The organism is Staphylococcus sp. IVB6181 (assembly GCF_025561445.1).
Taxonomy (GTDB): domain Bacteria; phylum Bacillota; class Bacilli; order Staphylococcales; family Staphylococcaceae; genus Staphylococcus; species Staphylococcus simulans_B.
Genome location: NZ_CP095096.1, coordinates 576,717 through 692,059 on the forward strand (window position 1 = coordinate 576,717; position 115,343 = coordinate 692,059).

At 38.1% G+C, this 115,343-nt stretch carries 90 protein-coding genes and 6 pseudogenes (2 of these 96 cut by a window edge); 64 read left to right on the forward strand and 32 right to left on the reverse strand.

Features of this window, described 5'->3' with window-relative positions; genetic code table 11:
- On the reverse strand, positions 1 to 242 hold the 5' portion of the coding sequence (bioB, locus tag MUA90_RS02495) for a biotin synthase BioB (RefSeq protein ID WP_262588127.1). The gene continues 772 nt to the left of window position 1, outside the view; 242 of the gene's 1,014 nt are visible here — the first part of the coding sequence; it begins with the start codon at positions 240 to 242; its stop codon lies off the left edge, out of view.
- Between the two features lie 546 nt (positions 243 to 788).
- On the opposite strand from bioB, the pseudogene MUA90_RS14035 reads away from it, so the two are divergent.
- Together MUA90_RS14035 and MUA90_RS02505 are read left to right on the forward strand one after the other, a co-directional pair.
- Positions 789 to 915, forward strand: a pseudogene (locus MUA90_RS14035) (YSIRK-type signal peptide-containing protein); the annotation flags it as partial.
- A 746-nt stretch (positions 916 to 1,661) separates the two neighbouring features.
- Positions 1,662 to 5,075 (forward strand): SdrD B-like domain-containing protein, encoded by a 3,414-nt coding sequence (locus MUA90_RS02505; RefSeq protein ID WP_262588131.1) that lies wholly within the window; start codon positions 1,662 to 1,664, stop codon positions 5,073 to 5,075.
- Between the two features lie 277 nt (positions 5,076 to 5,352).
- On the opposite strand, the pseudogene MUA90_RS14040 reads toward MUA90_RS02505, so the two are convergent.
- Positions 5,353 to 6,905 (reverse strand): annotated as a pseudogene (locus MUA90_RS14040) (IS3 family transposase).
- Between the two features lie 614 nt (positions 6,906 to 7,519).
- On the opposite strand from MUA90_RS14040, the gene MUA90_RS02520 reads away from it, so the two are divergent.
- Together MUA90_RS02520 and MUA90_RS02525 are read left to right on the forward strand one after the other, a co-directional pair.
- Positions 7,520 to 15,646 (forward strand): Ig-like domain-containing protein, encoded by an 8,127-nt coding sequence (locus MUA90_RS02520; protein WP_262588134.1) that lies wholly within the window; start codon positions 7,520 to 7,522, stop codon positions 15,644 to 15,646.
- A gap of 164 nt (positions 15,647 to 15,810) precedes the next feature.
- Positions 15,811 to 16,323, forward strand: coding sequence for a methylated-DNA--[protein]-cysteine S-methyltransferase (locus MUA90_RS02525; protein WP_262588136.1), 513 nt, complete (start codon positions 15,811 to 15,813; stop codon positions 16,321 to 16,323).
- On the opposite strand, the gene MUA90_RS02530 is transcribed toward MUA90_RS02525, so the two are convergent.
- Positions 16,308 to 17,144 carry an alpha/beta hydrolase gene (locus MUA90_RS02530; protein WP_262588138.1) on the reverse strand — a complete coding sequence of 279 codons (837 nt, stop codon included), beginning with the start codon at positions 17,142 to 17,144 and terminating at the stop codon, positions 16,308 to 16,310. The two genes, MUA90_RS02525 and MUA90_RS02530, sit on opposite strands and share 16 nt — an antisense overlap.
- Positions 17,145 to 17,275: 131 nt before the next feature.
- A complete protein-coding gene (locus MUA90_RS02535) occupies positions 17,276 to 17,896 on the reverse strand; it encodes a YIP1 family protein (RefSeq protein WP_262588140.1) in 621 nt (206 codons plus the stop codon).
- Between the two features lie 261 nt (positions 17,897 to 18,157).
- Here MUA90_RS02535 and MUA90_RS02540 point away from each other — a divergent pair, with 261 nt between their 5' ends.
- The 11 genes from MUA90_RS02540 to MUA90_RS02590 all read left to right on the forward strand — a co-directional run bounded on the left by MUA90_RS02540 (position 18,158) and on the right by MUA90_RS02590 (position 27,976).
- On the forward strand, positions 18,158 to 19,285 hold the full coding sequence (locus MUA90_RS02540) for an efflux RND transporter periplasmic adaptor subunit (protein WP_262588142.1): 1,128 nt from the start codon (positions 18,158 to 18,160) through the stop codon (positions 19,283 to 19,285).
- The gene (locus MUA90_RS02545; RefSeq protein WP_262588143.1) at positions 19,282 to 19,962 is read left to right on the forward strand and encodes an ABC transporter ATP-binding protein; all 681 of its coding nucleotides are present in this window, start codon (positions 19,282 to 19,284) and stop codon (positions 19,960 to 19,962) included. Before MUA90_RS02540 ends, MUA90_RS02545 begins: the two co-directional genes overlap by 4 nt.
- Positions 19,959 to 21,149 carry an ABC transporter permease gene (locus tag MUA90_RS02550; protein ID WP_262588144.1) on the forward strand — a complete coding sequence of 397 codons (1,191 nt, stop codon included), beginning with the start codon at positions 19,959 to 19,961 and terminating at the stop codon, positions 21,147 to 21,149. Before MUA90_RS02545 ends, MUA90_RS02550 begins: the two co-directional genes overlap by 4 nt.
- A gap of 150 nt (positions 21,150 to 21,299) precedes the next feature.
- Positions 21,300 to 22,187: a cidABC operon transcriptional activator CidR gene (gene cidR, locus MUA90_RS02555; RefSeq protein WP_262588146.1), complete on the forward strand. Its 888-nt coding sequence runs from the start codon at positions 21,300 to 21,302 to the stop codon at positions 22,185 to 22,187.
- 553 nt (positions 22,188 to 22,740) lie between these two features.
- Positions 22,741 to 23,127: a CidA/LrgA family protein gene (locus tag MUA90_RS02560; RefSeq protein WP_262588148.1), complete on the forward strand. Its 387-nt coding sequence runs from the start codon at positions 22,741 to 22,743 to the stop codon at positions 23,125 to 23,127.
- Entirely contained in the window at positions 23,124 to 23,810 is a 687-nt protein-coding gene (locus MUA90_RS02565; protein ID WP_262588150.1) for an LrgB family protein, read from the forward strand. Before MUA90_RS02560 ends, MUA90_RS02565 begins: the two co-directional genes overlap by 4 nt.
- Positions 23,811 to 23,919: 109 nt before the next feature.
- Positions 23,920 to 25,662, forward strand: coding sequence for a pyruvate oxidase (locus MUA90_RS02570; protein ID WP_262588152.1), 1,743 nt, complete (start codon positions 23,920 to 23,922; stop codon positions 25,660 to 25,662).
- A 158-nt stretch (positions 25,663 to 25,820) separates the two neighbouring features.
- Entirely contained in the window at positions 25,821 to 26,378 is a 558-nt protein-coding gene (locus tag MUA90_RS02575; protein WP_262588153.1) for a GNAT family N-acetyltransferase, read from the forward strand.
- 78 nt (positions 26,379 to 26,456) lie between these two features.
- Positions 26,457 to 26,852 (forward strand): acyl-CoA thioesterase, encoded by a 396-nt coding sequence (locus MUA90_RS02580; RefSeq protein ID WP_262588154.1) that lies wholly within the window; start codon positions 26,457 to 26,459, stop codon positions 26,850 to 26,852.
- Between the two features lie 85 nt (positions 26,853 to 26,937).
- Positions 26,938 to 27,648: an AzlC family ABC transporter permease gene (locus tag MUA90_RS02585; RefSeq protein ID WP_262588156.1), complete on the forward strand. Its 711-nt coding sequence runs from the start codon at positions 26,938 to 26,940 to the stop codon at positions 27,646 to 27,648.
- Between the two features lies 1 nt (position 27,649).
- Entirely contained in the window at positions 27,650 to 27,976 is a 327-nt protein-coding gene (locus tag MUA90_RS02590) for a branched-chain amino acid transporter permease (RefSeq protein WP_262588157.1), read from the forward strand.
- Positions 27,977 to 28,027: 51 nt separating this feature from the next.
- Here the strand turns inward: MUA90_RS02590 and MUA90_RS02595 are convergent, their stop codons facing one another.
- On the reverse strand, positions 28,028 to 29,038 hold the full coding sequence (locus tag MUA90_RS02595; RefSeq protein WP_262588159.1) for a HoxN/HupN/NixA family nickel/cobalt transporter: 1,011 nt from the start codon (positions 29,036 to 29,038) through the stop codon (positions 28,028 to 28,030).
- Positions 29,039 to 29,228: 190 nt separating this feature from the next.
- Between MUA90_RS02595 and MUA90_RS02600 the strand changes: the two genes are divergently transcribed.
- Positions 29,229 to 29,996 (forward strand): alpha/beta hydrolase, encoded by a 768-nt coding sequence (locus tag MUA90_RS02600; protein WP_114602666.1) that lies wholly within the window; start codon positions 29,229 to 29,231, stop codon positions 29,994 to 29,996.
- Positions 29,997 to 30,059: 63 nt separating this feature from the next.
- Positions 30,060 to 31,085 carry a LacI family DNA-binding transcriptional regulator gene (locus MUA90_RS02605; RefSeq protein WP_262588160.1) on the forward strand — a complete coding sequence of 342 codons (1,026 nt, stop codon included), beginning with the start codon at positions 30,060 to 30,062 and terminating at the stop codon, positions 31,083 to 31,085.
- 165 nt (positions 31,086 to 31,250) lie between these two features.
- Here the strand turns inward: MUA90_RS02605 and MUA90_RS02610 are convergent, their stop codons facing one another.
- Entirely contained in the window at positions 31,251 to 31,820 is a 570-nt protein-coding gene (locus tag MUA90_RS02610) for a hypothetical protein (RefSeq protein ID WP_262588162.1), read from the reverse strand.
- Positions 31,821 to 32,576: 756 nt separating this feature from the next.
- Between MUA90_RS02610 and MUA90_RS02615 the strand changes: the two genes are divergently transcribed.
- The 6 genes from MUA90_RS02615 to MUA90_RS02640 all read left to right on the forward strand — a co-directional run bounded on the left by MUA90_RS02615 (position 32,577) and on the right by MUA90_RS02640 (position 36,955).
- Positions 32,577 to 33,620, forward strand: a complete 1,044-nt coding sequence (locus tag MUA90_RS02615) for a PTS sugar transporter subunit IIC (RefSeq protein WP_262588163.1) — start codon at positions 32,577 to 32,579, stop codon at positions 33,618 to 33,620.
- A gap of 43 nt (positions 33,621 to 33,663) precedes the next feature.
- Positions 33,664 to 34,341, forward strand: coding sequence for an L-serine ammonia-lyase, iron-sulfur-dependent subunit beta (sdaAB, locus tag MUA90_RS02620; RefSeq protein WP_105993083.1), 678 nt, complete (start codon positions 33,664 to 33,666; stop codon positions 34,339 to 34,341).
- Positions 34,342 to 34,354: 13 nt separating this feature from the next.
- The gene (gene sdaAA / locus MUA90_RS02625) at positions 34,355 to 35,245 is read left to right on the forward strand and encodes an L-serine ammonia-lyase, iron-sulfur-dependent, subunit alpha (RefSeq protein ID WP_105993084.1); all 891 of its coding nucleotides are present in this window, start codon (positions 34,355 to 34,357) and stop codon (positions 35,243 to 35,245) included.
- Between the two features lie 178 nt (positions 35,246 to 35,423).
- Positions 35,424 to 35,600, forward strand: coding sequence for a hypothetical protein (locus tag MUA90_RS02630; protein ID WP_162912115.1), 177 nt, complete (start codon positions 35,424 to 35,426; stop codon positions 35,598 to 35,600).
- Positions 35,601 to 35,674: 74 nt separating this feature from the next.
- A complete protein-coding gene (locus MUA90_RS02635; protein ID WP_262588164.1) occupies positions 35,675 to 36,205 on the forward strand; it encodes an NAD(P)H-dependent oxidoreductase in 531 nt (176 codons plus the stop codon).
- A gap of 78 nt (positions 36,206 to 36,283) precedes the next feature.
- Positions 36,284 to 36,955 (forward strand): NAD(P)H-dependent oxidoreductase, encoded by a 672-nt coding sequence (locus MUA90_RS02640; protein WP_262588166.1) that lies wholly within the window; start codon positions 36,284 to 36,286, stop codon positions 36,953 to 36,955.
- A 114-nt stretch (positions 36,956 to 37,069) separates the two neighbouring features.
- On the opposite strand, the gene MUA90_RS02645 is transcribed toward MUA90_RS02640, so the two are convergent.
- On the reverse strand, positions 37,070 to 38,389 hold the full coding sequence (locus MUA90_RS02645) for an ISL3 family transposase (protein ID WP_262586934.1): 1,320 nt from the start codon (positions 38,387 to 38,389) through the stop codon (positions 37,070 to 37,072).
- Positions 38,390 to 38,642: 253 nt separating this feature from the next.
- Between MUA90_RS02645 and MUA90_RS02650 the strand changes: the two genes are divergently transcribed.
- The 3 genes from MUA90_RS02650 to MUA90_RS02660 are packed head-to-tail and all read left to right on the forward strand — an operon-like array spanning position 38,643 to position 43,244.
- Entirely contained in the window at positions 38,643 to 39,641 is a 999-nt protein-coding gene (locus tag MUA90_RS02650) for a D-2-hydroxyacid dehydrogenase (protein ID WP_262588167.1), read from the forward strand.
- Between the two features lie 41 nt (positions 39,642 to 39,682).
- Positions 39,683 to 41,479 carry an ABC transporter ATP-binding protein gene (locus MUA90_RS02655; protein WP_262588169.1) on the forward strand — a complete coding sequence of 599 codons (1,797 nt, stop codon included), beginning with the start codon at positions 39,683 to 39,685 and terminating at the stop codon, positions 41,477 to 41,479.
- On the forward strand, positions 41,463 to 43,244 hold the full coding sequence (locus MUA90_RS02660) for an ABC transporter ATP-binding protein (RefSeq protein ID WP_262588171.1): 1,782 nt from the start codon (positions 41,463 to 41,465) through the stop codon (positions 43,242 to 43,244). Before MUA90_RS02655 ends, MUA90_RS02660 begins: the two co-directional genes overlap by 17 nt.
- Positions 43,245 to 43,315: 71 nt before the next feature.
- Here MUA90_RS02660 and MUA90_RS02665 read toward each other — a convergent pair whose 3' ends face one another.
- Positions 43,316 to 43,597 carry a GNAT family N-acetyltransferase gene (locus MUA90_RS02665; RefSeq protein WP_114602674.1) on the reverse strand — a complete coding sequence of 94 codons (282 nt, stop codon included), beginning with the start codon at positions 43,595 to 43,597 and terminating at the stop codon, positions 43,316 to 43,318.
- 344 nt (positions 43,598 to 43,941) lie between these two features.
- Between MUA90_RS02665 and MUA90_RS02670 the strand changes: the two genes are divergently transcribed.
- The 4 genes from MUA90_RS02670 (at position 43,942) to melB (ending at position 49,906) form a co-directional block, all read left to right on the forward strand.
- A complete protein-coding gene (locus MUA90_RS02670) occupies positions 43,942 to 45,063 on the forward strand; it encodes a metal ABC transporter solute-binding protein, Zn/Mn family (protein WP_262588175.1) in 1,122 nt (373 codons plus the stop codon).
- Between the two features lie 148 nt (positions 45,064 to 45,211).
- Entirely contained in the window at positions 45,212 to 46,102 is an 891-nt protein-coding gene (locus MUA90_RS02675) for a VOC family protein (RefSeq protein WP_262588177.1), read from the forward strand.
- A gap of 105 nt (positions 46,103 to 46,207) precedes the next feature.
- Positions 46,208 to 48,271, forward strand: coding sequence for a heavy metal translocating P-type ATPase (locus tag MUA90_RS02680; protein ID WP_262588179.1), 2,064 nt, complete (start codon positions 46,208 to 46,210; stop codon positions 48,269 to 48,271).
- Between the two features lie 237 nt (positions 48,272 to 48,508).
- Positions 48,509 to 49,906, forward strand: coding sequence for a melibiose:sodium transporter MelB (gene melB / locus MUA90_RS02685; protein WP_114602677.1), 1,398 nt, complete (start codon positions 48,509 to 48,511; stop codon positions 49,904 to 49,906).
- Between the two features lie 66 nt (positions 49,907 to 49,972).
- Here the strand turns inward: melB and MUA90_RS02690 are convergent, their stop codons facing one another.
- A complete protein-coding gene (locus MUA90_RS02690) occupies positions 49,973 to 50,815 on the reverse strand; it encodes an AraC family transcriptional regulator (RefSeq protein ID WP_262588182.1) in 843 nt (280 codons plus the stop codon).
- Positions 50,816 to 50,909: 94 nt separating this feature from the next.
- Between MUA90_RS02690 and MUA90_RS02695 the strand changes: the two genes are divergently transcribed.
- Entirely contained in the window at positions 50,910 to 53,879 is a 2,970-nt protein-coding gene (locus tag MUA90_RS02695; protein WP_262588184.1) for a glycoside hydrolase family 2 TIM barrel-domain containing protein, read from the forward strand.
- A gap of 80 nt (positions 53,880 to 53,959) precedes the next feature.
- On the opposite strand, the gene MUA90_RS02700 is transcribed toward MUA90_RS02695, so the two are convergent.
- Positions 53,960 to 55,912 carry a fructose-1,6-bisphosphatase gene (locus tag MUA90_RS02700; protein ID WP_398577367.1) on the reverse strand — a complete coding sequence of 651 codons (1,953 nt, stop codon included), beginning with the start codon at positions 55,910 to 55,912 and terminating at the stop codon, positions 53,960 to 53,962.
- 220 nt (positions 55,913 to 56,132) lie between these two features.
- On the opposite strand from MUA90_RS02700, the gene MUA90_RS02705 reads away from it, so the two are divergent.
- From MUA90_RS02705 to MUA90_RS02720, 4 genes are all read left to right on the forward strand, one after another.
- A complete protein-coding gene (locus tag MUA90_RS02705) occupies positions 56,133 to 56,990 on the forward strand; it encodes an ABC transporter ATP-binding protein (RefSeq protein ID WP_262588186.1) in 858 nt (285 codons plus the stop codon).
- Positions 56,987 to 57,649, forward strand: coding sequence for an ABC-2 transporter permease (locus MUA90_RS02710; RefSeq protein WP_262588188.1), 663 nt, complete (start codon positions 56,987 to 56,989; stop codon positions 57,647 to 57,649). Before MUA90_RS02705 ends, MUA90_RS02710 begins: the two co-directional genes overlap by 4 nt.
- Before the next feature lie 168 nt (positions 57,650 to 57,817).
- Positions 57,818 to 59,008, forward strand: coding sequence for an MFS transporter (locus tag MUA90_RS02715; protein WP_262588190.1), 1,191 nt, complete (start codon positions 57,818 to 57,820; stop codon positions 59,006 to 59,008).
- A 6-nt stretch (positions 59,009 to 59,014) separates the two neighbouring features.
- Positions 59,015 to 59,536: a winged helix-turn-helix domain-containing protein gene (locus tag MUA90_RS02720; RefSeq protein ID WP_262588192.1), complete on the forward strand. Its 522-nt coding sequence runs from the start codon at positions 59,015 to 59,017 to the stop codon at positions 59,534 to 59,536.
- A gap of 43 nt (positions 59,537 to 59,579) precedes the next feature.
- On the opposite strand, the gene MUA90_RS02725 is transcribed toward MUA90_RS02720, so the two are convergent.
- A complete protein-coding gene (locus tag MUA90_RS02725; RefSeq protein ID WP_114602682.1) occupies positions 59,580 to 60,194 on the reverse strand; it encodes an undecaprenyl phosphate transporter UptA in 615 nt (204 codons plus the stop codon).
- A gap of 419 nt (positions 60,195 to 60,613) precedes the next feature.
- Here MUA90_RS02725 and MUA90_RS02730 point away from each other — a divergent pair, with 419 nt between their 5' ends.
- From MUA90_RS02730 to MUA90_RS02750, 5 genes are all read left to right on the forward strand, one after another.
- Positions 60,614 to 61,888 (forward strand): pyruvate MFS transporter, encoded by a 1,275-nt coding sequence (locus tag MUA90_RS02730; protein WP_262588194.1) that lies wholly within the window; start codon positions 60,614 to 60,616, stop codon positions 61,886 to 61,888.
- 214 nt (positions 61,889 to 62,102) lie between these two features.
- Positions 62,103 to 62,405: a putative quinol monooxygenase gene (locus MUA90_RS02735; RefSeq protein WP_105993100.1), complete on the forward strand. Its 303-nt coding sequence runs from the start codon at positions 62,103 to 62,105 to the stop codon at positions 62,403 to 62,405.
- A gap of 91 nt (positions 62,406 to 62,496) precedes the next feature.
- Entirely contained in the window at positions 62,497 to 63,204 is a 708-nt protein-coding gene (gene budA / locus MUA90_RS02740; RefSeq protein WP_262588197.1) for an acetolactate decarboxylase, read from the forward strand.
- A gap of 154 nt (positions 63,205 to 63,358) precedes the next feature.
- Positions 63,359 to 65,284 carry an FUSC family protein gene (locus MUA90_RS02745; RefSeq protein ID WP_262588199.1) on the forward strand — a complete coding sequence of 642 codons (1,926 nt, stop codon included), beginning with the start codon at positions 63,359 to 63,361 and terminating at the stop codon, positions 65,282 to 65,284.
- 42 nt (positions 65,285 to 65,326) lie between these two features.
- Positions 65,327 to 65,731 carry a DUF2188 domain-containing protein gene (locus tag MUA90_RS02750; protein ID WP_262588201.1) on the forward strand — a complete coding sequence of 135 codons (405 nt, stop codon included), beginning with the start codon at positions 65,327 to 65,329 and terminating at the stop codon, positions 65,729 to 65,731.
- A 184-nt stretch (positions 65,732 to 65,915) separates the two neighbouring features.
- Here MUA90_RS02750 and MUA90_RS02755 read toward each other — a convergent pair whose 3' ends face one another.
- The gene (locus tag MUA90_RS02755; protein ID WP_262588202.1) at positions 65,916 to 67,115 is read right to left on the reverse strand and encodes a GTP-binding protein; all 1,200 of its coding nucleotides are present in this window, start codon (positions 67,113 to 67,115) and stop codon (positions 65,916 to 65,918) included.
- Between the two features lie 215 nt (positions 67,116 to 67,330).
- Here MUA90_RS02755 and MUA90_RS02760 point away from each other — a divergent pair, with 215 nt between their 5' ends.
- Both MUA90_RS02760 and MUA90_RS02765 read left to right on the forward strand, forming a co-directional pair.
- A complete protein-coding gene (locus MUA90_RS02760; RefSeq protein ID WP_114602689.1) occupies positions 67,331 to 68,026 on the forward strand; it encodes a GTP pyrophosphokinase in 696 nt (231 codons plus the stop codon).
- A 595-nt stretch (positions 68,027 to 68,621) separates the two neighbouring features.
- Positions 68,622 to 70,718, forward strand: a complete 2,097-nt coding sequence (locus MUA90_RS02765; protein WP_114602690.1) for an AAA family ATPase — start codon at positions 68,622 to 68,624, stop codon at positions 70,716 to 70,718.
- A 92-nt stretch (positions 70,719 to 70,810) separates the two neighbouring features.
- Here MUA90_RS02765 and MUA90_RS02770 read toward each other — a convergent pair whose 3' ends face one another.
- Positions 70,811 to 71,422, reverse strand: coding sequence for an FMN-binding negative transcriptional regulator (locus tag MUA90_RS02770; RefSeq protein ID WP_262588203.1), 612 nt, complete (start codon positions 71,420 to 71,422; stop codon positions 70,811 to 70,813).
- Positions 71,423 to 71,549: 127 nt separating this feature from the next.
- Here MUA90_RS02770 and MUA90_RS02775 point away from each other — a divergent pair, with 127 nt between their 5' ends.
- From MUA90_RS02775 to MUA90_RS02795, 5 genes and pseudogenes are all read left to right on the forward strand, one after another.
- Positions 71,550 to 72,230 carry a GntR family transcriptional regulator gene (locus MUA90_RS02775; protein WP_262588205.1) on the forward strand — a complete coding sequence of 227 codons (681 nt, stop codon included), beginning with the start codon at positions 71,550 to 71,552 and terminating at the stop codon, positions 72,228 to 72,230.
- 22 nt (positions 72,231 to 72,252) lie between these two features.
- Positions 72,253 to 73,788: a gluconokinase gene (gene gntK / locus MUA90_RS02780; RefSeq protein WP_262588207.1), complete on the forward strand. Its 1,536-nt coding sequence runs from the start codon at positions 72,253 to 72,255 to the stop codon at positions 73,786 to 73,788.
- 109 nt (positions 73,789 to 73,897) lie between these two features.
- The gene (locus MUA90_RS02785) at positions 73,898 to 75,259 is read left to right on the forward strand and encodes a gluconate:H+ symporter (RefSeq protein ID WP_262588209.1); all 1,362 of its coding nucleotides are present in this window, start codon (positions 73,898 to 73,900) and stop codon (positions 75,257 to 75,259) included.
- Positions 75,260 to 75,328: 69 nt separating this feature from the next.
- The gene (locus tag MUA90_RS02790; protein ID WP_262588211.1) at positions 75,329 to 76,105 is read left to right on the forward strand and encodes a hypothetical protein; all 777 of its coding nucleotides are present in this window, start codon (positions 75,329 to 75,331) and stop codon (positions 76,103 to 76,105) included.
- A 41-nt stretch (positions 76,106 to 76,146) separates the two neighbouring features.
- Positions 76,147 to 77,382 (forward strand): annotated as a pseudogene (locus MUA90_RS02795) (acetylornithine deacetylase).
- Positions 77,383 to 77,460: 78 nt separating this feature from the next.
- Here the strand turns inward: MUA90_RS02795 and MUA90_RS02800 are convergent.
- Both MUA90_RS02800 and ppx read right to left on the reverse strand, forming a co-directional pair.
- Positions 77,461 to 79,632, reverse strand: a complete 2,172-nt coding sequence (locus MUA90_RS02800) for an RNA degradosome polyphosphate kinase (RefSeq protein WP_114602697.1) — start codon at positions 79,630 to 79,632, stop codon at positions 77,461 to 77,463.
- 193 nt (positions 79,633 to 79,825) lie between these two features.
- A complete protein-coding gene (ppx, locus tag MUA90_RS02805) occupies positions 79,826 to 81,358 on the reverse strand; it encodes an exopolyphosphatase (protein WP_262588795.1) in 1,533 nt (510 codons plus the stop codon).
- A 332-nt stretch (positions 81,359 to 81,690) separates the two neighbouring features.
- Here ppx and MUA90_RS02810 point away from each other — a divergent pair, with 332 nt between their 5' ends.
- Positions 81,691 to 82,155, forward strand: coding sequence for a DUF1307 domain-containing protein (locus MUA90_RS02810; RefSeq protein ID WP_262588214.1), 465 nt, complete (start codon positions 81,691 to 81,693; stop codon positions 82,153 to 82,155).
- 261 nt (positions 82,156 to 82,416) lie between these two features.
- Here MUA90_RS02810 and MUA90_RS14045 read toward each other — a convergent pair.
- Positions 82,417 to 83,969, reverse strand: a pseudogene (locus tag MUA90_RS14045) (IS3 family transposase).
- Between the two features lie 180 nt (positions 83,970 to 84,149).
- On the opposite strand from MUA90_RS14045, the gene MUA90_RS02825 reads away from it, so the two are divergent.
- The 4 genes from MUA90_RS02825 (at position 84,150) to MUA90_RS02840 (ending at position 87,938) form a co-directional block, all read left to right on the forward strand.
- On the forward strand, positions 84,150 to 84,938 hold the full coding sequence (locus tag MUA90_RS02825) for a CPBP family intramembrane glutamic endopeptidase (protein WP_262588217.1): 789 nt from the start codon (positions 84,150 to 84,152) through the stop codon (positions 84,936 to 84,938).
- Between the two features lie 220 nt (positions 84,939 to 85,158).
- Positions 85,159 to 85,827 carry an ABC transporter ATP-binding protein gene (locus MUA90_RS02830; protein ID WP_262588219.1) on the forward strand — a complete coding sequence of 223 codons (669 nt, stop codon included), beginning with the start codon at positions 85,159 to 85,161 and terminating at the stop codon, positions 85,825 to 85,827.
- Positions 85,824 to 86,594: an ABC transporter permease gene (locus tag MUA90_RS02835; RefSeq protein WP_262588220.1), complete on the forward strand. Its 771-nt coding sequence runs from the start codon at positions 85,824 to 85,826 to the stop codon at positions 86,592 to 86,594. Before MUA90_RS02830 ends, MUA90_RS02835 begins: the two co-directional genes overlap by 4 nt.
- Before the next feature lie 168 nt (positions 86,595 to 86,762).
- Positions 86,763 to 87,938: an MFS transporter gene (locus MUA90_RS02840; RefSeq protein ID WP_262588222.1), complete on the forward strand. Its 1,176-nt coding sequence runs from the start codon at positions 86,763 to 86,765 to the stop codon at positions 87,936 to 87,938.
- Between the two features lie 10 nt (positions 87,939 to 87,948).
- Here MUA90_RS02840 and MUA90_RS02845 read toward each other — a convergent pair whose 3' ends face one another.
- Complete coding sequence (locus MUA90_RS02845; protein WP_262588223.1) at positions 87,949 to 89,343, reverse strand: carboxylesterase family protein; 1,395 nt, start codon at positions 89,341 to 89,343, stop codon at positions 87,949 to 87,951.
- A gap of 76 nt (positions 89,344 to 89,419) precedes the next feature.
- Positions 89,420 to 91,054, reverse strand: coding sequence for an APC family permease (locus MUA90_RS02850; RefSeq protein WP_114602705.1), 1,635 nt, complete (start codon positions 91,052 to 91,054; stop codon positions 89,420 to 89,422).
- Positions 91,055 to 91,543: 489 nt separating this feature from the next.
- On the opposite strand from MUA90_RS02850, the gene MUA90_RS02855 reads away from it, so the two are divergent.
- The 6 genes from MUA90_RS02855 (at position 91,544) to MUA90_RS02880 (ending at position 96,971) form a co-directional block, all read left to right on the forward strand.
- Entirely contained in the window at positions 91,544 to 92,140 is a 597-nt protein-coding gene (locus tag MUA90_RS02855) for a YdeI/OmpD-associated family protein (RefSeq protein WP_262588225.1), read from the forward strand.
- 456 nt (positions 92,141 to 92,596) lie between these two features.
- Positions 92,597 to 93,832, forward strand: coding sequence for a betaine/proline/choline family ABC transporter ATP-binding protein (locus tag MUA90_RS02860; protein WP_262588227.1), 1,236 nt, complete (start codon positions 92,597 to 92,599; stop codon positions 93,830 to 93,832).
- Positions 93,832 to 94,461, forward strand: coding sequence for an ABC transporter permease (locus MUA90_RS02865; RefSeq protein ID WP_262588229.1), 630 nt, complete (start codon positions 93,832 to 93,834; stop codon positions 94,459 to 94,461). The genes MUA90_RS02860 and MUA90_RS02865 overlap by 1 nt, the downstream gene beginning before the upstream one ends.
- Positions 94,462 to 94,494: 33 nt before the next feature.
- Positions 94,495 to 95,439, forward strand: a complete 945-nt coding sequence (locus MUA90_RS02870; protein WP_262588231.1) for an osmoprotectant ABC transporter substrate-binding protein — start codon at positions 94,495 to 94,497, stop codon at positions 95,437 to 95,439.
- The gene (locus tag MUA90_RS02875) at positions 95,439 to 96,128 is read left to right on the forward strand and encodes an ABC transporter permease (protein WP_114602709.1); all 690 of its coding nucleotides are present in this window, start codon (positions 95,439 to 95,441) and stop codon (positions 96,126 to 96,128) included. Before MUA90_RS02870 ends, MUA90_RS02875 begins: the two co-directional genes overlap by 1 nt.
- Before the next feature lie 75 nt (positions 96,129 to 96,203).
- Positions 96,204 to 96,971: an alpha/beta hydrolase gene (locus MUA90_RS02880; protein WP_262588232.1), complete on the forward strand. Its 768-nt coding sequence runs from the start codon at positions 96,204 to 96,206 to the stop codon at positions 96,969 to 96,971.
- Positions 96,972 to 97,062: 91 nt separating this feature from the next.
- Here MUA90_RS02880 and MUA90_RS02885 read toward each other — a convergent pair whose 3' ends face one another.
- The 7 genes from MUA90_RS02885 to MUA90_RS02915 all read right to left on the reverse strand — a co-directional run bounded on the left by MUA90_RS02885 (position 97,063) and on the right by MUA90_RS02915 (position 102,615).
- Positions 97,063 to 97,611 carry a TetR/AcrR family transcriptional regulator gene (locus tag MUA90_RS02885; protein WP_114602711.1) on the reverse strand — a complete coding sequence of 183 codons (549 nt, stop codon included), beginning with the start codon at positions 97,609 to 97,611 and terminating at the stop codon, positions 97,063 to 97,065.
- A 1-nt stretch (position 97,612) separates the two neighbouring features.
- Positions 97,613 to 97,975, reverse strand: coding sequence for a DUF3147 family protein (locus tag MUA90_RS02890; RefSeq protein WP_114602712.1), 363 nt, complete (start codon positions 97,973 to 97,975; stop codon positions 97,613 to 97,615).
- Positions 97,976 to 97,993: 18 nt separating this feature from the next.
- Positions 97,994 to 98,353 (reverse strand): DUF3147 family protein, encoded by a 360-nt coding sequence (locus MUA90_RS02895; protein ID WP_114602713.1) that lies wholly within the window; start codon positions 98,351 to 98,353, stop codon positions 97,994 to 97,996.
- A gap of 329 nt (positions 98,354 to 98,682) precedes the next feature.
- Positions 98,683 to 99,384 (reverse strand): antiholin-like protein LrgB, encoded by a 702-nt coding sequence (gene lrgB, locus MUA90_RS02900; RefSeq protein WP_105993132.1) that lies wholly within the window; start codon positions 99,382 to 99,384, stop codon positions 98,683 to 98,685.
- Positions 99,381 to 99,842 (reverse strand): antiholin-like murein hydrolase modulator LrgA, encoded by a 462-nt coding sequence (gene lrgA / locus MUA90_RS02905; protein WP_114602715.1) that lies wholly within the window; start codon positions 99,840 to 99,842, stop codon positions 99,381 to 99,383. The genes lrgB and lrgA overlap by 4 nt, the downstream gene beginning before the upstream one ends.
- Positions 99,843 to 100,087: 245 nt before the next feature.
- Positions 100,088 to 100,849 carry a response regulator transcription factor LytR gene (locus MUA90_RS02910; RefSeq protein WP_262588237.1) on the reverse strand — a complete coding sequence of 254 codons (762 nt, stop codon included), beginning with the start codon at positions 100,847 to 100,849 and terminating at the stop codon, positions 100,088 to 100,090.
- Positions 100,846 to 102,615 (reverse strand): sensor histidine kinase, encoded by a 1,770-nt coding sequence (locus tag MUA90_RS02915; protein ID WP_262588239.1) that lies wholly within the window; start codon positions 102,613 to 102,615, stop codon positions 100,846 to 100,848. The genes MUA90_RS02910 and MUA90_RS02915 overlap by 4 nt, the downstream gene beginning before the upstream one ends.
- Positions 102,616 to 102,858: 243 nt before the next feature.
- On the opposite strand from MUA90_RS02915, the gene MUA90_RS02920 reads away from it, so the two are divergent.
- Positions 102,859 to 104,253, forward strand: coding sequence for an MFS transporter (locus MUA90_RS02920; protein WP_114602718.1), 1,395 nt, complete (start codon positions 102,859 to 102,861; stop codon positions 104,251 to 104,253).
- Positions 104,254 to 104,358: 105 nt separating this feature from the next.
- Here MUA90_RS02920 and MUA90_RS02925 read toward each other — a convergent pair whose 3' ends face one another.
- Both MUA90_RS02925 and MUA90_RS02930 read right to left on the reverse strand, forming a co-directional pair.
- Positions 104,359 to 105,702: a serine hydrolase domain-containing protein gene (locus tag MUA90_RS02925; RefSeq protein WP_262588796.1), complete on the reverse strand. Its 1,344-nt coding sequence runs from the start codon at positions 105,700 to 105,702 to the stop codon at positions 104,359 to 104,361.
- Complete coding sequence (locus MUA90_RS02930; protein WP_262588242.1) at positions 105,692 to 105,868, reverse strand: hypothetical protein; 177 nt, start codon at positions 105,866 to 105,868, stop codon at positions 105,692 to 105,694. Before MUA90_RS02930 ends, MUA90_RS02925 begins: the two co-directional genes overlap by 11 nt.
- 198 nt (positions 105,869 to 106,066) lie before the next feature.
- Here MUA90_RS02930 and MUA90_RS02935 point away from each other — a divergent pair.
- Positions 106,067 to 107,897, forward strand: a pseudogene (locus MUA90_RS02935) (APC family permease).
- Between the two features lie 48 nt (positions 107,898 to 107,945).
- Here MUA90_RS02935 and MUA90_RS02940 read toward each other — a convergent pair.
- From MUA90_RS02940 to MUA90_RS02950, 3 genes and pseudogenes are all read right to left on the reverse strand, one after another.
- Positions 107,946 to 109,346 (reverse strand): annotated as a pseudogene (locus MUA90_RS02940) (amino acid permease).
- Between the two features lie 224 nt (positions 109,347 to 109,570).
- Entirely contained in the window at positions 109,571 to 110,185 is a 615-nt protein-coding gene (locus tag MUA90_RS02945) for a C39 family peptidase (protein WP_262588244.1), read from the reverse strand.
- 123 nt (positions 110,186 to 110,308) lie between these two features.
- Positions 110,309 to 111,502 carry a putative multidrug effflux MFS transporter TcaB gene (locus MUA90_RS02950; RefSeq protein ID WP_262588246.1) on the reverse strand — a complete coding sequence of 398 codons (1,194 nt, stop codon included), beginning with the start codon at positions 111,500 to 111,502 and terminating at the stop codon, positions 110,309 to 110,311.
- A 173-nt stretch (positions 111,503 to 111,675) separates the two neighbouring features.
- Between MUA90_RS02950 and MUA90_RS02955 the strand changes: the two genes are divergently transcribed.
- Together MUA90_RS02955 and MUA90_RS02960 are read left to right on the forward strand one after the other, a co-directional pair.
- Positions 111,676 to 112,056 carry a GtrA family protein gene (locus MUA90_RS02955; protein WP_262588248.1) on the forward strand — a complete coding sequence of 127 codons (381 nt, stop codon included), beginning with the start codon at positions 111,676 to 111,678 and terminating at the stop codon, positions 112,054 to 112,056.
- Positions 112,057 to 112,251: 195 nt separating this feature from the next.
- Entirely contained in the window at positions 112,252 to 113,166 is a 915-nt protein-coding gene (locus MUA90_RS02960; RefSeq protein WP_262588250.1) for a cation diffusion facilitator family transporter, read from the forward strand.
- A 69-nt stretch (positions 113,167 to 113,235) separates the two neighbouring features.
- On the opposite strand, the gene MUA90_RS02965 is transcribed toward MUA90_RS02960, so the two are convergent.
- Positions 113,236 to 113,598 carry an aggregation-promoting factor C-terminal-like domain-containing protein gene (locus MUA90_RS02965; protein ID WP_262588252.1) on the reverse strand — a complete coding sequence of 121 codons (363 nt, stop codon included), beginning with the start codon at positions 113,596 to 113,598 and terminating at the stop codon, positions 113,236 to 113,238.
- A gap of 282 nt (positions 113,599 to 113,880) precedes the next feature.
- On the opposite strand from MUA90_RS02965, the gene MUA90_RS02970 reads away from it, so the two are divergent.
- Positions 113,881 to 114,567 carry a 2,3-diphosphoglycerate-dependent phosphoglycerate mutase gene (locus MUA90_RS02970; protein WP_262588253.1) on the forward strand — a complete coding sequence of 229 codons (687 nt, stop codon included), beginning with the start codon at positions 113,881 to 113,883 and terminating at the stop codon, positions 114,565 to 114,567.
- A gap of 296 nt (positions 114,568 to 114,863) precedes the next feature.
- Here MUA90_RS02970 and MUA90_RS02975 read toward each other — a convergent pair whose 3' ends face one another.
- Positions 114,864 to 114,971 carry a putative metal homeostasis protein gene (locus MUA90_RS02975; RefSeq protein WP_002479749.1) on the reverse strand — a complete coding sequence of 36 codons (108 nt, stop codon included), beginning with the start codon at positions 114,969 to 114,971 and terminating at the stop codon, positions 114,864 to 114,866.
- A 226-nt stretch (positions 114,972 to 115,197) separates the two neighbouring features.
- Here MUA90_RS02975 and MUA90_RS02980 point away from each other — a divergent pair, with 226 nt between their 5' ends.
- Positions 115,198 to 115,343: the 5' end (the start) of an amino acid ABC transporter substrate-binding protein gene (locus MUA90_RS02980; protein ID WP_262588254.1), read on the forward strand. 634 nt of this gene lie beyond the right edge of the window; only the first 146 of its 780 coding nucleotides appear in the window; the start codon lies at positions 115,198 to 115,200; the stop codon falls past the right edge of the window.

Here is a 115,343-nt window from a genome sequence, read left to right on the forward strand (position 1 = left end):
GCATAACGATCTTTTCTTTTCATATCTCTTGATTGACCGCAATACCCGCAATCTTCAGGACAAATACCGCTTTTTGCATTCAAAATCATATTCAACTTCACTTTTTTCCCATAGTAATGCTTTCTGATGGCATAAGCCTCATCTAATAGTGTCATCGTATCGATAGATTCATCTGTATATAAATCATAGGCTTCTTCTTTTGTTAACGCGGTGCCATTTAAAATCTTATGTGCTAATTCCATTTTTGCTTCCCCCTTAGAACTATAAAAGTCTAATTGTTAACTTGTAAACTTAAAAAGATTACATTCACCTTGTTGATTTTACATCAAATCATTAGGATTGCCAAGTATTACTCAAATAATGTAATTTAACGATACTTATTACACTTTTAGGGTGAGGATTTGTATAAAAGTGAAAAGTTAATATCTATTATAATAGAAGCGTTTATTAGCGTATATCAGTAAGTTTTATATTCAATTTTGATATATAAATACAATTAAATGAAAAGTGATTTGTCTAACAACAGTATTGGAATAGTGTAGGATGACCTGAAAACGAAGATTAAAATTAAAAAATTGTATAGCAAAACTGTCTATTCTCAAACGTAATTGAAACAATAATATTAGATAACGTTTTGAAAATCATTTTAAAAATAATGTACAATTAGATAATTCAAAAAAAGTATAATAAAATGATGCAAATAACATTCAAATGGGGTATGATGTAGGTGTAATATTAATTTAAGTTGCTTAGGGCATAATAGGACAATCACGAAAGGGGAAACATTAATGAAAAAATATTCCAATGGATTTAACGCGAGGCGCCAAAATCAATATTCGATCCGCAAATTTACAGTAGGTACAGCTTCGATTATAGTAGGTGCAACAATTTTATTTGGACTAGGAAATGAAGCGAGAGCTGCAGAATCATCAACTTCAAGCAGTACTACATCATCTGCTGACCAAACGTCAGGTTCAACAACACCTGAATCGACCGACCAGTTAGTAGGAACATCGTCTAATTCAACTGACCAGTCAGTAGGTACAAATACTGAATCACCATCACCAACTGCAGAACAAACACAAACAGCTACTGAACCTGCGGCTTCAGTTGAGGCACCAGCAAGTGCTGATACAGTACAACCCGCACAAGATGCGACTACAAAGGACAGCAATGTAACATCTTCAACAGAAGCACCGACAGCAGATACTTCTTCGAAAGATACGGCATCTGAGCCGGCACCAACACCTGATACATCTTCAACAACAGAAAAAGCATCTGAGCCAGCACCAACAGGAGATACATCAGCTGCGGAAAAAGTTTCTGAACCAGCACCATCATCTGGTACATCTTCAACAACAGAAAAGGCATCTGAACCAACACCGACTGAAGCACCAGCACCGTCTTCAACAACGGAAACTACTTCAGGTTCAACTTCAGAGCCAACATCATCATCAACTGAATCAGCATCATCAGCTCCTAAAGAGCCAACTGCTGAACCAACAAGCTCAGTAATAACTGCATCTGAGCCGACAGAACAAATTACAGCAGCAAGTTCGAATACAACAGGTACGACAAATACAGATACATCAGCATCATCAACATTAGCTGAACAAGCAGGTGTTACATCAACTGATTCTCCTGAAATAGCAACTTAAAAATTGCTGCAACAATCATCTGACAATAAAGATGCAAATACGATCCAAACTACTGCTGAAACTACTCCTACATTACGTACTTTCAGTACTTTTGCGGCACCAGCAACTACTACTTTGGCAGCTGCAACTGGTACAAATGTAAACAGTTTGGTGACAGTATCTAATGCGCAAATCTCTGAAACAACGATTGATCCTAACCAATCAGGCAACTTCCGCTTAACTGCTGACTATACAGTAAATGGGGATGTGAAAGCTGGAGATTACTTTACAATCCAGTTACCTTATTATGCAAATATGGATGGAGATTTCAATCATGCAGGAACTAACAATCAAATGCAGACAGAATTATATTCACCAGCTGGTTTAGTTGTAGATGACGGTGTATACGATACTCAAACTAAAACTTTAACTTACACTTTCACTGATTTTGTAAATGGAAAAGATCACATTTCTGGAAGCTTTGATTTAGCACAATTTGCTGACAGAGAAAATGCACCATACAGCGTAACGTATGCATTAAATTATAATTTAGCGGGAGAAACATTTAATACGCAAATTACTTATGCATATGACACACATAATTATATCTCGTATCCAGCATCTATTGGAACTATGATTACTGAAGTAGATGCAACAAATACTACTAACACATTCAAGCAAGTTATATATGTTAATCCGGATGATGTTAACCTCAGCAGAGCTTTTCTTACAATTGCGCCAAAAGATGCTAATAGTAGTGCAGTTATCAATTATAATGATACTCAATTACACATTTACAAAGTTAATGATCCAAATGCTTTAACAGACAGCTATGCATTTGACCCGACAGTCTATCAAGATTTAGCACAAAATTATTATAATAGTGGAAGTATCTATACAAATAATAATGGCCTCTTAGAAATCAACTTTGGTCAAATTGATTCACCTTATGTAGTTGTAATGGAAACACCATTCGACCCGACTTACAGTAATGAAATTACTACTAGAGATACTTTCTACGCTACTGATTATGCTGGTCAATCATCATCATACTATTATGATAGTGTTGTTGTTCAAGAAACTAGCGGCGGCACAGGTGATGGAACAGTTGAAAGTTATCGTTTAGGCGACTATGTATGGAATGATACAAATCACGATGGTATTCAAGATGTTGGAGAAACACCAATTGAAGGTGTAACGGTAACACTAAAAGATACGAATGGTACTGTTTTACAAACTGCTGTAACTGATATGTATGGAAACTATTTATTTACAGACTTAGCGAACGGTAACTATGTGGTTGAATTTACTGCACCAGAGGGATTTGTATCAACTACTCAAGATGCAGGTACAGATAATGCTAAAGATTCAGATGGTTTAGTTGTACCAGTAACTATTAATGGGGCAGACGATTTAACAGTAGACTCAGGTTTCTATGTTCCAGTTCCAGCAACATACAACTTAGGCGACTATGTATGGGAAGACTCAAATAAAGACGGCATCCAAAACTCAAACGAGGTTGGCATCGAAGGTGTAACAGTAACGTTAACGAAACCAGATGGTACAACAGTAACGATAGTTACAGATGCCCAAGGTAAATACAACTTCTCTGGCTTAGGAAATGGAGAATATACAGTAACGTTCACACCGCCAGCAGGCTATGAAGCATCTCCAGTAAATGTAGGCGATGTTGCATTAGACTCAAATGGTTTAACAATAACAGCGACAATCAATAACGCAGACAACACAACGATTGACTCAGGATTCTTCAAACCGACGGTTGAGCCGACACCAGTTCCAGCAACATACAATTTAGGCGACTATGTATGGGAAGATTCAAATAAAGACGGCATCCAAAACTCAAACGAGGTTGGGATCGAAGGTGTAACAGTAACGTTGACGAAACCAGATGGTACAACAGTAACAACAGTTACAGATGCGACTGGTAAGTATAACTTCTCAGGTTTAGAGAATGGAGAATACACAGTAACGTTCACGCCACCAGCAGGTTATGAAGCATCACCAGTGAATGTAGGCGACGCAGCATTAGACTCAAACGGTTTAACAACAACAGCGACAATCAATAACGCAGATAATACAACAATTGACAGTGGCTTCTTCAAACCAGTAGTAGAAACACCACAAGAACCGGCAACTTACACAGTCGGAGATAAAGTTTGGGAAGATACAAACAAAGATGGTATCCAAAACTCCAATGAGCCGGGCATCGAAGGTGTAACAGTTACGTTAACGAAACCAGATGGTACAACAGTAACAACAGTTACAGATGGAAATGGTAACTATGAGTTCACAAACCTTCCAAACGGTGATTATACAATCACATTTGAAACACCAGAAGGATACGAGCCAACAACACCAAATGTTGGAAACACTGAATTAGATTCAAACGGTACAACAACAACAGTTACAGTAAATAACGGAGACGATAAAACAATCGATAGCGGATTCGTTAAACCAGTCGTAGAAACACCACAAGAACCGGCAACTTACACAGTTGGAGATAAAGTATGGGAAGATACAAACAAAGACGGTATCCAAAACTCAAATGAGCCGGGTATTCCAGGCGTAACAGTAACGTTAACTAAGCCGGACGGATCAACAGTAGTAACAACAACTGATAATAACGGTAATTACGAGTTCACAAACCTTCCGAATGGTGATTACACAATTACGTTCGAAACACCAGATGGATATGAACCAACTACACCAAATGTTGGTAATACTGAATTAGATTCAAACGGTACAACAACAACAGTTACAGTGAATAACGCGGATGATAAGACAATCGATAGCGGATTCGTTAAACCGACGGTTGAGCCGACACCAGTTCCAGCAACATACAACTTAGGCGACTACGTATGGGAAGACTCAAATAAAGACGGCATCCAAAACTCAAATGAGGTTGGGATAGAAGGTGTAACAGTAACATTAACTAAGCCGGATGGTACAACAGTAACGACAGTTACAGATGGAAATGGTAACTATGAGTTCACAAACCTTCCAAACGGTGATTATACAATCACATTCGAAACACCAGAAGGTTATGAACCAACAACACCAAATGTTGGAAACACTGAATTAGATTCAAACGGCACAACAACAGTTACAGTGAACAACTCTGATGACAAGACGATTGATAGTGGATTCGTTAAACCTGTAACACCAGAGGAGCCAACAACTCCAGAGGAGCCGACAACACCGGAAGAACCAACAACACCAGCAGCACCAAGTCAACCTGAAAAGGCAGCAGTGAGCCCAATCAAAGAAAGCAAAGCTGAAACACCATCTAAAGGCAAAGAAGCTAAAAAAGAATTACCTGAAACTGGTCAGGATGGATTGAATGCTACGTTAATCGGTTCAGCTTTTGCGGCACTTGGAAGCATCTTATTATTCAAACGTCGTAAAAAGAATCAATAAGATCACAATCAATCAATAAAATAATGCAACACAAATAAGTATCGTTTTACTAGAGTGAACTGCTCCCTGTCAAGTAGACAGGAAAAAACAAAAAATAATTTATTGGGAATCTGATAAACAAATTTTAAGTTACTGTACAAATGAGTTGATAAATCTCGTTTGTACAGTTTTTTTATTCTCCTAGCGCACTATCGTTTGCTTGATCTGGTAAAAAAAGTGGTGCGCTACGCACACTACTTTTTTTACCAGATTATTTAGGGTAGACATTAGTTAGAAGTTAAGCAATTAATCTTTCCATTTCCAAAGTAATTCTCTCATTGTTGTAAAAATCAATGTATTCTTTAAACTGCGAGCGTGCAGTTTTTATATCCTTGAATTTATAATGTCTATTACCGCGATAAATTTCTGATTTCATTATTCACCAAAATGATTCCATTGGACTATTATCTATGCATCGTCCGACTCGTGACATGCTTTGAATAACACCTTGCTCATCGAGCAAGAATTTAAAATGTTTGCTTGTATATTGAAAACCTCTGTCGCTATGTAGTATTAAGCCGCTTATATTTTTCACTTTCTTTAACGCTTTATTGAAAGTATTAAAAACCAGCTGATTGTTATTTGAATAACTTATATCATAGCTTACAATTTTACCTGTTCCGAGATCTCTGATAGCGCTTAAATAAAATTTCCTTCCATTTTCTAAAATAAGTTCTGTCACATCTGTTACCCATTTTTTGTTAGCTTCCGTTTCACTAAATTCTCTATCTAATAAATTCTCGGCAGTAATAGTAGGTGTTGAGGGTCTATATCTTTTTCTTGCAGCACGTATGCAAGATTTTAGACCTAATTTTTTCATTAAACGATATACTCGTTTACGACTTACTTTTTTATCCAGTCTTAAACAGATATATATACGAATACGACGATAACCATATATACCGTTGTATTTATTGAAAATCCACAAGATTTCTTTCATTAATATTTCATCTTCAATTTCACGCTGTGTTTTAAATTCTCTTCTCTTTCTCCACTTATAATAACTGGCTCTAGAAATTCCAACCACCTTACATAACAGAGTTATTGGATATTCATTTTTTAAGTCTTCTATTACAAGGTACTCAACTATTTGTCTAAACGGCGATTGATCAGCTCTCTTTCTTTCTCCTTCAACTTTTTTAAAATCTTGTTTTCCATTTCTAAGTATTTGATTCTTTCTTCAAGAGCTTTTGTTTTAGCTAATGCTTGTTCTTCATCAGTCATTGTCTGAGTTGGCTTACCTTTATCTCTTCCGTCTACAAGACCGGCACTTCCAAATTGTTCATATTTTTTAACCCAACTATATACTTGGCCATAATTAACATTATATTTTAAAGCTGTTTTCTTATAATCTTTTTCTGACTCAATACATGCTTCTACTATTTCTACACGTTCTTCGAACGTTGTTTTTCTCGCTTTCATTGAATACACCCCTAGTAATGGAGAATATGAAACATTCTCTTTTCCTAAAGTATATCGTTTTATCCAATCCCTAACAGTAGAATATGCTGGAATATTATATTTTATTGCTAAATCAACAGCAGAAACACCTTCAGTTAAGTATTCCTGAACAATTGTTTCTTTAAATGCTTTACTATAAGTATTATTGCTTTTCTTTGGTAATAGTACCTCAACGCCATGTACTTTATATTGGTGATATTTAAACATCACCTGTTTACGTTTTAATTCTATACCACTCTTTTCTATAGCTTCATTACAACTATAACCTTCATCTATTAAACTAAATGTTAAGAGAAATAATTTAATGTCACTTTCGAGATATTTAGACATAAGAATGCTCCCCCTATAGTTTTGTTTTTTTAGTGTCTACTATAGGGGGAGCATATCAGAGTATCGCTCTAGTAATTCGGTACTTTTTTTATTTTTAATAGTGTGGAGGATATAAAATTAAATGGGGTGAAAAGCGTATAAATAAGAGTATTTACCTTAAAAATGATAACTATTCATATTAATGTGGATAGTTATCTTTGTAAATGTGTCTAATTTGTGATAATTGTAAACGTTTTATTAAGTGTATTATGTAACTGAAGATAGGAGAAAATGATAGTTTTTGCCATAATAAAACCTTATTTTTAATGAAGATTGTATAAAAATAAAATTGATTGAACTCAATTGCATTGCGTAATCTGGCGTGCTTTATCTAGGTGAAGTATATAAGAAAATTATGTTATAGATTACAAAATTGCATATTGAAAATTATTTGATAATAAAAAGCGTGGCGACACAAAAATTTACGAAAAATGGATAAAAGACTTAACTAAATTGATTGGAAATGTGCTACTATTTACTTGCACTAATTTTTTGACAATTTTAACAAAGTAGTGGGCTTCATTTATAACGTTAACAAGTACAATTTTCATATCTAGAAAGGGGTTATTACTTTTATGGGAAATAATTCACGTAAAAACAGTTTTGATGCAAGACGTCAAAACAAATATTCAATCCGCCGTTTTACAGTCGGCACGGCTTCTATTATTGTGGGAGCAACCATTTTATTTGGTATTGGAAATGAGGCAAGAGCTGCTGAAACAAGCACAACTACTCAAACTCCAAGTGATGCCAATGGACAAACAGCTGATCCTGCACCTGCAGAAACTGGGACATCTGCAGTAGAAGCACCAGCTACTGATACAACGGCAACTGCTCCGGATACATCTAGTACGCCAACATCTGAAACACCAACTAATGCAAATGAAACATCAAGCACTCCAACTTCAGACATTGCAGCGGATACATCCAACACACCGACATCAACAGATAAAACAACTACAACTGAGCCAAGTTCAACTGATCAAAACAGCACAACTACGAATGAAACGCCTCAAACAGATTCAGCACCATCATCAACTGAAACAACACCATCATCAACAGATACGCCAACAACAGTAAAAGAGCCAGTTCAAGAAGATAGTACTACTGCCAATAGCACTACTCCTAAAACTGAATCGCAAACTTCGACTGCACCGACTACTTCAACTGAAGAACCTGCTGCCAACAGTACAGTTGAACCAGTAACAAGTACACCAACTGAACCGACTGCTCAATCAGCTGGTACTGAATCAACTCCAACACAACAAGCAGAAACAAGCTCAGTTACTTCTAATGATACTAGTGCAACAGAAGCACCACAACAAATTACTGCAGCTGATTCATCAACTACAGGTACACAAGATGCACCAGTAGTTGTAAATGCGGACGGTACAACTACAACTGACTTAGCAACAGCATTACAACAATCATCTGACAGTAAAGATGCAAGCACTATTGAAGCTACTGCAACACCTTTAGCATCTACTAGAATGACAGCGTTTAGTGCAGAAAGTGTTGAATCGCAAACTGCAACATTTGCAGCATTAGCAGAACCAACAGCACCTTTATCTCTTAAAGAAGAGTTAGAAGCGAGTGCGGTTTATTCACCTGGTGTTTGGGATCAAACATACGGTTATCAAGGTAATGCAGTAGTAATGGAACAAGGAAGCAAATATAACAATGTGGCTTCTCAAGAACCAATTGAAGGCGTAAAACTATACTTACAATGGACTGACAGCACAGGTTATGTTTCACCAGTTTATTACACAACTTCAGGTGCGGACGGCAGATATGTTATTGATTTATCACAGCCGCAAACTGATGCTTTAGGTAAGGAACATACTTTCAACCTTGCAGCAGATGCTGATATCGCTATTAGAACTTGGGCAGTAAGTCCAGACCCTACTTTAAATGTTGTCAAAGATGGCGATAGTGTCAGAGGATTCCATAAACGTTTAGAACGTGTAAACGAATCATGGGACTTCACAGCTGGCATTAACAGAATCGTAAACAGCCAAGTTATCTTACAAGAAGACCCATTACAAAACGATTGGTTGGTCAAACCACAAGCAGATTGGGAAACTTCAGGCACTGCTGATGGTGTTTGGACTAATACAGGCGAATACGGTAAAGTTTCAGGCGCTGTATGGTATGACTTAGCAGAAGGCTATGGTTCAGACGCACGTTGGTTAAAACAAGATTCATGGGATGTCAATGCGACTGGTGTTCAAGTAGTAGCATCATATGTTAATGACGACATCGCTAGAGAATTCGATACTTGGAAAGCCAATAACCCTGGTTACACAATGGAACAATTCAGAGCGGCACAACAACAGATTGTGACAGATTATCAAGCAATCAATGGTGTAGGCTCACATATTGCTGAAAGTGTAGTAGGAACAGTAGAAGAAAGCGGAGATTACTATATTCCGTTTAGAGGATTGTATGGTATCAGCGCTTACCAACAAAATAGCGGGCTACCTATTTCGCATACAATTTCAGATGCAGAGTACGGTACATTAGTAACAGATGCTGACGTTTCACATAACAACTTAATGGCGTGGAACGGTACAATCGGTCAAAAACACCGCCACATCAACTCTGATTATATGTATATTACACCACTAGTAGATGGTGTAGCGACATTTGGAAACAACTATTATAACAATATGTTTACATCAGCAAATGTAAGTGCAGACTTGCATGATGCAAAAATGTTAGCTTCATATAGTGGTTATGAACAAAACTTCTCATTTATCACAACAAACCCTATGCATGATATTTCAGTTGACGGTTCGACGGCTGAAGTAGCTAAACCTGGTGATGTTTTAGTATCACAAACTGAAGGTTTATTCCCTGGCGAAGATTATCAAGTTCAATGGTTTAAAGATGGTGTAGCTATTGGAATACCTGTTACATTAACAGCTGCAGCAGATGGAACATTAAGTTCAGTACCTTTAATAGTACCAACTGATTTAGCTAGCACATCTATTTACACTTCTGGCGTATTCTCACAAGGTGTAAGCACAACTTCAACTACAAATGCATTGGCACTTGATTACATTTTAGCTGAGCCATTCAAACAAGCTGATTTTAATGAACCAGTTTATCAAGGCGGCGAAGGTGCACCAGGAACAACTGTAGATTTAGCTTCACCAACATTCACTGATCAAGCAGGTACACCAGTAACACCTCCAGACGGTACAACATATGCGGCTGGAACAAATGCACCAGCAGGTGTCACTGTTAATCCAGACGGATCTTTAAGTGTAGCAATTGCTGATACTGAAGAACCAGGAACAACTATTTTAGTACCAGTAGATGTAACATACCCTGACGGTTCAGTAGATACAGTCAATGTACCAGTTACAGTAGTACCTCAAGCACCAGTTGTTTTACCTACAGAAGCAGGTATCGATCCGATTACTGGCACACCTTACCCAGTAACAGGTACAGGTTATCCAGGCGGAACAGTAGATGTGACTTTACCAGATGGTACAGTTCAACAAACAACTGTAAATCCAGACGGCACTTGGACAATTAATCCAACTACACCATTAGAAGCAGGCCAAGTTGTAAGTGCTACGCAAACAGTAGGCGTAGATTATAATGGACAACCAAATGTATCAACAGTTGGAACTGGCACTGTAGTTGACACAACAGAACCTGTAGTGGGCCAAATCGATAATGTAACGGCACCTGAGGATCAATTGATTACTCCGATTCCAGTTACAGTAACAGATGCAAGCAACACAACAGTAGACGTAACAGGTTTACCAGAAGGTGTTGTTTATAACCCGACAACAGGCGCAATTGAAGGTACACCGACAACTCCAGGTGTATACAATGTTAATGTTAAAGTAACGGATGAAAGTGGATTAGTAACAGATGTACCATTTACATTTACAGTTACAGATACAACTGCACCGGAAGTAGCGCCGATTACAGATGTAACAGTACCTGAGGATCAATTGATTACTCCAATTCCAGTTACAGTAACAGATGCAAGCAACACAACAGTAGACGTAACAGGCTTACCAGAGGGTGTTATTTACAACCCGACAACAGGCGCAATTGAAGGTACACCATCAACACCAGGTGCATATAATGTAAACGTTAAAGTAACAGACGAAGCAGGCAACGTAACAGATGTACCATTTGTAATTACAGTTACAGATGAAACAGCACCAGTTGTAGCACCGATTGATAACCAAACAGTAGCTGAAGATGCGGCAATCACGCCAATTCCGATAGTAGTTACTGATGACAGCAATACTACAGTGGACGTAGCAGGCTTACCAGAAGGTGTAGTTTATAACCCAGAGACAGGCGCAATTGAAGGAACACCAACAACACCTGGCAACTATCCAGTAACAGTTACAGTAAAAGATGAAGCAGGCAACGTAACAGAAGTGCCATTCACAATTACAGTTACAGATACTACTGCACCAGCTGTAGGAGAACTTGCTGATCAAACATTACCTGAAGATACAGCAATTACGCCAATTCCTGTTAATGTAACAGACGATAGTGCAACAACAGTAGAAGTAACAGGCTTACCTGAAGGATTAGTTTACAACCAAGCAACAGGTCAAATTGAAGGCACACCAACAACACCAGGTGCATATAATGTAAACGTTAAAGTAACAGATGAAGCAGGTAACGTAACAGACGTACCATTCACAATCACAGTTACAGATGAAACAGCACCAGTTGTAGCACCGATTGATAACCAAACAGTAGCTGAAGATGCGGCAATCACGCCAATTCCAGTAGTGGTTACAGATGATAGTGCAACAACAGTAGATGTAACAGGTTTACCAGAGGGTGTCGTATACAATCCTGAAACAGGTCAAATCGAAGGCACACCAACAACACCAGGCAACTATCCAGTAACAGTTACAGTAAAAGATGAAGCGGGCAATGTAACAGAAGTACCGTTCACAATTACAGTTACTGATACAACAGCGCCAGTAGTTGGAGATATTGCGGATCAAACAGTACCTGAAGATGTAGCAATTACGCCAATTCCTGTTAATGTAACAGACGATAGTACAACAAATGTTGAAGTGGCAGGTTTACCAGCAGGTTTAACTTACAACCAAGCAACAAACCAAATTGAAGGTACACCAACAACACCAGGCGTATATCCAGTAACAGTAACAGTTACGGATGCTGCTGGAAATGTGACAGAAGTACCATTCTCAATTACTGTAACGGATACAACTTCAGCATCAATTGAAGATATTGCAGACCAAACAGTACCTGAAGATGTAGCAATTACACCAATCCCAGTAGTAGTAACAGACGACAGTGCTACAAATGTAGAAGTAACAGGCTTACCAGCAGGTGTCGTATACAATCCTGAAACAGGACTAATCGAAGGTACGCCGACAACTCCTGGTCAATATCCAGTGACAGTAGTGGTAACAGATGCAGCAGGCAACACATCACAAGAAGTATTTACGATTACAGTTACAGATACGACTGCACCAGTAGTTGGAGAAGTTGCGGATCAAACAGTACCTGAAGATGCGGCAATTACGCCAATTCCGGTAGAAGTAACAGACGACAGTCACACTACAGTGGACGTTCCGGTAACAGTGACTTACCCAGATGGTACGTCAGATAAAGTAAATGTACCGGTTACAACAGCAACACCGCAAAGCGATCAATATGATCCAATCGGTACACCTGTCAATAAACCTAACGGTACACCGACAACAGAAAATGATGTTACAGGCAATGTAACAGTACCGAACTATCCAGCAGATCAAACACCGCCGACAATCACAGTAGATGACCCTACAACATTGCCGGATGGTAATACACCAGGTACAGTCGATGTGCCAGTAACAGTGACTTACCCAGATGGTTCAACAGATAAAGTCAATGTTCCAGTAATTACAGGCGATACAGATGCATCACAATACGATCCGACATCTAATCCGGTTAACACACCATACGGTACACCGACAACAGAAGATGATGTTACAGGTAATGTAACAGTACCGGACTATCCAGCAGATCAAACACCGCCGACAATCACAGTGGATGATCCTACAACATTGCCAGACGGTACAGTACCAGGTACAGTTGACGTTCCAGTAACAGTAACGTATCCAGATGGTTCAATCGATCAAACAACAGTATCTGTAACAACAGGCAATCCTCAAGCAGATACGTATGATCCGACAGCAACACCAGTGAACAAACCAAATGGTACACCGACAACAGAAGATGATGTTACAGGTAATGTAACAGTACCGGGCTATCCAGCAGATCAAACACCGCCGACAATCACAGTGGATGATCCTACAACATTGCCGGACGGCACAGTACCAGGCACAGTAGATGTTCCGGTAACAGTAACATATCCAGACGGTTCAACTGATAATGTCAATGTTCCGGTAACAACTGGCACAGCAATGACAGAAGATTATACACCTACAACGAACCCTATTGAACAAAATGCGGGTGTCGCAACAACTGAAAACGACGTAACAAGCAATGTGACAATCCCTAACTATCCAGCGGAACAACCATTGCCTCAAGTTACAGTCAACGATCCGTCAACATTACCAGACGGTACAGTACCAGGCACAGTAGATGTTCCGGCAACAGTAACGTATCCAGATGGTTCAACAGATCAAGTGAATGTTCCGGTAACTACACGTCCAGCTGCTCCTGAAATCAATCCTATTGAAACAGGTGCAACAACAGTAACTGGTAATGGTTATCCATCAGGCACTGTAACTGTCTATCTGCCAGACGGTACAACACAAACAACACAAGCAGATTCAAACGGTGCTTGGACAGTAGAATCTAATACACCATTGAATACTGATGATGTTGTAAGTGCATTCCAAACTGTCGGAAGCAATTACAGCGGTCAGCCAAATGAATCTGATTTAAGCGAAACAACTGTTGCGGATACTACAGCACCAGATGCACCGCCGATCAACCCAATTGAGTCAGGTTCAACAACAGTGACAGGTACAGGTGAACCTAACGGTACAATCACAGTCACTTATCCAGATGGTGCAACAAGCACATCAACAGTCGACCAAGACGGCAACTGGACAGCAGATGTACCAGAAGGCACTGTGCTTAACCCAGGCGATAGCGTAACTGCTACACAAACAGATGAATCAGGCAACGTATCAACACCAAGTACAGAAGTTGTAAAAGATACAGCAGCACCAGATGCACTGCCAATCAATCCAATTGAATCAGGTGCAACAACAGTGACAGGTATCGGCAATCCTGGCGATACAATCACAGTGACTTATCCAAATGGTTCAACAAGCACATCAACAGTTGACCAAGACGGAAACTGGACAACAGATGTACCAGAAGGCACAACATTAGTAGACGGCGATAGAGTTACAGCAACTGCAACTGATGAATCAGGCAATGTATCAACACCATCAACAGGCGTTGTAACAGATACAATCGCACCAGATGCACCGCCAATCAATCCAATTGAATCAGGTGCAACAACAATTACAGGTACAGGTGAACCAAACAGCACAGTGACAGTCACTTATCCAGATGGCTCAACAAGCACATCAACAGTTGACCAAGACGGCAACTGGACAACAAATGTACCTGAAGGCACAGTATTGAACCCAGGTGATAATGTCACAGCAACACAAACAGATAAAGCCGGCAACACATCTACACCAAGCAACCAAGTTGTAACAGATACAATCGCACCGGATGCACCGCCGATCAATCCGGTAGAATCAGGTGCAACAAACGTAACGGGTACAGGTAATCCTGGCGACACAATTACAGTGACGTTCCCTAACGGCAATACAGCAACAGGCACTGTAGATAATGACGGCAACTGGACAGTCGATGTACCAGCAGATACACCATTAAATGCAGATGATGTTATCACAGCAACTGCGACTGACGAATCAGGCAACACATCAACTGAATCATCAGTAACAGTGACAGATACTGTAGTGCCAGATGCGCCAGTTATCGATCCTGTTGATGAAGGTGCAACAACTGTTACAGGTACAGGCACACCAGGCGACAATGTTACAGTGACATTCCCTGACGGCAACACAGCAACAGGCACTGTAGACAATGAAGGCAACTGGACAGTTGATGTACCAGAAGGTACAACAGTTAATAAAGGCGATGTTATCACTGCAACAGCAACTGACGAAGCTGACAATACGTCAGATGAATCATCAGTAACTGTTACAGGCAAAGCAAACAATGCGACACCGCCAGCGAACGATGATAATCAAGGCGGCACAACTGTAGTCACTCCTAAACCTCCAGTTATCAACCAAGTTCCAGAAGAAAGTCCATCTGTGACAGGCACAGCAACACCAGGCAACACTGTAGAAGTCACATTCCCAGATGGTCATAAAGAAACAGCGACAGTGAACCAAGAAGGCGGTTGGTCTGTACCTGCTGTAGAAGGAAAAGCGCTTGAAAGCGGCGAAGTTATTACAGCAGTAGAAACTGACAAAGCCGGCAACACTTCTAAAGTAGTCAGAGCAATTGTCGGAGATAATACAGGTTCTGAACCAGCTGAAGATCAATCAGCTGAAGAAGCACTGCCAGATACAGGTCAAAATGACAATGCTAAAAATGCAACATTATTCGGCAGCTTGTTCGCACTACTAGGTTCAATCTTCTTATTCGGCAAACGCCGCAAAGAAGACAAAGAAAAATAAGAACTGAAAATCAGTATAGATTTTAAGGGGCACATCTCATTTGAGGTGTGCTTCTTTTTCTTACATAATAGGATTAACGCTATGTATTAAAGTATTGCATTTTAATGAAAGCAAAAGCCGATTTTGAAACGTTTAAATATATAAAATGAAGAAAAGGTGATGTCATGATTAAAATAAGTGATTATCCTTCAACCATCGGTTTATTAACATTGATGAGCGAAGATGATGTGCTCACAGGGGTTTATTATCCAGGACAAATCAATAAAGACAATCCGCATTATGAGAAGGTGCAGATTAATGAGGTGCCTGTTTTACAGAAAACAAGCCTTTGGTTTGATGCATATTTTAAAGGAGAAAATCCTGAAATTGATTTTAAATATCATGCTTCAGGTACAGAATTCAGAGAGCAAGTATGGGAAGAATTAACGAAAATACCTTACGGTGAAACAGTCACGTACGGATCAATTGCACAAAAGATTGCTAAGCTTCGAGGTAAAACAAAAATGTCGGCACAAGCAGTCGGAGGTGCAGTAGGAAGCAATCCTATCTCTATTATTATTCCGTGCCACCGTGTTGTAGGCCATAATCGTAAACTTACAGGGTACGGCGGCGGATTGGATAATAAACGTTATTTGCTGCAATGCGAACATCATGATTTGAGTCAGTTCAGCGAATAAGCATCAGCCCATTGATGCAAGAACTTTACAGCTTTTAAATAGACAGCTTCTGCTTCAGTACTAAAAGTACGGTCAAAGTCATGTGCGTCGCTGTCAACCGCAACTAATTCTGCATGTGCAGCATGCTGCATAAGACGCAAGCTTTCGTGATAAGGCACATCGATATCTCTTTTCGCATGTGCAATAAATACAGGCGGCAATTGTTTTAAAGAGGCGTTATCTAAATTCAAAGTATGACGCGTTTCATCAGTAATACCGGTATAGTCGAACCATTGTCCTTGGCCGCGTGTATAGAGATAAAGCGGATATCTGAATTGTGCATGGCCTTCAATGATAGGCTCAGGCTGAATCATAAATTGAATCATCGCTTCGTTTAAATGCGCAGTCATTTGACGAAATGCTGCATGCGGTTGTATCAATTCAGGAAGTGCAACTTGTGCGAAACCATAGAAATCAAGCACACCTTGGACATTGCGTTGATGTGCAGCTTGCAATGCAAGAAAGCCGCCGGAAGAACGTCCGAAAGTAAAGCATGGCAGATCAGGATATTTTGCAAAAACTGCATCAAATACACATAAAGCATCTGACATAATCGTATCGATTTTTACTTCAGGCGCAAGACGATAAGGGGCTTCTGCAAGGTAAAAGTGTTCAGTGAATAATGCAATCACTTCCGAAGGCAAATCATGCGGTGTGCCTGCAATCAAACCGCCGCCATGATAATAAATAATAACCCCTTTCGGTGTTTGTTTCGGTGAATGTATTTGAATAGGTAAAGCAAATTTGTCTTGAGTCAGAACGGTAACAGTGTGTGATGACATAGTAATTCCTGCTTTCTTTCTAATTGAAATGTATGAATAACTCTATTTTAGTGGTTAAATGATGAAATAGGTAGCGAGAAGTTGAAAAAGGAGCAGATGAACGTGAATGTGTTCATCTGCTCCTGATTTTTTTACGGTTGCACCATTGCGCCGATTAAGCCGAAACCGACAGATAATACGACTAAGATAACACCGAATATTATAGAAACTTTTCCAGATAACTTGCATGTTTTATAAAGCAGCAAGCCGAATAAATAACCAGATAATAAAGTTTGAAGATTAAATACTCCTAATACTTTATTTCCACTGTCAAATATATTCAAGCTGGTAATTGAAATTTGTGCAACGTCTAAACCTACAATCGCTTGAATACCTACAACTACGAATGCGACAAGCGAACTGATTAAAAATGCGAAGAGTGTACCTGCAAAGATACTTCTTTTTCTTACATCTGATTTAAAAATTCTCGCAATGCCCCAAACAATCAGATAGGCAAACAACAGATAGAATAATTGCCCGACAATTCCTGAAATAATAGTTATGGGAATCATAAAGGACTTGAATTGTTCAAGTTGTGCCTGATTCATTTCTTGATTGCTGTCCTTTAAGACTTGTGTCCAATCTGTAGCGACTGAAGTAATCCATAAAGTTGCAAGTGCGATTACAATCCAAATGATTAAGTTGATGATCCATTTCGGATGTTCTCTGTACTTTTGGAAGTTTGAACCTAATAGTAATTTTGAATGTTCCATGCTGTACTCCTTCTCTTTTTTATTTCAACAAAAGCGTATCATAATTGTTTATTATAATAAATAGGTTTCTTAAAATTGAAAAATATACTTTAATTCTGCATTTTCATGCAGTGTTTTTGATAAAGATTATAGAATCAATATTAGAGGTTAGTTAAAGAATTTTAATTTCTAATTTAATTACAGTAAAGGTATTTATTTATTTTTAAGTTGTGATATTATGCAAATGAAGTAATAAAATCAAAGCAAGGAGAGAAAATCAGTGTGAAGAAGAAACTTATTTGGATTGCTTCGATCATCGCAGCTGTTTTAGTCTTATTTATTGTTGCTGTGATTGTGAAGAATGCAACCGGTACATCGAATAGTGAGGATACATATCAAGTCTTTAAAGTTAAAAAAGAAAGCCCGTTAACTATGCAAGGCAAGGCTTCTCCAGAAACAGTGAAGTCTTATAAAAATAATTCGTCGATAGGGGATTATATCAATACTACCGTTTCAGACGGCCAAGAAGTTGAGAAAGGTCAACAAATTATTACTTATAATACTAATAATCATCAGCGTCAAAGTCTTGTAAATAAAGTGAATGAAGCAGAACAAGCAAGACAAAAGGCACAAGAAGCGGTCAATCGTGCACCGAATGATACACAAGCAAATCAACAATTATCTGATGCACAAAGCCAGTTAGATAAAGCGAATCAATCTTTAAATCAATTAGATAATCAAATCAATGACAGTTTGTTCGCGGCATTTGACGGCAAAATTGAAATCGAACAAGATGAAAATCCTAATGAAGGAGATACTATTCTGCAATTGATTTCAAAAAATCCGCAAATCAAAACAACAGTCTCTGAATATGATTTAAGCAAAATCAAAGAAGGCCAAAAAGTCGAATATACTGTAAGCAGTACAGGGAAAAAAGGTTTCGGTGAAATTTTAAAAATCTCTGAATTGCCGACAAACTATGAAGAACAATTAAACAGCGGCGGTATGAGCGGCGCAGCAGCCGCCCAAGGCGGAGACTCATCAGAAGAAGGTATGGATACAGCACAAGCATCAAATCCAGTTGTGAATGATATTTCCGGCAAAGGAGATGCAAGTGATGCATCTAAATATACGGTGCTCATCGGACAATTGTCATCACCGGTACGTCCAGGATTATCTTTAGATGCAGCTGTTACGACAGATAAAGTGAAACTGCCGTCTAATGTATTAGGCAAAGATAATACTGTTTATGTGCTGAATAAAGATAATAAAGTTGAGAAACGTAAAGTGAAAATTGAAAAACAAAATGGCGATATTTATGTGAAGTCAGGAGTCAAAACTGGAGAACGTTTAGTAAAACACCCGAAAGCATCTCTGAAAAATGGTGATGCAATTGAGGTGAAACAATGATTAAGCTGGATAAGATTAATCGTTCTTTTAAAAATGGCAACAAGGTGAACCATATCTTAAAGGATATTTCCCTGGAAATAAAGAAAGGGGAATTCATCGCAATCATGGGTCCTTCCGGTTCAGGGAAAAGTACGCTGATCAATATTATCGGCTTCATTGACAGAGGTTATGAAGGCAACTACTATTTCAACGATAAAAGTTATAAAGAAAGTTCTGATAACCAACTCGCAGAAATCAGAAACCGTGTGGTAGGATTTGTCTTTCAAAACTTCAAGCTGATTCAAAATAATACAGTGTTGGAAAATGTCAGCATTCCTTTAGTTTATGCAGGTATCGGCAGTCAAGAACGCAAGCAGCGTGTAATAGAAACACTGCATAATGTAGGGTTGTATGACAAAGAGCATTTAGTGCCCAATAAATTATCCGGAGGTCAGCAGCAGCGTGTTGCGATTGCGCGTTCTGTAGTCAACGAACCGGAATTCATCATCGCAGATGAACCGACAGGAGCATTAGACTCGAAAACTTCTGAAGATATCATGCAGTTATTTACACGTTTGAATAAGGAAAAGCATACGACCATGATTATGGTGACACATGATAGAGCTGTCGCAGAAAAAGCAGACCGCATTATTCATATCTTAGATGGACGCATCCAAGAAGAAGAGGTGGTAAAATGAACCGATTTTCAAACATTCTGGCGGTATCATTACGCTCTATTATGAAAAACAAACGCCGCAATATCTTTACAATGATCGGTATTATTATCGGTATTGCGGCAGTCATTACCATCATGTCTTTAGGTAACGGATTTAAGAAAACGGCTAATGAACAATTTTCAGATTCAGGTGCCAGCAAAGATACAGCTTTAATCAGTTATATGCAATCTCTGGATAGCAGCAGCAATGATAAAATCGATCCGTTTTCACCTAGCGATATCACTTTAGCAGAAAATGTAGAGGGTGTTGAAAAAGCACAAAAGAAACAAGATAAAAACCAGTCATTCAAAGCTAAAGTGACCAATTCTCAAAAGAACGGCGATGCGAACATTTACATTAATAAGCATTATAAAAAGGTCAGTAAAGGCAAAGGGTTTACAGAAGATGACAATGATTTAGCTGAAAAAGTAGTAACGATAGATAAAAAGCTGGCGAAATCATTGTTCCATCAACCCAAAAAAGCTGTAAACCGTACCTTATATATTAATGGTCAAGGTTTTAAAATTGCAGGTGTCACTAATGGTGATCAATTTGAAACAAATACAGTGCATATGCCAATAAAGACTTTTGAACGCTACTTGCCGAATCTGACACAAGATTTTGTGCAGTTGGAAGTGAAAATCGAAGAAGGTTCGAATAAGAAAGACGTTGCACAAAAAGTTGCAAAGACTTTAAGTAAAAAAGGCACCGGACAAGCCAATGGCAGTTATCAGTACTCTGATATGGAACAAATGATGAAGGGTATCGAAAAAGTATTTGATGCGATTACTTATTTCGTAGCGGCAGTCGCTGGTATTTCACTATTCATTGCCGGTATCGGTGTAATGAATGTGATGTATATTTCAGTTGCTGAACGTTCTGAAGAAATTGCAATAAGACGTGCTTTCGGCGCAAAAGCAAGAGATATCGAAATACAGTTCTTAGTTGAAAGTGTGGTCTTATGTTTAATCGGGGGCATCATCGGATTAGTATTAGGTATTGCGATTGCCTCTCTTGTTGATGCGGTCACACCGGATTATATTAAGAGTGCAGTGACTCTAGGATCTGTGCTGCTTGCTGTAGGTGTCTCATCTTTAATCGGTATTGTTTTCGGTTGGATTCCTGCACGTGCAGCAGCTAAGAAAGAATTAATTGATATCATTAAATAGTCTTTTTTTAACCGGGTGAACGTTATCGTTCCTCGGTTTTTTATAATGAGAATATCGGGTACATTTTAGAGAAGCAGTTGATTATTTCTTTGAAAGTGGATATGTTTAATTTAACGAATTAAAAACGTTCTGAAAGGGGGTACAAAGGTTTTGGATATTAAACAAATGGGATACTTTATCGCAGTGGTACAATACGGGGGTATGACGAATGCATCCAGAGAGTTGTTTATTGCACAGCCGACAATCAGTAAAGCAATTAAAGATTTAGAAAATGAACTCGGCAGTGCTTTATTTGATCGCAGCAAGCGTCATTTAACCTTAACAGACAGCGGTGAAATCTTTTATAAAAAGTCATTGGAAATTATGAATCTTTTCGAGAATCTGCCGAAAGAAGTCAATCAGCTTAAAGGGCTTGAAGCAGGACATATAAGTATTGGTTTATCTGCGGTTATGAATATGAATAAATTCATTGAAACATTAGGAAACTTCCACCAGCTGTATCCAAACATTACTTATAACTTAGTAGAAAACGGCGGTAAAGCGTTAGAGTCTCAAATTATCAATAATGAGATCGATATCGGTATTACAACATTGCCTGTAGATAGTGCAATCTTTGAATCGATTCCGCTCTACACAGAAGATTTACTTTTGGTTGTCAGCGAAACACATCCGCTTGCAGATAGAGAGGTCGTAGAGATGCATGAACTCGCAAATGAGGACTTTATCTTATTTAATGAAGATTTCTATTTAAATGATAAGATTATTGAAACTGCGAAGCGGTCTGGCTTTGTACCGAAAACGATTTCTAAAATTTCTCAGTGGAACTTTATCGAAAACTTATTAACTGCCGGATTAGGTGTCAGTATTCTTCCGGAAAATATCGTTAAGATGCTAAACGGTCCGATACATAGCTCAAAGATTAATGATACTGCGATGCGATGGCAATTAGGAGTTATATGGAAGAAAGAAAAATATATTAATTATGCGACAAGAGAATACATTGATTACATGAAATCATCATTAACGATGCAAGATTAAGAAAGAGCGGCGTACTTTACAAACAGTTGTAGGGTATGCCGCTTTTAAAGCATAAAGTATATGGTATATGTAGCAAGATAGATAACTGTACGTTATGAAGAAGCAGCAGATCAATAAAGTTCATCTAAATGTCATAAAGCGGTTAAAAGCGAATGTTTGAAGCAAAACCTGATTCAAATCAATCTATAACTGTCATACTTGTGCGTTTAAGCAAGATTAAAGCAGTGGTTGTTCGGTAAAGCCGAGCAGCCGTGTTTTTGCGAAACAATGCCGAATGCTAACAATAGGATAAAGGGGTAAATACTGTATGGCCATGGTGTAATCTTCAGAAAATTTCGATTTGAATGAAAAGCAATAGATGGTATCGCTTACATAGAAAAAAGTAATAGATACTATCTAAAATCGATATTTTTATGATACACAAAATTGTCATACAATAGGGAATGTAAGTCAAAAGAATATGTATAAATGATGATGGACACTTAGGTTCAGACACCAGAACCGACATGAAAATGACCATTTATACAGTTAAACAAAAGAAAGGTGTTAGCTTATGACATCGAAAGTTTTAAAGATTATCTTTCAAATTATCTTGATTATGGGCATCACGTATTTAGGCAACACCCTTCAACGCCTTTTGCATATTCCATTAGCTGGAAGTATCGTCGGCCTAGGACTCTTTTTCCTACTTTTACAATTTAAAATTATACCTGTCAAATGGGTCGAAGCGGGTTCAAACTTCCTTTTAACAACGATGGTCTTTTTCTTTATTCCATCTGTCGTTGGTGTAATGGATATCATAGGCGACATTCACCTTAATTTTATTGTGTTCTTCGGCGTCATTATTCTCGGCACAATTGCTGTCGCTTACGTCTCTGGGCTTATTGCCGAGAAAATGGCTAGAAGACTCCATGGTGATAAGGGGAGTCACACATTATGATTATTATTAAAGACATCGTTATGATCTTGCTCACAGTATTCATGTATATCGCAGCAAAGAAATTGCACAAACGGTTCCCAAGTCCGTTTTTAAATCCAGCCTTAGTTGCTTCAATCGGAATCATAATCGTGTTATTATTATTCCGCCAGAATTATAATTCTTACATGGCCGGCGGACATTTAATCAATTATCTGCTGAGCTGTACGGTTGTATGTTTAGCATATCCGCTGTATATTAACCGTCATAAAATCTTTGAGAATTTTAATATTATTTTTACAAGCGTATTAACTGGCGTATTACTCAACTTTGTGTTAGTTTATTTCTCGTTGAAGATTCTAGGCTTCGATAAGGAAGAAATTGTAACACTGTTGCCAAGATCAATTACTGCAGCAGTCGGTATCCAAGTATCGCATCAGATGGGCGGTGCGGATACGATTACAGTATTGTTCATTATTACGACTGGTTTAATCGGCAGTATGCTTGGTTCAATGCTGCTTCGCATGGGCAACTTCAGAACTTCCATTGCAAAAGGGCTTGCATTCGGAAATGCATCTCATGCGTTCGGTACGGCTAAAGCACTGGAATTGGATTTAGAATCCGGTGCATTCAGTTCAATCGGTATGATTTTAACTGCAGTTATCAGTTCTGTATTATTACCGATTCTTATCATTTTGTTTTATTAAGAGTTTTATATATAACGACGCTCAAGCATAACGAAGTATCAAACACTAACTAAAGGGTAGTTTGAATACAGTTACTTTTTTTAATGAATAGAAAGGGGCTATTTTTAAAATGGCAAAAATTAAAGCAAATCAAGCACTTGTAGAAGCGTTACTACAATGGGATATTGATCATTTATACGGAATCCCTGGCGACTCAATCGATGCGGTAGTAGACAGCTTGCGTACAGTAAGCGAACAAATCAAATTCTATCATGTTCGTCATGAAGAAGTAGGAAGCTTAGCAGCAGCATCTTACACTAAACTTACTGGTAAAATCGGCGTGTCATTAGCAATCGGAGGACCAGGTGCAATCCACTTATTAAATGGTATGTATGACGCTAAAATGGACGGTGTTCCTCAATTAGTATTAGTTGGTCAATCTAACAGCAACTTATTAGGAACTAAAGCTTTCCAAGAAACAAACTTATTAGACTTATGTAATGATGTTTCTGTTTACAACCGTCAAATCAGCGAAAAAGATGATGATATCTTCGGTATCGTAAACGAAGCTATCAAAACAGCTTATGAGAAAAAAGGTGTGGCAACTTTAATCTTGCCTAACAACTTATTAACTCGCAAAGTTAAAGACACAACTAACAAACCAGTTAATAAAAAACGCCCAACAATCCCAGCTCCAAACCAAGCTAAAATTAAAAAAGCAGCTAAATTAATCAACAAAGCTAAAAAACCTGTATTATTAATGGGTACTGGTGCTAAACATGCTGGTCCGGAAGTAGAAGCTTTCATTAACAAAGCTAAAATCCCTACAATCATTACTTTACCAGCTAAAACAATCATCCCTGATGATCACCCGTACAACTTAGGAAATATTGGTAAAATCGGTACTAAACCAGCATATCAAGCAATGCAAAATGCTGACTTATTAATCATGGTTGGTACAAACTATCCTTACGTTGACTATCTACCTAAGAAAAATATCAAAGCAGTTCAAATCGACGTTGATCCGAAAGCAATCGGACACCGTTTCAAAGTGAACTCTGGAATTATCGGCGACGCTAAAACTTCATTAATCGAATTAAACGACTTAGTGAAACCAGTTAAAAGCCGTAAATTCTTAGACGAAGCTTTAGATAACATGAAAACTTGGAAAGAATGGATGCAAAAAGACCTTGATAATGATGCATTCCCAATTCGTCCAGAACACTTAATGGGTGCAATCAACAGAGAAGCAGACAACGATGCTGTTTACTCAATCGACGTAGGTACATCTACAGTTTGGTCTACACGTTACCTAAGCCTTAAACCAAGCAACGAATTCATTATTTCAAGCTGGTTAGGTACTATGGGTTGTGCATTACCAGGAGCAATTGCTTCTAACGTAGCATTCCCTAACCGTCAAGTTATCGGTATCGCTGGTGACGGTGCATTCCAAATGGTAATGCAAGACTTCGCAACTGCAGTTCAATACAACATGCCGATGGTTATCTTCATCATGAACAACAAAGAATTGGCATTCATCAAATATGAACAACAAGCAGCTGGTGAATTAGAATATGCTATCGACTTCTCAGATATGGATATGGCTAAATTCGCTGAAGCATGCGGCGGTGCTGGTTACACATTGAAAGACCCAGCTGACATCGACACTATCGTTGAAGCTGCATTAAACGAAGACCGTCCAACAATCGTTGACGTACACGTTGATGCAAATGCTGCACCACTTCCAGGTAAAATCGTACCTGACGAAGCAATCAACTATGCTAAATGGGCATACAGATCTATTACTGAAGATAAAAAATTAGACTTAGAAGAAATTCCACCGCTTTCAGTAGCAGCAAAACGTTTCTTATAATTTGAGAGATAATCAAATATAATTTCTAATATTCAAGCAGCGTGTAATGATTCGTTTCATTACACGTTGCTTTTTTCTCTTTAATCGATATTGAAATATTCAGTTAATTCTACTATAATCAGGATATTATTCAAAAGAGAAAGCAGGGGATTGTGCTAATGATGTTATACCTTCCGATAGATGATAATTTGAAACTCGTGCAGCCAGAAATACAAATGGCACAATCGTTATTTAATGTGATTGAGCAAGAAAGAGCGTTCCTCTCAACTTATCTTCCTTTTATTGATCACACGCTTTCAGTTCAAGATGAGATAGAATTTATTAAATTGATGCTTGCACATCAATCAAGAGGCACAGGCAGATTATTTTTAATTTACTATCAAGACCAGCTCGTAGGTACGATAGACTTGCATCAAGTGAACCAAGATCATCAGAAAGCCTGGGTAGGCTATTGGCTGAGCAGTCAATATAATGGTCGAGGGATTATGACACGTTGTTTGACTGCACTATGCGACTTTGCATTTAATTCATTGAACCTGAATAAATTATCGATTCATGCGAATATCAAAAATGAACCAAGTATAAACGTAGCTAAACGTGCAGGATTTCAATATGTCGGTACCGATAAAGAAGAATTGTATGAACGTGGACAATATGAAGATTTTGTAAGATATGCATTGCTTAAGCGTGAATTCAATTCACAAAATTCATTATAAATTAAGGTAACGCCTGTCAACGTTTAAAGGAGTTTTGTTATACTGATAACGTAAGTTTCGAGATAGGAGTTGTCAGTAATGAATGAGCGTAAATTAGTCGCAGAAAGTGAAATAGAAGTCAACGGCTATGACATAGATGCAATGGGCATTGTCAGCAACATTGTATATATCCGATGGTTTGAAGATTTAAGAACGTTATTTATTAATCAGCATATGAATTATTCTGAAATGATGAAACAATCGATTTCTCCGATTTTGATGCATACTGAAGCAGATTATAAAATACCAGTCACAATTCATGATTGCCCGGTCGGCAGATGCTGGTTAACAAAAATCAGCCGAATGAAATGGGTCTTTGAATTTGAAATCAGTTCAGGTGATAAAGTACATTGCAAAGGCAAGCAATACGGCGGCTTTTTCAATTTGGAAGAACAGAAAATCATACCTGTTCCAGATGTCTTCAGAAATATTTAATGCACACTAGTAATGGTCAATCTTCGAAAACACTATGTTTTCGGAGATTTTGTAATATACATATCAGAAAAGAGGCATGATAGGCATGACACACCAGCAACATCCGCATTTAACAGCGCTTAAAGCTGCTTTCCCTCAAACCATCCCCATCTTTGCGGGTTTTTCTTTTATCGGCATTGCGTACGGGATTTATATGCATTCGTTAGGATTTCATCCTATTTATGCAATGTTGATGAGTTTATTGATTTTCGCAGGTTCTATGGAATTTGTGGCCGGCAGTTTATTGCTTGCGCCGTTTAATCCTTTTAGTGTCTTTATTCTGACGCTGATGCTGAATTCCAGACATTTATTTTATGGTATTTCGATGTTAGACCGCTTTAAAGGCACAGGCAAATATAAACCGTATTTGATTTTTGGGATGTGTGATGAGACCTTTGTCATCAATAATATGGCAAATGTACCTAAACATGTGGACCGCACATTGTTTATGTTTTATGTCACATTGCTCAATCAGATTTATTGGTTCTTAGGCACAACAGTCGGCAGCTGGTTCGGTGTGTTTATCAAGTTTGATACTACAGGCTTAGACTTTGTGATGGTTGCTCTCTTTGTGGTCATTTTCTTAGAATCATGGCTTAAAGAAAAGAATCATGCCAGTGCACTTATCGGGTTAATCTTACCGACAATTTGCCTCATCCTCTTTGGACCGAACCACTTTATCTTGCCTTCAATGATTTTAATTGTCATTGCTTTAACGTTGTTGAGAGGCTATTTCAGCAGAAAGGGTGTGGCTTAATATGACTTTGACGCAGCAAATTATCACAATCGGTGTGGTCGTCATCGGGACAATGTTAACTCGATTCTTGCCGTTTTTGATTTTCTCGAAAGACAAGCCGACACCTAAATTTATTCAATATCTCGGTACTGTACTGCCTGCTGCAGTATTTGGATTTTTAGTCGTCTATGCTTTACGCAAAACACCTGTGTTAACCGGCAATCATGGCATGCCTGAACTAATCGCAATATTAGTCATCATCTTATTGCATGTCATTAAACGCAATATGCTGATATCTATTGCAGGGGGAACGATTGTCTATATGTTATTAGTGCAATTTGTATTTTAAAAGCAATCCATCATGATGCATGGATTGCTTTTTTAAAATTATAGTTGTTTGTTAATGGCTTTCTTCGAATCGATTTGTTTTCCAAATAAAGACAGAAAGCATCCATATCAAAATGAAGACCGCAACAAGAATATAACCTAAGTGGTCGAATTCAATGGCTGCGATAGTATTCCAAAAGCCGCCTTGCAAATGGAAGTGATCAATCAGAATTTGCATAAGTTCTACCATACCGATGATAAGTGCCGCAATAACAGATATCGCAGTGATTGTGATATTGTAATAGATTTTGCGTACAGGTTTTAAGAAAGCCCAATGATATGCGGACTGCATTAATAGGCCGTCTAATTTATCTAACAAACTCATGCCGGCCGCAAAGAGCAGCGGCAAGGCTAAGATGCCGATGAGTGAAATGGATTGTTCAGAGGCCCCTGAAGAGAGCGCCAGTAAAGCAATTTCACTTGCAGTATCAAACACTAATCCAAAGAGGAAGCCTAACGGCAATACATGCCAGCTTTGATTGATACATTTGAAATAAGGACCGACGAAGCGGTTGATCAAGCCGCGTGAAGCGAGCAGTTCATCTAACTGTTCGTGGTGCAGATGCTCTGAACGCAAGCGCATAAACAAACGTATCAATGCGATAAGAATGATTAAATTCAAAATACCGATTAACAGTAAGAACATACCGGAAACAATCGTGCCGATGATACCACCGGCAGCTTGGAAAGCAGGCAGCTGATGTTTCGCAAAGCGGACTGAAATTCCCAGCAGCAACGCCATTATAAATACGACACTGGAATGGCCGATAGAGAAATAAAAGCCGACGCCGATCGGATTTTTCTTTTCTTGCATTAATTTACGTACTGTATTATCGATTGCGGCAATATGGTCAGCATCAAAAGCATGTCTCAGTCCTAAAGTATAAGCTAACAGTCCCATGCCGAACAGCACAGGATGTGTTTGTCCTGCGATAAATAAAAATAGCAATCCCAGCCCATGCAACGCTGCGACAATAATCAAATAGGGGAGGATAGGTTGTTTAGGTATAAGATGATGATTCAATAGGTGTCAACTGCTTTCTGTTTAAATTTAGTGTTAAGCAACGTTATTATTTTAATACTGAGGCCGGTGAAAGTAAAAGGTTATTGTATGTTTTCAAAGAAAAAGACATCAGCGTGTATGTCATCATGTGTAAGGGGTAAAGGAAGTATAATGGTAATTTTAAGGATTGAAAGAGAGAGAGGTTTTGAATGTGTCAGACATCAATTATATTTCATCATTTGACGATGTGAACCTTTACAGCAAGATCACATTAGGGGAAAGACCTATCGCGAACTTAATTATTGTGCAGGGATTAACGGAAGACTTAGATGATTATGATAGTGTGGCTTCGTTTTTTAATGAGTACGACTATAATGTAATTCGTTATGATCAGCGCGGTCATGGCAATACTCCCGGGGAAGAGAAGCTGTTGGACCATGTGGATGTAGTGATTGAAGATTTGAAAGCAGTTGTGGATTATGTGAAAGACAACTTGCACGGCAAAGTGTTTATCTTGGGGCATGGTGTAGGCGGTACGATAGCTACATTATTCGGTATCAGATATCCGCATCAAGTATACGGTTATATTTCTGCTGGCGGGTTATCGCCGACAGGCCAGCCGGTCTTTCGTGATGATGCGGTGGATCAATCTGTTGAGCTTCAAAGTCATGGCAGAGAAGAAAATTTGAAGAAGCATATGATGATTAAGACGTTTCGTGAAGCGGTACGCAAAATGGATATCGAGTTTTCAAAGTTTGATGACAGAGTATTAATAATGCATGGCGGCAGCGACAGAGTAGTAAGTTCGGATGATGCGATAGAGTTCTTCAAAAAATCCAAAACAACGCATAAAGCTTTAAGAATTTATGATGGGCTGGATCATGAGTTATTAAATGTATCTTCATATCGTGGTATGTTATTATCAGATATTGTAAATTGGTTAGAATTTGAAATGTCGATGGATGAGGCAGCGAAATAATCAGATTTTCAAGATGATTTTTTGTTGCGAAGCATTCCAACCACTCAAGGAGTATGAATGAAAATGAAGAAAACACAACCTACGTTACATGATATTGCGAGAATTTCTGGACTCTCGATTGCGACAGTCAATCAGATTTTAGAAGATAAACGCCATGTGGCAAATGATAATGCACGTACACGTGTCGTTGAAGCATTAGAAATGTTAGGTTATGAACCCAGTCGCTATATTCAATCTTTACGCGGAGAAAGTGTTAAGACTATCGCATTTATTATGCCGAGACATGATGCCTATTATGCTTCGATTATCGATGCGATAGAACATCAAGAAGGTTCTGAAGGCATTCGTATTATTGCGATGGCTTCTAATGAACAAGCTGCGCGTCAAGATGCATTGATCGATTGGTTCGTTTCACAACAAGTCGACGGCATCATCGTATCTCCGGTTTCTGCACAAATGCGTATTGCGAAACGCTGGAGAGATATTCCGATGGTTATTATTGATAATCAAATTGAAGACGGTTTATTGCCGTATATCGGTATGAACTACGAAGATACAACATATCGAGCAGCAGAACATTTATTGCAGCACAATCATAAAGCCATTGCACTGATTCTAGGCAATGAAGCATCCAGTGCGACAGCAGATTCCAGAATGGGCTATAAAGCTGCACTTGAAGATTTTGAATTTCAAATGGATGAGCGCCTGATTGCGTATCAATATACAGATTTAAGTTTAAATGCGACAGAGCGTTATGGTTATGAGACAACTCAAGCATTATTCAGTCAAGCACAGCATCCGACAGCATTAATCGCAGCGAACCATGCGATGCTGACTGGTATTTTGCAAGCATTGAAAGCACAAGAGTTATCTGTACCAGAAGATGTCGCAGTCGTTACATTAGAAGAAAACAGCTGGAATAAAGTACATGCGCCTGAACTGACTTCTGTCGGTATTGATTCAGAAACGATCGGCGCATCGATTTTCAAGCGATTGAAACAGTACTTTGATGGCGAAACCGATACGATTGCATCAGATTGGTTAGCCGCACGTTTGAACGAGAGAGCATCCAGCCGTAAACATCTATAAAGTACGTGAAAACAAAATAATACAATAAAAACAGACCTGGTCAGCATGTCTTAAAGAAAGGGAGAAAAGACATAGCATGTGACGAGGTCTGTTTTTTTAGGGATTTTAGAAATGATACACTAGGGATTTTTAAAATGCTTTTGATTGTTTGTTTAACGGATACATTTAAGGGTTTTGTCTGCGCACCCTTATAAGGGCAACAGTGAATATTACAATACCAATAATAATGGCTATGACAGCACCTGATTCTGGATGGTCAACGTGTCCTGCTTTTGGCAAGGCAGCATATGATGATTGTTCGCTTTGATGTTTTGTGCTTGCATCTTGCCCAGTTTGACCTTCTGAAGCTGCTGCTGATTTTTGATTCTCATTGTTTTGTACCGCTTTTTGCTGATGGGTTGTGGACTCAGCAGCTGCTGCTTTGCTAACTTCATTTGCATCTGCTTTGCTTGCTGCTGAAGGGCGCGTGTGAGTATTTGATGAAGAAGCAGTATCGGGTTGATCTTCTGCACCATCAGCCACAAGAGTTGTACTTGATGCGTTAGGGTTGTCATCAAGGGATTGAGATGTTTCTGAATTTTGGACCAAAGCGGATTGCTTAGCGGACTGTTCGTTTGAGACATCATTATTTTCGGCAGCGTTTATCACTCCAGGCATATTAGTAAATAGTAAACCGCTTAAAGCGATTGTTGAAACATGAAGCAAGCATTTCTCTTTACTTAACTTCATACGCATGAAAACAACACTCCTATTCCAAAATGAAAGTGTCATGTCATCCATGGTGTCAACTGGCAATGTGTAAATCCAAAAGGATGAAACAGACGATTTCGACAACAACGAAGAAAGTTGAAAGCAGCTGCGGATATGTTATTTATGAAGGGTTCATTGGGATGTACAAATGATAAATAAGAATAGTATTGCTTTCCGTCAGCACTTTAATGTTCAACTTCTTCAACTCTAGGATGGCATAGGAATGTTAAGCAGGATTTAATCTGAGTTAAAGGATTGATAAACTTCGTAAATATTCAGTATATTAGAACATTTTCACTATGAAAGGTCTATGAAAACTTGGAGTGTCAGGGCATGAAGGACTAAACCCGACAAATTGTGTATAATTCGTTGGTTTAAAGTTATTTTGCAAAGTGTTATAGTTACATGTGGAAAATAATTTGTATAGACAAATGATGATAAAAAGCTAAAGGGAGTTATTATCATTATTTTTCGGGTTCGTAGATTATTTTTATTTATGATTTAGTGTTTGAAATATCAATAGATGTTTATACTAATTGTGACAACTTTATATACAAAGTACGAATATTTAGGAATATATATCAAGAAAACAGAGTAATTATAACCTAATTAAATAGTTTGTGAAATTATTCGCAATATGTTCACAATTAATATAATTAAGCTATTGAAAACGCTTCATCAAAGGTAGTATGATGTCGGTGGTAGGAAAATTAAATATAGTAGGAAAAGAGGTCATTTGGCATGGATATTATTTTAGGAACTGGGACGTTATTGCTAGTCCTATTAGCAATGTCTTTATTCTTAAAGTTCGCTCCTTACGGTAAACAGGGGCTGCAAGCACTATCAGGTGCTGCTTGTGCGACATTCTTGCCGCAAGCGTTCTTAAGTTACGCAATCGGCGGTGTGTTTCACATTGAATTCTTCCAAAGAATAGGAGATATGGCTGGGAGTTTAAGCGGTATCGCAGTAGGTATTTTAACAGGTATGAAAATGGGTATCTCACCTGTTTTCGCAGTAATCATCGGTTTAGTATTACACGATCAAAAATTACTTCCTGCATTTATCGCAGCTTACTTAGTCAGCTTCTTAATTAAATTAATTGAGAAAAAAGTACCAGAAGGCTTAGACTTGATTGTAGTGATTTTAGTGGCTCCGGCATTAACATTCGGAATCGCTGGATTAATTTCACCAGGAGTAATGGCTGTGTTAAGACAAATCGGTGGTGCGATTACAGCAGTTGGTGACAACAATCCATATGCACTCGCAGTTATTTTAGGTTTAATCGTTCCAGTAGTAGGTATGACACCATTAAGTTCTATGGTATTAACAAGTCTATTAGGCTTAACAGGTGTTCCAATGGCAATCGGTGCATTAGCTTGTACAGGTTCATCATTCGTTAACTTCATGTTATTCAGAACACTTAAAATCGGCGGCTTAGGTAAAGCATTCGCTGTTGCAGTTGAACCATTAACACAAATTGATACGATAGCGAAGTATCCGATTCAACTCTATGGCGCAAACGCCATTGTCGGTATGTTTAACGCGATCATCGTTACTATTGCAGGTTTAGTAATCAATGTAACGGGAATGGCAACACCAATAGCTGGTGCTATTGTATTATTCGGATTCAACAAACCTATTCCATCAGCTATTACAATCGTAGCTGTCATTGTAACAAGTATCATTCTTGGCTGGATTTTAGGTAAAGTAATCCAAAAAATCAACTTCAAGAAAATTACTGACAAACTACCAGGTAAAAAAGCTCAACCGTCAGAAGCAAATTAATAGAACATTTCTTATAAAGAGATTAAGGAGATGACATTACGCTATGGCACGTAAACATGACTACCAAAGCGCATTTGATATCATAGGTCCAGTAATGATGGGACCATCAAGTTCACACACTGCAGGTGCAGTTAAAATAGGCAACGCAGCAAGAATGGTATTGCAAGGCGAACCAGAAGATATTGAAGTTCATTATTATGAATCGTTCGCACAAACACATTTAGGTCACGGTACTGATGTTGCGATTATCGGAGGTTTACTCGGTTACAGTACGTTCGACGAACGTATTAAAAACGCAGTAGATATCGCAAAAGATGAAGGTATCGGTGTTCGTTTCATTGAAGAAACAGGCAGAAGCTTAGGTGAACACCCTAACTGTGCATTAATCAAAGCAAAACAAGGAGATCGCCACATTGAATTAAACGGTATTTCAATCGGCGGCGGTACAATTAAAATCAAAAGCATTAATGTCAATGGTCAATGTATTCTAATGAACCATGGTTTACCATTATTAGAAATCGATGGACCAACAGATAATGCGACAATCAACCATTTGATTAACGATTTAATCGAACATGGTGCAGACATCAACGAAGAAATTAAAACAATTAATCCTGATGGCTGTTTAATGGCATTGCATTTAAACAAAGCTTTATCAGAAGACGTACTGAATAAATTGAGAGAAAAGTATAGCGACTTAAACTTTGCATATATAAAATAAAGAGGTGTAATGTATGTTTGATTCAATTAAAGAGATCATAGATTATGCGAATGAACATGATATGAAATTCTCAGAAATTATGATTCAAGAAGAGATGGAATTGAGCGGTAAATCTCGTGAAGAAATCCGCGAACAAATGAGAACAAACTTAGAAGTAATGCGCGACGCAGTTGAAAAAGGGACAACTGGCGAAGGCGTAAAAAGTGTTACAGGGTATACTGGCCAAGATGCCATTAAAATCAAAAACTACAATGATAACAACCACGCGTTAGCTGGTAAAGAAATGATGCAAGCGGTTATGGGCGCAGTTGCGACAAACGAAGTTAACGCAGCAATGGGTATCATTTGTGCAACTCCGACAGCTGGTTCCTCGGGTACAATCCCAGGTACACTATTCAAATTAGAAGCATCACACAATCTTACAGAAGATCAAATGGTAGACTTCTTATTTGCAGCTTCAATCTGCGGACGTGTTGTAGCTAACAACGCAAGTGTTGCAGGCGCAACTGGCGGCTGCCAAGCTGAAGTAGGTTCAGCAGCAGCAATTGCAGCAGCAGCGGCAGTTGAAACGTTCGGCGGTTCTCCTGAAGCATCTGGTCATGCTTTAGCAATCGCAATCAGCAACCTTTTAGGTCTAGTATGCGACCCAGTTGCAGGATTAGTAGAAATTCCATGTGTTATGCGTAACGCGATCGGTTCAGGCAACGCATTAATTTCAGCTGACTTAGCATTAGCTGGCGTAGAAAGCCGTATCCCAGTTGATGAAGTTATCGAAGCTATGGATAAAGTAGGTCGTAACTTACCAGCTGAATTACGTGAAACTGGTTTAGGCGGTTTAGCAGGTACACCTACAGGTGAAGCAATCAAACGTAAAATCTTCGGAGACTCTGAAGTTAAATCATAATTGCTGATAAAATATGTAAATTCCATTTAAAAGATAGATTAATGGTTTTTGAGAAACACACAATCACTAAAAGGTTGTGTGTTTTTCTTTATGCATTTATAAATTTTCACAAAATTCAAAATTTATATTGCAAATTATCACTTTTATAGGTAAACTAGTCAAAAGGGGATGATGGGATATGATAACTCGATTATTATTAATTTTTGTAGCTTTCATCATTAACTCAGCTATCACATTTTATCTGACGGATATCGGGACAATGATGAATAACTTATTGAAGTCTATGTCAATCAGTATGATCATTGTATTCTTATTCTATTACACTAAGTTAATGATGGAGATAAAAGGGGAATAACTAAATCAGCAACTTTCTAAATGAGATGACTTCGAGGGCATCTCATTTTTTATTTCATTGAAAGGATGAATATCATGTCAATACTCGTTATCATTGCACATCCCAACCTAAACGAAAGCACAGTAAATCAAGCTTGGAAGGAACAACTAAAACAGCATTCTGAGTTAGTGGATGTACATGATTTGTATCAAGCGTATCCTAACGGCAAAATTGATGTAGAAAAAGAACAACATCTCATAGCGCAATATAATCATATAGTATTTCAGTATCCTGTATTCTGGTTGAATTATCCGCCGCTCTTGCAAGAATGGTTCGATCAAGTTTATTCAGGAGACTTTGATTTTGATTCGGACGGCTTGAAAGGAAAACGTTTCGCTTTAGCAGTGTCATGCGGTCAGCCGAAAGCCCATTATCAAAAAGATAATGCTATCGGATTTACGTTAGAAGAAATTTGTTCGCCGATTATCGGTGTCGTACATTTAGTCGGAGGAAAATTCTTCGACATTCATGCGATATATGAAACAGACAAGATTAATAATAAATCAGAATTAGCTGGAAATACGGCAGATTATATCCGTTTCCTTGAAAAATTTTCAGCTTATTAAATTAAGCAGTTTCCTTTAGTCTCTTGATAGGCTCCACTATACTATAGGTGACTACATATGATGAGGAGCGAAATATAAATGGAACAACAAGCGATACGCGAACAAATTTTAGACGCATTCAATTTCAGACATGCGACAAAACGTTTCAACCCAGATAAAAAAATCAGCTCAGAAGATTTCCACACAATTATTGAATCAGGACGTCTGTCACCAAGTTCTATCGGATCAGAACCATGGCGTTTCCTAGTCGTTCAAAATGAAACATTGCGCCAAAAATTAAAAGAAGTCTCATGGGGTGCACAAGGCCAATTAGATACTGCCTCTCACTTTGTGATTATCTTAGCACGCAAAAACGTACGTCCAGGTACTGAATACTTAACACACATTATGAAAGAAATTAAAAATGTACCAGATGATATATTAGACGATATGAACCAACGTTATGAAGCGTTCCAAAATGACAGTTTGGATCTTTATGAAAGTGAACGTTCATTATGGGATTGGGCCAGCAAACAAACTTACATTGCATTAGGCAATATGATGTCTGTTGCTGCGTTCTTAGGTGTAGACTCATGTCCGATTGAAGGCTTCGGTATGAAAGAGGTCACACAATTGCTTTCTGAAGAAGGTATTATGAATGAAGATGAATTCTTGCCCTCAGTAATGGTCGCATTCGGTTATCGTGCAGATGAACCTAAACGCGGCAAAACACGTCAAGCTTACGATGACGTTATTGAATGGATTGAATAATATTTTATAGACCTGGGTTAAGCAGCTCAGGTCTTTTGTTGGTTCTCCACCATTTGTGGTGGGTGAATAATTTAAAGAACTTAATTTTGATTGGAATTCTTCGAATTCTATCATTTAGACAACCATCCGATGTACGGGTCTGGTTGTCTTTTTCTTTTTGTTTTTAAATAAACTAAATACCAGCATTATACGGTTTCTTAAGTTATTAAAGCTTCTGTATCCATATGAAATTCGCTTAATTAACTTTATTTTATTGTTAATACCCTCTATTGCACCGTTATTTAATAAGGGATTGTAAATCGTATTTCGAAGTATTTCTTGGTGCTTTCTAAAAAATGTTACTACTTTCCATATGTTTTTACTGATTGAGTTTTTATCAACATCGTTCAAACGATTGATAAAATCTTTCCAATTACATAATTTTAAACTTTCGCGTAAATCATGTACTAGTTCGTATGAATTTTTTAACTTTTCATCTGTTTGAAGCATAAAATTCACTAGATCATAACCTTTTTTATAACATCTAAAGGAACCATCCCAAATACCATCCATCATGAAGAGTTTACGTTTGTCTGTTAAAAGAAGTCTCCATTTGTTCTTTAAAACAGGGTATTCCCTTCCTTCTTTGTCTTTATAACGATTCATTACTTCTCTGCGATAGAAGTTTAACTCTCTATTCATGTGCTGAACGATATGAAATCTATCAAAGATTATAGATGCATTAGGAAAGAGCTTTTTAAATAAGAATAAATAGGGTTCAAACATATCAATGGTAATTGTTTTAACTTTAAGTCTATTTTTTCGATCAAAGCGTTCAAAATAAGCTTTTAAATAACCCGAAGTTCTGTTTTCTAAGACATCTAGAAATTCATGTGTGTCATTGTTAATAAATATAAAACTCATTAAGCCAGTCACACTCTTTACACTTCTAAATTCATCCATTGCCAAATGTTCAGGTAGATTATCGAAAGGCTTGATAAGTAAAGTATTGACTGCTTTATTTCGAATACGACGTACTGTAGATGGAGAAACACAGTTGTCTTCTGCAGTATCTATTTCTGTTTTGACTTTCGTGGCTTCTTCAATTATTTTTTGATTCACATAATTAGAAATAAATCGTGTCTTATCTACGACATCAGTTTCAGCAGTAAAAGTTGTATTACACTCTAAACACTTAAAGCGCTGTTTGGCTAAGTTTAGATATGTATTATAGCCTTGAGTTTTAAGCAAGGTAATACGAGAAACTCGTTTACCATGCTTATGAATTTGTCCTTCATTTTTAATTCCGCAGCAAGGACAAGCCGAAGGCTTATACGTAAGTACAGCATTAACAACCGTAGACTTCTTTCCTTTTACTATTACATCAATATCTTGGCTAACAAATTTGATATTTTTATCTTTTATTCTTAGTATTTCTAATGTATCATTACACATAGGCGCACTTGTCTCCTTTAATTTGGGTTTGGTCACTTTAAATTATAGAGGCAATTGCGCTTTTTGTGTATCGAAAAAGGCGGGAAGTTTTACCTTCCCACCATAAAAGATGAAGAACCCTTTTGTTTTGTTCAGTTATACAATATAAATTATCAGAATTTTGTGTTTGTTATAGGTGCAAATTTGCTATAATTAAAGCTATCAATCTATTTTATTCTTACTTCATAGAATGAATACATAAAGGAGCGTTACAATGGTTAAAATTAAAATGTTTAACGTGGCACCTTACGAAGTGCCGGCAATTGAAAATTGGGCCGCAAAACACGACAACATTGAAGTTGATTATGAGAGCGGATCGATGACAAAAGAAAATATCGCAACAGTGAAAGGGTATGACGGCCTTTCTTTATCTCATAACGGACCTTTTAATTCGGACTTCTATCCGATTTTAGCAAGTTACGGTATCAAACAAATTGCACAGCGCAGTGCAGGGTTCGATATGTATGATTTAGAGGAAGCTGCAAAGCATAATTTGATTATTACGACAGTACCGAGTTATTCGCCAAGTTCGATTGCTGAGTTTGCGGTGACAGGAGCATTGTATTTTGTCAGACAAGTGCCTTTGATTCAACAACGTATGCAGCAGCATAACTTTGTATGGGATCAACCATTAATTTCGCGTCCGGTTAAAGATTTAACGGTCGCGGTAGTAGGTATCGGACGTATCGGCAGTGTTACTGCTCGATTATTCCATGGTTTTGGATGCAAGATTGTCGGTTATGATCCAGTCAAAAATCCTGAACTTGAAAATATTGTAGACTATAAAGACACTTTAGTTGAGGCAATTTCAGAAGCGGATATCGTTTCACTACATGTACCGGGCAATAAAGAGACGTATCATTTGTTTAATGAATCTGTATTCGAACAATTAAAAGATGGTGTCATTTTAGTTAATGCGGCACGCGGTACTGTTGTAGAGACTGAGGCATTGCTTAATGCATTAAACAGCAATAAAGTATCAGGTGCTGTGATTGATACGTATGAAAATGAAGCACATTATTATCGCAGGGACTTTTCTGAACAAACAATCGAAGATGAAAATTTATTGGAATTAATTCGACGCGACGATGTATTAGCTTCTCCGCACATTGCGTTCTTCACACATGAAGCTGTGAAAAATCTTGCGGAAGGCGGATTGAATAGTACGATGGAAGTATTGAATACAGGAGATGCACAGCATAGAGTAAATTAACAAGTACGTGAACCAATTTTCAGAAAGGGGGAACGTTCATTATGAAAGTGTTTATGAAGTTGAGCTGGTTTTTCAAACAAGAGAAATTCAAATACCTTTTCGGTTTGATTGTCCTGCTCGGTATTGCATTGATTTCATTAATTCCGCCTCAAATTATCGGTAAAACGATAGATGCTATCGCATCAGAACGTTTAACCGGGCGCCAGTTATTAATGTATATGCTGCTTTTGGCAGGGGCGGCTGTCATGATTTACATATTGCGTTATACATGGCGTGTGCTGATTTTCGGTACCAGCAACAAACTAGGCAGAATTTTACGCAATCGTCTTTATGAAAAGTATACATCGATGAGTCCGTCATTCTTTCAACGCCGCAGAACAGGCGATTTGATGGCCCATGCGACCAATGATATTAATGCGATACAAGGTGCCGCCGGACCTGGTGTATTAATGATAGGGGACTCAATGATTACAGGAACTTCTATCTTAGTAACCATGGCCATTACAATCAATTGGAAGCTGACTTTGATTGTGATGCTGCCATTGCCTGTACTCGTCATATTATCCAGTTATTACGGCAGATTGATGAGTAAAGGGTTTAAGAAAGCACAAGCAGCATTCAGCCGGCTGAATGATAAGACACAAGAAAGTATCGCTGGTATAAAAGTAACTAAAACAATGGGCTATGAAAAAAGCGACCAAAAAGATTTCAAACGTATCAGCGATGACGTGGTGAAAAAGAACTTAAAGGTAGCTCAAATCGATGCATTATTTGATCCGACGATTATGCTGGTTATCGGTACCAGTTATTTCTTAGCGCTTGTCTTTGGTTCTTTCATGATTTTCAACAACACCATTACATTAGGACAATTAATCACGACAACCACTTATCTAGGTATGCTGGTATGGCCATTGCTGGCATTGGGATTCTTCTTTAATGTCATCCAAAGAGGACATGCTTCTTATGAACGTATCAGCGATATTTTAGATGCAGAAAACGAAATAGATTTGTCTTACAAGATAGAAGGCTATCCTTCTGGAACCATTCGTTACCAAATCGAATCCTTTACTTTCCCAGATGCAGAGCAGCCTGCATTGAAAAATGTCTGCTTTACGATTGAAGAAGGCATGACAGTTGGGATTGTCGGACGCACAAGTTCAGGTAAAAGCACATTGCTGCGCCTGCTGGTAAGAGAGTTTGATACACAAAGACCAGAAGATATCACTTATGGCGAAAGACCTCTAAGGGATTATGAAATCAAGCATTTGCGTGCCATGTTCGGTTATGTACCGCAAGATAACTTTTTATTTTCTACTACGATTCGTGAAAATATTGCTTTTGCACAGCCTGATGTGTCAGACCAGCAAGTGAAACAAGCAGCTGAACTCAGTGATATTCATCAAGATATTATCCATTTCCCTAAAGGGTATGACACGATTGTCGGAGAACGCGGTGTATCTTTATCAGGCGGTCAAAAACAGCGTGTTTCTATTGCGCGTGCGGTAATTAATAATCCACCTGTACTTATCTTTGACGATTCTTTATCAGCAGTAGATGCTGCGACAGAAGAACAAATCTTAAGCAATATGCATCATGACAGACAAGGCAAAACGAATATTATTACTGCACACCGTATGAGTGCAGTCAGTCATGCAGATTTAATCATTGTTATGGAAGACGGTACAGTCGCAGAACAAGGTACACATGAACAACTGATGCACAATCAAGGCTGGTATTATCAAACCTACCAATCGCAGCAATTGCGCGAGCAGCTGACAAAAGATTTAGATCAAGCTGCGCGTGAGGAAGGAGATGATCCTCATGGCGAAACAACATAAAGCACACACTGACCATCAACTTAGCGCTAGCGACCAATGGCGGACGTTAGTTCGTTTAATGCGTTATACGATTCCGTTTAAATGGCTGATTGCGGCCGCGTTTTTAATGCTTGGTATTTCTACTGCCGCAAGTGTTCTAACGCCGTATTTAGTAAAAGTGTTTATCGATGATTATTTAACACCGAGACACTTTCCGCAACATGAAATCACTTGGCTGATTGTGCTGTTTATTGGTGTTGAATTAATCGGTGCCGTCACAACATATATTAATATTTATATGTTCCAAAACTTTGCCTTTAAGATTATTCAGCAACTGCGTATCGACGCATTTGAGAAAATCGGCAAACTGGGAATGAAGTACTTTGATGAAGTACCTAGCGGCAGTATTGTATCACGTTTAACGAACGATACAGAGGCCATTGTTAATATGTTTGTCGGGGTCTTTGCGACATTCTTAACCGCATTGTTTACAGTTATATCAAGCTTTATCATGATGTTTATATTAGATGTACGTTTAGCTTTTATGGCACTATGTTTCATGCCGATTATTATTTTGATTTTAAGCTTGTACCGTAAATATGCTTCATTGCTTTTTGCACAAGCGAGACAGCGGTTGTCTGACTTGAATGCGAAGCTTGCTGAGTCAATCGAAGGCATTCGCATGATTCAAGTATTCAATCAAGAAGCACGGCTTCAAAAGGAATTCTCTGAGATTAATGAATCGTATTATCAATATAATTTGAAGACGATTCGTTTAGACGGTTTATTACTGCGTCCTGCAATAGGGATGCTGAGTATTTTTGCGACTGTGATGATATTAAGTTATTTTGGATTATTAAGTTTCTCATCTACAGTAACTGCAGGGATTGTTTATGCCTTTGTACAGTACATGCAGCGCTTCTTTGAACCGATTAACCAAGTCAGTCAGAATTTAAATATTTTCCAGCAAGCTTTAGTAGCGGCGAATCGTGTCTTTGCATTGTTAGATAATGATACGTTAGAGCCAGAGCAGCTTGAATCCAAAGATAATACGATTACACAAGGCAAAATAGAATTTAAAGATGTAACTTTCAGTTATGATGGCGAACATAATGTACTTAAACACATTTCCTTTACCGCAAATCCAGGAGAAACTGTAGCACTTGTCGGCCATACGGGATCAGGTAAAAGTACGATTATCAATTTGTTCATGCGTTTCTATGAATTTTATCAAGGGGATATTTTAGTAGATGGGCATTCAATTAAGACACTGCCGAAAACGGAACTGAAACATAAAGTTGGGTTGGTATTGCAAGATCCGTTTATCTTTTACGGCACTATTTTATCGAATATCCGTTTATACCATCCGGCGATGACATATGAACAAGCAAAAGCAGCGGCACAGTTTGTGCATGCAGATCGTTTTATTGAACAGTTGCCTGATACTTATGAACATAAAGTGATTGAAAAGGGCAGTGCCTTTTCAAGCGGTGAAAGACAATTAATTGCGTTTGCGAGAACGATGGCGATTGATCCTAAAATTTTAATTTTAGACGAAGCCACTGCGTTTATTGATTCTGAAACAGAAGAACAAATTCAAAATTCATTGAAAGAGATGCGTAAAGGACGTACTACACTTGCGATTGCGCATCGGCTTTCAACGATTCAAGATGCTGATCAAATCTTAGTGTTGAATCGCGGAGAGATTGTTGAACGCGGCAATCATGAATCATTGCTTGCGCAAAAAGGAATCTATTATAATATGTTCTTGCTTCAAAACGGTTGATTGAAAAGGTTATAAAAATCGCAAAGCACCTAGGGTCAGACGACCTTAGGTGCTTCTGCATATATGTATGCTTATTCTTTTCCAGCTAAGAATTGTTTGAACTCAGGGAATTTGTCGATTACACGTCGTGCAAATGAGCAGCTGGCAGTAATTTTAAGATGGTTTTCATTGGCATAGTCTACAACTTGTTCAACCAATTTCGTACCAATACCTTGGCCTCCTAATTCATCACTGACTGCAGTGTGGAAAATATCAATGACATTATCTGTTTCCTCTCTGAATTCGATAATGGCACTTGGTGCACTTTCTTCCCCCATAAAGAATTTATGGTCGCCCTGTTTCATATCTGTCATAGTTAACCCCTCTTTATTTATTTTTAAGTCAAACTCCTACCTAAATGGTACACAATAAGAAGGGGAAGAAACAAGGGTTATTACACAAAATTTATCATTTCTTTAATGAAAACGCTTTCTTAAATACAATTATAATAAACAGTTGATTCCTTTTTAATTAGAATACTTTTTGCTTTTTAGGTTATATGAATCGTGAACGGGCTAGTAGGTTTGTTATAAATTGTAGCGATAAAAATTTCAGAATTCTGGAAATCTAAAAGATTTGTAGAATACCATTGCATTTACCTGTATTTAGGGGTATAGTTTAAACCATAATGATTACGATTTGGAGGGACCTTTTTAAGATGAAAAAAGTAATTTATTCATTACTCGCACTTGTCTTAACTGTAGCTTTAGCAGCTTGCGGCAACTCAGGCAGCGACAGCAAAGATAGCGGCAATAAAGGCAGCAAAGACGCAAAAGTCAGTGAAGACAACAAGTTGAAAGTTAATACTACAGTATTCGCATTCCAAAGTTTTGCGGATCAAATCGGTGGTAAATACGCAGATGTGAAATCAATTTACCCGCCAGGTTCAGACTTACATAGCTTTGAGCCGACACAAAAAGAAGTCATGAACATTTCTAAAGGCGACTTATTCATTTATACAAACAAAGAAATGGACCCAGCAGCAGGTAAAATTGCGAAAACAGTTAAAAACAAAGACAACGTTCTTGAATTAACTAAAGGCTTAGACAAAGGCGCAATTCTTCCAGGCGAAGAACATGAACATGAGCACGAACACGGTGAACACGAAGAACATGGCGATCATGAACACGGTGATCATGAACATGGTGATCATGAACATGGCGACCATGAAGAACACGGTGATCATGAAGAACATGGTGAGCATCACGAACATGGTGAACACGAAGAACACGGCGAACACCATCATCACCACGGCAAATATGACCCTCATATTTGGTTAGATCCAGTAGCAGACAAAACATTTGCGAAAGAAATCAAAGGCGCATTTGTTAAAAAAGACCCTGATCATAAAGATTACTACGAGAAAAACTATAAAAAATTAGTTGGCGACATCGATGATGTAGATAAAGAATTACAAGACGTTTCTAAAAACAAAAAACGCGACAAAGTTATTATCTCTCATGATTCATTAGCTTACTTAGCGAAACGTTATGACTTCGAACAAGAAGGTATTAACGGAATGAACAACGATGAACCATCTCAAAAAGAATTAATGGCACTAGTTTCTGACATCAAGAAAGAAAAACAACCATATGTATTATATGAACAAAACATCACATCTAAAGTGACTGACATCATCAGAAAAGAAACAGATACTAAACCATTACCATTCCACAACTTATCTGTATTAACTAAAGATGAAGCGAAAGACAAAGATATTACTTATCAATCATTGATGAAGAAAAATATCGAGTCTCTTAAAAAAGCTTTAGACAGCTAATCGATAACGTTTAATCTACGCATTTCCGGTTAAATCGGAAGTGCGTATTTTTTTAAACAAAAGAGTGGTATAAAAATTATACTTATGCTATAATAGCATTAACAAAGTAAGTATAATAATTATACTGAACAGAGGAGGTTTTTCGTTTATGGAAAATATTAAACGTATTCATCACATTTCCGCAATTGTAGGGGATGCACAAGAAAATTTAGATTTTTACCGCGATGTATTAGGATTGCAATTGATTAAACAAACAGTAAACTTTGATGACCCGGGTGTTTATCACCTTTACTTCTCAAGACAAGACGAAGATAAACGTATGGTTATGACATTCTTCAACTGGCCTAATCAGCACAGAGGCCGTGTCGGCAGCGGACAAGTCGGCCGTATCGCATTCAGAATTCCAAAAGGTTCAATGGATGCTTGGGAAAAACATTTGAATGATAAAGGAATCGAAACTAAAATTTCAGGTCTCTTTGACGACGCGACATTAGAATTTAAAGATGTGCACGGTTTAGCACTTGCGTTAGTAGAAGGCGAAGAAGTTGAAGACAATGCAATTTTAGGCTTCCATGGTACAGAATTATTATCTTCTGATCCGCAAGGTACACGCAGTACTTTAATCGATGATATGGGCTTGAATGTAGTTAGTGAAAATCCTTCTAAAATCCATTTGGAAACAACAGGCGAAGAAAAACATCAAATCATCATGGCGGCACAACCATTACCTAAAGGCTTATTCGGTGTCGGTACAGTCCACCATGTGGCATGGTCTATTCCAACAGAGGAAGAACATTTAGATTGGCAAAAACACATGGAAGACAACGGTTATTTCGTAACCGAAGTTAAAGACCGTCATTATTTCAAAGCAATTTACTTTAAGGAAAAAGGCGATATTGTCTTTGAAATGGCTACAGACGGACCTGGCTTTGCGGTAGATGAACCATTTGAATCAATGGGTGAACACCTTCAAATTCCGCCGCAATACGAAGATCGCCGCGAAGAATTAACACAAAACCTTAAACCGTTAGAACTATAAATCACAAGTGTGTGCAATGTCCTTAGGGCATTGTGCACTTTTTTTAATGATTGAATATACCTATAAGGGGTATATTGATAATGTAACTAGAAAGGAGTGACGTCAATGGCTCAACATTCACCACACCATGAACATAAAATGCCGCATGATGCACATCAACAACATGATCACCATCATCATGACAGCGGCGGTATGCATCACATGCATCATCATGGTGACTTTAAAAAGAAATTTTTTGTGTCATTGATTATGGCGATACCGATTATTTTATTATCGCCGATGATGGGAATTAAGCTTCCGTTTCAATTTACATTTCCATATTCTGAATGGCTGGTACTTATATTAGCGACTGCTTTGTTTATCTATGGCGGCCAGCCTTTCTTAAGCGGTGCGAAAGACGAATTGAAACAAAAGAAAACTGGAATGATGACGCTCATAGCATTAGGGATTTCGGTTGCTTATTTTTATAGTCTTTACGCATTTGCGATGAATCATATCGTGCATGCTGAAGCACATGTTATGGATTTCTTCTGGGAGCTTGCGACACTGATTGTGATTATGCTTTTAGGGCATTGGGTTGAAATGAAAGCAGTCGGCAATGCCGGCAACGCATTAGAAAAAATGGCATCCCTATTGCCGAGCACAGCGATTGTGATAGATGCACAAGGCGAACGTAAAGAAGTACCTGTGCAGGATTTGAAAACTGGTGATGTCATTGAAGTACAAGCAGGTTCAAACATACCTGCAGACGGTATTATCAAAAAAGGCAAAACAAGCGTTGATGAATCGCTGGTTACAGGTGAAGCGAAACAAGTCGAAAAAGGGCCAGATGATAAAGTTATCGGCGGCGCAATGAATGGTTCAGGTACGATAGAAGCAGAAGTCACTGCTGTTGGAGAATCAAGTTATATTAACCAAGTGATGACACTGATCAGCGATGCTCAAAAAGACCAATCTAAAGCAGAATTGCTTTCGGACAAAGTCGCAGGTTATTTATTCTACTTTGCGGTAATTGTCGGATTTATCGCATTTGTGGTTTGGCTGATGCTTACACACAGTGTGGACTTTGCATTAGAACGTCTTGTCACTGTATTGATAATTGCTTGCCCGCATGCGTTAGGATTAGCTATCCCACTCGTTGTGGCACGTTCAACATCTTTAGGCGCAAGCCATGGTGTCATGATTAAACATCGTGAAGCGGTAGAGAAAGTGAAACATCTGGATGTTGTCATGATGGATAAAACAGGCACATTAACTGAAGGCAACTTTGCGGTCAATCACTATCAAAGCTTAGATGAAAGTTACTCAGATGAACAAGTTTTAGCTTATTTTGCGGCGATTGAACAATCTTCTAATCATCCGCTTGCTGAAGGGATATTGAATAAAGCAGCTGATTTAGACTTGGACATACCTGAAGCTGAAAATGTGCATAACTTGCCGGGTGTCGGCTTGGAAGGTGAAATGAATCATCACCACCTTAAAGTCGTCAGTGTATCTTATTTGCAGTCTCATCAATTGGAGTATGACCAAGAAGTTTTCGATCGATTGGCAAGAGAAGGTCAATCTGTCAGCTATTTAATCATTGATGACAAAGTGACAGGTATTGTCGCACAAGGCGATCAAATCAAAGCAAGTTCTAAAGATATGGTGAAAGCCTTGCATGATGCTGGTGTCAAAGTCGTTATGCTGACGGGGGATAACGAACAAGCAGCACAAACTGTCGCACAACAAATCGGTATTGATGAGGTGTATGCTCAGTTAATGCCGGAGGATAAAGAATCCATTATTAAACGTTATCAAGAAGACAATCAAATGGTCATGATGGTCGGCGACGGTATTAATGATGCGCCGAGTCTGGTTCGTGCAGATATTGGTGTAGCCATTGGCGCAGGTACAGATGTCGCAATTGATTCTGCGGATATTATTTTAGTGAAAAGCAATCCGATGGATATGCTGTATTTCATTCAATTATCGAAAGCAACTATGCGTAAAATGGCCCAAAACTTATGGTGGGGTGCTGGTTATAATATTATTGCAGTACCGCTTGCCGCAGGTATTTTAGCTTTTATGGGTATCATGCTTTCACCTGCAGTCGGTGCTGTATTAATGTCATTAAGTACGGTTTTTGTCGCAGTGAATGCGATGATGTTAAAAGTTAAAAAAGAATAATGCGTCATGTTGATACTATCAATTGCATCGTTTCTTAAGGAAACGGTGCTTTTTTAATGAAAAAGTGTTCGAAAACAACCAAAAAATACATAACTGGAAACATTTGGATAACAAAAAGAACGATTTGGATATTCTTTTGTATCAGATAAAATGATAACGTTTACATGTATAGTAAAAGTTTAACGATATCGAGAAAACAGCTTAAGAAATAACAGTCTTTAGATAGAGGTGAAAAGGTTGGAAAGAAAATTAACTAAGTTTGAAAAGTATGCATTTGGTTTTGGTACAGTCGGAAAAGACGCAATCTTCAATATTGTCAGCCTGTTCTTGATGTTTTACATCACAGATATTGTCGGATTGTCTCCAGCGTTTGTCGGCGTATTATTCTTCGCTGCACGTATTTGGGATGCAATTAACGACCCGATCATGGGAATGGTAGTTGATAATACACACAACCGTTTCGGTAAGTTCAAAACATGGCTGGTTATCGGAACATTAATTAACGCAGTAATCACAGTGTTGTTATTTACGAACTTCAATTTTCCTGGCAACGGGATGTATATCTATATTTCAATCATTTATATTTTATGGGGTATGACCTATACAATCATGGATATTCCATATTGGTCATGGCTGCCGAACTTGACGAACAACCCGCGTGAACGTGAAGAAGTCGCAGTTGTACCGCGTTTCTTCGCAAGCTTTGCGGCATTTGTAATCGGAAGCTTCGGATTAATGTTTATCCATAAACTTGATGGCTGGTTAGGCGAACCTTTCAAAGGTGCAGGTATTTTCGCACTGGCGATTATTTGCAGTATTACGTTCTTGATCACTATCGGAATTACAGTCTTCTGCGTACATGAAGATACAGAAATCGAAAGACAGAACGCAATCAAAATCCGTTTTAAAGACATTTGGCGTATTTTATTCAAAAATAAAGAGCTGCTTGCGATTATCGGCGTGATTTTAGCATTCAACTTATGCGGTCAAATGATTAACGGTATTATCTTGTATTACTTTAAATATGTAGCGGGTGTAGAAAGTTTATTCTCAGTTTTCAACACAATGATTTTAATGGAAATGGGTTCATTGCTCATCTTCCCATACCTTGTTAAGAAATTCGGACGCAGTGCAGTCTTCAACTATGCGGTATTCGGAATCATCATCGGCCTTGTAGTAATTTTAGCAGCTGGATTCATCGCACCGCATGCGGCGATTTGGGTCATTATCGGAGGTGCTTGTATCCGCTTTGGTACAGGTACACTAGTTGGTATCAATACAGTTGCACTTGCGGACGTTATTGATTACAGTGAAGTAAAATTCGGTCAGCGTAACGAGAGTGTCATCACATCTACACAAACATTCTTAGTGAAATTAGCACAAGCTTTTGCAGGTTTAAGTGTGGGTGTCGGACTTTCAATGATCGGTTATGTACCAAACGTAGAACAAACAACAGATACGATTTGGGGTATCAGAATCGGAATGATCGGTGTACCTATCTTCTTTATCATTATTTGCAGTATTCTCTATCATAAAGCCTTCAACTTAAAAGGCGACTTCTTGAAAGACATTGAACAAACGTTAGAATACAAACGTAAAAGAGAGGGACGCGAACCGATTCATCGCGAATTATAAAAAGCCATAAACAAAAGCAGTGCGCATGGATTAATACATTAATCAGGTCACTGCTTTTGCATGGTTTTATGAATTTTTATGATTTAATTTCTCTGCACGGTAGGCAGAAGGAGAGAGATTGAAATGCGCAGTAAATGCTTTGGTGAATGGGACAGATTGTGCATAATCCAATTCCGAAGCGATTTCATAAATCGGCTTGTTGGTAAAGGTCAGCTCATGTGTAGCATAGCCCATTCGCAATTCTTTAAGATATTTACTTGGCGAAACGCCGAAGTGTTTAGTAAAGAGTTTGAATAATTTGCTGCGGCTGACATTAGCGAGTTTCGCTGCTTGATCTACAGTCGTCCGCTGACTTTTGAAGTTATTGTTGAAATATTCTAATGCGACTTTTAAATCTTGCGATGCGAGTTGTTCAGGTACTTCTATTGCTTTAGGATAACGCTGCGTAAGCAAGTACAACAGCTCTAGCAAGTGCTGGTTAAGCAGGATATCATGAGATTCTTCTGTGATAATGCTGTTAGCGAGGACACAGATTCTGAAAATGAGCTTAAACAAGTCAGATGTGTCATGATTTTGATCGACATAATCATCTGCTAAAGTAGAACGGTTCAGGTAATTGAGCGCATGCGATCCGCTGAAACCGACCCACATATAATGCCATGGGATTTTGCCGGAAGAATAATATTTTACTTCCATGCCTTTTAGGAGTAAGAAGATATCTCCTTCTTTTAAATAATAAGTTGAACCATCAACGATGAACGTACCTCTGCCTTGAGTGACAATATGGAGTACAGCTGGTTTGGTGACGGTGTACTCAAAGCCGTTGCCTGCATATAATTTTTCCATGCCGCATTCATCGACTTGAGCTTCATAACTCAGTTTTTTAAATTTCGCCCAGAAGACTTGCACATATTTCAACTCTCTTTCTTATATGATAAAGCCATTATACCATTTGCATTTGAGAAAAATATGGAATTTTAGAAATATTTTAGGAGGGTCTCAATTGACTTTAGATTTACACTATAACTTAGATAAATTACATGTGAATACATTGCCATATGCAGCATACTTTATACCAAAACAAAATAATCCATCCGCTGATAATACAACTGAAAACAAAGTTGTGACAAATTTAACAGGAGATTGGAATTTCGGATTCTTCGAAAGTATTGAAGACTTTGAATCCAGCCGAACAAAAGCTGCACAAACATTGCCGGTGCCATCTGTTTGGAACTTGCATGGCTTCGATCAAACACAATATGTAAACATAAAATACCCGATTCCGTTTGATCCGCCATATGTACCAAAGGAGAATCCTTGCGGCTATTATGAACGTACTTTCAATATTGATTCAGTCTATGACAAAGACAATCAATTTGTCCTAAACTTTGAAGGGGTAAGCAGTGCATATTATGTTTGGATTAATGGCAAGTTTGTCGGTTACAGCCAAGTTTCACACAGTGCTTCTCGCTTTGATGTGACTGAATTTGTCAAAGGAGGCAAGAATAACATCGAAGTCTTAGTTGTGAAATATTCAGATGGTACGTATTTTGAAGACCAAGATATGTTCCGCCATTCAGGTATTTTCAGAGATGTTTATATTGTAGAACGTCCCAATGATCGTATTGAAGACTTTGTGATTCAAACGAAAATAAAAACAAGAAAACAAACGGGACAAGTGCATTTAAATGTGACAGATACACACGGCAAGCCGAACTACACAGCATCGCTGTATGATGCTGAAGGTGCATTAGTAGCTGAAGATGTCAAAAGCAATCGAAAAGGCGACATCGTTATCAATGTAGAGCATGCACAGTATTGGAGTGCAGAAACACCTTATCTTTATCAGCTTGTTATCAAAACAGAGGATGAAATCATTACACAACAAGTCGGATTGAGAGAAGTTGAAATTAAGAAGCAGCAGCTGTGGATTAACGGCAAATCTGTTAAATTACGCGGTTCCAACTATCATGACAGCAACCCTCAAACAGGTTATGTATTAACAGAAGCACAAATGCATGAAGATTTAACATTAATGAAACATGCGAACTTCAACGCGATTCGTACAGCACATTATCCTAAAGCACCGCGCTTCTATGAACTCGCAGATGAATACGGCTTCTATGTGATGAGTGAAGCGGACTTAGAAACACATGGTGTTGTTTTATTCTACGGTGATGAAAATACGAAAGACTTTAATATTATCGCAGATGACCCGCAATATGAAGCACCGATTTTAGACCGAATCGAAGCATCTATTGTGCAATTGCGCAACTTCTCATCTGTCATTATGTGGTCTTTAGGCAATGAATCAGGTTATGGTGTGAATATCGAAAAAGCAGCAAAATCAGCTAAAGATTTAGATGCGACACGTCCGATTCATTATGAGAGTGCCTTTTATGCTGAAGGCGGGGAAGACTTCTCTAAATTAGATATGATCAGCCGTATGTATCCGTCTCCAGAAGAAATCAAAGAACGTTATTTAGAGAATAAGAAAGTGAAACAGCCATTCATCTTATGTGAATATGCGCATGCAATGGGGAACTCTCCAGGCGGATTAGCAGAGTATCATCAATTGTTAGAAGACTATCCAAGCTTTATCGGTGCCTTTGTTTGGGAATGGTGCGATCATGCGATTGATATCGGCGAAACAGATGCAAATGCACCGGTTTATCGTTACGGCGGCGACTTCGGCGAAGTACTGCATGACGGCAACTTCTGTGTGGACGGTATTGTAAGTCCTGACAGAACACCGCATGAAGGTTATTATGAATTCCAGCAAGTGAATCGTCCGGTGATTTTAACGAAACACCGCAACCATCAACTGACATTCTATAATCGCTTAGATTTCATCAATGCTGAAGAAGTTGTTGCATTAGGCTTTACTTTCACAACGACAACAGGCGAAATCTATGAAGAACAAGTAGTGTTAGAAGATTTCAAACCAGATACAGAAACAACAATTGATTTGACACAAATTGCAGATGCAGAAGTATTAAATCAATTAAGCGATGTATTAGTAGAGTATGTACGTACAGCAGATCAAACTGTAGTCGGTCATGACCAAGTGGTTGCAGAGCGTTTGCAATTTGTACCGGGCGGATTTGACGCAGCTTCTGATTTGAAAGTCAATGTGGATGACACAGCACACACAATTGAAGTCATCGGCGACCAAACACAGTTTGTATTTGATACAACAACAGCTGCACTGACATTCGCTAAAGCAGATGACAGTATTCTGCTTCATGAACCTACCGCTGTCAGTATTTGGCGTGCACCTACAGACAATGATATTTATGTACGTCCGGATTGGGAAGAAATGGGTTACCAGCATGCTTATACACGTGTATATGATTATAATATTGTGAAGAGCGAAAAAGCTGTAAGTATCCGATTTGATATTAGTATCGTGAATCACCGTGTACCGAAAATTTTAGAAGGTACTTTGACATGGCAAGTACAAAATGATGGCAACATTGATGCAGCACTGCGCTTGGATAAAGATCCGCGTATGCCGTTCTTGCCGCGTATCGGTTTAGAATTCAAACTTGCAAAAGATTTCGAGCGTTTAGCTTATTACGGACAAGGACCTTTCAGCAGCTACAGCGATAAACAACTGGCAAGCCACTTAGGTTACTTCGTATCAAGTGTGAAAGAGAACTTCTGGCCGCATATTCGTCCGCAAGAAGACGGCAGCCATTATAATACAACGTTTGTTAAAGTTGAAAACAACGTGTCGCAACTGACATTCAATGCAGCAACTCCGTTCAGCTTCAACGCAAAACCATATTCAGATCAACAGCTGACTGAGGTAGAACATGCTGATCAATTAGTATCAGAAGGTTATACGTTTATCAATATCGATGCAGCACAAAGCGGTATCGGCACAAACAGCTGCGGACCTGAATTGCCAGAACGCTACCGTTTGAATGCAGACCATTACGACCTTGAATTTACAATCAGTTTCAACTAAAAGCTGTAAAAGCTTATCAAAATAATAAAGCATCAGAAGGCGATAACAATGCCTTCTGATGCTTTTTCATTTTCTAATCATTATTCTGTATAACGGTGGTACATCAATTCTTTTAAGTTGCTGATTTCTTCTTTGATCAATTGACCTGTATTTGTGTCACGGATGCGTTTACGCTGTAATTCTTTGTCCACTAAACGTTTTGTGGAAAGCTCATCTGCACCATAGCGCAATACATTTTCTTTCGTATTGAAATGCTGATGTGCAACCAGCTGCATGCCATACGAATTGTACAATAATGTATAACCAGCAATACCTGTTGTTGATTGGTATACCTTAGAGAAGCCGCCGTCAATGACAATCATTTTGCCGTCAGCTTTAATCGGATCTTCGCCGTCGATTTCTTTGACTGGTGTGTGGCCGTTAATGATATGGCCTTGTTCAGGGTCTAAGTCGAAGTCTTTAAGCAATTTGCCGACAACTTCTGGGTCTTCTCGTAATGAATAGTATGGGTTTTTCTCTTCTTTATGTGTTGCTTTATCTTTAATAAAGTAACGTTCGAATGTAGTCATTGCACGTTTGCCGAAGAGGGATGAATATTTCCCAGTCCATAAATACCAAACTAAGTCAGTAGCTAAGTCATCTGTTACGTCTTTGTTTCTGAATGCTTTACGCATATATGCTTCAAATTGGTCTAACAGTTGACGTCCTGAATAAAATTCACCGTTGATTTCCATACCTTCCATTTTACCGTTCTCATCAATCGGAATGCAGCCGTGGATTAATAAGTTGCCGTTGTATGGCAGGTATAAGGAACCTTTATCCATTAAGAAAGTCATATGGCGTTTTAATTTCTCAGATTCTTGTACAGAGATTAATAATTTATCAATGACTTCTTGTTCTTCTGGCAATAATTGTGCTGGGTCTTTCGGATCTACTGTCACGAAACATGTATCTGTCAGTTCATGTGTTTGGCCATGTAATGTGTAAGTCAAATTATCATAGTCGACATGTTCTAATACCAGACGTTCTTCCATTTCAAATGATGGACGGCGTTTGATAATCGGCATTTCTAATTTAAATTGAATCATCGCAATCGCTTGATGGATTTTCGTGATTTGAAGCTGCTCTTGTTCTGATAAGTTAGAATCAGAACGTAATTTAGGGCGAAAGGCAGGGTTGTCGCCGTAATATTTCTCAGCTAAGTTTAATAGCGGTCTTAAGTTGATACCATAGGCATCTTCCACAATATTCAAGTTGTCGTAACGTGCACAAATACGCAAGATGTTTGCTAAACATACGCGTGAACCTGCATAAGCACCGATCCAAATCGCATCATGGTTGCCCCATTGAATATCTACAGAGTGATAGTTGATCAATGTTTCTACGATTTTCTCTGGTTCAGGACCACGGTCGTAAATATCTCCGACAACGTGCAGATGGTCTACAACTAAACGTTGAATTGTATATGAAAGACCGATAATTAAATCATCAGCTTGTTGTGTTTCGATGATTTGATTCATCAATGTATTGTAATAAGGTGTTTTGTTTTCAAGTTCATTGGTTTTATAAAGTAATTCTTCAATGATATACACAAACTTTTTAGGCAAGGCTTTGCGCAGTTTAGAGCGTGTATATTTAGAAGCGGAATATTGAACCATTTGAATCATTTGGTCAATACGTTTTTCATACCAACGATTTAAAGGTTCTTTGGTATCGAAGCTGCTTTTCACCATTTTCAGTTTTTCTTCAGGGTAGTAAATCAAAGCAGTAAAGTCGCTGATTTCTTGATTAGACAATTTGTCTTTGAAGATATCATTTACTTTGGTGCGGACATTTCCAGAACCATTGCGCAATACATGCTGGAATGAATCGAATTCGCCATGCAAGTCGCTGACAAAGTGTTCTGTGCCTTTTGGTAATTCTAAGATAGATTCAAGGCTGATAATCTCAGATGCAAGTTGTTCTTCGTGATTGAATTTCTCCGCAAGCAAGTCAAAATATTTATGTTTTAGTTCACGTTCGTTGGTAATCATTTTTTCCTCCTGGACTCAATAATAATAGCGCTTACATTTGATTATTGTACTTTTTTTAAAATTTTTCAATGGTCGCGACTGAAAAGATGAAAAAAAGATAGAATCCATGAAGAAAATATGGCTATTGTAAAGCAATTTTCAAAATCAGTTTAAAAAAACAAGGAGGCTTTAATCAATTATGTTAAGATAAAAAATGAATAAAGTATACATAGGAGGTACTATGACAACATTACTCTCAGTTCAGAATTTGACAAAACAATTTACCGACAGCCGTTTCTTTATCAACGATGTTTCATTTGAAGTGAATGCAGGGGAAATCGTTGCGCTGATTGGTAAAAATGGTTCAGGCAAATCTACATTAATTCGTATGATTACAGGCAGTTATACTGTCGACAGCGGTCAGATCAATTTCTTCGGCAAACAAGTGACACCCAAAGATACAGTTTATAAAAATGACATAGGCGTTGTCTTTGATGCGATGAACTTTCCGAAGAAGATGACTATTTTAAAATTGGAGAAAGTATTTCAAGCACTGTATCAAAACTGGGACAGCAATTACTTCTTCAATTTGATTAAACAATTTGAATTGCCGGCAGGACAACTGGTTAAAGATTTTTCAAGAGGTATGTCGATGAAGCTGATTATGGCAGCTGCTTTGTCGCATGAGACGAAGTTGTTAATCCTTGATGAAGCGACAGCGGGATTAGATGCGGCTAGTCGAGATGAGATTCAAGAGGAAATCGAAAAGTTCGTTCATCAGCAACAGCACGGTGTGCTTTTGACATCGCATATTGCGGAAGACATCGAACGATTAGCGACACATTTGATTTTTATCAAAAACGGGGAAATCTTTGCGAAAATAGAGAAGAAAGACTTATTTGAACATTATAGTATTGTAAAATGTGAACAAGCTGAATTTGATAAGTTAGAATATGATGATGTTTTAGCCGCAAAAGAACATTTAGGGGAAATAGAAGCGGTTGTCATCCATAATGCACGGACAGCACAATTGCCTCTCCAACCGATTCAGCACATTGATGAGGTCAACAAAATTATTTTGAGAGGTGAGTACCGATGAAGGGCATGATTTATAGTCAATATTATGTTACAAAAAATATGCTGATTTTATATCTGATTTTTGCTTTATTGGCAGGTATCTTTTTTACTGTTTTGGGGAATGAAGATTCCGCTAACTTTGTGGCAATCATTATTATCGCTTTTACGGTAACTGCACCGACAGATAATTTGAAAAATGAAGCCGCAGCAAATTGGTATAAGTACGCCATTACCATGCCAGTAACTCGCAAACAAATTGTACTAGGGCATTATGCGTATTACTTCATTACAGTAGGTCTCGGTTTAGTAGTCGCATTAGTCATCTTTGCGGTACGTTTAATGATAGGCATGAATAATCTGACACAAGTTATTGCAGCACTTTTTATAGGTATATCCATCAGCTTTTTGCTTTCGCTGTTATACCCGTTTACTTATGCGGTAGGATCAGATAAGTCCAATCTGATTCAGATGGTCATTACTGTACTTCTCGTTGTGATTTATATTGCCTTTAATGTCGTTACATTATTAATCGGCGGTATGATTTATGGAACTGGAGAAGCAGCTATGCATCATGCGGTATTTGAAATCAGCCGAACTTTCTTATTCTTAATCTTTTCTTTCCTTATTGCACTCGGAGGCTATCTGTTTGCGGTGCATAAATTCAATAAACAAAACTTTTAAGCAAAATAAAGGAGCACGTTGACTGAGTTATCAGTTGGCGTGCTTTTTAAAATAGCTTCAATTATTAAATTAAGTGCAACACCTTATCATTGAAAAGTTCATATTGACAAAATTCATTTGTTCGGTAAAATAAATTTTAACGAAGTTTAACAACATGAGGTGACATCTATGAATAAGAATGGCATATATTTAGCAACAGGAAGAATATTCTCTTCAATAGGAGATAGTATCTATAGTTTAACGATAGTGTGGTATATCTATCATTTGACTCATAATACGATATATACTGGCATAGCATTTTTATTAATGTACACTGCTCAGGCACTGCATTTTTTATTTGGACCTATAATTAAGAGGTTACATAAAAAGAATTTATTGGTTTATACACAATTACTTCAGTTTGTACTAATGTGTATCATTCCTATCGCGATTATTTTAAAATTTGAGAGTCTATTTTTAATATTGGGTGTTATATTTTTAGTGTCGATTTTAGAGAATATCGAAGGTACAACTGAAATGAGTATTGTACCGAGTCTTATTGGTAAACAATATGTAGCAAAATATAATGCAATGATTAATAGTGCCCAACAAGTAGTTAATGTTATGATGACGTGTACCTTTTCGCTTATTATTGTCTATGTTTCGGTAGAAAATATTTATTTGTTTAATGCGTTTACATTTTTACTTGCGTTTATATTATTTATGAAACTGAATTATGATCATAGTCTACAAGTGATTAATGAAGAACCTGCCGGCTATTTAATTGGTTTGAGGGAAGGATTTAGATATTTCAAAACCTCTGTTTTTATTTGGATAACCTTACCATTAGCACTGGTAAATGGAGTATTAAGCGGAGTGAATGCAATTATACCTAAATACGCTGAAGAATTATGCAATCCGAATAGCTATGGATGGTTGATATTTTCGATTTCATGCGGTTTGTTGATAGGTAGTATAGTTAGTCAATATTTTGCAAAATGTAAACTGGGGAAATTAGTTTCCATAGCTTCATTCGTTATTTTCTGTTTACTATCTTTAGCATATTTTGTAAATCATATTGTAATATCAATTATTATTTTAGGACTTTCCTTAATACCTTTAGGGGTTATTAACATGATGCTTTTAACTTTTACACAAACCAATGCAGATGAAAAGTATTTATCAAGAGTAATGTCTATTTCAGAAAGTTTGTTATTTGTTATGATGCCTTTTGGAGCAATTTTAGGAGGAGTGGCCGCGCAATTATGGCATGCCTCGATAGTAATAATAGTGGCAGCTTTTACTTTCTTATGTATTAGTCTATTATTTATGTTGAAGCGGAGATTAAACGACTTGCCGCCAATTGTAAAAAAGGAATGAAAAACTATGATGAATATCAAGCATATGACAAAGGCACTTTTAGATGAGAAAAATTTTCAAATATTGAAAGTGACTGCAAAGGATCCTAAAACAACTAAAGAAATAGCATCTTTATTAAAGCTTCCAACTCGCAATCTATACTATGCCATTAAGAAGTTAATTGAAATAGATGCATTGCGTGTTGTTGAGAAGAATACAATTGGGAATATGATTGAACATAAATACAGCAGTCAACATTTAGCAGAAATAGATATGAGTATTAATCATGAGCACGATGCAGATATATTCGATAGTTATTTAAAACTCTACTTAGTATCTCAGCAAAATGCATTGAGCTTGTTAAAGTCTGATTTAGAAAATGAACCAGAAGAAGATTCAGTCAAACTTATATTGAATGATGTTGAATTAACTAAGACACAATGGGAAAAATTTCAAATGCATGTCGGAACTTTTTTTAAGCAACTAGAAGATGAAAAAGATGGATCAAAGGATACCTATAGAATATCGCTTGCCGCATATAAAGAATAATAAATGCACACTTCATTTTTTTGAAGTGTGCATTTTTATAATCTTAATGCTGGCTTTGTCTTCTTTTTGCAATATAGCGATATACAAAGATGATAAGTGCAATTGCGATGATGGCATACATAATGTATGAGTAGGTGTGCATGACGTTTAAAATATCGTGCCAGTTATCACTGAGTGATTTGCCTAAGTAGATCAGACCGAAGTTCCAAATGGTTGTACCGATTAATGAAAGTGTCGCAAATGTAACGATGTTCATTTTGTTGACGCCGGCAGGAATTGTGATTAATACACGCAAGACTGGAACGAAGCGGCAGATAAAGACTGCAATCGGTCCGTATTTTTTAAACCATGCATTAGCACGTTCGACATCTTTGCCTTTAAGTTTAATCCATTTACCGTATTTATCGACAAAGCGGTATAGTTTTTGTTCGTTGACAAGGCTGCAGATATAGTAAAGGACTAATAAGCCGATGAATGAGGCAACAGTCGCAATAATCAGCAGCATCCAAATAGAAATGTGTGATTTAGCAGCTAAAACACCTGCAAAAGTTAAAACGATCTCTGAAGGCACAAAGGGCAGAATATTTTCTGAAAGAATCAAAATGAAGATTGCAATATACCCAAAGCGCGAGATAAAGTCTGTCAGTAGTTGTTCCATGGTAAATAGCAGTGCTCCTTTAGTTTTATATATCGATTAAATATGTAGTGTATATGTATCGTGATGGGTTGTGTTTTTATGTGTCTAATTTTCATTGTACTAAAAATAGAAACGAATAACATCCAATTAGATATTCCTATAGTAAAAAAGTTAAAGGATAGATTATTTCATTGCATGCATATCTAAAATATATTTTTAAAAAATCTAATGCCGAGTGCAGAATTCGGATAAAAGACAAGTGTGATAAGACTTAGGATTATCAGGATATATCTGTTTGTAATAATATTGTGTAATGCTTAACGTTCATATTTTTGTAAAAAAGTTATTGTTAACGGTTTCAATTAGTGGTAATATTTACTAGAATAACTTAGGTCATATGATGACCTAATGTATCTTTATTACAGAAAGTTGGGATATCTATGAGTGAAAGAAAGAGTAACGTACGTTGGTTCTTCGCTTTTGCATTCTTTATTATCGGGGTTATTGCTTATATGGACAGATCTAACATCTCGTTGATTGCGGCACCTATGATGGAAGATTTACATATGACGAAGGCTCAATTTGGTCTATTGGCAACATTCTTCTCAGCGGGTTATGCCATCATGCAAGTTCCATCGGGGATTTTAGCGGAGAAATTCGGTCCGCGTAAAATGTTGACGATTGCTTTGATTTGGTGGAGTGCCTTCACGATCTTAACTGGTCTTGTGAAGAACCACGGTTTATTATATACAGTCCGTTTCTTATTCGGAGTTGGGGAAGCGCCGATGTATCCATCAAATGCAGTGTTTAACTCTTATTGGTTTACACGTAACGAAAAAGGACGTGCATCGAGTGCATTATTAGCCGGTTCATATTTCGGTCCGGTAATTGCGCCGATTGTGACAGTATGGATTGTCAGCATGTTTAATTGGCAAGCAGTCTTTTATATCTTTGGTGCGGTAGGTTTTGTAATTGCGTTATTATGGGTAATTATCGCAAAAGACTTGCCAGAGCAGCATAAAATGGTCAATGAAGCAGAAAAACGCTATATCATGGAAGGTCGTGATGTAGTAGATACAGGTGACAAACAATCTGCACCTTGGAGTGCTTTCTTTAAACATTTCAGTTTCTATGCAATTGCGATTCAGTACTTTGTTGTACAATTTATCGTTGGTTTATTCTTAATTTGGCTGCCAACGTATGTAATGGAACAATATCACGTGAAATACACAGCTTTAGGTATTTTAACCGGTGTACCATGGTTAGCAATGTTTATTTGTATCATGGCAGCAGGTGCGATCTCAGATAAAATTTTACAATCAGGAAAATCACGTTTTGTGGCACGCGGTACGATTGCGATTATCGGTTTAGTAGTTTTCGGTATCGGTTTATTATTTGCGATCCGCAGTGAAGTCTTAGAAGTCAACATTGCTTGGTTAGCTGTATGCTTAAGCGGTATGGGTATCGCAACAGGAATGAGCTGGGCAGCTGCTGCAGATATCGGACGCAACTTCTCAGGTACAGTATCAGGCTGGATGAACTTATGGGGTAATGTCGGTGCGATGTTAAGTCCGTTAATTGCGGGTATTTTAGCAGAATTAATCGGCTGGACTTGGACATTGCAGTCATTATTGATTTTAATTGCAGTTGCTGTATTTATGTGGTTCTTTGTTAAACCGGATGAACCGCTTGTGGTCGATAAATCAAAATTGTAATTTGACAAAAACATAAGCTTTATACAAGATTTAGTCAATAAGGTCATGTTATTATAGGTCAGTGTAAGGGGCTTGCTTATAGAACATGGCCTGTTTGTATGTATTCACTTTGCGTTTGATAATAGATGCAATTATGTTATGTATGGTTGATAGGTACATTTTTGGGGAAAATGTAACATGTTGATTTTATATAATTATAGAGAGGTATAGAAATATGATTACAGTTATTGTTAATACAAAAGTAAGCGACATGAACTACGACAGATACTTAGAGCTGATGGGGCAGCTTGTCGCAGCTTCGCAAGCAGAAGCATCCAACCATAGTTATGAGCATTATGAAAATGCGAATATTCCTAATTCCTTTGCGATTATTGAGCAATGGAGTTGCGAAGAAGGTTTCGAAAATCATAAAAAGTCAGATCATTTCCAAGTATATTGGAAAGAAGTTGTACAGTTATGTTTAGATGAACCGAAAATTACAGTGTTCGATGATGCGGAAGCATTGTCAGAAAAGTAAGCGTAATGCAAGGCAGCCTGCATCTTTAATGCTATAATAGAGATTAATAAAGGAAAGATACGATGTCAGCAAATTCGTATTTATAAGGAGATTGAAAGTTATGATTTACCAACATGGAACGTTAGCAACGTTAATGGCCGGAATGCTGCAAGGAACTGTTTCAATTAATGATATGCTGGAACAGGGCGATATGGGTATCGGTACGTTAACAGGTTGCGACGGTGAAGTTATATTTGTCAACGGCAATGCATACCACGCAAATGAATACGGTGAATTCAGACGTTTGAACGGAGATGAAATGCTGCCGTTCGCAACGATAACTAAATTTGATCCGACACAATCTTTTGAAGTTATGGAAGTAACGAAACAAGATGCGTTATATGATCAGATTTTACAACGAATGAAAAGCCGAAACTTGTTTTCAGCGATTCGCATTGACGGCAGTTTCAACCATGTACATGTACGCATGATGCCTAAACAAGAACCGCCTTATGAACGATTAATGACATCGGTGAATCGTCAGCCGGAACATCATTATGATTATGTGAACGGTACAATTGTAGGTTTCTTTACACCTGAATTGTTCCATGGTGTAGGTTCTGCCGGCTTCCATCTGCATTTCGTCGATCAAGACCGTACAGTAGGCGGACATATTTTAGGCTTTGAATTAGAACGCGGCAGTGTGGATATCAGTGATGCTGAAACATTCGAGCAGCACTTCCCGACACAAGATGAAGCGTTCTTAGAAGCGGATATCGATTATGAAAATATTGATGAAGAAATCAGAATGGCTGAATAACATATCGCAATGATTATTTAACGTCACGGTATAATACGAAAGTATTATATCTTGGCGTTTTTGTTTTGTCTCATTTGTTGTTGCATAATTCAATAGACGTTCATGATACAATAGGTACGTTGATCAATAGAGAAAAGGAAAGGAGTATCAACGGATGATGCATTATTTAAGCTCGCTTTTTAAATTCAAGAAGCAGAATATTAATATTAGTAAGGGGACAAGACAAGGTCTGTTAATGCTCATCCCGTTATTAATAGGCTATTTAACCGGTTACTTTCAATACGGCTTATTAGCAGCAACCGGTACGCTGACTAATATTTATGTCTTCGGCGGTTCCAATAAGTCTAAATTGCGTATTTTATGGTGGTGTACCATCGGCTTTACACTCTGTATTATGCTAGGAACTATCACTGTTTCGATTCCTTTATTATTCGGACTGATATTATTAATCGTGACAGTGGTAACTTATTATATTTTCAGTGCATTAGAGATTCCAGGGCCTTCGGCTACTTTCTTTATCGTAACGTTTGCATTGCCGATTAATATGCCGATTGCACCGGATGAAGCATTGGTTCGCGGTTTCTTTGTTTTCTTAGGCGGACTTTTTACGATTACAGTCGTCACAATATTATTGAAGTCGCAAAAGAAAAATACCCAAGAACGTGCAATTGAAGGAGAATATCAGTCTTTGCTTCAATTGTTCAAGGATTTCTCAGACAAGGAAAAATTCAAACAAACAGCTGAAAAATTAGTCGGTCAATTCAAAGCGACAGACAAACAGCTGATCACTTCATTTACTTCAAGCAAGAAACAATCAGAACAGCTCCAAAGACTATATTTGCTGCATAATAATGCAGAAGGTATATTCGCAGAATTACTAGAATTAAATACGAAAGAAATCGAAACACTGCCTGATGTGCTGATTGATATGATGGAATACATTGAACGCAGTGTCTTTTCAACAATAGACGAAAGTACAACGCTGCAATGGAAGGAAACAGTCGATATCCCTGTTGTTTTCCAACGATTGGAGAAACAAATTTATCGTACTGATGAAATCTTGCACAGTCCGACAGGACAAATCGAATACGAAGCACATTTACGTCAGCCGCTTTACGGCAAACAATTGAAATACAACCTGACACTAGACTCATTAGTATTTATGAATACGATGCGTTATTTAATTATCATGGGTGCAGCAGTATTTATTGCCTTGATGTTTGATTTTGATAAAGCGTACTGGATTCCATTAACAGCACATACTATCTTAATCGGTACACATACCATTCATAGTATGGAACGTGCTGTTGCACGTACTATCGGTACCTTTGTCGGTGTCTTATTATTAACACTCATTTTAATGCTGCATCCGCCTATGGTGATCAGTATTTTAGTATTAGCACTCAGTGCCACATTAACTGAGATTATCATCGGTGCGAACTATGCCGTTGCGATGATTTTTATTACGACACAAGTGATCATGCTGAATGGTTTAGCTTCAGGCAAATTATCGATACTCATCGCATTGCCGCGAGTAGTAGATGTAATTATCGGTGTTATTATCGCAGTTATCGGACTGTTGATTTTAGGTCGCAAGAATGCATCTCAAACATTGCCGGGTGCGATTGCGGAGGTCGTTCGCTATGAAATGTCATTCTTCTATTATGTGTTCTCTAAAAATAAATATTTAAGCAACAATGAACCTAAATACAGCGAATTGAAACTGAGCATTAAATTGAGCAATATGAACAGTATGTATAATAATGCACACGGTGAATTGTTCGCAGACAGTACGAAGATCAGTGCGTATTATCCGATTATCTTTGCGCTGGAAGAAATCAGCTTCATGTTATCGAGAGCACAAAATAATCCGAACCCGCAAACCATTGATGACGTGGTCATGGGACAATATTTGATTGTATTTGAAGATATCGCAGCGCATTTTGAAAAGCATGTGCCGATTTATCAAGGTACAGGCTTGCCATCACTGCCGCAATACGTCAATATTCGAACAGCCTTATTAAACATTCAGCAATATGCACGTCTCAAAAGCAATGAAACGGTTGAGCAGCCGAATTAAGTGGTAGTTATACTATAAAGCTATTCTATTAGGAGGTTGCTTATGCCTTGGACTTTATATGATTATCCGAATTCATGGAAGAATTTTGAGCCGTTAGAACGTAAGAAAGCCATCGATATCGGCAATGCGCTGTTAAAAGACGGTTACGATGAAAGTACTGCGATTCCGATTGCGACAAAACAAGCTGAATCGTGGTATCAAGATGCGACTAAGAAAGAACGCGAAGCATTGGAAGATAAAGATGTGACGCAGCATAAAAAAGATAAAGATGCACGCCCGAAATTAAATGATAATGATGTAGAAGTATATCAAGAAGATGACAAGTGGAAAGTACGGACATATGGTGCGAAACGTGCAGCAGATGAGTATGATACGAAAGAAAAGGCAGTACAGCGTGCTGAAGAAATTGCGAAAAACCGCAACACACAAGTACATGTCAAATCTTAGTACTAAAAGCATTTTATGATTATTTTATTGAATAGCCGGGTATTTAATAATTACTGATTCACAGCACTGCGGCAGAAACGGCAAAACTGAGCGTGCCGCATAGTGAATCAAGGGAGCAACAGAAACGTTTACTCATAATGAAAGCCTCTTAACAGTCGATGTTAAGAGGCTTTTTGTTCATTTATTAAGCTTGTGTAATTTGCCAGCCGTAAGGTTCTGGTAATTGTGACCAGTCTTGTTCGTATTCTTCTGTTGTTAATAAGCATTCGTCTAATTCTTTTGTCAGTTTTTCTTGGTCTAAGTCAGTACCGATGATTACGAATTGTGTATGGCGGTCTCCGAATTCAGGATCCCAGTTTTCTCGTACATCGTCACGTTCATGCAAGATTTCTCGTTGCTGCTGCTCTGACATTGCTGCGACCCAGAAAGTGACAGGGTGAATAGATACAGATGAACCTGCTTGTGAGATTAAGCATGCAACATGGTTATATTGTGCAAGCCAAACAATCCCTTTAGCACGTACAATTGTATTGGGCATATTTTCCAACCACTTATGGAAGCGTTCTGCATGGAAAGGCAGACGGCGTTCGTAAACAAATGATGAAATGCCGTATTCTTCAGTTTCAGGTGTGTGGTTCGCGTGGCCGCCTTCAGTTAATTCTTGAAGCCATCCTGCTGAGTTGCTGGCTTTTTCAAAGTCGAATAAGCTTGTATTTAAAACATCGCTTAATTCTACTTTAGAGTTTTGTGTGCGAATGAATTTCGCAGTCGGCTGCAACTTGCGCAAGATACCTTCTAATTTATCTAATTCTTCTTTAGAAACTAAGTCTGTTTTGTTTAATACTAAAACATCGCAGAATTCAACTTGGTCGATTAATAAGTCTGCGATAGTACGTTCGTCTTCGTCGCTAGCACCTTGGTCGCGGTCTACAAGCAAATCTTCTGATTTGATGTCATTGATGAAACGGTTAGCATCCACCACTGTGACCATTGTATCTAAGCGGCAGATACGTGTTAAATCGATACCTAATTCATCATCAATATATGAAAATGTTTGTGCGACAGGTACAGGCTCTGAAATACCTGTAGATTCGATAACGATTTGATCGATACCGCCGCGTTTAACGATGTTTTCAACTTCTTGAAGCAAGTCTTCACGCAATGTACAGCAAATACAGCCGTTTGATAATTCAACAAGCTTTTCATCTGTACGTGACAAACCGCCGCCTTGTACGACTAAGTCTTTATCGATATTGACTTCGCTCATGTCATTGACAATTACTGCAATACGCAAGCCTTCTCTGTTTTGCAGAATATGGTTAAGTAATGTTGTTTTCCCTGAACCTAGGTAACCACTTAATACAGTTACTGGTATTTTAGCCATAAATAAATCCTCCTATTATATATACACACGTTTAATCGTAATTATTACGATTTATATTGTATAGAAAAAAAGGTTGCAGCGCAAGGAGCGGCGCTCATGTTATAAAGATAGAAAGTTATAACTTATTTCGATTTAGTTTATTTTAGAGTGGCAAATAATTAAGTTTGCATGCTAACTCCGTTATAATGAAGCTAAGCAAAGAACGGGGGATTATTATGTATGTAGAGAGAAGAGAGACTTTAAATTTGAATGCGCTGAAAGAAGATTTAAAGCGCAATATTCAAAAGTTCCAAGAAAAGCACTATCAAATTGAGGAACTGGTAGACTTTGTCAGTCTGCATCATTTATATGCTTCAGCATTAGAGGAAGTCAGTACCAAACTCAGTATATTGGATAATGACTTTCAAATTTTATATGAACACAATCCAATACATCATATGGAACGAAGAGTTAAAGAAATCAGCAGTTTAGTACGCAAACTGGAAAGCAGGGGACTTCCGGTTACGACTGAATCTGCACGAGACAATATTACAGACATCGCAGGGATTCGTGTTGTCTGCAACTACTTAGAGGACATTGAAGTTGTAGCTTCATTATTATTAAGACAAGCAGATGTCAAACTGCTTAAACGAAAGGACTATATTGAAAGCCCAAAAGAAAATGGTTATCGCAGCTTGCATCTTGTTGTGGCGATTCCTGTATTTTTAACGGATAAAGTTGAAAATGTACCGGTAGAGATTCAATTACGTACTATCGGTATGGATATGTGGGCAAGTTTGGAACATAAGCTGCGTTATAAAAATGCGACCAATACAGAAATTTATCAAGATACATTGAAACAATGTGCAGAAGAAATCAAAGCAGTCGAAAACAAACTGCAAACACTGCATGGCAAAATCAAAAACAACTAAACAACGAACAAAGAAGCTGGATCTTTAATGAGATTCGGCTTCTTTTTCTTCCTATATATAGGAAACAACGCATAAATAAGCTGCTGTATCCCTTGTGACATACAAGAAAGGTAAAAATTAGTGAAAAATCAAAAAACTTTGAAAAATGCATATTTAACCCTTGCATTATGCATAAATATACGTTATAATAACATATGTAAGGTTGATAGAGGGGATAACAAAAGGATTTAAGTTATTTGACTTTAGTTGACCAAATAATAAATATACAATTAATAGTAACAGAAGTTTAAAGATTAAATAGAATAACGAATGATGCAAGTACCCCATAGGAAAGTATTGGTGAATGTTACAAAATAAAGAATATTGTCTGGTACGGTGTTTTGAATTTTCAAATGATGGCAATAGTTAAGTATGATAATTAGTATCATATATCAACTAATTGAGTACACTTAAGTAGTTATCAGTCGTACAAAGAAGAATCAAATGTTCATCAAGAAGTGAGTCTATGACGTATTTGCATCGAAGAAATAACAATATTATAGGAACGCAAACATATTAAGATTGATGTTTGCACAGTAACGGAGGTTATGAATATATGAATAACGGATTTTTCGGAAATGAATTCGACTCAATTTTTAGAAGAATGATGCAAGATATGCAAAACGCAGATGGAAACAAAAAATATTATATCAATGGTCGCGAAGTATCGCCTGAACAATTACAAGCATTGCAACAACAAGGCGGTCAACCGACACAACATGTTCAAGGTGCACAACCAGGACAAGCAGCTAATGGTCAAGGCGGAGAAGACTATTTAGAAAAAGTAGGCCGCAACTTGACACAAGAAGCTAAAGACGGTTTATTAGATCCGGTTATCGGCCGTGACAAAGAAGTGCAAGATACTGCAGAAGTATTAAGCCGACGCAACAAAAACAACCCTATTTTAGTAGGGGAAGCTGGTGTAGGTAAATCAGCTATCGTTGAAGGCTTAGCACAAGCGATTGTAAAAGGTAATGTACCGGCTGCAATCAAAGATAAAGAAATTATCTCAGTCAATATTTCTTCATTAGAAGCAGGTACACAATACCGCGGTGCTTTCGAAGAAAACATTCAAAACTTGTTAGACAGCGTTAAAGAAAGAAAAAATGTCATTTTATTCTTTGACGAAATCCACCAAATCATCGGTTCAGGTTCAACTGGCGGAGATTCAGGCAGCAAAGGCTTATCTGATATTATCAAACCAGCATTAAGCCGCGGTGAAATTTCAGTTATCGGTGCGACTACACAAGATGAATACAGAAACAACATCTTAAAAGACCCAGCATTAGCACGTCGTTTCAACGAAGTGGTTGTAAAAGAACCTTCAGCACAAGATACTCAAAAAATCTTAGAAGGTGTACGTGAAAAATTCGAAGAACACCACAACGTGATCTTGCCGGATGATGTATTGAAAGCATGTGTGGACTTATCTGTACAATATATTCCTCAACGTTTATTACCGGATAAAGCATTAGATATCTTAGATATCACAGCTGCACACTTAGCTGCACAAAATCCAGTCGTAGACAAAGTGGAAGTTGAAAAAGAAATTAAAGAATTAGAAGATAAAAAATCTAAAGCAGTCAGTGAAGAAGCTTACTCAGATGCAGATAAATACCAAAAAGAAATCAAACAATTACAAGACAGACTTGAATCAGGACATGGCGAAGGTTCAACAGCAACTGTACAAGATGTTGCTGATACTGTAGAACGTATGACTGGTATTCCTGTATCTCAAATGGATGACAATGATATTGCACGCTTGAAAAACATTTCTAAACGACTCAAAAGCAAAATCATTGGTCAAGACGATGCAGTAGATATGGTTGCACGTGCTATCCGTCGTAACCGTGCAGGTTTCGATGAAGGCAACAGACCAATCGGCAGTTTCTTATTTGTAGGTCCTACTGGTGTAGGTAAAACTGAATTAGCAAAACAATTATCTATTGACTTATTCGGAAACAAAGAAGCATTGATTAAATTAGACATGAGTGAATATATGGACCGTACAGCAGTATCTAAATTAATCGGTACTTCTGCAGGTTATGTAGGTTATGAAGATAACTCAAATACGTTAACTGAAAAAGTAAGACGTAATCCTTACTCAGTCATCCTATTCGATGAAATTGAAAAAGCAAACCCTCAAATCCTTACTTTATTACTTCAAGTGATGGATGACGGTAACTTAACAGATGGTCAAGGTAATGTGGTCAACTTCAAAAACACAATCATTATCTGTACTTCAAACGCAGGTTTCGGAGGAGAAGATGAAAAAGATCGCGAAGCATTAATGGATGATCTTAAAAAATTCTTCCGTCCAGAATTCCTTAACCGCTTCAACGGTATCGTAGAATTCGTACACTTAGATAAAGATGCATTGCAAGATATCATCAACTTATTATTAGATGATGTTCAAGTGACACTTGAGAAAAAAGGCATCTCATTAGAAGTCAGCCAAGAAGCTAAAGATTGGTTAATCGATCAAGGCTACGATGCTGAATTAGGTGCACGTCCATTACGTCGTGTCGTTGAAAGAGAAGTACGCGACCGTATCACAGATTACTACCTTGAAAATACAGATGTTAAAGACATCAAAGTAACACTTGATGGCGACGACATCTTAATCAACGGTGAAAAAGTAGATTCATTATAAGTTTAAAATAAACAAGCTATAACAGCACAAACGTCCTCGTCGGCATACATTGCCGATGGGGACATTTTTTATGCATTCATATTTTACTAAGCTTATTCTTCAGGTTCTAAGCTGTTATGCAAAACCGCATCTGCTAAAGCTTGGTTCCCATGAGAAGACAATTGTTCAATAATCGCCTCAATATCTGTGGTGCTTCGGTTTTGACTCAGTTTAAAGGCTGCGTATGTGCGTTCAATAGAAATTCTGAAACCGACGATGCCATGAATTTGTTTTCGTGTATCAGATGCAAGATTTTCAAAACGCGCACCGGCTTCATCTTCGAAAGTATTTAAAAGGGCGATGATATCTTCTTTTGTTTCAGCCGCATCTGTCAGCCAGCTGTTGCCATAGACATGTACACTTTGGTAATCCCATGTCGGCACGTCTTCTTGATCATACCACGTGCTTGAAATATAACCATGCGGTCCTTGAAAGATAATCAGTATTTCATCTTCATTGTTTACAGTCTGCCATTGCGGGTTGGATTTTGCGAAGTGACCTGAAAGTACAAGCTGATCGCCAAACTCATGCAGCAGCACAGGCATATGCGTTGCCAGCATTTGCCCTTGCTTGTCTTTTGAAATCACAGTCGCAAACGGGTGGCTTTGGATAAAGTGTTGAATTGTTTTTGTGTCGGTGACTTGATAGTGCGATGGAATATACATAGACATCTCCTCCAATAGTATGATTATTCCACTCCAATCAAAAAGTAAGTGTAAGCGATTGCATTTGTAATAACTTTGTATTAATATACTTGTATACAAGTATTCGATGATAGAAAGGAGGGCTTTTATGACGGAATCTTATCCGCAAAAATGGTTGTCTGTGATGACGACAGGAGAAGCAGTCGCAGCGGAATTACGTTTGAAAATTATCAATGGCGATATTGAGGCAGAAGCGTGTTTAACTGAAAACCAAGTCGCAAAACAGTTTAATGTCAGCCGTTCACCTGTACGCGATGCCTTCAAATTACTGAGACAAGATCAGCTGATTCGACTAGAACGTATGGGAGCAGATGTGTTGTCGTTCGGGGACGCAGAGCGCAGTGAAATTTATGATTTGCGAATTATGATGGAATCTTTTGCGTTTGCGCGTATTCAAGATGATGAGCGTGCTGCACTCGCAAAAGAAATGCGCAAACACTTGGAAATGATGAAAGTGGCAGTTCAGTTTGAAGATGCGGAAGCTTTTACAGAGCACGATATTCTCTTTCATGAAGTGCTGATTAATGCGACTAAACATCGCTATCTGCTCAGCAGCTGGAATAATATCAAGCCGATTTTATTATGTTTGATTTTACTTTCAATGCGCAAACGTATGAAAGAACAGCCAGAAGATTTCAAACGTATTCATGAAAATCACGAAGTCTATGCACAAGCAGTGGCAGACAATGACACACAATTATTGAAAGAAGCCTTCCACCGCAACTTTGATGATGTGGGAGACAAAATCAACGCATTGTTTTTACGATAAAAGATTAAAGGAGGCAGACAATATGCAATATATGATTGGAGTAGATATCGGAACAACCAGTACTAAATCTGTACTTTATGATGAACATGGCCGTTATTTGCTAAAACATAATATCGGTTATGAGATGCATACGCCGAATGTGGATACTTCTGAAGAAAATCCGGATGAAATTTTCGATGCAGTCTTAATGACGATTAAAAATGTAATGCGAGAAGGCAATGTCGGACCTAAAGATGTGAAATTAATTGCGTTCAGTGCACAGATGCACAGCTTGATTGCGATGGATCAAAACGATCGGCCTTTAACACAAAGTATTACTTGGGCAGATAACAGAGCAAGCAAATACGCAGAAATGATTCGAACGAAGCATGACGGACATGAAATTTATAAACGTACAGGCACACCGATTCATCCGATGTCTCCGCTTTCTAAAATTTATTGGCTGAAAGAAGCACACTCAGATATACACCAACAGACTAAAAAGTATATCGATATTAAATCATATGTACTCTTTCAATGGTTCGGCCGTTATGTGATGGATTACTCCATCGGTTCAGCGACAGGCATGATGGATTTAGAAAAATCAGCATGGGACAAAGGCGCTTTAGATGTATTAGGCATCACACCAGAAGTTTTGCCTGAATTAGTACCGACTACTTATATTCAAAGCGGTATGAAACAACGCTATGCGACATTGATGGGCATTGACCCAGAAACACCTGTAGTTATCGGCGCAAGTGACGGTGTATTGTCTAATTTAGGTGTGAATAGTTTCAAACCTGGCGAAGTAGCTGTGACGATTGGAACATCAGGTGCCATTCGTACTGTTATCGATCATCCGAAAACAGATGAAAAAGAACGTATCTTTTGTTATGTACTGGATGAAGGGCAATATGTTATCGGCGGACCGGTAAATAACGGCGGAATTATTTTACGCTGGCTGCGCGATGAATTACTTGCAAGCGAAGTAGAAACAGCGAAACGTTTAGGTGTCGACCCTTATGATGTCCTTACTAAAATCGCAAGCCGTGTCGAACCTGGTGCGAAAGGATTAATCTTCCATCCTTATCTGGCAGGGGAACGTGCACCGTTATGGAATGCGGATGCACGCGGTTCCTATTTCGGATTGACACTTTCACACAAGAAAGAACATATGATTCGCGCTGCACTAGAAGGTGTGCTGTACAACCTTTATACCGTTTATCTCGCATTAATAGAGATGATGGGCGAAACACCGACCGCAATCAAAGCGACAGGCGGATTTGCGAAGAGTGAAATGTGGCGTCAGATGATGTCAGATATCTTTGATACAGATTTAGTTGTGCCGGAAAGTTATGAAAGTTCCTCATTAGGCGCATGTGTTTTAGGACTAAAAGCACTGGGCGAAATTGATGACTTTTCTATTATTGAAGATATGGTCGGTACGACACATGCACATCAGCCTGAGCCAGAAGCGGTCGCAATCTATCAGCAGTTAATCAGTATCTTTATAGATTTGAGCCGCAGTTTATCAACACAATACAGTAAAATTGCAGATTTTCAACGCAAGCATTTATAAAATTTAAAAGGAAACGTATGAGTCGTGAGAAAAAAGCTTGATTACCGGCTTTTTCTTTCAAGGGAAATGAAAACGTTATCAAGACTCATAACGAAAGTGAGGGACAATTATGTTTGGAGAAATTTGGCCATTAATTACAGTTATAATCGGGATTTTAATCTTATTAGCACTGATTATTGTATTAAAACTCAATACGTTCATCGCATTGATTATTACTTCAATGATCACAGCAGTCCTGTTAGGTATGCCGTTAGACAAAGTTGTAGAAACAGTTGAAAAAGGAATGGGCAGTACGCTCGGCCACATCGCCATTATCTTTGGTTTAGGTGCGATATTAGGTAAACTGCTTTCTGATGGGGGCGGTGCGACACGTATTGCGGACACTTTAATTGAAAAGTTCGGGGAGAAACATGTGCAATGGGCGATGGTAGTCGCATCCTTCGTCATCGGTATTGCATTGTTCTTTGAAGTAGGATTAGTATTATTAATTCCGCTCGTATTCACACTTGCAAAACGTACAAAAGTATCACCGCTTAAAATCGGCTTGCCGATGATTACGGCATTATCCGTTACACACGGCTTCTTGCCTCCGCATCCAGGTCCGGTTGTCATTGCGAAAGAACTTCATGCATCATTAGGCGAAGTTTTAATATATGGTTTCATTATTGCGATTCCTGTAACGATTATCGCAGGGCCTGTGTTCGGTAAATTTGCACAAAAATTAACACCGTCTGCTTATACAAGAGAAGGCGATATTTCTTCATTAGGTGCACAAAAAGAATTCAAACCTTCTGAACTGCCAGGCTTCGGTATCAGTGTATTAACAGCGACTTTGCCAGTCATTTTGATGCTTATCGCAACGATTGTACAGCTTGCGACAGGCAACGTCGACCACTCTAAAAATGCGTTTGCCGGTATTATCAACTTCATCGGTACTGCAGATACAGCAATGTTGATCGCGGTATTATTTGCGATGTTGACAATGGGTATTCAACAAGGACGCAAAAACAAAGAAATCATGACTTCTGTCACTGATGCGATTTATCCGATCGGTATGATGATTCTGATTATCGGCGGCGGCGGTACATTCAAACAAGTATTGATTGACGGCGGTGTCGGTGACACGATCGCTAAAATGTTCGAAGGTTCTACGATGTCTCCAATTTTACTTGCTTGGCTCGTCGCAGCGGTATTGCGTATTGCATTAGGCTCTGCGACAGTTGCGGCGATTTCAACTACTGGTATTATCTTGCCGCTATTACAAGCAAGTGACGTCAATGTTGCTTTAGTTGTGTTAGCGATTGGTGCCGGAAGTGTGATTTTATCTCATGTGAACGACGCTGGTTTCTGGATGTTCAAAGAATACTTTGGATTGACGATTAAAGAAACGTTCTTAACATGGTCATTGCTTGAAACTATTATTTCAGTTTCAGGTCTCATCTTTATCTTATTCTTAAGTCTGTTTGTCTGATAGACAGCAAGCACGGTGCCGCGGGGTGTCGTGCTTTTTTGTTATAGTAAAGATGAAAGAGGTGCAGTTATGACAAAAGTGGTAATGGTAGAAGGCGTTTCGTTATTTGCGCAATATTTGATTCAGCAATTAAGGCAAGGCTCATGCGAAGTATTTGTGCTGTATGACCGCACGTCAACAATTCAGCGCGAACCTAATGTAAAGTATCAAGCCATCGATTATATGGATTTGACGCACTGGAAACAAGTGATAGATGATGAAACAGTAGTAATTTTGAATGTCTTGCCTGAAATGTTCGGAGATGGGTTATGGCATGGAGATATCAAAGCATTGAAAGCAGTGATTGCATATTTTGTACATCAAGTACAACCTGCACAAGTCATAGAGGCAGAGGCATTAATACCGGATAGTTATAGTTATAGAAAGCGTGCTGCTTCACTGCAAGCGATTCCTTTGTCAAAGGAGTTGTCGCCTTCAGCGTTACTGACAAATTATGCCCGCTATTTAAAACAGCTTACGTTCAAAATGATAGATGTGCATGAGCAGTCAGAGTATTATGGGATTCATCTGCGCGGATTCAAAAGGCCTTTAATCGCAATGCATAAAGTTGAGATGGAAGGCATCGAAGGGATTCATCTGCGTTTATTGCCAGAGAGTATATTAGCTAAAGGCGTTCAAGATGATGGTGCTTTTTATTTTGTGAAAGATAAAGATAAGCTGTATACCTTTTTACTGCACTTTACACCGACACTGCCTTGGCCTTTGTATCGTATCAGCCAAGCAATTGTGCATGAGTGGGTAATGAAAGGGTTCAAACGCTATTTACATAAACGCTATAAAGGGTAACGCTTAGTGACAAAATAAATTATGGAAAGGGTGCAAGCTGTATGGAAGAACTGCACTTTGAATTATTGAAATGGCTGGTTGAACATAATACAGAAAGTCCGCCGGCACGTAATACTGATCCTCTGTAAGATGAAATTCAAGCTTATTTAGAAAATCTTGGTTTTGAAGTTGCACGCAAACAAATGTATGACAATGACAGTATTGTCGTCGGCGTATTAAAAGGAACAAATCCAGATGCGCCGAAGCTGATTTTAAACGGACATGTGGATGTGGCGAATGTAGAAGACCCTAAACATTGGACGTATCCGCCGTTTGAATTAACAAAGTCAGGCGACTATGTATATGGGCGCGGTGTCAGTGATATGAAAGGCGGCGTGGCTTCGTTATTTTATGTGTTGGAACAATTAAAAGCAAAAGGCATCTCGCCTAAAGGTGATATTATCGTGCAATCAGTGGTCGGTGAAGAAGTCGGAGAAGCGGGTACGAAGTATGCATGCGAAATGAGTCCGAAAGCAGATTTAGCTATAGTACTGGATACCAGCGACAGCCAAGCACTAGGTCAAGGCGGTGTGGTCACAGGCTGGATTACCGTTCAAAGCAAAGCAACCATTCATGATGGCGCACGCAGTCAAATGGTTCATGCCGGCGGCGGTTTATACGGCGCAAGTGCGATTGAAAAGATGGCTAAAATTATTACTGCTTTAAAAGAATTAGAACAGCACTGGGCAGTGATGAAACGTTATCCTGATATGCCTGTTGGTGCGAATACAATTAATCCGGCTGTAATTGAAGGCGGACGCAATCCAGCTTTTATCGCTGATGAATGCCGCTTATGGGTGACTGTCCATTTCTTGCCGGATGAAGATTATCACGAAGTAATTAAAGAAATCGAAACGTACTTAAATCGTGTTGCACAAGCCGATGTATGGCTTTGTCAAAATCCGCTGCAATTTGAATGGGGCGGTACGTCGATGATTGAAGATCGAGGCGAAATCTTCCCAAGCTTCACTTTGCCTCAATCACACAAAGGTTTTAAACTATTGGAACAAGCGCATGAAACAGTACATCACAGTGCTTTAAAAGCTGGGATGTCGACGACTGTAACCGATGGCGGCTGGTTAGATGACTTCGGTATTCCTACGATTTTGTATGGACTGGGTGAACTGACAGAAGCGCATAGTGTCGATGAGAAAATCAGACAATCAGATTTAACGCAATATAGTGAAGTATTGTTCGAGTTTTTAAAAGCATGGTACCAAGATCCTAAAAGAGCATAAATTCATATAAGCATAATAAAAAGCCATGATGCCGGTATTTCTGACATCATGGCTGTTTTAATATGAATTAAGACTGAATTATTTAAATGAATTTTTTAAACGTGAAATCCAGTTGCGGCGCGGTTTAGATGTTCTTTGAGGACGACTCTCTGTTAATGGTGATTTATGTTTGATTGCTTTAGCAAGCTCGATTGCTTGGTGCATCAAGTAGAGTTGAGAGTTCAAAGGTAACTGATTATTGTTAACGTAATGATATACGCCGTTTTGATCTTGATAACGTCCTTTTTGATTATCAGCTAGCTGCAAGTTTAAGAAATTAAGCAAGCGCTCTCTGATTTTTGCATCATGAACCGGGAAGAGAATTTCTACACGTTTAATCATGTTTCGTGTCATTGCATCTGCAGATGATAAATAGATTTTCTCATCGCCGTTATTATGGAAGTAATAAATACGAGAATGTTCTAAGAAACGTCCTACAATACTTACGACTTGGATATTTTCGCTGACACCTGGTACGCCTGGTTTCAAGCAGCAGATACCGCGAATAATCAATTGAATTTTCACACCTGCTTGAGATGCTTCAAATAACTTTTTAATGATTGTTTTATCTGTTAATGAGTTCATTTTCATAATGATATGGCCATTGCCGTATTCTTTATGGTTTTTGATTTCAGTATCAATGCGTTCCACAAAGACATCGCGGATATCAAATGGTGCCACAATCAATTCATTATAATTCGGTTTGATTGAATAACCGCTTAAGTAGTTGAAGAAGTTGATCGCATCTTCTGCAATACCTTTATCTGTTGTGATAATACCCATATCTGTATAGATTTCAGCGGTTTTATCGTTATAGTTGCCTGTACCTAAGTGTACGAATGGAACTAATTGGCCTTTTAAGCGTTTTACAACTAGAGTGATTTTACTGTGTGTTTTTAAATGTGTCATGCCGTAAATAACGTGGCAGCCAGCATCCTCTAACATACGTGCCCAATGTACGTTGTTTTCTTCATCAAAACGTGCTTTTAATTCAACCAGCACAGTAACTTGTTTCCCTTGTTCAGCCGCATGTTTCAAACTTTTGATAATCGGAGAATCTTTACTTACACGATATAATGTTTGTTTAATCGCAATAGTATCTGGATCTTCAGCAGCTTCGCGAATGAAATCCACAATCGGTTCAAATGATTCGTAAGGGTGGTGGAAGAAAATATCGCGTTTTAATGCTAAATCATAAATGTTGTTGTATCCCAGCGACTCAGGGATTTGCGGTGTGTAACGGTCATAACGCAAGTTATTAAGTTGAGAAGACAGACGTCCGACTAAACCGAATACCATTGTTAAATCTAACGGTCCGTCTACATAATAAACGTCGTTTTCTTGGATTTCTAATTGTTCTCTCAAGCCTTCAATGTCGAGTTCATTAGCATTACGTGCATCTACTTCTAAACGTACGGCAGAACCGCTTTTACGCATTTTCAAGAAACGCTCGATTTCGATTAACAAGTCTTCAGCACCGTCTTCATGAATTGTTAAATCGGCATTACGTGTAATACGGAAAGTAAACGTTTTGCGGATGTCATAACCTTGGAAGAGGTATTCGATGAAATAATCGATGACATCTTCTACCATGACTACATATTGTTTTTCGCTGTCATCTTCTTTAAGAATGATAAAACGGTCGATTAATGATGGAATCTGAACAATTGCAGTGTTTGTAGATTCATCTGTATCTAATTCCACAAAGATGTTTAAGCTTTTATTTACAAGTTTAGGGAATGGATGGTATGCGTCGATACCAAGCGGTGTCAGTGTCGGCAAAATATTGTATTTGAATTCTTGCTCTAACTTATCTTGTAAAGCTTCGCTTAAATGTTGCGGCTTTGTTGTAAAGACGTTGTATTCTTGCAGGTTTTTCGTTAATTCGTTGTAACGTTCGTACTGTTTGTCGACAAGCGGTGTGTTTTTCTCTTTAATGGCATCTAATTGCTGCTTAGGTGTCATTTGAGATTTGTTTTCCGGCTTGTTGAAGTTCATTTTAACTTGGTCTTGCAAACCTGCAACACGAACCATAAAGAACTCATCTAAGTTAGACGCAAAGATTGCAACGAAATTGAGTTGTTCTAATAAAGGATTAGTTTTGTCGCTTGCTTCTTGCAAAACACGATAGTTAAAATCGAGCCAGCTTAATTCTCGGTTATTATAATACTTTGGTTTGTTAAGATCTTTTTCAATGACTTGATTTTCCATAATGACCACCCCATGGTAAATAAATAGACTTTTTATGAATAAAAATTTAAATTACAAACTTCATTGATTGCAACAAGTTTAATTCGATTAAAAGTGATGAATGTTTATGCTCAATGAATTGAAAATTATAAACAATTGTATGCAAATACTTAAAATTCCATAAACATCCATATAATAACGTAACATATGAATGTTAAGCTTTTGTAAAGTTAATAGATACTTTGCCTTTTAATACTTTTTCTAGATGTTTTTTTTGGCGATTGGCTTGATATTCTTCCGCAATCGGATTATCCGTATGATAAGCATTCAAGGTATATTCATCTTTACCGTCTTTCACAAGTTCGATACGTTTGACAGGATTCGTATGCGAAACATTTAAAGCATCGATAAATTTCAAGATGCCGCCAAGCGACTGCAGATGGCTGAGTGCATCGCTGTCGAGCCATCCTGTTTCATCATTATAGAATTTTAATAAACTTTTGTTTTTGAAGCTGGCCATCAATGCAAGTTGTACACGGTCGTGGTGGTTGAAGCCATCTATCATTGAATTGGAAATGATATAGTACGTATGCTGCGAACCTGAGTCTGAATCGATAAAGCGGCCTAAGTAATAGACATAAGCAGCTTGTTTAAAGAGTTTTTGTTCTGTTTCTGATAACGTAATAATATCTTTGTCTATTAATTGTTCTAATAAAGCTTCTGCGAGTACTACACGTTGTTTGGCACCGACACCTTCGTGTTTATAAGTGTTGGATAACTGATACAGTGCACGGTTTCTCACGTTGAAGCGGTCGAACGCATCAGGAAACTTTTGGTTGAGCTGATGCATAACATAGCCTTCACGCAAACCTTTTCGAGAGAAAGTGAATTGTGTAGCTTCGACTTGTTTGAACAGAGATTTGAACACAGCAACCGCTGGTAAAATAATGTCGACACGGTCACGGCTTAAACCATCAAGGTTAGTCAGCTCGTCTCTTGAACTGTCTTTGATTAATTCGAAGACTTGTTCTAAATCTTTGCCGGTCATTGTATAGCAGTGTACACCGCCGATAGGGTAAGAGACTTCAGATTGGTGGATACGCGCAACGTTACGTGCTGAACCGCCGACACCGACTAAAGCCACTTCTTTATTATTAATCCAGTCTAATGAGCTGAATTCTTTTTCTAAAAACTTCTGCATCTTTTTAATCGCATCTTTATCATTATGCGGTTTGTCCGCAAAGAACTTGCGTGATAAAGTTACGACACCGAATGGGAAGCTGTGCGAATGAATCAGTTCTTTATCTTTGAACAGCGTGACTTCAGTAGAGCCCCCGCCGATATCCACAGATAAACCGTTGACGATATCTGTAGAATTGATAATGGCATAAAAGCCGTAGTAGGCCTCATCTAATTCTGGAACGACAGATAATTTCATTCCTATTTTTTTCTTTACGCGTTTTAAAATATCGATTTGGTTTTTCGATTGGCGGATCGCAGCTGTTGCAATAGGATGCAATTCATCTACGTGATAAGCATCTGCCACCTTTTTAAAGCTTTCTAAGGAACTGATCAGTACTTCAATTCCTTCGTCATTCATTGTTAAGTCATCTTCCAAGTACTGACTTAAACGTGCTGGTGTTTTGATATTTTGAATTTCTGAAAGGCCTGTTTTGTTATCGTATTCAAACACGACAAGTCTGATTGTGTTGGAACCGATATCTATTAATCCGATGCGTTTCATAATAACCCCCTCTGATTGCTTGGAAGAAGCTAGGATACGACTTATTAATTTGCGTGCGGGCAGAATCATAGAACTAACTCCTTCTTTTAGAAAATGAGAACGCTTAATGCCTTGTCGGACATGAAGTGTTACACTTTATTCTTCACTTTAATTTTATCACAAAGCATCGCTTTCCACATTAACTGTATAGACGAAATCGCAATTAAAATTCATTGTATTTAAAAAGAAATAGGGGACACTTTAATAGAAAAAGAATAAGGGCAGTATACTATACATGATTTCATCAGAAGGGTGCTATAATAAGGTTATTAAATAGCACAGAGAGAAGGAATAGTATGAAACGCGGGTTATTGTTATTAGGGGCATTATTCATGAGTATTTTCGTCTTAGCTGCTTGCGATAAAGCACAATCCAAAACGTATGAAGGCCATTTATCAGGTGCAGATGTGATTGACACACTTACTTATAAAGGCGATAAAATGGTCAAACAATCTATGATTATGACGATTCGTTATGATACCAATGGACTTACTAAGAAAGATGCCAAGGCTATTTTAGACAAGCAAGAACAAGTCTATAAAGGTCAAAAAGGCATTCAATACAGCAAATCAATTAAAGATGACAAAGCTGTTCAAAAAGTCGACATTGATTATAAAAAAGCAGACTTAGATAAGTTGGCACATACGATGGGGGTTACAGGACCGAAATCCGGCAAAGATTATGTGGATGTCAAAGCAGTAGAACGTTCACTGAAGAAAGCCGGCTTCAAGGTTAAAAAGCCTTTGAATAATCAAGAATAATACAATATGTATTAACAATTACAACATCTGATACAAACTGAACTGCTCCCTGTCAAGTAGACAGGAAAAAAACAAAAAATAATTTATTGGGAATCTGATAAACAAATTTTAAGTTACTGTACAAATGAGTTGATAAATCTCGTTTGTACAGTTTTTTTATTCTCCTAGCGCACTATCGTTTGCTTGATCTGGTAAAAAAAGTGGTGCGCTACGCACACTACTTCTTTTACCAGATTATTTAGGGTAGACATTAGTTAGAAGTTAAGCAATTAATCTTTCCATTTCCAAAGTAATTCTCTCATTGTTGTAAAAATCAATGTATTCTTTAAACTGCGAGCGTGCAGTTTTTATATCCTTGAATTTATAATGTCTATTACCGCGATAAATTTCTGATTTCATTATTCACCAAAATGATTCCATTGGACTATTATCTATGCATCGTCCGACTCGTGACATGCTTTGAATAACACCTTGCTCATCGAGCAAGAATTTAAAATGTTTGCTTGTATATTGAAAACCTCTGTCGCTATGTAGTATTAAGCCGCTTATATTTTTCACTTTCTTTAACGCTTTATTGAAAGTATTAAAAACCAGCTGATTGTTATTTGAATAACTTATATCATAGCTTACAATTTTACCTGTTCCGAGATCTCTGATAGCGCTTAAATAAAATTTCCTTCCATTTTCTAAAATAAGTTCTGTCACATCTGTTACCCATTTTTTGTTAGCTTCCGTTTCACTAAATTCTCTATCTAATAAATTCTCGGCAGTAATAGTAGGTGTTGAGGGTCTATATCTTTTTCTTGCAGCACGTATGCAAGATTTTAGACCTAATTTTTTCATTAAACGATATACTCGTTTACGACTTACTTTTTTATCCAGTCTTAAACAGATATATATACGAATACGACGATAACCATATATACCGTTGTATTTATTGAAAATCCACAAGATTTCTTTCATTAATATTTCATCTTCAATTTCACGCTGTGTTTTAAATTCTCTTCTCTTTCTCCACTTATAATAACTGGCTCTAGAAATTCCAACCACCTTACATAACAGAGTTATTGGATATTCATTTTTTAAGTCTTCTATTACAAGGTACTCAACTATTTGTCTAAACGGCGATTGATCAGCTCTCTTTCTTTCTCCTTCAACTTTTTTAAAATCTTGTTTTCCATTTCTAAGTATTTGATTCTTTCTTCAAGAGCTTTTGTTTTAGCTAATGCTTGTTCTTCATCAGTCATTGTCTGAGTTGGCTTACCTTTACCTCTTCCGTCTACAAGACCGGCACTTCCAAATTGTTCATATTTTTTAACCCAACTATATACTTGGCCATAATTAACATTATATTTTAAAGCTGTTTTCTTATAATCTTTTTCTGACTCAATACATGCTTCTACTATTTCTACACGTTCTTCGAACGTTGTTTTTCTCGCTTTCATTGAATACACCCCTAGTAATGGAGAATATGAAACATTCTCTTTTCCTAAAGTATATCGTTTTATCCAATCCCTAACAGTAGAATATGCTGGAATATTATATTTTATTGCTAAATCAACAGCAGAAACACCTTCAGTTAAGTATTCCTGAACAATTGTTTCTTTAAATGCTTTACTATAAGTATTATTGCTTTTCTTTGGTAATAGTACCTCAACGCCATGTACTTTATATTGGTGATATTTAAACATCACCTGTTTACGTTTTAATTCTATACCACTCTTTTCTATAGCTTCATTACAACTATAACCTTCATCTATTAAACTAAATGTTAAGAGAAATAATTTAATGTCACTTTCGAGATATTTAGACATAAGAATGCTCCCCCTATAGTTTTGTTTTTTTTAGTGTCTACTATAGGGGGAGCATATCAATCACAACATCAGGTGTTGTTTTCTATTTTGCTTTACATGATTATTACATTTGTTTGTGGCTGAATATGCTATAATTTGGATTTGAAACAGTCATTTCAAGAGAGAGGAAGAGGTGAAACTATGCATGACCAACCAAAAAATATACAAAAAGAACCGATGAATAATCCTTATCAATCTAAGCGAATTATGAAGCGCGACTTTTGGCTCATACCTTTATTCTTTATCGGAATGCCGATTATCATCGCATTAGTGATGATACCGCTGCGCATGATTTATGAATCCCAATTCGGTACCATCTCTAAATCAACGTTAGTTTTCTTTAATGTCATCGGAAGTGTAATCGGACAAATCGTGACACTGGTGATTTTTTATTTCATGCATCGTACCTATATCAAGCCCCTAGCAATTAAAAGAATTAAAGAAGTTAAAAAGTATATTTGGGTACTGATTCTTACATATATAGCAATGACAGTGGTGCAAGGTATATATGGTGCTTTAATGTTATTGCTTCCAAAACACTTGCAGTTTGATAACACACAAAATCAATTAATTTTAATACAACTGTTTGATTTCCCGATTGCTTGGCCGGTGTTATTGATTGATATCGTTATTTTAACGCCGATTATCGAGGAGTTGGTATTTCGTCATTTAATCATTCATGAACTCGGCAAAAAGCTCGGTTATATTACCGGTGCTGTATTATCTGTTTTAGTCTTTGCCGGTGTGCATGTAACACAAGCGACATCACCGTTTGAATTCGGTGTGTATGCGATTATGGGTGGAGCATTGGTGTTTGTGTATATGTATGCCAAACGCAATGTGGCAGTTTCCATTGCCTTTCACATGATGATCAATGGTATAGGATTCATTGGGATTGTCGGACAATATATGATGAATCACGTGGGTTAAGCTGATACAAAAGTATCGGCTTTTTTATATGTTATTTCCCGGGTAATCTCATATATTTTGAAACTGATTAATCAGCTGATTTCCCGATTATAAGTTAATTGCCGTTGTTGAATTGTCATACATTTTAAAATGGCGATATGTTAAATTAGAAGTTAAAGGGAATAGTAAGGTAATCGGCCCTATCAAAGTAGGGAGGATATTGAAGAAAAGGAGCAGTACTATGGCAATTTTAGAACTAAAAGATGTGTGCTATAAAGCAGATAAACGTCTGATTATCGACCATTTGAATTTAACGGTACAAAAAGGCGAAAAAATAGCTGTTGTCGGTCCTTCAGGCAGCGGTAAAAGTACGCTGTTTCATTTGTTGTGTGATTTAATCAGTCCGACAAGCGGGACAATGCTTTATAACAACAAAGCGTATTCTGAGTATGAACCAGAAACTTTGCGTCAACAAATCAGTTATCTGCCGCAACAGACAGATTTATTTGATCGTACTATCGGCGAGAACTTAGCATTTCCATCAATTGCGAGAAATGACGAATTTGATAAAGAACGTGCATTGAAGCTGCTTTCTGAATTTGGGTTAGAGCGCTATGACTTAGATACGAATGTTGAGTTCTTATCAGGCGGCGAACGCCAGCGTATTTGTCTTGCACGCCAACTGATGTACATACCTGACGTTTTATTGTTAGATGAAGCAACGAGTGCTTTAGATGCGGATAATACTGAAAAAGCAGAAAACGTTATTTTCGGTTTGGCTGAAGAAGAAGGCGTCTCTATTTTATGGATTACGCATAGTTATGACCAAAGCATGAAACACTTCGATCGTCGTGTCGATATTGTCGACGGCAAAGTGAACAAAGAGAAGAAGGGGGTTGTTGATGTATGAGTACAACAGCGTTGTGTTTGACCGCATTATTATTAATCATCCCCATCGCAATTTCTATTAAAGAAAAATTGAATATTGCCAAAGATTTAATTATTGCTTCGATTCGTGCAGTGATTCAATTAGTGATTTTAGGTTACATCCTTCATTTTATCTTCGATTTGAATGAACCATGGATTTTAATCTTATTCGTTTTAGTAATTGTAATTAACGCATCATGGAATACCATTAGCCGTGCCTCTAAAGTGATGCATCACGTCTTTTGGATTTCATTTGTTTCTATCTTTATCGGAACTGCACTGCCTTTAACTGTTATCGTACTTGTCGGTGCGATTGATTTTACCGGCAACGAATTGATTCCGATCGCAGGGATGCTTGCGAATAACGGACTGATTGCGATCAACCTTGCATATCAAAATTTAGACCGTGCATTTGTGAAAGAATACAGTTCGATTGAATGCAAATTGGCATTAGCCGCAACACCGAAACTTGCATCTAAATCAGCGGTAAGAGAAAGTATCAAGTTAGCGATTGTACCAACCATTGATTCAGTGAAAACCTATGGTCTGGTTTCGATTCCGGGTATGATGACAGGGATGATTATCAGCGGGGTAGATCCGCTTCAAGCCATCAAATTCCAGCTTTTAGTTGTCTTCATACATACAACGGCAACTATCATGACCGCACTCATCGCAACTTATTTAAGCTACAAACAATTCTTTAACAGTCGTCATCAGCTTATCGGCAGTATGCTGAATGATGAAGACTAATGTATTCAAGATAGTTTTTCAGATGAAACTATCTGAAAGACTGTCTTCTTTTTTTCTGAAAAGAACAAATTAATTTTGTACACTTACAATATCTTTTGAATTCTACTATAATGGTAAGGTTGAAATAATTAGTAAAAAGAATGAAAGAGAGAGAAAGGAGGCATACATATGTCAGTCATGAGAATTGTTACCTTTATTATCAGTGTGTTTATCGTAGGTATGGTCGAAATGATGGTCGCAGGTATTATGAACTTAATGAGCAATGACTTGCATGTATCAGAAGCTTGGATAGGGCAGTTAGTCACATTATATGCGGTGACCTTTGCGGTATGCGGTCCTATATTAGTCAAAGCTACGAATCGTTTTGATGCTAAAGCGGTGCTGCTTTGGACCATTGCGGTGTTTGTGGTCGGCAATGCATTGATTGCCGTATCGCCGAATTTCACATTATTGATTATCGGCAGAATTATCTCTTCGGCTGCTGCTGCTTTGATTATCGTTAAAATTCTGGCACTGACTGCGATGCTGACGGCACCTGAAAACCGAGGGAAAATGATCGGTATTGTTTATTCAGGTTTCAGCGGTGCCAACGTCTTTGGTGTTCCGATCGGCACAATGCTCGGCGGCTGGCTCGGCTGGCGTGCGACATTTGTCTTTATCATTGCGGTAAGTATCATTGCCGCATTATTGATGATGAATTATTTACCGACACAAGATGAATTATTGCCAAAGCAAGCCCAACCTTCAGGACGTTCAGGCAATTATCATATATTAAATCGTGCAGAAGTCATTAAATATTTAGGCGTCACTTTTATTTTATTAACAGCGAACTCGATTACCTTTGTTTATATCAACCCGTTAATGCTGACGAATGGATATGATATCGGATTTGTTTCTATGATTCTGCTTGTGAATGGTGTTGCTGGTACATTAGGAACATCGATGGGCGGCTTCTTAGCAGACAAATTAACAAGCAAGACGTGGCTCTTGATTGCGGCTATCTGTTTTACAGTCTCATTAGCAGCGGTTAATTGGTTTATTTCGCATTCTATTATTTTAGTGGCTATCATCTTTATCTGGAACATTATGGAATGGAGTACCAACCCGGCTGTACAAAGCGGTTTAATCGATCATGTCGAAGGCGATGCAAGCCAAGTGCTAAGCTGGAATATGTCGAGCTTGAACGCAGGTATTGCGGCTGGCGGTATGATCGGCGGCTTAATTGTTTCTAATATCGGTGTGCATGCAGTTGCCTACAGCTCTAGTATTTTAGGTATTGCGATTATCTTAATCGTATTAAGTATCAAACAAACACAAAAGCCGAATACAAAAATCAACGCTTAACTAAAAAAGGTTAAGCGTTTTTTTGCTTATTTAAATAAGTAGGGCGTAGACTTTGAGTATAGGGCTCAAACGCAGGATGACCCTCTCTGACAAATCTTCCTAAAGCAGTCATCATGGCATGCATAGTTTGTTTCAAATCATCGGTGAGCGGTACATGATGTGCACATAAGATAGGTGTTTGCCCTAACCAAAAGATGACATCTAATATATGATAAGGTGATTTGAATTGATTGTGAGATGCATCCAGCCAGTCAAATCGATACTGCCATTGATTAGGATTGTCGTAATGTTCGAGCCATTTTAATAAAGGCTGCTTGAAAATATAGTGGGTGACAGCTTGTGCTTGTCCTTTGCCGGTCTCAATCGCAAATCGATTCGTATCCACAACGACATGATTGGTGCGCATTGCTTTTAGGAATTGTTCTGGTTTAAGTTTGCGTGATTCGTTTCTGATATAGCAATCGCCTTCGCACTTAGTATAACCAGCAAGTACCGGCCATTGATTTGGAATATTTTGTGTCATTGTAGCCGAATCAAAGAAAGGCTGATAGACCAGTTCTAAACCTTTAGAAGGCCCGCGTACTGTTAAATCCTCTTCCATACAAGCCATGATTTGTGCTGTTGAAAGTGCAGACGGATGATTGGTTTGATAACGTTTGTGCATGATTTGGGCAAAATGCTGTGCTTTTATACGGCTGTCTTCCACGCTGTCTAAACTCAACGTGCCGCTCATCATGACTGCTTTATGAAAGAGCGGTTGAGCCTTTGTTACATGCATTAAAGCTTGGATACTCATAGCACCGGCAGATTGTCCGCATAAAGTAACGTTGTTCGGATCTCCGCCGAAAGCTTCAATGAATTGCTGTACCCATTGTAAAACAGTGTATTGATCAGATAAGCCGCAATTACCGTCTAAATCAGGGTCTAATGTTTTCCAATTCAAATAACCGAGCGGACCTAAACGGTAATTGAAAGTAACGACAATTACGTTTTCTTGCTGAGCAAAGGTTTGAGGGTCATATAATTCAGCTGAACCATGCCCATTGATATAACCGCCGCCATACAGCCAAATCATGACCGGCAGTTTAGATGATTGGCGAGCATGTCGAGGCTTCCATAGATTCAAGTACAGACAATCTTCGCTTTGGGATGATAAGCTTGGGACATTGGATTGTTCTGGCTGTGTTGAGAAAAAGGCTTCCAGCTTGTTGTATGGCTGAGGCGGGATGCTTTTGAAATTTAAAGCGTACAGAACATCGTGCCACTGGGTCAGTAATTCTGCATGTTTGAAGCGGCGCTGCTGTATTGGCGGATAAGCATAAGGGATGCCGCGATAGATTTCGCATTGGTCTTCTAAAAGTCCGACGATGGTGCCTGCTTGGGTCTGTCTTGTAATATGTATCATGAATAAGCCTCCTTTTGCTTAAACATACCACAAAAAGAAACAGCCGACCTGAATTGAATCAGATCGGCTGGTCATTTTATGCTTTTGTTTTCGTTTTTTCTTGGTTTGAAATGCCTTCTTCAAGTGTTTTATTAAGTTCAACAGCGTTTTTAAAGTATTTGCTTTCAAAGTAGCTGCCGATACCGATTTTATAGAAGACCAGTGCCACTACAATTACTACAACAAAGTCGAAAGGATAGTGGATTAAGTTGATGCCGTTAAAGTCTTCGCTTCCGATAAATGAGAGTCCTGAAAGGACTAGCAAGTAAATAATCAGCCATAAACTGCCGCGTAATTGATTGCGTGTATTTTCCCAATTGAGTTTATATTCATAATAGAAGTACATTGGGAGACCTAAGATGATGATAAAGATAACTTTGGCAGTCGTCGGCCACATTGCCCAATAAATTGCGAGCGATGTCATTACAAAGGATAACGGCGCAGCAATTTTTAAGAAACGTGCTTTGAACGGACGATGCAATTTCGGCCCCATCTTTCTGAATGCGACAGCAGTCGTCGGTCCAGTCAGATAGGCAACCAATGTTGATGTTGCGATAACAGTCGCAAGTGTACCCCAAGATCTGAAGAGGGTCACCATAATCATGGCTAAGACAGCATTGACTGCTATGGCTACACGCGGAATATTATATTGCTTGTTGATACGTCCGAGTATTTTCGGAATATGACCGTTCTTTTCCATAGCGCTGAGTACACGACCTGTTGAAGCGACGAAAGAAACGCCAGTACCGAATGGTGATACGAAGGCTTCAATGTATAACAGAATCGCTAACCAATTCAGATTTAACAAGATGGCTAAGTCAGCGAAAGGAGAATCGAATTGAATGCCTTTCCAGCCTTTATCAGCCAGCATACTTTCCGGCATGGATGTAATGAATACACTTTGCAGCACGACATAAAGCAATGCTGTTAAAGATAAGCAGATTACGATACCGCGTAAGATATTTTTTTCAGGCTTTTCAATTTCAGACCCCATATTAATGATAGTTTGGAAAGCATTAAATGAGAAGATAATACCTGAAACTGTAACTGCCGCAAATATAGGTGCAGTTCCGTATGGTAAGAATCCGCTTAATGATTGTCCGTAGTTTTCAGGATGGAAGCCTGAAAACAGTAATAAGATAACTGTTAATAAAGGTACACCGAGTTTGAAGAATGAAATCAAACTTGTAAAAGAAGTTAACAGTTTAACTGACCAGTAATTTAACAGTGAGAAGATAACAATAATCACGTAAACAGCGATTAAGCCGATATTACTGATTGTACCTTCTTTCATTAATACACTTGTGAATTTGGCCCACTCCCAAGGCCATGAACTCATGTATTGGACGGCAGATACTGCCTCAATCGGAATAATTGTGACTAATGCGACCCAGTTGGCCCATGAAGCAATAAAGCCGAGCAATGAACCGTGAGTATATTGCGCATAGTTGCTCATCCCGCCAGATTGGGGCAGCATTGCTGAAACTTCAATATAGTTATAGGCCACTAAACTGATGATGATAAAACCAATGACCCAAGAAATCACTGCCGCTGGTCCTGCGACTGATGATGCTTCCCAAGCACCAAAGAGCCATCCGGATCCGATTAATGAACCCAGCCCAAGCAAGACCAACTGCGAAAGACTTATTTTACCGCTTTGATTATGTTCCATAACAAAACTCCTATAATTTAGAGAAGCTTGATGCATGCTTTGTTCTCTTTTTTTATCTTGCATTAAAGAAGATGCCCTGATTTAAATCAAGGCAAACCTCACTCATGGTAGAACATTATACTGATATTAGAAGTTACGTCAACAATTATTTATCAAGTCGGAAATTATAAATAAAAATGTATGAAAATACGTTATATCAACATATTTTGTATATAGAATTTGGAGAGAGGTTGTAATAACGGTATGTATAGAATTGTTAATATGCATTTTATGAAAACGATTAAGTAATAGTAAATACTTATTAGTGTTCTTAAAACCTTAAAGAATTCAGTCATATCAAGGGTTTGAGAAACCTTAATAAAAAAAGTGGAAAATTATTTCTGAGCCAGTTAAATGACACGCAATGTGTAATTTTTATAAAGGATTAGATTTGTGCAGAAACGGTTATGGTATATTACACCTGTGATGGTAAATAAAAGGAGAACAGCTATGGAAAAAAATACAATAAACGAAAAAGCCGAAGCATTTTTTCAACGCGCGACAGATTGGAAGGATGAGTATAAAGCTTTAAGAAAAATTATTTTAAAGAATGACGCGTTAACTGAGGATTATAAATGGATGCATCCTTGTTATACGTTAAACGGAAAGAATGTCGTATTGATTCATGGATTCAAAGATTATTGTGCATTGCTCTTTCATAAAGGAGCGCTATTAGAGGATAAAGACCAGAAGTTGATACAGCAGACGAAAAATGTTCAAGCAGCAAGACAATTGCGTTTTACTTCATTAGAAGCAATAGAACAAGAAGCAGATATGGTTGAAGCGTATGTGAATGAAGCGGTCGAGATTGAACAAAGCGGTAAAAAAGTGACAATGAAGAAGACGAAAGAGTACGATATGCCTGATGCTTTGCAAGCGGCTTTAGATGAAGATCCAAAGCTTAAAGCAGCGTTCTCCGAATTGACACCAGGAAGACAACGACAATATATGTATTTTATCGGTCAAGCTAAACGTGAAGCGACAAGACAAGCGCGTGTTGAAAAATACAAAGCACAAATCCTTGCAGGTAAAGGCATGAATGATTAGCGGCATGAAATAGGGTAAGCCTGCTATTTAATGATAAATAGAGAAGTTGTGTCAATATTTATCAAAAATGAAAATAATGTAAACATTTTTCGAAAAAAATTACTTTAAATCCGACCAAAAAGTATAGTTTATGCTATAATTAAAAAGTACGCTATTAATCAAGTAACGCAAAAGTACAAATTATAATTATTTGTAAACTCACAAAGAACTGACGCTTCTAAACAGCGCTGTATTATAACGTAGTCAAGGTGAAGTTGATTAAAACGACACTTGCTGCATTCAACAAGTCATTTGCGACTTTGTTCCGGAACTTATCCGTAAGTTATTGAAACATTGGGCAAGTGATTTTTTTATTGATAGGGCAATGCTGATACACGCTGTATATTGCATGTTCTTTTATACAACTTAGAACTTACTTAGGGTTAAACAAATTCGATAAAGAAAGGAATTACTTTAATGCTTAGTATTAAAAATTTATCTAAGGTATATCCTGGGGGCAAGAAAGCAGTAGATGATATCTCGCTGGATGTCCAATCAGGTGAATTTGTAGCATTTATCGGTACCAGCGGTAGCGGTAAAACGACTGCATTACGTATGATCAATCGCATGATTGAAGCTACTAAAGGACAAATCACGATTGATGGAAAAGATGTCAGAAAGATGAACGCGGTAGAATTACGCCGCAGTATCGGCTATGTTATCCAACAAATCGGTTTAATGCCGCATATGACAATCAAAGAAAATATTGTCTTGGTTCCGAAATTGTTGAAATGGCCGGAAGATAAAAAAGATAAGAAGGCGCGCGAACTGATTAAGCTCGTAGACTTGCCGGAAGAATACTTAGATCGTTATCCATCTGAATTATCAGGCGGTCAGCAACAGCGTATCGGTGTTGTACGTGCATTAGCTGCAGAACAAGACATCATCTTAATGGACGAACCATTTGGTGCACTTGACCCGATTACACGTGATACATTACAAGATTTAGTTAAAGAACTTCAACAGAAATTAGGCAAAACATTTATCTTCGTTACACATGATATGGATGAGGCGATTAAATTGGCTGACAGAATTTGTATTATGTCTGAAGGTAAAATTGTTCAATATGATACACCGGATAATATTTTACGTCATCCGGCAAATGACTTCGTCAGCGATTTCATCGGTCAAAACCGCTTAATCCAAGATCGTCCGAATATGCGTACGGTTGAAGATGCGATGATTAAACCAATCACAGTTAAAGCGGATGATACGTTAGACCACACAGTAGATGTGATGCGCCGTTACCGTATCGATACGATTTTCGTAGTGACGAACCAAAATAAATTCTTAGGTTATTTAGATATCGAAGATATCAACCAAGGATTGCGTAAACGTCAAGAATTAATCGATACAATGCAGCGCGATATTTATCGTGTGCATGTCAACAGCAAGCTGCAAGACACAGTGCGTACAATCTTGAAACGAAACGTACGTAATGTGCCTGTTGTCGATGATCAAGACAGACTAGTCGGCTTAATCACACGTGCGAACTTAGTTGATATTGTGTATGACAGTATTTGGGGCGAAGGTGCTGAAAATGCGCAACAAGAAGCAGAAAGCAAAGAGAAAGACCCTGAAAGTGTAGGGATTAAAGATGCACCCGTTGAATTAGACCATAAGGATAAGTCGGATGCAGGAGTTGAGCGATAATGAAAGAATTCCTTCAAGAATACGGCGGTGAACTGCTTCAAAAAACCGGAGAACATTTCTATATTTCGATTGTTGCGCTTTTAATCGCCATCATTGTAGCAGTGCCGATCAGTATTTTATTAGCTAAAACTAAAAAGTTAGCAAGTTTTATTCTAACAGTTGCCGGAGTCTTGCAAACGATTCCGACATTAGCAGTACTTGCAATCATGATTCCGATTTTCGGTGTAGGTAAAACACCAGCAATTATTGCATTATTTATTTACGTATTGCTGCCTATTCTGAATAACACAGTTTTAGGCGTTCAAAACATCAATCCAGATGTACGCCAAGCAGGTATCAGTATGGGTATGACAAAATTACAATTAATGAAAGACGTTGAATTGCCTTTAGCACTGCCGTTGATTTTAAGCGGTATCCGTTTATCTAGTGTTTACGTTATCAGCTGGGCAACACTGGCAAGTTACGTAGGCGCAGGCGGTCTTGGCGACTTCGTCTTCAACGGCTTGAACTTATTCAACCCAGTCATGATTATTAGTGCAGCTGTATTAGTAACAGCATTAGCATTAATTGTCGACTACTTATTACGCGCAGTAGAAAAATGGGCAGTACCAAAAGGCTTGAAAGCTTAAAAATATCCAGATAGGGAGGACATTAGGAACTTTATGAAAAAGATTAAATATTACTTGATTCTGATGGTGACTTGTCTTGTTGTATTATCTGGATGCAGTCTGCCTGGTTTAGGCGGTGGTCGTGCAGATGATGATTCAGTACAAATCACTTCTCTCGCAACAAGTGAGTCGCAAATTATGTCGCATATGGTTCGATTAATGATTGAACATGATACGAAAGGCAAAATGAAACCTACGTTGATCAACAACATGGGTTCAAGTACGATTCAGCATAATGCGCTGATGAACGGTGATGCGAATGTATCAGGTACACGTTACACTGGTACAGACTTAGTAGGGGCATTAGGCGAAGATCCGATTAAAGACCCTGAAAAAGCATTGAAAGTCACACAAGAAGGTTTCGACAAAAAATTAAATCAAAAATTCTATGATTCTTACGGTTTCGATAATACGTATGCCTTCATGGTAACGAAAGAAACTGCAGAGAAATATGATTTAGATACAGTTTCTGATTTGAAGAAACATGAAAAAGAATTGCGACTTGGTGTGGATAGTTCTTGGTTAAACCGTAAAGGTGACGGCTATCCAGGCTTTAAGCAAGAATACGGTATCGCATTCGATACTGTACGCCCGATGCAAATCGGTTTAGTATATGACGCATTGAAAAGCAAAAAATTAGATGTTGCATTAGGTTACTCAACAGACGGACGTATCGCAGCATATGACTTGAAAGTATTAAAAGACGACAGACGTTTCTTCCCGCCATATGATGCCAGTCCAGTCGCAACACATGAATTATTGAAGAAACATCCAGAAATCGACAAATCATTAGAGAAATTAGAAAACCGTATTTCAACAAAAGAAATGCAGAAATTAAACTATCAAGCAGACGGTGAAGGTAAAGAACCTGCAGTCGTAGCTGAAGAGTTTTTAGAAAAACATCATTACTTTGATGATGAGAAAGGCGGGCAAAAATAATGAAAGGTAATTTATTCCAACAGCTGATTGAATATTATTCATTGAACGCCGGCTATTTATGGGGACTCTTCTTCCAGCACTTATTAATGTCCGTGTATGGTGTAATTTTTGCGGCGATTGTCGGTATTCCGATCGGTATACTGATTTCACGTTTCGGTAAATTATCCAAAACCGTGATTACTATCGCAAACATTATTCAAACTGTACCGGTTATAGCTATGTTAGCGATTCTGATGTTAGTGATGGGCTTAGGTCCGAACACTGTCGTGTTCACAGTATTCTTATATGCGTTATTGCCGATTATCCAAAATACGTATTCAGGTATTTTAGGTGTAGACGACAATATTAAAGATGCAGGCAAGGGTATGGGCATGACAGGCAATCAAGTTTTGCGTATGATTGAATTACCATTAGCGTTATCTGTGATTATCGGCGGATTGCGTATCGCACTTGTTGTTGCGATTGGTGTTGTAGCGGTCGGTTCATTTATCGGTGCGCCGACATTAGGTGATATTATCATCCGCGGTACAAACGCTACAGACGGCACAACATTTATCTTAGCGGGTGCGATTCCGATCGCATTAATCGCAGTCTTGATTGATGTGATTTTAAGATTCTTAGAGAAACGCTTAGATCCAGTGAAGAAAAGAAAACCTAAAGGTCCGCAACCGCAAGGTGTAGACGCATAAGTTTGATAAAGAGGTGCCGCGCTTGAAATAAAAGCTGCGGTGCCTTTTATATTTCAATTTAAAGGAGGATGCCTTATGGCATGGCTGCAAGTCAATTATGATTCAAAAACATTAGGAAAAGAACAACGCTTCAACGCATTTTTACCAGAAGAACCGACACAATTTGAAACACATGCACCCGCAAAACAATTACCAGTTTTATTGCTGCTGCATGGTTTATCAAGCGACGAAACATCTTATTTAAGATTTACAAGTTTAGAACGTTATGCAAAAGAACATCAAATTGCTGTAATTATGCCGGCTGGCGATCACAGCGGTTATGCAAATATGGCATACGGCCATAGTTATTATGATTATGTATTAGAAGTCTTTGATTATGCACTTCAAATCTTGCCTTTATCAAAACGACGCGAAGATCATTTCATCGCTGGTCATTCAATGGGCGGTTTCGGTACAATCAAATATGCTTTGACGCAAACAGACCGTTTCTCAAAAGCTGCACCGTTATCTGCAGTGTTCACACCAGACTGGTTACTGAATATTGATTGGTACGACTTTTCTAAAAAAGCATTGCTCGGTGAAAGAACAGAAGCCAGAGGTACAGAGCTAGATCCTTACTATTTAGTAGACCAAGCAATAAAAGAAGGGTTAGATATTCCGAAATTATTAATCATGTGCGGAACAGAAGATGACTTATATCAAGATAACTTAGACTTTATTCATTATCTTGATGATAAACAAGTGCCTTATCAATTCGTAGATGGTGAGGGCAAACATGATTATGCTTATTGGGATAAAGCCATTAAGTATGCATTAGATTGGTTTATGGAAGATAGAAAATAAGCGAAGATATGTTAATGAGACAGGCATGCCGTTAAAAGGTGTGCCTGTTTTTTGCATAAAAGAAAAGCACTCGCAGCGTGATGCGAATGCTTTAAGATTCATCTTTCTTCCAAGCTTTTATGACTGTTGATAACATTTTATGAATGTAGTCATCTGTTAAAGCTTCAGGTTTGATTAAGATATTAAAATAAATAGGGGAGAAGATTAAATCAATAAACATATCATGGTCTTCAGCCGGGATGTGAGGCTGAATAATCTTTTTAAGCTTTTGTCGATATTGATTGAAATAATCTTCCATAAAATGATTACGTAATTCATTTTCTTCGTTCGTCAATAAAATCTGGATGACTGCTCTGCCTAAAGGCGTCTTATAGATATGTGTAATGTTTAAAAGCATTTTATATAAGTCATCGAAAAAGTCGCCGTATATCGCAACGTTCGCATGCACTTTGTTTAAAAACATATCGATAATCATCGAGTCTTTATCTTTCCAGCGCCGATAGATAGTTGCTTTAGAAATCTGTGTATTTTCCGCTAACTCATCTATCGTAATCGATGAATAGGATTCGTGTGCAAGCATACGTCCCAACTCATCAAAAATCCTTATATTTATCTTAGGATCTTTTGGTCTGCCTGCCATATTAATGACCTCGTTTCATATGTGATAATTTCTCTACTATTTCAAAGATAATAATCGCACTTAAGAACCAAACGATTATTCCCACTAGGATACTAAGTATCCAGTTATTTGTCCAGACCAGCATTAACCAAGTAGCTAAAATATTGAACAGTACACCGGTCATACCGAACACGGCACCGCTGCTGACGTGTGCAGCTACTTTATCTCCGTATTGAATACCTGATGCAACCAAAGCAATCAAGAAGACTGCAGGGAAGACCGCAAAGATACCGCCGAATTCTTTCCAAGGAATAATAACAGAGACGATATAACTTAATGAAACGGATATACCTCCAGCTAAAAATTTAATCAATAGCATTTTCATTCTTTGTTCAACCTCCGATTAAATATGTTTAAGCGCTAAAATGATACAAGATAAAACGAACCAGCATCCAATTGAAAAGGCAGCGCCTTTCAAATAGCCGATGCGTTTTACAGCGACAGCTGTCAAAGCAACACTGATAATACAGCCGACAATACCGATGACTGCACCTGCACTAAGGTGTATTGATTCATAGACTAAATCTTTGCCGTGGAAATCGACTGATAAAGTAACCAGCGCTGCTAAGTAAACTGCTGGGAATGTAGAGAAGATACCTCCTAGTTTGCCTCCGAGTTTAGAAGCAATGACGGTAGCAGAAGCAACAGCTAAGCCGCCGAAGATGAAACGTATCATTAAACTGACTAAAGAAATGCCGAACATAATTTTGACTCATCCCAATCTGATTTTATTCTGAAACGAAACGTTTCGTTTAGTAATAGTGTAATACGATGATCAGTGATTGTAAACAGGAAAAACTAATACAAATTGAATATTTCGGTAAAATTTTAAATTAAAACGCTTACATAAATATTGGCTATTATTAAGTAAAAACATCAGTGAATTTATGAATACTTTGAAAGTAAGAGACAGTCATTTTAAACAAAAGAAAAACAGGAAGCTGTCCATGTCATCCATGAAAACTTCCTGTTTTGTCCTGAGAGCACTTGATGTCTCAGAACTTTGAATCATAGTAGTAGGAATAAAGGTCGTTACACTAGGATTCCGGCTAAGAAAGGTACGACTGCGACTACAATCACACCTACCAACACAACCGCGATGCTCGCCATTGATGTTTCGGTTTCTCCTAGTTCTTGTGCTGCAGAAACACCGAGTGTGTGTCCGCTTGTGCCTAATGCTAATCCTCTGGCAATCGGATTATCGATATGGAAGAAGCGCAGCAGTTTATTGCCCAGTGCATAAATAATAACTGCGTTGAGTATTACAGCGAGTGAAGTCAATTCTTTCACGCCGCCGATACCGTCTGAAACTGGTAAGGCAATTGCAGTTGTTGCGGCTTGCGGCAACATAGATGCGACGATATCTCCGCCGAACATGAAGAGTTTAGCAACCGCATAGATACCAAATAATGCGACAACTGTACCTAATGCAATACCGCCGAAAATTTTAGCCCAGAATTTCTTAAGGACATCACGTTTTTTATATAACGGAATCGCGAAACAAATTGTTGCAGGTTCTAAGAAGAAGTTGATGATGTCGCCGCCGATTTTATAACTTTCATAACTGATGCCTGTGGCTTTTAAGAAGACAATCCCGAACACCATACTGACAAACAGCGGTGCGAGTAAGAAAAAGCCGTTGGTTTTTTTAAAGAAATATGTTGCGACTAAGAATGGGATCACAGATAACAAGATACCGAAATAGGGTGTATTAATACCTAAATGTTCCATCATGCATGTTCCTCCGCTACTTTATTGTGACGTTTAACTGAATGTTTTTCAGATTTGCGCGCAAACGGTGCGCCTTTAACTAATATTTGAGATACAAAACCTGTACATAACAGTAGTAGAATGGTTGAAATAATAATCAATAAGATGATTAGAATCGGGCTTTGGCTTAAAATACCCAATGAGTTGATTACTGAGATACCTGCGGGTACGAATAAGAAACTGATATTGTTTGTAAGTGCAGTACCGACACTTTCAACTTCACCAAGTTTGATGATGCCTGTTGATAATGCGATAAACATCAGTACTAAGCCGATCACTGATGCCGGCATTGGAATCGGAATAAAGCTCTCAATGATTTTTGAGATTAATAAAATTACACTGATGACGAGGACTTGATGTAAAAAGGAATATGTCTTTTGCGCTTTGCTTGTTTGTTTTGCGCCAGTTTTTGATTTTTCCATAGCATTTCTGCCTCCGTTCATTTCTATATCTTATCTTTAGTTTAGGACACAAACATTAGTTTGTGTGCCTTTTCACAATGAGATGCAAGAAACGAAATGCGAGATGCATTAATCTCGAGTTGAGATTCAATCGTTTTGGATGGTCTGCACACATCAAAGTGTGAAATGCAGAAAATAAAAGGGGAATAACAAAAAATCTGTTCACTTGCACAAAGGCGTGAAGTGAACAGATAGTCGCAGATCTATCAGTCTAACCCGATTGCTTGTTTGAAAGACTTCATATAAGAACGGCTGACTTGTACTTTCAGCTGATGGGTTAAAGTTACTTGATACGTATAGTTAAACCAATGTTCAATGGTTTGAATATGAGCTTTGTTAATAATGGTAGCGCGGTGGATTCTGATAAATTGATGCGAATCCAAGCGCTTTGCAAAATTATTCATCGGTTCGCTGGTTACAAAGTCTTGTTCAGTAGTGTGCAAGGTCGTCTTGCCTGCCTCAACACTTAATGCAATGATATCCTTTTGATTCAATACATAAATACGCTCATCCACTTCAATCGGCAAGACACTTGGTGCTTTGTTTGTCTGTATTTCTGGGGGATTGTCTTGCTGCTGCAGTGTCTCTGTTTGTTCTGTTGATTTGGGTTGGATTTGTGATGCGACACGTGCTACTGCCGCATCGATTCTTGCTTGTTCGAATGGTTTGAGAATATAGTCAGTCGCATTGAGTTCAAAGGCTCTGACCGCAAAGTTGTCATGCGCTGTCGCAAAGATGATGTGCGGCGGCTGCTGCATCTTTTTGATTTTTTCAGCTAAATCCAGTCCGCTTTCATTCATCAGATTAATATCTAAGAAGATGACATCATAAGTATCATAAAGCATTTTTTCCAGTGTTTCTGATATAGTTTCTGCTTCTTCTATTTTTTCAAACTGCCCATTTTGTGTGAGCAGATAGTTGAGTTCATTACGCGCTAAAGGTTCGTCATCGACGATGAGTGTTTTCATTGCAGCGCACCTCCTTGGTCATGATCAAAATGATAAGGAATATAACAGCTGACGGTTGTTCCTTGATCGCTGGATTGAATCTTTAATAAAGATGCTGGGCCGTAGAGACCGGATAAACGCAAGTTTAAGTTTTCTAACGCACTGCCTGTGCCTCCGGATTCAGAGTGTACGATGCCTTTGCCGATATAAGGCAGTTTATCTTCAGGAATACCTGAACCATTGTCTTTGACTTCTACATAAAGCTGCTGAGCAACAGGCTGTACGGTGACTTGTACTACGTTATCTGCACGCCGGTTTTTGAATGCATGGCGAATCGCATTTTCAACCAATACTTGAATGATGAAAGGCGGTAATAAAGCATTATGTGCAGATGGATTGATGTCGAAATCGATAGTGAAGCGGTCAGGGAAGCGTGCTTGTTCTAAGGAGAGATAGGCTTCGACTTGTTGGAGTTCTTTATCCAGAGTAATGGTATTATTGCGTGCGCCTTGCAGATTAGAACGGAAGAATTGGCTGAGCTGCAATAATAATTTACGTGCCTTTTCACTATCGATACGTACTAAAGCAGAAATAGTGTTGATCGCATTAAAGAAGAAATGCGGATTGACTTGTGCTTGCAGCGATTTGATTTCTGCGTCTTTCAACAGCTTGCTTTGTGTTTCAGCTTGCCCTAATTCCAGCTGGCTTGAAAAGATATTCGCAAGTCCGGTCGCAAGCTGCTTTTCCACAAAGGTCAGTCTGTGTGCATCGGTAAAATAGAGTTTCAAAGTACCGACAACTTTATCTTGAATATGCAGCGGAATAACAATTGCTGCTTCTAACGGACAATTCGGATGGTGACAGCCGATTTCTGCTTTGGAATGGGCTTCTTTAATTTGGCCGCTTTGAATAACTGCTTTAGATAAATCCGTCAGAATTTCTTTTTGCGGGACGTGATGATCGCTAGCGGCACCGACATGTGCTAAAATATCTTGCCGATTGGTAATCGCTACAGCAGACACTTGCATCAAGTCTTTAATGATTTGTGCGGCTTTGAAGGCTGAAGACTCAGTCAGACCCTCCCTGAAATAAGGTAAAGTCTCATTGGCAATTTGTAAAACCTCATGCGTTTGTACCCCGCGCATTTGTTCTTCTTGTTTGATAGTCGTAATGATAATCGATAAGAAGATGGCAGTTCCGATACTGTTGATTAAAATCATCGGAATCGCAATAAAGCTGACGAGCGACCAAGCATGTGCTGTTTGTTCTGAGAAGATTAAGATACATGCCATTTGGATGACTTCTAAAGTCGCACCGATTGCTATACCTATTAAGATAGGAGGATAGCGGCGTACTTTTAAATAATAGCGGCCGACGTAGCCTGAAACCAATGCGATTAATAAGGAAGAAATAAAATAAGTAAATGCATTGGCACCGCCGATATAAAAACGGTAAATACCTGAAATAGTACCTACAATCAGTGCGACAAAAGGTCCGCCGACCAATCCGGAAACACCGATGGTCAAAACACGCGTGTTGGCAAGGGAAGTATCAGGGGCTAAATGTGTGTACAGCTGTCCGGATAATATTTGAGAGTCTCTGATAACGACACCGGTCACATTGGATAACAGCGCAAAGATGACGAACATCAGTGTTAATTGCCACTTGGCACGCCAAGTTTCCCGCTGATGCATCAGTTGTTTGAAGTAATTGAAGTTCATCAAGATATATGCAAGGACAATAATCAATCCGACGCGTTCCAGCAGAAGCATAAATAAGTTTAACAATAGAATCACCTGTATTGATTGAATTTTGTGATAACAACTAAAAAAATAATAATCATTTATACTATATATGTAAATTAACACATATAAATATCTTAAGCGATATGTAATTATAGAATTTGAGTTGAATTTGGTGTAAGATATTTCATATATTGAAAATGATAGATTTGGTTTATATTGCTATTGTAGCATAAGCCAAGTCTCTATTTTTTTCATTTTTTTGCAGGGGTATAGGAGGAATTTAATATGACAGCAACAAGAGCTTTCAAGGGCGACAACAGATTGTTGTTAGGTATTATTCTTGGTGTTATCACATTCTGGCTGTTTGCGCAGTCCGTATTGAACATTGTGCCGACACTTCAAGAATCCTTTAATACGAATGCAGGAATCATTAATACTGCGGTCAGCTTGACTGCATTATTCTCCGGTTTATTTGTTGTGGGTGCCGGAAGTATTGCAGATAAAGTAGGGCGTGTAAAGATGACATATATCGGATTAACACTCAGTGTTGTGGGTTCACTGTTAATCATTGTATCCGATTTTTCAGCTTTACTGATTGTCGGCCGTGTTATTCAAGGTTTTTCTGCAGCATGTATTATGCCTGCTACTTTAGCCATTGTTAATGAATATTATCAAGGCAAAGACAGACAAAGAGCATTAAGTTACTGGTCAATCGGATCATGGGGTGGTTCAGGTATCTGTTCTTACTTTGGCGGATTGATGTCAACATTCGTAGGTTGGCGCTGGATTTTCATTATTTCAATTATTGCCGCATTGCTGGCGATGATTTTAATACGCCACACACCTGAAACAAAAGCTTCAGCGGATAGTGATGTGCAAAAACATAAACTAGACGTTGTAGGTTTAATTGTATTAGCGATTATGATGTTAAGTTTAAACGTGATTATTACACAAACATCTAACTTCGGGTTCTTATCACCGATTATTTTAAGCTTAGCAGTTGTGTTTATTATTGCAGTGATATTCTTTGTAATTTATGAACAAAAACTACATAACCCATTAATCGACTTTAGATTATTTAAACACAAAGCTTATTCTGGTGCGGTGATTTCAAACTTCGCACTTAATGCGGTGGCAGGAACATTGATTGTCGCAAATACGTATTTCCAACAAGGCTTAGGCTTTACTTCTAACCAATCAGGAATGATGAGTATTACGTACTTAGTTACTGTATTGCTGATGATTCGTGTTGGGGAGAAAATCATGCAGAAACTCGGTGCGAAACGACCGATGATGTTTGGGGCCTTATTAAACGCATTAGGTATGCTGCTGATCGCTTTAACATTCTTGCCGACGGGCATCTATGTTGTATCAAGTGTTATCGGCTATCTATTATTCGGTCTTGGTTTAGGTATGTATGCGACACCATCTACAGACACAGCAGTGTCTACAGCACCTGACAATAAAGTAGGTACAGCATCAGGTATATACAAAATGGCATCATCATTAGGTAATGCCTTTGGTATTGCCATCTCAGGTACGATTTACACAGTAGTTTCTCATAGTGTGAACTTGCAAGTAGGTGCTATGGCAGGTATCGGGTTTAATATCTTGCTCGGCATTATCGCTTGTATCACAGTGTGGATTTTAGTTCCGAAATCAACGGGAGACACTTACTAACAAGAAGATTAAACGTTCCACGCAAAAAGCAGTAACGAAAATCAAAAAAGCGCAGTACCGGTAGATAGGTTTATGAGGGAAACTTATCCATTCGGTACTGCGTTTTTATTTTGCTTTAGGTTTGAAATACAACAATTGAATCAGGCAGATTAAGCCTGTGATTAAAGCAAGATTTCCAAACAGCATGACCGCAATTAATACAGCAGGGAAGCTGTCGAGTGCTTCTTGCCATTGGGTGTGCGGTGCTATCATTGATGGTAACTGCCATATTTCATAGACCACAGCAGCTGCAATAAGCAGAATTATTAGCAGCATACATTTTTTCGACCATGGACACAATGGTCTTTTAATAAGCTGGTGATGCATACGTTGAATCAAGATAACGCTGGATACTGAAAATAATACCAATATTAATAATAATCCAGCACTCAGCCATTCGGCATGATGATACAAAGTATGGTTGAAAGCAGAGATATTTTTATAATGTTCAATCTGATACATTAAGTTTTCTGCTAACTCAGGCAGATGCGGTGCATTCAAATTCGCCAACAGAATCACCGCATTCTTATCTTTGGTATCCAGTATAATCATGGATGAATAGTTAGGCAGTGTACCGGGATGCAGTACTTGATGCTGTGTATTATCTATAAACCAGCCTGCACCATAACCTTGTTTTGGTGATTGATCAGGTACGTCGGTAAATGCTTTATGTGATTGTGCAATAATATCAGCATTTGCTTTTGAAGGCTGCAGATTCATTTGGACAAACGGTAATAAATCACTCGTACTGCTGATTAGATACGCAGCTGGTGTATCGCCTTTAAAGTAGGGCGGATTATCTGCTTTGTTTTGGTGGTCTTCATAAACATAGCCTTGTGCAACAGTCCCTTTATCTTTATCTGTTTTGAAGAAAGAATGCTGCATTTGAAGCGGTGTTAAAAAGTGCTGATGCATGTAGTCTTCGTAAGATTGACCGGTTGCTTTTTCTATAACTAAGCCTAAAATATTATAATTGTTGTTTGCGTAGTTGAACGTTTCACCCGGTGCACTTTGCAATTCAGCATGATTCAAACTTTTGACGCGCCCAGTTAAATTATCTCGCGACTTTGGTACTTCGCCTTCTTGGTCATCTGACAGCTGATCATCAATCCCGCTTGTTTGTGCCAGCAGCATTTTTAAAGTAACAGCTTTCTTTTGTCCTTGATATGTAAAGTGCAGCCAAGGGATATAGTCACTCACAGGCGCATCCAATTTGAGTTTGCCTTGCTTTGCCAATTCTAAAACAGCTAAGCCGGTAAAGGCTTTTGTATTTGAAGCAATTTCATAACGTGTATCGGCATCTGCTTTGATTTTCTTAGAAATATCTGCCTCGCCGTAACCTTTGTTTAAAATAACGTGCTGATGATGTACCAATGCGGCACTCATGCCTGGGATATGATCAGCTTTCATCACTTTTTTCAATCCGCTGATCGACAGATTGATGCAGCGAATGATGCAGTGCTTGCTTGGTTGAATCGTGTGTGTAATGCAGCACAACACGATAGCTGGCAAATAAGAAAATCAAGGTCAGACCAATAAGCAGCAGAGAATAAAAGGATGCAGGTTTAATTTTCACATGACAGGACTCCAGTCGATTTTTTTTATTATTATAGCAAGTCTTTTCTGCTTTATTATGGAATAAATTTCACATCAGGTGTTGCGAAATATGATAATTCTATGATTTTTGAGTGTTGAGACTATACTTTTCATAAAAAGAGGAGTATATTCTGTTCATTCGAGTAATAAATTTTAGTGAGTTTAGAGGTCTTGGCACATGAGAATCAAACAATTAAAACAATTGTTAATCGGAGAACCTAAACGCAACAGAGAGCTGTCCAGCGAAAAGATCAGCAAGGTGAAAGCATTAGCGATTTTATCTTCTGATGCTTTATCATCTGTTGCTTATGGTCCGGAACAAATCTTATTGACATTGACTGCATTGAGTTTAGCCGCGTCATGGTACACATTGCCGATTACGCTAGGTATACTCGTCTTGTTGATAGCTTTGGTCTTGTCATACAGACAAATCATTTATGCATACCCGCGCGGGAGGCGGGGCTTATACTGTAACGAAACATAACTTGGGTGAAAAGCTGTCTTTATTAGCAGGCGGTGCATTGCTTGTAGATTACACTTTGACTGTAGCGGTAAGTATTTCTTCAGGTGCAGATGCTTTTATCGCAGCGTTTCCTGTTTTATATCATCATAAAGTACTCATTGCTTGTCTGCTTGTAGCAGTAATTTTAATTTTGAATTTGCGAGGACTTACAGATTCAGCGGCAGTATTGGCTTACCCGGTCTATTTATTTATCTTCGGTATGATAATAGTCATCGGTATCGGTACTTTTAAAGTAGCAACCGGTCAAGCAGCACCGCATATCCATGCACAAGCTGGCACTATGGTTTCTGGTGTCACAGTCTTTTTATTGCTACGTGCATTTTCATCAGGTGCTTCATCATTAACAGGTATCGAAGCGATTTCTAATGCGGTGATGAGTTTCAAATAACCCGCACCGAAAAATGCGGTAAAAACATTGATTGCGATGGGCACTATTCTAGCCTTGATGTTAGTCGGTATTGTCGGCTTATCTTATTGGTACGGTATTGTACCGAAAGTGCAAACCACTGTATTATCGCAACTTGCTATGCATGTACTTGGACAAAATGCGGCCTTTTACTTTATCCAAGCAACGACTGTGTTGATTTTAATTTTAGCGGCCAACACCGGTTTTACCGCATTTCCAATGCTTGCGGCGAATATGGCGCAAGATAAATACATGCCGCATATGTTCACTGTACGCGGTGACCGTCTAGGTTATTCTAATTCGATGATTATTTTAGGCAGTATTGCGATTATTTTAATCATCGTCTTTAAAGGACAGACTGAAAGTTTGATCCCGTTATATGCTACGGGGGTATTTATTCCGTTTACCCTTGCACAATACGGTATGGTAGTTAAATGGGTGAGAACAGGTCCAAAAGGCTGGTTGTTTAAATTATCCGCAAATGCCATCGGAGGAATAATTACGTTATTAGTCTTTATGATTTTCTTAATCACGAAATTTGCGCAAGTATGGCCGATATTGATCTTCTTGCCTTTAGTAGTAGTCGGATTACTGCGCATTCGTACGCACTATCGCGATATTGCTGATCAATTAAGTACGGTGCACTTCTTTAATGAATTAGAACAAGTGGATAAAAACTTAGCTTTGATTCCAGTCAGTTCTGTATCTTCAATCGTAGATAAATCGATTGCTTATGCACAAATGACATCTGATCATATTATTGCGGTGCATGTATCATTTAACAAAGAACAAGATAAAGCGATGCAGGCCAAATGGGAACAACGTTATCCGGATATTCGTTTAGTCATGCTGCATTCAGAGTATCGCAGTGTGGTTAAACCGTTAGCGCGCTTTATTGATAAAATCCGCAGTAAAGCAGAAAATGACCATTTTGTCATCACTGTTATCGTGCCGCAATTTATTACTAACAAAACATGGCAGAATTTGCTTCATAACCAAACCGGTGTATTATTGCGCTGGACGTTGTTCTATCAAAAGAACTGTATCCTAGCAATGATTCCGTTGAAATTAACTAAATAGATATAACAAAAAACCAGAGACGCTTTTGTCTCTGGCTTTTTCATGCACTTATTCATCCGCGCTCGATTGTTTTTCGCCGCGTATTTTAGCCACATTGGCATGTGCATTATTTTTATATTTTTGATAGAAAATAATCACGATAATAAACCAAATCGGTGAGACGAACAACGCGTTTCTTGTCTCTTCTGTAAATAATAATAAGATATATGCGAAGATAAAGAATGCGAGTACGACTATACCTGCATAAGGTCCGCCTGGCAATTTAAAGTCATTATTTTTATGTTCTTTCTTATTCTTAAAGGCATAAATAATATAAGAAATAATAATCAGCGTCCAAACGAATAAATACAGCACGGTTGATAGTGTTGTGACATAGATGAACAGCTGTACTGCGTTCGGGAAAATATAGTTTAATAAAGCCGCAAACAATAATAAGAATGATGATATCAGCATTGAGATATGCGGCACACCATGACTATTGACTTTACCTAAGGCTTTCGGTCCTAATCCTTGTTCCGCTAAACCGAATAGAATACGGCTGTTGGAATAAATACCGCTGTTTGTTGCGGAAGCCGCTGCAGTGATAACCACAAAGTTGACCAAGCTTGCCGCAAACGGAATCCCGATTAATCCGAATACTTTTACGAAAGGACTTGAATTTTCGCTTAATGTATTCCAAGGTACTACAGACGTAATGATAATCAATGAACCGACATAGAATAATAAAATACGTACAGGTACATTATTAATCGCTTTCGGAATAGTTTTTTCACGGTCTTTTGTTTCACCGGCAGTAACACCGATCAGCTCAATACCGATAAATGAATAAATCGCCATTTGGAAAGCCATTAAGAATCCGAATGCACCATGAGGGAAGAGTCCGCCATGTGAGACAAGGTTAGAGAATCCTGCGTGTCCATGTTCTGTTTTCGCTGACATAAAGATTAAGACAAGTCCTACCACAATCAATGCGATAATTGTGATGATTTTAATCAGCGCAAATCAGAATTCCAGCTCTCCGAATAATTTCGCGCCTAACATATTAAATGAAATCAATACCAATACTACAAAGAGTACAGATATCCAGTTCGGCAGCTGCGGCAGCCAAAAAGCTATGTATTGGCCAATTGCGGTCAAGTCAGACATGCTTGAAGCTATCCAGCAGAACCAGTAAGTCCAGCCGATCACAAAGCCGCCGAACGGACCCAGGTATTCATTGGCAATATCTACAAATGAGTTGAATCGTGTATTGCTGAGTAAAAGTTCTCCAAGTCCGCGCATAAACGCAAATAAAAACATACCAATGATGATATAAGCGATAAAGATACTCGGACCTGTTAATTTAATTGTTTGGCCAGATCCTAAAAAGAGACCTGTACCAATTGCCCCGCCAATAGCTATTAATTGTATATGTCTATTGCTGAGGTCTTTTTGTAATTTCTGTCCCAAAGTTTTGACACCCTTTCAGATTTATATGTGACAAAGGGGTTGACGTTAAATGATGTTACTTATGATAAAGAAAATTTTAGGACATTGCAATTGTTAATGTATAACTATAAGAAACTTTAATAAAGAATATAATTTAAATGAATCAAACAATTTTGTTAATGCTCATATAAATAGGGTAATAGGTAATTTGAGTGATTATTACATTATACAAATTAAATGTAGTATTAAAATTTACCGTGATAAATACATAATCTGCCGGCTGAATCATAACTTTGACGCATTTTATCTTTAGGTATTTTGATGATTTGATGTTTGGATGGAATCAGTGCCGGTACATAGAGTTTGCGTCCGAATTGTGCCCATAATGGATCAATATAATAATAATGTGCAGAATCATAACCGATGAGCAGTGTAATATGAATGTTCGATACCCATTCTTTACGTCCGCCGTCTACTTTAAAAGTGCGGCGCTGAGGTTTTTGTCCAAGTACAGTGTGATAAATCAGCACAGGCTGGCCTTGATCGATAATCGCTTCAAGTTCTGTCAGTGATTTGCCTGTACCGTCTTGAATCCGTGTATCGTACAATTTTAAATAAGGGACAAACGCATTTGGGAAAATGGTTTGATGCGCAACTGGTTTAATCATCAAGAAATGACCGACATAGCCTTTATTCGGATTGCTTGGATGCGTCGGCCAGCGTTTCATTAAAGAAATAGGATGGACAAAGATATGGTTATAATCTAAAAGCATAGAAGCGGCTGTGCCTTCGCATCCCATGACCATCGGGATAGGGGATAATTGACTCTTTGGTTTGACGTTTAATAATTTTTTCTGCATTATGATTACTCCAAACATTATGACTTATTACTATTATTATAGAAGTTGCAAAGGTTCAGGTATATTACTTTGACTTAATGCACATAAAAAAGAGCGAGACAAAAATTCTCGCTCTCATCATGCTTATGATTTGATTAACTGGCGTAACCAGATATTTAAAATAATGACTAAAATACTTGTGATGATGATAATCAAAATAAACGGTCCGACACTTTGTCCGCCTTGGATACCGACAAGCGGCGCAACAATTCCGCCTAAGATAAATTGGAATAAACCAAGCAGACTGGATGCATTTCCGCTGCCGCCTGAGCGTTCTTCAATTGCTAATGAGAAGCCGAGCGGTCCGATACCTGTAACCGGCCATACCATAATAAAGAAAGATGCGATTAATACAGGCAGCGGCAAGTGGAAACCTGTCGCAAAAACAACTAAGATCACACCGAAGATTTGAATACCTGTTAAAATATGCAGCAATTTTTCACGTTCGATAAATTTGACTAAGAAAGCAGTCACCTGACTCATTACAATCAATCCGATACCGATAAAGGCATACATCCAGCCGAAAGCTTGCGGCGACATGTTATAGATTTTTTGTGTGATGAAGGGTGATGCAGCTGCGAAACTAAACAGCATAACATATGTGAAACCTTGCATTAACATAGGAATCACAAATTTCGGTTTGCTTAATAAATGTCCGAAGTCTTTGAATATTTCTGAGAAATTCAAGCGCGCATGAGCAACTGAATGGGTTTCTTCCATTTTAACCAGTGCGACTGCGAATATTACCAAGGAAATAATCGTTAATGCCATGAAAATCATTTTCCAAGAAGTAAAAGCTAGTGTATAACCGCCGATAAGCGGCGCAATAATCGTAATAATACCGTTAACAACTAATAAAGTGGCTAGAATCTGCGTTAAACTGGCACCTTCGTAACGGTCGCTGACAGTAGCTCTGGCGATTACAATCGCACCGCCGCCCAGCAGACCTTGGAAAAAACGCAGTACTAAAAATACATTGATGGATGATACAAAGACACAAGCCACAGAAACAACTGCGATACCGATCAGTATCGAAAGCACAGTCTTTTTGCGTCCGTATACATCTGATAATGGCCCAAAGACAAATTGTCCAAGCGCCATACCAAGCATGACAAATGACAATGTAAGCTGCGAAGTTGATGTGGATACATCAAAATCATCTCTCACTTGCGGCAAAGCAGGGTTGTACATATCTACTAACATTGGACCGAATGCGGTCATAGCCCCTAAGACAATAATCATAATCAAGGGCAGTCGTGATTGTTCAGTTTTAATCATATTTCTTCTCCTATTCTTCAATCTCATTTCATTATAGTAGTTATCGACAAAAATGTAACGCAAATTTTTTGATTGTCTGAGACATTTTCAAAATAAGTGAAAATTGAATTTTGTAAGTGTTATAATAACGTAGCAATAGAGATATTATTAAGAAAAGCGACGGTGCACGAGAGATGAAATTAACGCAAACGCATTTTGAAATTATCAAGTTTATTATTGTAGGCGGCATTAATACATTGAACTATTACATCGTCTATTTATTACTGCTTAAATTAATAGGTGTTAATTACCTTGTCAGTCATATTACAGGGTTCATTGTCAGTTTTGTGATTTCGTATTACTTGAACTGTTACTTTGTCTATAAAGTCAAACCGACATGGAAGAAGTTTATTCAGTTTCCGCTTACACAAGTGGTGAATATGGGGATGCAGACGGTGCTGTTGTATATCTTTGTACAATGGTTTCATATCTCATCAGTCATTGCGCCATTTGCCGGTCTGATCATTACAATACCTGTTACGTTCGTACTTTCTAAATATATTTTAAGAGATTGAATATCCAGTGAGATGTGTATAAAACAACGCATCTCGCTTTTTATTTTTCAAAGGGGAGGATGTGTTCTTAAATTAGGGGAGACTAACTATTAATTTAGCCCAAGAAATAAAAAAATAATTAAAAATGAAAAAATTGAAACCCGCTATAAAATACCGCATACTTAAAATGAATTATACAAAAAGGTGGGACATCCAATGTCGCAAAGTCTGAATTTGAAGCGTGCACAAAAGGGCGCGTATTTAAGTTTAGTAACCTATATTGTTTTATCGGTTGCTAAATATATTGTAGGTACAATCTATCATTCTGCTGCTGTACGTGCAGATGCGTTAAACAATATGACAGATATTCTCGTATCCATTGCGGTGATTGTCGGTTTGAAAATATCTATCAAACCGCCAGACAAAAATCATCCGTATGGTCATTTAAAATCTGAGAATATTGCTTCATTGCTTGTTTCATTCATTATTATGTTTGTCGGGGTACAAGTCATTATTCAAGATTTCCCAAGACTCTTTTTAAATGATTATCATACACCGAATCCTGTTACAATTATTATCAGTTTAATCAGTGGTGCGATTATGTCGGCAGTCGCATTGTATAACTTCAGACTCGCGAAACAAACAAAAAGCCGTTCGCTCCATTCTTCAGCGGTCGATAATATGTCAGACAGTATTGTCAGTTTAGGTACGGGTGTCGGTTTGATCTTTACACAATTCGGTATGCCGATAGTCGATATTATTTTAGCGATTATTCTCGGCTTCTTAATTGTTTATACAGGTTTCTCAATCTTCAGAGAAGCGGTTTTTACATTAAGCGACGGCTTTAATGAAAGAGATTTAGAGACATACCGTCAAGATGTATTAGAAGTATCTGATGTGTTAGCTGTTAAAAGTATCAAAGGCCGTTATCACGGCAGCAGTATCTTTGTGGATGTCACAATTGTAGTTGAACCAGATTTGACGCTTCAAGAAGCACATGAAATCTGCGATCGTGTGGAAACATATATGCATGAACAAGGTGTTTCTTCTGTTTATGTCCACCCAGAACCGTATCATCCAGAAGCAGAGGGACATCATGAAGTGCATAATAAAGATTACAACCATTCTTAATTGAACACATAATTAAAACCCTTAAGTATCGGACTTAAGGGTTTTGTTTATGCGGTATAAGGGTGAATTTTACCACCAATTATTTGCCATTCTGAATTGAATTGCGTTGTCGATAGAGCCGTAACGCTCTTCTGCATATTGGATCATGCCTTTAGTTTGTTCTTCCACTGTGCCTGTACCCCAGTATTCTTTAGTCTGACCTAGACCACTGTAGCCTAACTCATTGACAGCGTCTGGGTTGCCGCTAGATTCAGGCATAACAATGTATTCCCACATTGCTTCTGTGCCGCCTGCTGCGATGAAGCGGTCATGTACAGATTGTGTACTTGTTTGTTCAGCTGCTTGTGCTGTATTTGTATCAGCTTGTACACCGGCAGTTGCTGCTGCAGCGATTGAAAAAGCAGCAAATGATGATAATAATAATTTCTTCATAAAAATATCCTCCTAGACTACTTGTTCACGAATGCTTTAAAAATTCACAAGACCTACTGTATCATTGATTGAAATTAAGCAGGTTACATTGAGTTCACAACTTATTTACTGATTAAATGGAATATAACAACTTGATGACACTGTGTTTCAAAATGTGTCAATTTTGTATTTTTGAAATTCGAGTGAAAAAAGTGAGTATCACAATGGAAAAGTGATAGAATATTATATGAAAAGTGATGTATTCAAATTGAGCGCTTTTCTTAGAAGAAAGGAAGGATAACTATGCCTCAATTAATATTATGCCGACATGGTCAAAGTGTATGGAACGCAGAAAATTTATTTACCGGATGGACAGATGTTGATTTATCTGACCAAGGTAGGGAAGAAGCAACGACTTCAGGTGATCGCTTGAAAGAAGAAGGAATTCAAATCGATGTGGCCTTTACATCTGTATTGGAACGTGCGATTAAAACAACTTACTTCTTATTAGAACGTTCAAACCAATTATTTATCCCTGTTCACAAAACTTGGAGATTAAATGAACGCCATTACGGCGGCTTGCAAGGTTTAAACAAAGACGCTGCACGTCAAGAATTCGGTGAAGAACAAGTGCATATTTGGCGTCGTTCTTATGACATTGCACCTCCAGAAGCAACTCCAGACCAACGTAAAGCTGATTTAGCAGACCGCAAATACAGCGACTTGGATTCACGTGTTGTACCGACTTCAGAAAGCTTGAAAGATACTTTAGCACGTGTAATTCCTTATTGGGACGATGCAATCGCACCAGAATTATTAAAAGGCAAAACTGTGTTAGTTTCAGCTCACGGCAACTCATTACGTGCTTTAATCAAACACATTGAAGGCGTATCTGATGAAGATATCGTAGGCTATGAAATTAAAACAGGTTCACCGCTTATCTATGAACTAGATGATAACTTGAACTTTGTATCTAAAAAATATTTATAATAGAAACAGAACAATCAAAAGACAATGGTGCTTGATTTAGTATCATTGTCTTTTTTTATATGAAAAAGGCCTGAGTCATCTCTATCTAGAGCGGACTCAGGCAATTTAATTTTGCAAATGACCAATAGCGTTTTAAAAGATTCAGACTCATGAAAGTCTAGGATTAAAAGTTTTAGGGAATGTTTTGAAATACTGTTTATATCCAGCTGCAGAGATGCTGACTAGAGCACATATAGGACATAAAGGATTGTGAAAATTAATGTTTAAGGATCATTTGCAAAGTATATGTGAATCTATTATTTGTTATTGCGTTTGTGTGCCTTGATAATCTTTAACGCACGTTTGCGTGTTTTGATATTAGGGCTACTTAAATTACGTCTTGCTGTTGCTAAATCTTGTTTCATTGATTACGCCTCCAATCGTAAATACTATTATGCATGATTAAGGATGATTTGTAAATAGGAATGATTACGATTTAAAAACAAAGGAGGTTAATTAGTGACATAATTGTGAAGATTTTGGATATATAGAGTAGTGAAGAGGTGAGCAAATAGTATTGACGGAAAGGGCTGGGTAGCTTAAAATATAGATTAATCCGATTAGAACAATAAGGATAAAAGGAGAAACGATATGAAGAGAATATTATTGGCGTTATTAACAATTGTAGTTGCGGTTGCTTTGGCTGCTTGCGGCAATGGCAGTGATAAAAAGTCATCAAGCAAAGATGATAAAACTCTTGTAGTTGGAACAGAAGGTACATATGCTCCATTCACTTT

What these genes read in the sequence shown, in the direction of transcription:
- MUA90_RS02765 (WP_114602690.1), top strand. Translation starts at nt 68,622, where the DNA reads ATGAATAACGGATTTTTCGGAAATGAATTCGACTCAATTTTTAGAAGA.
- MUA90_RS02640 (WP_262588166.1), top strand. Translation starts at nt 36,284, where the DNA reads ATGGAACAACAAGCGATACGCGAACAAATTTTAGACGCATTCAATTTC.
- MUA90_RS02840 (WP_262588222.1), top strand. Translation starts at nt 86,763, where the DNA reads ATGTCAGTCATGAGAATTGTTACCTTTATTATCAGTGTGTTTATCGTA.
- MUA90_RS02810 (WP_262588214.1), top strand. Translation starts at nt 81,691, where the DNA reads ATGAAACGCGGGTTATTGTTATTAGGGGCATTATTCATGAGTATTTTC.
- MUA90_RS02950 (WP_262588246.1), bottom strand. Translation starts at nt 111,502, where the DNA reads ATGATTAAAACTGAACAATCACGACTGCCCTTGATTATGATTATTGTC.
- MUA90_RS02610 (WP_262588162.1), bottom strand. Translation starts at nt 31,820, where the DNA reads ATGCGTATGAAGTTAAGTAAAGAGAAATGCTTGCTTCATGTTTCAACA.
- MUA90_RS02680 (WP_262588179.1), top strand. Translation starts at nt 46,208, where the DNA reads ATGGCTCAACATTCACCACACCATGAACATAAAATGCCGCATGATGCA.
- MUA90_RS02535 (WP_262588140.1), bottom strand. Translation starts at nt 17,896, where the DNA reads ATGGAACATTCAAAATTACTATTAGGTTCAAACTTCCAAAAGTACAGA.
- MUA90_RS02835 (WP_262588220.1), top strand. Translation starts at nt 85,824, where the DNA reads ATGAGTACAACAGCGTTGTGTTTGACCGCATTATTATTAATCATCCCC.
- MUA90_RS02865 (WP_262588229.1), top strand. Translation starts at nt 93,832, where the DNA reads ATGAAAGAATTCCTTCAAGAATACGGCGGTGAACTGCTTCAAAAAACC.
- MUA90_RS02910 (WP_262588237.1), bottom strand. Translation starts at nt 100,849, where the DNA reads ATGAAAACACTCATCGTCGATGACGAACCTTTAGCGCGTAATGAACTC.
- MUA90_RS02700 (WP_398577367.1), bottom strand. Translation starts at nt 55,912, where the DNA reads ATGATTACCAACGAACGTGAACTAAAACATAAATATTTTGACTTGCTT.
- MUA90_RS02670 (WP_262588175.1), top strand. Translation starts at nt 43,942, where the DNA reads ATGAAAAAAGTAATTTATTCATTACTCGCACTTGTCTTAACTGTAGCT.
- MUA90_RS02725 (WP_114602682.1), bottom strand. Translation starts at nt 60,194, where the DNA reads ATGGAACAACTACTGACAGACTTTATCTCGCGCTTTGGGTATATTGCA.
- MUA90_RS02720 (WP_262588192.1), top strand. Translation starts at nt 59,015, where the DNA reads ATGATGAATATCAAGCATATGACAAAGGCACTTTTAGATGAGAAAAAT.
- MUA90_RS02710 (WP_262588188.1), top strand. Translation starts at nt 56,987, where the DNA reads ATGAAGGGCATGATTTATAGTCAATATTATGTTACAAAAAATATGCTG.
- MUA90_RS02630 (WP_162912115.1), top strand. Translation starts at nt 35,424, where the DNA reads ATGATAACTCGATTATTATTAATTTTTGTAGCTTTCATCATTAACTCA.
- MUA90_RS02715 (WP_262588190.1), top strand. Translation starts at nt 57,818, where the DNA reads ATGAATAAGAATGGCATATATTTAGCAACAGGAAGAATATTCTCTTCA.
- MUA90_RS02860 (WP_262588227.1), top strand. Translation starts at nt 92,597, where the DNA reads ATGCTTAGTATTAAAAATTTATCTAAGGTATATCCTGGGGGCAAGAAA.
- MUA90_RS02825 (WP_262588217.1), top strand. Translation starts at nt 84,150, where the DNA reads ATGCATGACCAACCAAAAAATATACAAAAAGAACCGATGAATAATCCT.
- MUA90_RS02735 (WP_105993100.1), top strand. Translation starts at nt 62,103, where the DNA reads ATGATTACAGTTATTGTTAATACAAAAGTAAGCGACATGAACTACGAC.
- MUA90_RS02965 (WP_262588252.1), bottom strand. Translation starts at nt 113,598, where the DNA reads ATGAAGAAATTATTATTATCATCATTTGCTGCTTTTTCAATCGCTGCA.
- MUA90_RS02565 (WP_262588150.1), top strand. Translation starts at nt 23,124, where the DNA reads ATGATTATTATTAAAGACATCGTTATGATCTTGCTCACAGTATTCATG.
- MUA90_RS02970 (WP_262588253.1), top strand. Translation starts at nt 113,881, where the DNA reads ATGCCTCAATTAATATTATGCCGACATGGTCAAAGTGTATGGAACGCA.
- MUA90_RS02945 (WP_262588244.1), bottom strand. Translation starts at nt 110,185, where the DNA reads ATGCAGAAAAAATTATTAAACGTCAAACCAAAGAGTCAATTATCCCCT.
- MUA90_RS02705 (WP_262588186.1), top strand. Translation starts at nt 56,133, where the DNA reads ATGACAACATTACTCTCAGTTCAGAATTTGACAAAACAATTTACCGAC.
- lrgA (WP_114602715.1), bottom strand. Translation starts at nt 99,842, where the DNA reads ATGGAAAAATCAAAAACTGGCGCAAAACAAACAAGCAAAGCGCAAAAG.
- MUA90_RS02960 (WP_262588250.1), top strand. Translation starts at nt 112,252, where the DNA reads ATGTCGCAAAGTCTGAATTTGAAGCGTGCACAAAAGGGCGCGTATTTA.
- lrgB (WP_105993132.1), bottom strand. Translation starts at nt 99,384, where the DNA reads ATGATGGAACATTTAGGTATTAATACACCCTATTTCGGTATCTTGTTA.
- MUA90_RS02925 (WP_262588796.1), bottom strand. Translation starts at nt 105,702, where the DNA reads ATGAAAGCTGATCATATCCCAGGCATGAGTGCCGCATTGGTACATCAT.
- MUA90_RS02760 (WP_114602689.1), top strand. Translation starts at nt 67,331, where the DNA reads ATGTATGTAGAGAGAAGAGAGACTTTAAATTTGAATGCGCTGAAAGAA.
- MUA90_RS02615 (WP_262588163.1), top strand. Translation starts at nt 32,577, where the DNA reads ATGGATATTATTTTAGGAACTGGGACGTTATTGCTAGTCCTATTAGCA.
- MUA90_RS02885 (WP_114602711.1), bottom strand. Translation starts at nt 97,611, where the DNA reads ATGGCAGGCAGACCAAAAGATCCTAAGATAAATATAAGGATTTTTGAT.
- MUA90_RS02585 (WP_262588156.1), top strand. Translation starts at nt 26,938, where the DNA reads ATGACACACCAGCAACATCCGCATTTAACAGCGCTTAAAGCTGCTTTC.
- MUA90_RS02570 (WP_262588152.1), top strand. Translation starts at nt 23,920, where the DNA reads ATGGCAAAAATTAAAGCAAATCAAGCACTTGTAGAAGCGTTACTACAA.
- MUA90_RS02890 (WP_114602712.1), bottom strand. Translation starts at nt 97,975, where the DNA reads ATGAAAATGCTATTGATTAAATTTTTAGCTGGAGGTATATCCGTTTCA.
- MUA90_RS02880 (WP_262588232.1), top strand. Translation starts at nt 96,204, where the DNA reads ATGGCATGGCTGCAAGTCAATTATGATTCAAAAACATTAGGAAAAGAA.
- MUA90_RS02955 (WP_262588248.1), top strand. Translation starts at nt 111,676, where the DNA reads ATGAAATTAACGCAAACGCATTTTGAAATTATCAAGTTTATTATTGTA.
- MUA90_RS02660 (WP_262588171.1), top strand. Translation starts at nt 41,463, where the DNA reads ATGGCGAAACAACATAAAGCACACACTGACCATCAACTTAGCGCTAGC.
- MUA90_RS02580 (WP_262588154.1), top strand. Translation starts at nt 26,457, where the DNA reads ATGAATGAGCGTAAATTAGTCGCAGAAAGTGAAATAGAAGTCAACGGC.
- MUA90_RS02560 (WP_262588148.1), top strand. Translation starts at nt 22,741, where the DNA reads ATGACATCGAAAGTTTTAAAGATTATCTTTCAAATTATCTTGATTATG.
- MUA90_RS02845 (WP_262588223.1), bottom strand. Translation starts at nt 89,343, where the DNA reads ATGATACATATTACAAGACAGACCCAAGCAGGCACCATCGTCGGACTT.
- MUA90_RS02755 (WP_262588202.1), bottom strand. Translation starts at nt 67,115, where the DNA reads ATGGCTAAAATACCAGTAACTGTATTAAGTGGTTACCTAGGTTCAGGG.
- MUA90_RS02590 (WP_262588157.1), top strand. Translation starts at nt 27,650, where the DNA reads ATGACTTTGACGCAGCAAATTATCACAATCGGTGTGGTCGTCATCGGG.
- MUA90_RS02520 (WP_262588134.1), top strand. Translation starts at nt 7,520, where the DNA reads ATGGGAAATAATTCACGTAAAAACAGTTTTGATGCAAGACGTCAAAAC.
- MUA90_RS02745 (WP_262588199.1), top strand. Translation starts at nt 63,359, where the DNA reads ATGATGCATTATTTAAGCTCGCTTTTTAAATTCAAGAAGCAGAATATT.
- sdaAB (WP_105993083.1), top strand. Translation starts at nt 33,664, where the DNA reads ATGGCACGTAAACATGACTACCAAAGCGCATTTGATATCATAGGTCCA.
- MUA90_RS02785 (WP_262588209.1), top strand. Translation starts at nt 73,898, where the DNA reads ATGTTTGGAGAAATTTGGCCATTAATTACAGTTATAATCGGGATTTTA.
- MUA90_RS02920 (WP_114602718.1), top strand. Translation starts at nt 102,859, where the DNA reads ATGACAGCAACAAGAGCTTTCAAGGGCGACAACAGATTGTTGTTAGGT.
- MUA90_RS02545 (WP_262588143.1), top strand. Translation starts at nt 19,282, where the DNA reads ATGATTAAGCTGGATAAGATTAATCGTTCTTTTAAAAATGGCAACAAG.
- MUA90_RS02665 (WP_114602674.1), bottom strand. Translation starts at nt 43,597, where the DNA reads ATGACAGATATGAAACAGGGCGACCATAAATTCTTTATGGGGGAAGAA.
- MUA90_RS02525 (WP_262588136.1), top strand. Translation starts at nt 15,811, where the DNA reads ATGATTAAAATAAGTGATTATCCTTCAACCATCGGTTTATTAACATTG.
- MUA90_RS02800 (WP_114602697.1), bottom strand. Translation starts at nt 79,632, where the DNA reads ATGGAAAATCAAGTCATTGAAAAAGATCTTAACAAACCAAAGTATTAT.
- MUA90_RS02655 (WP_262588169.1), top strand. Translation starts at nt 39,683, where the DNA reads ATGAAAGTGTTTATGAAGTTGAGCTGGTTTTTCAAACAAGAGAAATTC.
- MUA90_RS02575 (WP_262588153.1), top strand. Translation starts at nt 25,821, where the DNA reads ATGATGTTATACCTTCCGATAGATGATAATTTGAAACTCGTGCAGCCA.
- MUA90_RS02635 (WP_262588164.1), top strand. Translation starts at nt 35,675, where the DNA reads ATGTCAATACTCGTTATCATTGCACATCCCAACCTAAACGAAAGCACA.
- MUA90_RS02645 (WP_262586934.1), bottom strand. Translation starts at nt 38,389, where the DNA reads ATGTGTAATGATACATTAGAAATACTAAGAATAAAAGATAAAAATATC.
- sdaAA (WP_105993084.1), top strand. Translation starts at nt 34,355, where the DNA reads ATGTTTGATTCAATTAAAGAGATCATAGATTATGCGAATGAACATGAT.
- MUA90_RS02855 (WP_262588225.1), top strand. Translation starts at nt 91,544, where the DNA reads ATGGAAAAAAATACAATAAACGAAAAAGCCGAAGCATTTTTTCAACGC.
- MUA90_RS02650 (WP_262588167.1), top strand. Translation starts at nt 38,643, where the DNA reads ATGGTTAAAATTAAAATGTTTAACGTGGCACCTTACGAAGTGCCGGCA.
- MUA90_RS02605 (WP_262588160.1), top strand. Translation starts at nt 30,060, where the DNA reads ATGAAGAAAACACAACCTACGTTACATGATATTGCGAGAATTTCTGGA.
- MUA90_RS02550 (WP_262588144.1), top strand. Translation starts at nt 19,959, where the DNA reads ATGAACCGATTTTCAAACATTCTGGCGGTATCATTACGCTCTATTATG.
- MUA90_RS02870 (WP_262588231.1), top strand. Translation starts at nt 94,495, where the DNA reads ATGAAAAAGATTAAATATTACTTGATTCTGATGGTGACTTGTCTTGTT.
- MUA90_RS02770 (WP_262588203.1), bottom strand. Translation starts at nt 71,422, where the DNA reads ATGTATATTCCATCGCACTATCAAGTCACCGACACAAAAACAATTCAA.
- MUA90_RS02975 (WP_002479749.1), bottom strand. Translation starts at nt 114,971, where the DNA reads ATGAAACAAGATTTAGCAACAGCAAGACGTAATTTAAGTAGCCCTAAT.
- MUA90_RS02750 (WP_262588201.1), top strand. Translation starts at nt 65,327, where the DNA reads ATGCCTTGGACTTTATATGATTATCCGAATTCATGGAAGAATTTTGAG.
- MUA90_RS02730 (WP_262588194.1), top strand. Translation starts at nt 60,614, where the DNA reads ATGAGTGAAAGAAAGAGTAACGTACGTTGGTTCTTCGCTTTTGCATTC.
- MUA90_RS02895 (WP_114602713.1), bottom strand. Translation starts at nt 98,353, where the DNA reads ATGTTCGGCATTTCTTTAGTCAGTTTAATGATACGTTTCATCTTCGGC.
- MUA90_RS02775 (WP_262588205.1), top strand. Translation starts at nt 71,550, where the DNA reads ATGACGGAATCTTATCCGCAAAAATGGTTGTCTGTGATGACGACAGGA.
- MUA90_RS02675 (WP_262588177.1), top strand. Translation starts at nt 45,212, where the DNA reads ATGGAAAATATTAAACGTATTCATCACATTTCCGCAATTGTAGGGGAT.
- MUA90_RS02850 (WP_114602705.1), bottom strand. Translation starts at nt 91,054, where the DNA reads ATGGAACATAATCAAAGCGGTAAAATAAGTCTTTCGCAGTTGGTCTTG.
- MUA90_RS02790 (WP_262588211.1), top strand. Translation starts at nt 75,329, where the DNA reads ATGACAAAAGTGGTAATGGTAGAAGGCGTTTCGTTATTTGCGCAATAT.
- gntK (WP_262588207.1), top strand. Translation starts at nt 72,253, where the DNA reads ATGCAATATATGATTGGAGTAGATATCGGAACAACCAGTACTAAATCT.
- MUA90_RS02875 (WP_114602709.1), top strand. Translation starts at nt 95,439, where the DNA reads ATGAAAGGTAATTTATTCCAACAGCTGATTGAATATTATTCATTGAAC.
- MUA90_RS02530 (WP_262588138.1), bottom strand. Translation starts at nt 17,144, where the DNA reads ATGTCATCACACACTGTTACCGTTCTGACTCAAGACAAATTTGCTTTA.
- MUA90_RS02830 (WP_262588219.1), top strand. Translation starts at nt 85,159, where the DNA reads ATGGCAATTTTAGAACTAAAAGATGTGTGCTATAAAGCAGATAAACGT.